Genomic DNA, 115,343 nt, shown 5'->3' with positions numbered 1-115,343 from the left:
TGCGGGGCGAGGTTGAAGGTGCCCCAGTGGATCGGCAGCATGACGCCGCTCGGGCTGCCGCCCTGGAGGTCGAGGTGGGCGCGCATGCCCTCTTCGGGGGTCATGTGGATGTCCGGCCAGTGCGGGCTGTACGCGCCGATCTGGATCATCGTCGCGTCGAACGGGCCGTGCGCGGCACCGATGTCCTTGAAGCCCTCGAAGTACCCGGTGTCCCCGCTGTGGTAGATCCGGTGCTCGGGCCCCGCGACGGCCCAGGAGGCCCAGAGGGTGTGCTGCTGGTTGCGCAGGCCGCGGCCGCAGAAGTGCCGGGCCGGGGTCGCGGTGAGGCTGATGCCGGCGACCTCCGTGCTCTCGTTCCAGTCGAGCTCGTGGATGCGCTCGGGCGGGACGCCCCAGTGCTCCAGGTGCGCGCCGACGCCCAGGGGGACGGCGAAGACCGCGCCGGTCGCCTTGAGGGCGCGGATCGTCGGCATGTCGAGGTGGTCGTAGTGGTCGTGCGAGATGACGACGACATCGACCTCCCCGAGGGAGGCGAGCGGGACCGGCACGGGGTGCAGCCGCTTGGGGCCCGCGAAGTTGAACGGTGAGCAGCGCTCGCCCCAGACCGGGTCGAACAGCACCCGCCGGCCGTCGATCTCGGCGAGCACGGTGGAGTGGCCCATCCAGGTCAGCCGCAGTCCTGACGGGGGCGGGTCGGCGATGTCGGCGAGCGTCGTCGGGTACACCGGGACGGTTCCGGCGGGGGCGCGCAGTACGCGCTCCTCCTTGCGGAAGTACGTCTTCATGAGACCGGACGTGGATTTGGGCGAGGGCCTGGCGGCCCGGGTGCCCTCGGGGTTCTGGAAGACGCCGTCGGCGAAGTTGGGCGAACGGCGGATGCGCGCCATGCGCTCCCCCGCCGGGTCGGCTCCGAACGCCGCGGTCCTCAGCCCGCGCAGCTTCTCGCGCAACGGCTTCTGCGGGGAATCCGCACTGGTCACGGCACCTCCAAAGGGATCGGCTTCCTTCCATTATGGGCACCGCGTCCGACAGCGCGGGAACGGGGCCGTTACGGGACGCCGCACACTACGAGGCGCATACCGGGAGAGAGGAGCAGACCGCATACTGAGGCGCGTCGGGGGATTCGTGGCACGGAGAGGGGAACGCGGTGTCGCAGCAGGGGCAGCAGGGGCAGCAGCAGGACGGTCCGGCCGAGGAGGGCGCGTCCGGGGGGAGCGCTGCCGGGGAGAGTCCGTACGACGTGCTGGTGATCGGCGGCAGCGGGGTCGACACAGTGGTGCGCGTGGACTCGCTGCCGGTACCCCTCGCGGACTCGGTCGGGGTGGCCCCCATCAGCGAGTGGCCGGGGCACACCGGCGGCAACGTGGCGCTCGGCTGCCAGGCGCTGGGGCTCGGCGTGAAGTTCCTGGACGTCATCGGCGACGACTGGATCGGCGGCCAGGTCAGGGAGCGGCTGGCGAAGGGGGGCGTGGACTTCGAGCCGCTGATCTCGCCAGCGGGCACCCGTCGCGCCGTGAACCTGGTGGACGCGTCGGGCCGGCGGATGTCGTTCTACGACGCCCGCGACCCATCGGATCTGCGGATGCCCGCCGACTTCGTCCTGCCGCACGTGCGCCGCGCCCGGCACGTGCACGTCACGATCATGGGGTTTGCCCGCCACCTCCTGGACGACCTGGTGGCGCGGCAGGTGCCGCTCTCCACCGACCTGCACGACTGGGACGGGCTCGCCGAGCACCACCGCGCCTTCGCGCTCCGCGCCGACCTGGTGTTCCTGAGCGCGGCCGGGGCGGGGACGCGGATCGGCGACGTGATGCGGGAGATCCTTCGCGAGGGCCGGGCCGAGGCGGTCGTGGCGACCGCGGGTGCGGGCGGTTCGTACCTGCTGACCCGTGACGGCGGCAGCACCCCGCGGCCGGTGCCCGCGAGTGTCCCGCCCGGACCTGTGGTGGACTCCAACGGCGCCGGCGACGCCTATGTCTCCGGATTCCTGTACGGGCGCCTGGCCGGACGCAGCCTTGAGGAGTGCGCCAGGCTCGGCGCGCTGGCCGGTGCGTACGCCTGCACGGTCGCGGGCAACACGTCCCTGATCTGCGAGGACGAACTGCTCGCGGGGGCAGGCGACCCGTCGGCCTGAGCACGGCAGGCCGGAACCGCCGTCAGAGCGGCAGCAGGTCGGGCCGCTTGGCCGCCACGTGGTCGCCGGAGCTCTCGCCGCGCAGCCTTCGGCCGATCCACGGCACCAGGTGCTCGCGGGCCCAGTCGATGTTGTCCCGGCGCGCCTCGACCCTGCGGCGCGGCGCCATAGGCGGCCACGGCTGGTCGGGGTCGGCCGGGATGTCCAGGCCGAGTACCTGACCGGCCCGCAGCGCCACCCGGGTGTGCCCCTCGGCCGACAGGTGCAACCGGTCGGAGTCCCAGGCGCGCCGGTCCTGCACGGACCGCAGCGACCACAGGTCCAGGACCGGGCAGCCGTAGCGGTCCGCGATGGAGCGTACGTGCGCCGAGTAGATGGCGGCCTTGCCACGCATGTGGCGCAGTACGGGGACGCCGCGGGTGTCGAACCCGGTGGTGACCATGACCGTGCCGACGGCCGAGGTCAGGTCGGCGACGGCCTTCTCGAACCGCTCGGCGACGTCGTCGGGGTCGCTGCCCGGCCGGATGATGTCGTTGCCGCCCGCGCAGAAGCTGACCAGGTCGGGGGCCAGCTGCCTGGCCCGCGGGACCTGCTCGGCCACGATCTGGTCGAGGAGCTTGCCGCGGACGGCGAGGTTCGCGTAACGGAAGGTGTGCTCGGGTACCCGGTCGTCGAGGAGGACGGCCAGCCGGTCGGCCCAGCCGGTGAACGCGCCGCCGGGACCGGGGTCGCCGACCCCTTCGGTGAAGCTGTCCCCGATCGCCGCGTACGACCCGATGGTGCCTGCGTTGAATGATCTCGAATCGTCTGCCACGTCGACACATCCTCCACTTCGGCAAGTGACCTACGCCACCGTAGGGAGGGGTTGACGGTGGGTGAGATATGCCACCGGTCAAGATTCATTCAACTCGGAATACATGATCCGCACCGCGCGGACGGACCTCGCCCCGCACCCGGGGACGGTACGCGGACGGACCTCGCCCCCGCACCGGGGGACGGTACGGGGGCGAGGGGGGCGTGCGTGCGCCGGACGGGCCGGTGGTGGGGGGACGCACTTACGCGGGGCGGCCCGGGGCCGCCCGTGGGCGTGCGGTCAGAGCGACACGCCGTGGCCGCGCAGGTAGGCCAGCGGGTCGACGTCCGAGCCGTAGCCGGGACCGGTGCGGATCTCGAAGTGCAGGTGCGGTCCGGTGGAATTGCCGGTCGAGCCGGAGTAGCCGATCTGCTGGCCGCCGGAGACGCTCTGACCGGAGCGGACGTTCAGCGCGGACAGGTGTCCGTACTGCGAGTAGCGGCCGTCGGAGTGCTGGATGACGATCTCGTTGCCGTACGCGCCGCCCCAGCCCGCGGAGACGACGGTGCCCGCACCGACGGCCTGGACCGGGGTGCCCGAGGAGGCGCGGAAGTCGACACCGGTGTGGTAACCGCTGGACCAGCTGCCGCCGAAGGCGCGGTACGGGGTGGAGACGCCGGCCTGGACGGGCGCGGTGAAGCCGGAACCGGAGCTCTGCTTGCGCTCGACGGGAGCGGAACTCTGCTTGCGCTCCTCGGTCCGCTTCTCGGTGCGCTGCTCCGTGCGCTGCTCGACGCGCTTCTCGGTGCGCTCGGCCTGCTGGCGCGGCGCGGGCGCCGTGGCCTTCGTCCCGTGCGCGGCGTCGCGGGAGTCACCCGACCCCGCGGGCGCCTTGCCACCGAGGGTGAGCTTCATGCCGGGAAGGATCAGCGACGGGTCCTCGCCGACGACCGACTCGTTGTCCGTGTACAGCTTCTGCCAGCCGCCGCGCACGCTCTCCGCCGCGGCGATCTTCGACAGGTTGTCGCCGGTGACCACGGAGTACGTGCGGTTGCCGGTCTTCTTGGCGTCGGCCTGCGGCGCGGCGGCCGGGAGGTGGGCCGTCCGCTGCTGGGGCAGCTGCTTGAGCAGTGCCTTCTGCGGCTGGGCGACGGGAGCGGCGCCCTTGTCGGCCGCGTGCGCGCCGGTGGCTCCGATCAGCGGGAGCGCCAGTGCGGCGCCGCCCGTACCCGCGGCGACGAAGCCACGGGTGAGCGTGGAGCTGGACTTGGGGCGGCGGTGCTTACCCTTTGCAGGCATGACGGATTCCTCTCCGGCGCCTGCGAGGTGAGCTGTCGGGTTCGGGCTGGAGATGCCCGGCCGCACTCCCTGAGGAGTACGGCTTCACCCCGAGCCGGACCGGCGGACGAGCGCTTCCGGTTCCGGCGTACTACCTGGGTCCCCCGCTCCTGCCACACGAAGAAGTCATGGGTGCGGATTCCGAGCGGTGGCAGGATTCGGCGGTCCACCCGGATTGACGGTGACCGTAAGCGAGTGCGGACCTTCCGAACAAGCCGTTCTCTTCTTCTCCTTTCCCTCGGCACTCCTTCTTCACGGCTCTCCCTGTGATCCATTTCCGTCACTGCCGTCATCAGCCGCCCCTGGCCTGCCATTTGACGGCCCGTGGGACCAGGGCCACCGCTCCGTATGATTCTGCTCACTCCGCCCCGTACCGGGGCAACTTGGGTGCCTAAGGCACCTATTTCGGCGGGTCATGTCGTATCGTCTGTCCGTGCCGCCGTCGGCACTCTCCGGGCCGGCGTACGACCGTGTGAGGAGCACTCGTGACGCAGCAGGTATCGCCGTCGGCCGAGCCCGACCTGGCAGGAGTACGGAACTGCCGGGACGTGGGCGGCCTGCCGACCGAGGACGGTCGCACGGTGCGGCACGGACGGCTCTTCCGCAGCGGCCACCTGGCGCACGCCACCGCCGAGGACGCGGCGTTCCTGCGTTCACTGGGGCTTCACACCGTCTTCGACTTCCGCAATGCCGCGGACCAGGCGATGGAGGGGCCCGACATCGAGCTCGCCGGGGTGCGGAACGTGAACATCCCGCTCAGCGACCCGGCGGACGGCGCCGAGTTCTGGCGGATGGTGCGTGACGGCAACATCGACCAGCTGCGCGAGATCCTCGACGACGGCAAGGCCGCCGCCCGCATGAGCGGTTCGTACCGGCGGATGATCCTGGACCGCACGGCGGACCACAGCCGGGTCCTGCACGCCCTCGCCGAGGACAGCGTGCCCGCCCTGATGCACTGTGCGGCCGGCAAGGACCGGGCGGGCCTGGCGGTCGTGGTGACCCTCCTGGCGGTCGGCGTCGAGCGGGAGGCGATAGTCGCGGACTACGTCAAGTCGAACGACCCGCACCGCCGCTACAAGGTGCGCCGCAGCAGCAGCTCCCCGGAGGCGACGAACGAGGAGGTGATGGTTCTGCTCGCACCGCTCTTCGACGCCCGCGCCGACTACCTGGAGGCGGCCTTCGCCGCCATCGCGGACACGTGGGGCGACACCGAGACCTACCTGACGCAGGGCCTGAAGCTCACGCCGCAGACCCGCGAGGCACTGCGCGAGCGGCTCACCGCATAGCCCGCCCCTCCGGAACACGACCCGCCCCGCCCTGCCCGGGACACGACCCGCCCCCGGCCCTCCGGAACACAACTCGCCCCCGCCCCGCCGGGACACGGCGGCAAGCGGCCTCGCCCCGCCCTGCCGGGGCACGGCGCCGAGCGGCCCCGGCCGCCGTCCGAACCGCCTCAGCCCTTGCCCCCGAGGGTGAACAGCAGATAGACGAAGGCCGCGAAGACGTGGCCCACCGCGACGTACAGGAAGACCCGCAGCACCAGCCCGCGCGGCGCCCGGTCCTCGACGAAACCGAGCACACCGGGCCGGCCCGCCCCGTCGTTCCAGTCGGCCTTGCGGCCGGCGTCGTGCCTCTCGTCGCGGGCCGCCTCCTGTGCGGCCCGCGCGATCGCGGCCATCGCGGCGGTCTGGGACTCGCTGAGCTCCGGCATCTCATGACTCCTGGGGCAGGCAGAGCCCGGCGGCGGCGCTCTGCATCAGTGTGTGTACGAACAGCAGTTCGGCACCGGCCGACGTCACCGCGGTGATCCGGTGCGGGGTGAGCGAGTCGAAGTGGGCGCTGTCCCCCTCGTCCAGGAGGTGGACGCTCTCTCCCAGGACGAGCCGCAGCCGCCCTTCGAGGACGTACAGCCACTCCTCCCCCGGGTGTACGCGCACCAGATCGCTCTGCGCGGCGTGCGGCACGTGCACGCGCAGCGTCTGCATGGCCCGCCCGGGGCCCCCCGCCTGCCGGTAGGTCCAGCCGTCGGCCTCGACGGCGGTCATGTCTCCGGCGCGCAGTACGGCGTCCCGGTCACCGGGGCTCTCGCCCAGCAGGGCCGAGACGGTCGTACCGTAGACACGGGCGAGCGCCAGCAGCATCGGCAGCGAAGGCTGGCGTCTGCCGGTCTCCAGCCGGGACAGGTGCGCGGGCGAGAGCCCGGCCCGCCGGGCCGCGGCCTCCAGCGTGAGGCCGCTGCGGCGACGGAGTTCGCGCAGGTGGGGAGCGACCGCAGGCAGCTCGTCCGGAGAATTGCCCGAGCCGTCGGCCGCGTCTTCCAGGCGTGGCGTCATGCGTCCATTGACGCAGATGGTTTACCCCCGAGGCAAACTTCTTGCCTCAGAGGCAAAAACACATCAATCGGCCTCGCGCCCGCGCCCCGTCTGCTAGCGGTTCGCAACCGCCTGCTTCACCAGCGTCCTGCCGAAGTCCCACATCAGGCCGCCTCCGCTGTGCGCGTCGTCCATCACCGCGGTGAAGGCGTCGACGAACCGGTCGACCTCCTTCTCCCCCACCGTCAGCGGCGGGATCAGTTTGATCACTTCGAGGTGGTCGCCGGACACCTGGGTGAGGATGCGGTGCTTCTGGAGCAGCGGCACCACGACCATCTGGGCGAAGAGGCCCTTGCGGGCGGCCTGGAGCATGGTCCAGCGGCCGCGCAGCTTGAGGGACTGCGGACGGCCGAACTCGATGCCGATCATGAGCCCGCGCCCCCGCACGTCGTGCAGCAGCTCGTACCTGTCGATCAGCGCCGCCAGCCTGGTCCTCAGCAACTCACCGGTCCGCCGGGCGTTCGCGACGATCTGCTCGTCCTCCATCACCGACAGCACCGCGAGCCCGGCCGCCATCGCCTGTGCGTTGGAGCCGAAGCTGGCCGAGTGGACGAGCACCCGGTCCATCGACGAGTAGACCTTCTTGAAGATCCAGTCCTTGCCGAGGGTCGCCCCGACCGGTACGTATCCGCCCGACAGTGCCTTCGCGACGCACAGCAGGTCCGGCTCGACGCCCTCCTCGTGCTGGTACGCGTAGAAGTCCCCGGTCCGCCCCAGGCCGGTCTGCACCTCGTCGGCGATCAGCAGCGCCTTGTGCCGGTGCAGCAGCTCCTGGGCGGCCCGCAGGAATCCGGGCGGGCTCATCTGCACCCCCTTGCCCTGGATCGGCTCCACGACGAAGCCCGCGACGTCGCCGCGCCGCAACTCCCTTTCCAGAGCCTCCAGATCGCCCATCGCGATCGCCGTGTCGGGGAGCAGGGGAGCGAAGCCGTCCCGGAATCCGCTCTCGCCGTTGACCGAGAGCGCCCCGGTGGTCAGCCCGTGGAAGGCGTGCGCGCAGTACAGGATCCGTGGCCGGCCGGTCGCGTAGCGGGCGAACTTCAGGGCGGTCTCCACCGCCTCGGCCCCGCTGTTGCCGAAGAACACCCGGTCCAGGTGCGGACTGTGCGCGAGGAGCTTCTCCGCGAGCAGTCCGGGCAGCGGCTGGCAGTCGAAACGGGTCAGGTCCGCGAGCGAGGCGTCGAGCACGTCGTGCAGGGCCTTGCGTACGACGGGGTGGTGGCGGCCGAGCCCCATCACCCCGAACCCGGCCAGCATGTCCAGGTAGTCGTTGCCCTCGGCGTCCCAGAAGTACGCACCCTCGGCCCGCTCGTAGACCCGGTCGAAGCCGATGGTGTGCAGCATCCGCGGCAGTTGGTGATTGAGGTACCGGGTGTGCAGCTCGTACCGCTCCCCGCCGCGGGCGGCGAGCAGCCCCGCCAGGTCGAAGCCCTTGCGGTCCGAACTCCCGGTGGGGCCCGGGTCCTTGGGCGCGTCCTCCGCCATTGCGTCAACTCTCCTTCTGCACCGTGTGATGGGACCTGTACGGAGCCAGGGCGGCGCCGATGCGGCCCGCGATCTCGACGGGCGTGAGCCCGATGTCGGCCAGCACCTCCGCGCGCCTGGCATGCGCGAGGAACTGTTCCGGAATGCCGAACGTCCGCAGTGGCACGTCGACGTCGGCGTCCCGCAGCACCTGGCCGACCGCCGAACCCACCCCGGATGCGCGGGAGTTGTCCTCCACGACCGCGACCAGTGAATGCAGGGCGGCGAGCGGTGCGAGGGCCTGGTCGACGGGCTTCACCCAGCGCGGGTCGACGACGGTGCACCGTACGCCCCGCTCCTTGAGCAGCTCCGCCGTCTGCAGGCAGACTCCCGCCAGCGCCCCGACCGACACCAGCAGCACCTCGGGCTCCTCGTCCCGGTGCAGCACGTCCAGACCGCCGACCCTGCCGAGCGCCGGGTACTCGGGGCCCACCGTCTCCTTGGGGAAGCGCACCACGGTCGGGGCGTCGTCGACCGCCACCGCCTCCCGCAGCTGCGCCCGCAGCTGCGCGGCGTCGCGCGGTGCGGCGATCCGCAGGCCCGGCACCACCTGGAGGATCGACATGTCCCACATGCCGTTGTGCGAGGGTCCGTCGGTGCCGGTGACACCGGCCCGGTCGAGTACGAAGGTCACCCCGCACCTGTGCAGGGCGACATCCATCAGCACCTGGTCGAAGGCGCGGTTGAGGAAGGTCGCGTACACCGCGAACACCGGATGCAGGCCCCCGGTCGCCAGTCCCGCCGCCGACACCGCGCCGTGCTGCTCGGCGATGCCCACGTCCCACACCCGGCCGGGGTAGGCCTCGGCGAACTTGGTCAGCCCCACCGGATGCAGCATGGCCGCCGTCAGCGCCACCACGTCGGGGCGCTCCGCCCCGATCTTCACCATCTCGTCGCCGAAGACCGACGTCCACGAGGGTCCGCCGCCCGGCGTCAGCGGTTCGCAGGTCAACGGGTCCATCGCCGCCACCGCGTGGAAGCGGTCCGCCTCGTCCTGCTCGGCGAAGGCGTAGCCGCGGCCCTTCTCGGTGAGGCAGTGCACCAGTACGGGGCCGTGGAAGCGTTTCGCCCGGCGCAGCGCGGACTCCACGGCCGCCACGTCGTGTCCGTCGACGGGCGCGACGTACTTGAGCCCGAGGTCCTCGAACATGCCCTGCGGCGCGAAGGCGTCCTTGAACCCCTTCTTTGCGCCGTGCAGCGACTCGTACAGCGGCTGTCCGACCACCGGTGTGCGCTGGAGCAGTTCCTTTCCCCAGGACAGGAACCGCTCGTAGCCGTCGGTGGTCCGCAGTGTCGCCAGGTGGTCGGCGAGGCCGCCGATGGTCGGCGCGTACGACCGTTCGTTGTCGTTGACGACGATGATCAGCGGTCGGTCCTTGGCCGCGGCGATGTTGTTGAGCGCCTCCCAGGCCATGCCGCCGGTGAGCGCCCCGTCGCCGATGACCGCGACGACATGGTCGGGCAGTCCCCGTACCTGGTTGGCCTTGGCCAGCCCGTCCGCCCAGCCGAGCACGGTGGACGCGTGCGAGTTCTCGATGACGTCGTGCTCGGACTCCTCGCGCGACGGGTAGCCGGAGAGGCCGCCCTTGCCACGCAGCTTGGAGAAGTCCTGACGACCGGTCAACAGCTTGTGCACGTAGGACTGGTGGCCGGTGTCCCAGAGAATCCGGTCGACCGGTGAGTCGAAGACGCGGTGCAGTGCGACGGTCAGTTCCACCACACCCAGGTTCGGTCCGAGGTGGCCCCCGGTCCTGGCGACCGCCTGAATCAGGAACTGCCGGATCTCCCCGGCCAGTTCGACGAGCTCTTCTTCGTCCAGCGCCTTCAGGTCCCGTGGACCTCGGATACCTTCCAAGATCGCCACGTACGGCCCCCTCTCGGATTGCTGTTCGCCGGCCGCCGCCGACCGGGCCCGGACGCGCCGCGGGGTGCGGCGCGCCGCGAGCGGCCCGGCCGGCGGCACGGGGAGCCCCGGTGCTCCGGGGCTCCGGCGGCCCTCATCTCATCCGCGGTTGCCCGCCACGGTCTCCCGGGCCGCCCGGATCGACTCCTTGAGCGAGCCCATGGTGGCCAGGACGGCCGTCGGCTCGTACCCGCAGTGCGCCATGCAGTTCGCACACCTCGGGTCCTTGCCGCGTCCGTACTTCTCCCAGTCGGTCTCCTCGATGAGCTGCCGGTACGTGGGGACGTACCCGTCGCTCATCAGGTAGCAGGGGCGCTGCCAGCCGAACAGGGAGTAGTTCGGGATCGCCCACGCCGTGCACGGGAAGTCGGCCTTGCCCTCCAGGAAGTCCAGGAACAGCGGCGAGTGGTTCAGCCGCCACTTCCGCCGGTTGCCGCCGGCGAAGGACTTCTTGAAGAGCTCCCTGGTCTGCTCCACACCCAGGAAGTGCTCCTGGTCGGGAGCCTTCTCGTAGGCGTAGGCGGGCGAGATCATCATCTCGTCCACCTCCAGGTCGTCATTGAGGTAGTTCAGCACCTCGATGATGTTCTGGGGGGTGTCGGTGTTGAAGAAGGTCGAGTTGGTGGTGACCCGGAAGCCGCGCCGCTTGGCCTCCTTGATCGCCTCCACCGCCTCGTCGAAGACGCCTTCCTTCGCCACCGACTCGTCGTGCCGCTCGCGCAGCCCGTCGATGTGCACCGTGAAGGCGAAGTAGGGCGACGGCGTGAACTTCTCGATCTTCTTGCGCAGCAGCATGGCGTTCGTGCACAGGAAGACGTACTTCCTCTTCGCCACCAACTGACGCACGATCTCGTCGATCTGAGGGTGCATCAGTGGTTCGCCACCGGCGATGGAGACCATCGGGGCGCCCGATTCGAGCACCGCCCCCACGGCCTGCGCCACCGGCATGCGCTGCTTCAGCACCCCGGCCGGGTGCTGGATCTTCCCGCAGCCCTCGCACTTGAGGTTGCAGGCGAAAAGCGGTTCCAGCTCGACGATCAGCGGGAACTTGTCGCGTTTGCGGAGCTTCTGTTCGAAGAGATACGTCCCGACCCTGATGGTCTGACGAAGCGGCATTGCCATCTGGCTCACCTCCTGGGGAGCAACAAAGAACGGTGCCATTCATAGAACGCGGGCAGTACTTGGCGAAGCACGCGGAAAGCCGATATCCCGCCGCCGAGCGTGCCGAGCCGGACAAGTTCGTGCTCGGGTGCGTCCACCACCACCCGGACGGCGGCCACGGGCCGCGGCCCGGCCCGCAGCGCACCGGCGAGGGTGGCCGCGGACTCCATGTCCACGCCGATCGCGCCGGTGGCCCGCAGCGCGGCCCGCTCGGCCGCGCCGCGCACGACGTGGTCACTGCCGACGAGCGGCCCGGTGTGGACCACCCGCTCCGGCAGCGCCCTGGCCACCGCGTCGGCCAGCGGCTCCACGTCCGTACAGACGGTGGCGCCCCGGCTGTCGCGGGTCTCGGTGGCGACGATCAGGTCGCCGGGCCGCATCCCGGCGGCGAGCCCGGCGCAGAACCCGGACGCGATGACGGCCGCGTCCTTGGCGCCGCCCTCCTCGCCGAGCGTGCGCGCGACCGCGTAGTCGGCCGCCTCGGGACCCATTCCCGTACGGAGCACGAGGACGGGCCCCACCGCGCCGCGGCGGTCGCCGCCGCGCAGCGCGAGACGTTCGATGCCGAGCGCGCAGGCGATCAACAGCGGCCTGGTGGTACCGGGTTCAGCCGAACCCGGGGTTCGGGTCAATTCAGCCCCCTCAGCGGGCGTTGTGACGGCTCGGATCAGGACCTGGAGGTGGGGAACACGGGCTCCCCGTGGACGTACCGGCCGAGTGCGGTGAGCGGGAACACCTGCCGGTACAGGTGGTAGTTGATGGAGAAGTCCCAGGGGAACCCGGCGCCGGTGAAGTGCGGCTCGTCCCACGAACCGTCCGGCAGCTGGGTCCCGGCGAGCCAGGCGACGCCCCGCTCGGTGGCCTTGGATTCGCTCTCCCCCGCCGCGATCAGCGCGAGGAGCGCCCAGGCCGTCTGCGAGGCGGTGGACACCCCGTGCCCGGCCCAGCCGGCCTCCTTGTAGGAGCGCAGGTCCTCGCCCCAGCCGCCGTCGTCGTTCTGCACGGACTCCAGCCAGGTCACCGCCCGCCGGATCGCGGGGTGCGACCCGGGCAGTCCCGCGGCGGTGAGCGCGGGCACCACCGAGCCGGTGCCGTAGACGTAGTTGACGCCCCAGCGGCCGAACCAGGCGCCGTTGTCCTCCTGTTCGGCGAGCAGCCAGGTGATGCCGCGCCGGGTGCGCGGGTGGTGCGCCTTGCCCTCGACGGCCAGCATCTCCACCACGTGCGCGGTGACGTCGGCGGACGGTGGGTCGATGACCTCGCCGAAGTCGCAGAACGGCAGCCGGTTGGGGAACGCGCTGGTGTTGTCGGCGTCAAAGGCGCCCCAGGCGCCGTTCTTGGACTGCATCCCGAGGTTCCAGCGCACTCCGCGCGCGATGGCCCCCTCGGTCCGCCCCCGGTCCGGGTGGGCCACCCGGCGCAGCGCGAGGATGACCTCGGCGGTGTCGTCGATGTCGGGGTAGTTGTCGTTGCTGAACTCGAACGCCCAGCCGCCCGGCGGGAGTTCCGGCCTGCGCACCGCCCAGTCACCCGGCCGTACGATCTCCTCGGCGAGCATCCAGTCGGCGGCCTTGACCAGCGCCGGGTCGTCGGCGGGCACGCCCGCGTCGGCGAGCGCGATGGTGGCGAGGCAGGTGTCCCAGACCGGTGACTGACAGGCTTCGACCATCCGCGCCCCGTCCTCGCGCCACACCGCGAAGCGGTCCAGCGACTCCAGGCCGGCCCGCATCACCGGGTGTCCGAGGTCGTAGCCCAGCAGGTGCAGGGCGATCAGCGAGTACACGGCCGGTGGCTGGATGCCGCCCCAGCAGCCGTCGTTCTCCTGCCTCTCGACGATCCACCGGGCGGCTGCCTTCATCGCCGAGCGCCGCACGAGCGGCGGGGCGAACCGGTGGTAGAGGTGCAGTGCCTTGTCCAACCGCTGGAAGAGCCCGTCCCAACTGGTGGGAGGGGCGAGGCGCTTGGGCGGGTTGGGGCGGCGCGGGTCGGAGTGCAGCTCGTCGAGGGCGAAGGGTGCGGGCCGCACCGGCCGCTTCGCCGAGACCACCGTCAGCGGAACGATGGTCTGGCGTGCCCAGCACCCGAAGTCGTAGATGTTGAGCGGGAACCACTTGGGAAAGAAGATCAACTCGGGTGGCAGCTCGGGCAGGTCGTCCCACTTCCACCAGCCGAACAGCGCCAGCCAGATCCTGGTGAAGACCCGGCTCGCGGCGATTCCGCCGCGGGCGCGCACCCAGGTTGCGGCCCGGGTCATGTGTGCCTCGTCCGGGAGGTCCCCGGCCAGCCGCAGGGCCACGTAGGCCTCGACGGTGGCCGAGAGGTCGCCGGGACCGCCGTAGAAGGTGGCCCAGGTGCCGTCGGCGCGCTGCTCCCCGCGGATGAAGAGCGCCGCCGCCTGTACCGTCTTCTCGTCCTGGATGCCCAGGAACTGCCGGAGTAACAGGTCCTCGGCGTCCATGGTCACATTGGTTTCCAGGTCGCCCTTCCACCAGCCCTCGGCGTCCTGGCGGGCGAGCAGATTCGCCACCGCCAGGTCCGTGGCCCGCCGCGCGGCGGCCATGACGTCGGGCGCGTCGGTGGTGGCGGTGGTGGCGGTGTCGGTCTGGCTGGCCGCAGTCGTTCCGGGGTCCACGGTCCCGGAACCACCGTCGGTCGTCGCTGTCATGGTTTCCCCTCCGTGCAGTCGGACTATCTGCTGTGCTGGGGTTTCCGTCGCCAGGACCGCCGTGGGCGACGGTCCTGGCGGCGACTGCTGGGGCCCTGGGAGCTAGCCCCCAAAGAGGCCGGTCGTACGCCGGGTGGCCGTCACCGCTTCCGTACGACCACGAAGTCGGCGAGCGCGGTCAGCTGCGCCCGTACCTGTTCCGGCATGTCGACACCGTGCAGGGCCTCGATGGCGACCGCGTGCTGGCGGCGGGCCTCCTGGGTGGTCCACTCGCGTCCGCCGGCTTCCTCGATGAGGGCCGCCCTGGTGGCGAACTCCTCCTCGGAGAAGGTGTCGAAGTCGTGCGACTCGGCGTCCGCCGCGAGGAGTTCACCGAGCTTCTCGGAGGCCGGGCCGCCCGCGGCGAGCGCGGCGACGACCGGCAGCGACTTCTTGCGCTGGCGCAGGTCGCTCCAGGTCTGCTTGCCGGTGGAGTCCGGGTCGCCCCAGATGCCGAGCAGGTCGTCGACGGCCTGGAAGGCGAGGCCGAGGTGGTAGCCGTACGCCTCCAGGGTGTCGGCGGTCCTGTCGTCGGCGCCGCCGAGCACCGCGCCGATGGAGACGGCGCAGGCGAGGAGGGCGCCGGTCTTGTTGCCCTCCATCTCCAGGCACTCCTCGACGGTGACCCGGTCGCGGTGCTCGAAGGAGATGTCCTGTGCCTGGCCGTCGATCAGCTTCCTGGTGGCTGTGGTCAGCCGGCGGGTCGCACGGCCCGCCTCGACCGTGCCGATCTCCAGCAGGATCTCGTTGGCGAGCGCGAAGAGCGCGTCACCGACGAGGATGGCCTGGGCGGGGCCGTGCACCTTCCACACGGTGTCGCGGTGGCGGCGCTGCTCGTCGCCGTCCATCAGGTCGTCGTGCAGCAGCGAGAAGTTGTGCACGAGTTCCACGGCGACCGCGCCGGGCACCCCGACCTCGGGCGTCGCGCCCGCGGCCTCCGCGGACAGCAGGGCGAGCGCGGGGCGGACGGCCTTGCCGCCGTCGCCGTCGGCGGGACGGCCCTGGGCGTCGATCCACCCGAAGTGGTAGGCCGCGACGGTGTCCATGGGCGGCGCGAGCCGGTCCACGGCGGCACGCAGCACCGGGGCGGACATGTCCCTGCCGCGCTCCAACAGCGCAGCGATGTCCACGGTGTCGACAGCCGGGTTCGCCGGGGTCACAGGCTCTCCTCTTGTTCCAGTGCTGATGCTCATGCCGCCTCCAGTGGCGGAATCTCATAGGGCCTGCCGAGGGTGGAGAGCGCTGCCTGTGCGGCGCCGAGGCCGCTGAGCACGGCGCTCTCCATGGTCGCGGGCCACCCGGTGTCGGTCCACGCGCCGGCCAGGTAGAGGCCGGATGCCCGGGTGCGGGTGCCGGGGCGCAGCCGTCCGACGCCGGGGGCGGGGGCGAACGTCGCGGTCCGCTCCCGGGTGACGAAGAAGTCCCGTACCTCGGCGCCACGGGTGGCGGGCAGCAGCCGCTCCAGCTCGGGGAGGTAACGCTCCCTCAGCTCGGCGACCGGCAGGTCGATCTCGTCGGCGGCGTCCGACTGGGACAGCGCCAGGTACTGCCCGCCGCCGGTCAGCCCGGACGCCTCGGTCCGGTCGAAGACCCACTGCACGGGGGTGCCGAGGGCGGCGAAGAAGGGCTTGCGCAGGACCTTGCGGTCGTACACGACGTGCACGTTGAGGATCGGCGAGACGCCGATCTCCAGCAGCCGGTCGGGCTCGTCGAGCGCACCCTTGGGCAGCAGGCCGTGCGTCTCCTTCTGCGGTACGGCGAGGACGACGGCGTCGGCGGTGATCAGCTCGCCGCCCGCGTCGACGACCCAGCTGCCGCTGTTGGTACGGGACAAGGAGTCGGCCTTGGTGCGCAGTTCGGTGCGCACCCCCGCCGAGTCGAGTGCCTTGCGGGCCAGGGTGTCGTGCAGTTCGCCCAGCGGCACGTGGGCCCAGCCGATGTCGGCGGCGCCCGGCGCGGAGAGCAGTCCCGTCCTGAAGACCTTGGCTGCGAGCCCGAGTGAGGCCTGCGGGGCCCGCACATTGAGCGTGGCGACCCCGACCAGGTCCCAGAGCGCCTCGATCGTACGGGCCGACTGTCCGTGCTTCGCGAGCCAGGTCGCGAAGTCGGTGTCGTCCAGCGCGGGATCGGCGGGGTCGAGGCTGCCCAGTGCCAGCGCGGCCCGCCCCACGGACGCCCGTTCGGCGAGGGACAGGTGCGGATACGTGGCGAGACTGGCGGCCAGGTGCAGCGGCACGGGCAGCGCGGTGCGCCGCAGCCGTCCGAGCCGACGGCCGTGCGGAGCGGCGGCGTCCAGCACGGGGACGTCCAGCCGGCGCTGCAGCGGCGCCAGCGCGGCGCCGTCGATCCGCTCCAGGAACCACCGGTAGGCGGCGCAGCAGCGCAGATAGACGTGCTGGCCGTTGTCCACGGTGAGTTCACCGCGCCGGAAGGAGAACGCGAGTCCGCCGAGCCGGGGCCGTCCTTCGAGCAGGGTGACGCGCACGCCGGCGCCCGCGAGTTCGAGCGCGGCGGTGACCCCGGCGAGGCCGCCGCCGACCACGACCGCGGTGGGCCCGGGGGTGTCGGAGGTGCGGGCGGGCGGCATGGTGCCGTGCGTCATGCGCCCTCCCCCGAACCGTCCGTGCTGCGGGCCCGTCGGGCCGTCGCAGTCAGGGACGCGTCAGACCACCGCGGGGTTGCGCACCGTCGCGACGAATCGCACGCCCGCGGCCGGTTCCACGGCTCGCCCGGCCACGTCCCTCGCGGGCCGCACAACTCGCCACGGGTGTGCGACGAATCCGACGGTTTCACGTGAAACGCTCTTCCTGCCCCCTTCAAGGACGCCTCCTGGCGCTCTGCCGGGAGATGTGCCGCGCGTCGAGGCCGGAGAGTCCGCGCACGGCGACGTACGCCTTCTCGCGTCCCGGCAGCGAGACCCGGCCACGCAGGACCGCCTCGGGGTCACGCTCGATGCGGTCCAGGAGCCTGCGGTAGATGCCCGCCATGGCGGCGACGCAGGCACCGCTGCGCCGGTCGAGGTGCGGCAGCAGCCGGTAGCCCTCGGCGAACAGTGCGCGGGCGCGCCGCACCTCGAAGTGCACGAGGCCCGCGAAGTCCGAGCCGGGCGGCGGGGTGGAGCCGTGGAAGCCTTCCGCACAGCCGAACTTGGCGAGATCCTCGGCCGGCAGATACGTACGCCCGTTGCCCGCGTCCTCACGGACGTCCCGCAGGATGTTGGTGAGCTGCAGGGCGAGCCCGAGCGTATCGGCGTACTCGGGGGCGCGGGCCGCGTCCCGTGCGCCGGACGGTGTGCCGAACACGCCCAGCGAGAGCCGCCCGATGGCGCCCGCGACGCACCGGCAGTACACCTTCAGGTCGTCCCAGGTCTCGTAGGTCGCCTCGTGGACGTCCATCAGGACACCGTCGATCAGCTCGTCGAGCCCGCCGAGCGGGATCGGGAAGCGGCGGGCCGCGTCGGTGAGGGCGACGGCCACCGGGTCGGTGTCGTCCTCCTCGACGTCACCCGCGCTGATCCGGGCGAGCAGCGCCCGGGTCTCCCCGAGCCGCTTCTCCTTGACGTCGGGCGGCAGCATGCCGTCGCCGATGTCGTCCACGCGCCGGGAGAAGGCGTAGAGCGCGGACATCGCGTTGCGCTTGTCGGTGGGCAGCAGCCGGATGCCGTACGCGAAGTTGCGCGCCTGCTGTCCGGTCACCGCCTCGCAGTAGCTGTACGCGGCGAGTACCGGTGCGGACCTCTCTTCGAGTCCCTCCACGGTCCGGCTCACCCCTCTCTTCGCAGAGTCGCTCCCACTTCGCGCAGCAGACTGAGCTTGGTGGGCTTGGGCGGTCCAGGGAGTACGTCGAATCCGGCGGCGTGTACCGCCTTGAGGGCGGCGCGGCCACCGGCGACGAAACCGGCCAGCAGAAGCTTCAGTCTGCCGTGCACGCTACCCACGAGCGGGGTGCCTTCATTCAGGAGAAGTGAGGCGCGTTCTGCTTCGAAGGCGATCAGGGAGCGCACCGAGGAGTTGGCGCTCGGCGCGGCGAGGTCCTGCTCGGACACGCGGAAGCGCGCCATGTCCTCGGCCGGGAGGTAGATGCGGTCCCGGCCCAGGTCCTCCGCCACGTCCTGGAGGTGCTCCACGATCTGCAGGGCGGTGCAGACGGCGTCGGAGCGCCGGACGCGTTCGGGGCTGGTGGTGCCGGTGAGGGCCAGGACGAGGCGGCCGACGGGGTTGGCCGACTTCTCGCAGTAGCCGAGGAGCTCCTCGTAGGTGGCGTAGCGGCTCACCGTCTGGTCCTGCCGGTTGGCCTCGATCAGCCCGAGGAACGGCTCGGGGGTGAGGGCGCGGCGGCGCACGACCGGCTGGAGGGCGGCGAGCAGCGGGTGCCTGGGGGTGCCGTCGAAGACCCGGTGCAGGTCGGTCTCGAAGGCGTCCAGCATGGCGAGCCTGTCGTCGCCCTGTGCCGGATCGAGCCCGAGGTGTACGGCGTCCCCGCCGCCGGGCGCGAGGTCCCCGTCACCGATGTCGTCGACCAGGCGGGCGTACCCGTACACCGCCATCAGGTCGTCGCGCCAGGCGCGGGGCAGGAAGAAGGGCGCCACGGGGAAGTTCTCGTCCGCGGCCTTGTCGAGGGTGGTGCGCGCGGGGGCGCCGGGGCGCACGTCCCGGACCGAGGTCATCGCCGACCGCCCTCCACGAGGACGGCGAGAGCGTCTCGGAGCTGGAGAATTTCCCAAGCCATTGCCGTCACACCTCCCGTTCTACACTGCTGACTCAAAACATCCCATTTCGGACACGCCGCCCACCGTCGGACGGCGGCGAGTGCTCTGGGACAGGGCCCCAGGGGGGCATTAGCCCCACTTGCCACGAATCAGCACCGGTACAGCTTACGTTGTACAACGCGAAGCATCTCCGCGGGGTGTTGTGCGCATTACGACAACACTCCGATCCCGGCCAACCTTCCCCGACGGCGGGCCGGTTGGCCGGGCGGCCGGATCCTGACGCTCCGTGAGGCGGGTCAGGAGGGCCGTACAGAGCCAGGGCCCCCGCCGGTTCCGGCGGGGGCCCTGGCCTTGGGTGACCGACGGTTACTTGCCGGTCTCCTTCTCGTACGCCTTGACGACCTCGTCGGTGGGGCCGTCCATCAGCAGCTCTCCCTTTTCGAGCCACAGGACCCGGTCGCAGGTGTCCCTGATCGACTTGTTGCTGTGGCTCACCAGGAAGACCGTGCCGGCCTCCTTGCGGAGTTCGCGGATCCTTTCCTCCGAGCGGATCTGGAACTTCCGGTCACCCGTGGCCAGGGCCTCGTCGATCATCAGTACGTCGTGGTCCTTGGCCGCCGCGATGGAGAAGCGCAGACGCGCCGCCATGCCGGAGGAGTAGGTCCGCATGGGCAGCGTGATGAAGTCGCCCTTCTCGTTGATGCCGGAGAAGTCGACGATGCCCTGGTAGCGCTCGCGGATCTGCTCGCGCGACATGCCCATGGCGAGGCCGCCGAGGATGACGTTGCGCTCGCCGGTCAGGTCGTTCATGAGGGCGGCGTTGACGCCGAGCAGCGAGGGCTGGCCGTCGGTGTAGACCTTGCCGCTCTCGGCGGGCAGCAGGCCCGCGATGGCACGCAGCAGGGTCGACTTGCCGGAACCGTTGGACCCGATCAGGCCGATGGCCTCGCCACGGTAGGCCGTGAAGGACACGCCGCGTACGGCGTGCACCTTGCGGACCCCTCGGGTGTCCTGGCCCTTCTTGCCCCGCATGATGCGGTTGAGCGCGGCGGTGGCGCCGCCCTTGCCGCCGCCGCCGGTGTGCACGCGGTAGACGATGTGCACGTCGTCGGCGATGACGGTGGGAACGCGCCCCTGCGGGACGTCGCCCACGGCCTGGTTGCCCCCGGCGTTGTTCTCCACGGCCTGGTTGCCCTCGGCCTTGTTGTCCTCAGCCACGGCCGTAACGCTCCTCAGCCTTCCAGAAGTACACGAAGCCCAGTGCTCCGAAGAGCACCGCCCAGATCACCGCGGCCGCCCAGACGTGCGGCGGCAGGTGCTCCGCCCCGTACCCGTCGATCAGTGCGAAGCGCACCAGGTCCATGTAGACGGCCGCCGGGTTCCACTGGAGGACGTCGGCGATCCAGGCCGGCTGCTCCTTCAGCTGCTCGGTGATGCTGAACATGACGCCGGACGCGTACATCCAGGTCCGCATGATGAACGGCATCAGCTGGGCCAGGTCGGGCGTCTTGGCACCCATCCTCGCCATGATCAGCGCGAGGCCGGTGTTGAACAGGAACTGGAGCGCCAGCACCGGGATCACCAGCAGCCACGACAGTCGCGGGAAGTTGCCGAAGCAGACCACGATCACCAGCAGCACGATCATCGAGTACAGCAGTTGCTGGAGCTGCTGCAGGGAGAACGAGACCGGCAGCGACGCCCGCGGGAAGTGCAGGGCCCGCACCAGCCCCAGGTTCCCCGAGATGGCCCGCACCCCAGCCATCGCCGAGCTCTGGGTGAAGGTGAACACGAAGATGCCGGTGACCAGGAAGGGGATGTAGACGTCCTTGGTCATCCCCCGGCCCGCGTTCAGGATCAGCCCGAAGATCAGGAAGTAGACCAGCGCGTTGAGCAGCGGGGTCGCCACCTGCCACAGCTGTCCCAGCTTGGCCTGGCTGTACTGCGCCGCCAGCTTCGCCGAGGAGAAGGCCATGATGAAGTGGCGGCGCCCCCACAGCTGCCGTACGTACTCGCTGAACCCGGGCCTGGCGCCGCTCACCGAGAGGTGGTACTTGGCGGCGAGCTGCGCCGGGGTCAGGCCCTCGTCGGAAGAGGGAGGGGCGCTCACAGCGACCGCTCCGTCTTGGGAAGTGTCACTCACAAGTGGAAACTTTCGTCTTCAAAGATGCGCAAACCGGTCGGGCGCGGGAGCGCGGATGGCCGGCTACCAGGGGCAGATCCGGTGCTCGCCCACCCGAGCCTGTCAGATGACGGGTGGTCGGCCCAGTCGGGTCAGCCGCCATACCGTACGCCACTTCATGGGGCGTCGCGGACCCGCGGGGGTGGCCCAGCCCTCCTTGAAGCCGCCGAACCACGCCTTGAGCGCCTCACCCGACGGCCGCCTGGCCAGGGTGAGCAGCAGCCACACCCCGACGTAGACCGGGACCAGCGGGGCGGGCAGGTTGCGGCGGGCCAGCCAGACCCGGTTGCGGGCCACCATGCGGTGGTAGGTCGCGTGCCGGGCGGGCGAGGTGGTGGGGTGGTTGAGCACCATGTCCGCGCGGTAGTCGATGGCCCAGCCGGCGTCGAGTGCCCGCCAGGCCAGGTCCGTCTCCTCGTGCGCGTAGAAGAACTCGTCGGGCAGTCCGCCGACCTCCGCGAAGACCTTCGTACGGACGGCGTTGGCGCCGCCGAGGAAGGTGGTCACGCGGGAGGAGCGCATCGGGTCCGAGGCGCGCAGCCGCGGCACGTGCCGGCGCGCGGTGACGCCGGTCTCCGGGTCGGCGATCCGGAAGCTGATGATGCCGAGCTCGCGGTCGGCCTCGAAGGCGCGGCGGCACAGTTCGGCGGTGTCGGTGTTCGGCAGCAGGCCGTCGTCGTCCAGGAAGAGCAGGACGTCGACGTCCGTGCCGGCGGGCCCGAAGGCCTCGATGCCGACGTTGCGGCCGCCGGGGATGCCGAGGTTCTCGGGCAGGTCCACGGTGCGTACGCCGTCCGGGACACCGGTGACGGGGGTGCCGTTGCCGACCACCACGATGTCGACCGGGTCGCCGTCCTGCTTGCGGACCGAGTCGATGAGGGCGCACAGGTCGTCGGGGCGGGTGCCCATGGTGATGATGACCGCGCCGACCTTCAGGGGTGCGCCGCCCCGCTCCGCGCTCACTTGAGCCTGCTGGAGGCGAGGATGGACACCAGGTGCAGCAGCGTCTGGAGCAGAGCGATGCCCGCGAAGACTGCGACCCCGAGCCGGGTGAGGAACAGGTCGTCCCGGACCGCGTCGAAGATCGCCAGGACCAGGATCAGCAGCGACGCCTCGATGCCGAGGATCAGCCGGTGGAACTGGAGCATGGACGCCAGCCGGCGGGCCAGTGCCATCTTGGACGAGCGCGGCACACTGGCCGACTCCGCCACCGGCGCCTTGCCCGTCTGGTGGCGGGCGACGCCGACGAGGTCGGTCTCCGCCTTGATCAGGATCGCGCCGAGCGCGGCCAGCGTGCCGAGGAAGGCCCACAGCCAGTCGATGCGCCCGTGCCCCCAGATGTCGGCCGCGCGCAGGCCGACGCCGACGAGAACCGCGGCGTCCGTCAGGTAGGCGCCGACCCGGTCGAGGTAGACCCCGCTGAGCGAGAACTGCTTCTTCCAGCGGGCGACCTCGCCGTCGACGCAGTCGAGCAGCAGGTAGAGCTGGACGGCGACCACGCCGAGCACCGCACCCCAGATCCCGGGCACCAGCAGGGCGGGCGCGGCGAGGACGCCGCACACGGTCATGACGTACGTGAGCTGGTTGGGGGTGATCTTGGTGTTGACCAGGTACCGGTCGACGCGCAGGGAGATCTCGCGCATGTACAGGCGTCCGCCCCAGTGCTCACCGCTGCGCCGGTCCTTGACGCCCGCGGGATGAACGACGGGACGGAGTTCAGCTACTGATGGTCGTCTTGACATAGTCGGCGTAAGCGTCCCTGATCTGGTCTGCGGACAGGTCGAGGTGTTCCAGGACGGTGAAGCGTCCGGGGCGGGTCTGCGGGGCGTACTCGACGGCCTGGACGAACTCGTCGACGGTGAAGCCGATGTCGCCGGGCAGTACGGGCAGTTCGTGCCTGCGCAGTACGTCGGCGAAGAGCGCGGCCTCCTCGCGGGCGCCGCGCAGGTGCATGGCGAACGCGGCACCGATGGCCACCTGTTCTCCGTGCGGCGCCGCGCGCCGGGGGAAGAGCAGGTCGAAGGCGTGGCTGATCTCGTGGCAGGCGCCGGAGGCCGGGCGGCTGTCGCCGGCCACGGTCATGGAGATGCCGGTGAGGACCAGGCCTTCGGCGAGCACCTTGAGGAAGGCGTCGTCACGGATGGTGCCGGGGTGGCGCAGGACCGCTTCGCCGGCCTGGCGGGCCATCGCGGCGGCGAGGCCGTCGATGGGGTCCCCGTGCACCTCGTGGGCGAGTTCCCAGTCGGCGACGCAGGAGATGTTGGAGATGGCGTCGCCGATCCCGGACCGCACGAACCGGTCGGGGGCCTGGCGGATCACGTCGAGGTCGATGACGACGGCGATCGGGGTGGGGACTCCGTAGGAGCCGCGCCCGTTGTCGTTGTCGAGGGTGGCGACCGGGGAGCAGAGCCCGTCGTGGGCCAGGTTGGTCGCGACCGCGACCATGGGCAGCCCGACGCGGGCCGCCGCGTACTTGGCGACGTCGATGATCTTCCCGCCACCGAGTCCGACCACCGCGTCGTACCGCTGCTTGCCCTTGATGTCGTCGGCCAGCTGGACGGCCGAGTCGATCGTCCCGTCGGCGACCTCGAACCAGTCGGCGTCGGGCAGCACCGGTGCGAGACGCTCGCGCAGGGCCTGGCCTGAGCCGCCGCTGATGGCGATCGCCAGGCAGCCGGAGCCGGAGATCCGCTGGTCCGCGAGGAGGCCTGCGAGGTCGTCGAGTGCTCCGGAGGAGATGTCGACGGTCAGCGGCGAGGGGATCAGCCGGGTCAGTACAGGCACGCGATCTCCCGGCCCTTGGCGAGGTCGTCGTGGTTGTCGATCTCGACCCACCTGACGTCGCCGATCGGGGCCACGTCGATCCGGAAGCCACGGTTGACGAGCTCCTGGTAGCCGTCCTCGTAGTAGAGGTCGGGGTCCCGCTCGAAGGTGGTCTTCAGGGCGTCGGCCAGCTCGTCGGCGGCCTCGCCCTCGATGAGGGTGACGCCGATGTACTCACCGGTGGCGGTGGCCGGGTCCATCAGCTTGGTGATCCGGCTGACACCCGTGGCGGGGTCGACGATCACCTTCATCTCCTCGTCGGCGAGCTGCTTCACCGTGTCGAGCGCGAGGATGATCTTCTTGCCCTCGCCGCGGGCGGCGAGCAGCGTCTTCTCGACGGAGACCGGGTGCACGGTGTCGCCGTTGGCGAGGATCACCGTGTGCCGGATCGAGTCGCGGCCGCACCACAGGGAGTAGGCGTTGTTCCACTCCTCGGCCTTGTCGTTGTCGATCAGGGTGATGTTGAGGCCGTACTTGGCCTCAAGTGCCGCCTTGCGGTCGTAGACGGCTTCCTTGCGGTAGCCGACGATGATCGCGACGTCGGTGAGACCGATCTCGGCGAAGTTGCCCAGGGTGAGGTCGAGGATGGTGGTGTCACCGTCCACCGGCACGAGAGCCTTGGGCAGCGTGTCGGTGTAGGGACGCAGACGCCGTCCGGCGCCCGCCGCCAGTACCAGGCCGATCATGCGGGTTCTCCTTCGTCGTGTACGGCGGGTGCTCCCGAGGAGACCCAGAAACGAATGCTCTCGGCGCCCGCCACCAGGGCCACGGCCACGGCGATGACCGTGAGCGCGAGGGGAAGGTCGACGGTCGTCGACAGGGCGGCGAGAACGGCCACCACCAGCGTGCGGCCCTCATGGCCGCCGACCGCCCGCACCAGCCAGCGCGGTGGGGCTCCGGTGCCGCCCTTGATGCGGTACACCGTGTCGTAGTGATGGTAGGCGACCGCCGCGACCAGCCCGAACGCGGCGGGAAGCGCGCCCGGCAGGTCGGCCTGGACCGCGAGGATCAGTACGGTGCAGTACTCGGCGATCCGGAAGAAGGGCGGGGCCAGCCAGTCGAGTGGGCCCTTGAGCGGCACGGCGACGGTGAATCCGGCCAGCACCGCGTACAAGGCCGCCGAGCCCACGAAGCTCCAGGTGCCGCCGGACACGAGGGCCGCCGCGAGCAGCTGCGCCATGGCGAGGAAGGCGATGACCGGGGCCCGGTAGGTGCCGGAGAGGCGGACGGCGCCCTTCTTGAACCACTCGGCGAGCGGGCCCGAGTCCGCGAGGTCCGCGAGTGCCTGCGCCGCCCGGTCGGTGCGCGTCGCGCGCCGGGTCAGCGAGCGCAGCACGCGCCCCGCCGTCGTGTAGCAGGCGGCGAAGGCGCAGCCGACGAGAAGGGCGTAGAAGACGATGCGGGGGGTGGTGAGGGCCGTGAGGACGGCGATCATGGCCCATCGTTCACCGATGGGCAGCACTATCATCCGGCGCACCCAGACCGTCCAGCCGACGCTGTCGAGCTTTCCGGAGAGGGCGGCGGTGGGGCTGGTGTTGCCGGTGGCGTCGTGGTTGGCCTCGTTGAATGAGAAGTCCACGACGTGCCGGCAGGTCTGGAGGACCATCGCGCCCAGCGCCAGGGCCCAGACGTCGTCGCCGCCGCGGATCGCGCCGAGAGCGAGGCCCGCGTAGTAGGCGTACTCCTTGGCGCGGTCGAAGGTGGCGTCGAGCCAGGCGCCCATCGTCGAGTACTGGAGCGAGTAGCGGGCGAGCTGTCCGTCCGTGCAGTCCAGCACGAAGGAGAGGAGCAGCAGGATCCCGGCCGCGACGTAGCCGCCCCTGGTGCCGGTCGCCGCGCAGCCGGCCGCGATCAGCGCGGTGATCAGCGAGGCGGTGGTGACCTGGTTCGGCGTGAACCCGCGGCGGGCGCACCAGCGGGCGAGGTAGCGGGAGTACGGGCTGATGCAGTACGTGGTGAAGAACCCGTCGCGGGACTTCACCGCCGTACGCAGCCGGATCGCCTCGTCGTCGACGGCGGCGACCGCCTGCTCCGCCTCGGTACGGGAGACCTGGTCGGCCGGCACCGCGGCGACGAGCGCGCCGAGCTCGGGCCGCTGCACGGCGACGCCCTCCGCGTCGAGTGCGCGGGCGACCGCTTCGGGGGTGCCCGCCGCAGGCGCCGTGCGCAGTACCCGGCCGAGCGCGGTACGGGCCTCGGGCTGCGCCGTGACCGCGCCGGGGACGGCAGCCGCGGGGAAGCGGGGGTCGGTCAGACCGAGGCGGAGCGAGTGCAGGTGGCCGACGAAGCGCGGGTCGACGAGGGCGACGCGGTCACCGGACGGCACCTCGTCGAGGAGTCTCGCGGTCTCGGCGGGGTCTGCGGCGGACCGCACGTCGAAGCCCAGCGACCGCAGATCGCCCTCGAGCGACGATCCGGGAACCGGCGGGCCGGTGAGGATGGCGGTCGACAGACGAACTCACTCCTTGGGCAAGGGCCTCGTACGCGGCTTCGGAAACCGCGCGGTGCGTCCGCACAGGGGCGGGCGGGGCGGCATCGGCAGAGGCTATCGGATGGATGGGGGCGGGATTTCACTGCCCGTTCACGCATCCGCAGGGGTCGGGCCTGGCAGTCGTACGACCGCCGCGATCATCATGGTCGATTCCCCGGCCGCCCCACAAACCGCGGCCGGCGCACCTCACGAGCCGGGGCCCGCGCACCTCCCCGAGCCGGGGCCACCCGCCCCACGAGCCGGGGCTCGCGCACCTCACGAGCCGGGGCCCGCGCACCCCCCGAGCCGGGGCCCGCGAACCTCACGAGCCGGGGCCACCCGCCCCACGAGCCGGGGCCCGCGCACTCCCCATGCCGGGGCCACCCGCCCCCACGAGCCAGGGCCCGCCCCACTCCACGAGCCGTGGCCGGCGCACCCCCACGAACCCGGGCCCTCCCGTCCGGCGGGTGAGGTCGCTCAGCAGCCGCGCACGGTCGGCGCCGTCAGCCTGAGGTGATCGCCCGGCTCTCTGACCAGGGCTCATTTCCGCAGGTCAGGGCACATGACAACGGTGTTCAGTCCCGGCTTGCCCCTGCCCCCGGCCAGTAGTTCACTTAGGCGTCGGACGACTCGTTCCGCCATGTCTCAGGAGGCGCTTTCATGGGGGCTGGGCACGATCACGGGCATGCGCACGGCGGGCCGCCGCCCACCGGGACCGCGGCAGCCGCCTACAAGGGGCGGCTGCGCATAGCCCTCGGCATCACCTTGAGCGTGATGGTCGTGGAGATCGTCGGCGGTCTGCTCTCCGACTCCCTCGCCCTCATCGCGGACGCGGCGCACATGGCGACGGACGCGCTCGGTCTGGCGATGTCGCTCCTGGCGATCCACTTCGCCAACCGCCCCGCCACCCGGAACGCCACCTTCGGGTACGCCCGCGCCGAGATCCTCGCCGCGCTGGCCAACTGCCTGCTGCTGCTCGGCGTCGGCGGTTACGTACTCATCGAGGCCGTCCAGCGGTTCATCACGCCGACCGAGACCAAGGGCGGGATGGCGATCGCCTTCGCCCTCGTCGGCCTGGTGGCCAACATGGTCTCGCTGTCCTTGCTGGTCAAGGGCCAGAAGGACAGCCTCAACGTGCGCGGCGCCTATCTGGAGGTGCTCGCGGACGCGCTCGGTTCGGTGACCGTGCTCATCTCCGCGAGCATCATCCTGGCGACCGGCTGGAGCTACGCGGACCCGATCGCCTCACTGGTGATCGGTCTGATGATCGTCCCGAGGACGGTGAAGCTGCTCCGGGAGACCCTCTCCGTGCTTCTGGAGACGGCCCCCAAGGGGGTGGACATGGCCGAGGTGCGCGAACACATCCTGCGCACTCCCGGTGTGCAGGACGTGCACGACCTGCACGCGTGGACGATCACGTCGGGGATGCCGGTGCTGTCCGCCCACGTGGTGGTGGACCAGAAGGTACTGGACTCGTTCGGGCACGAGAAGGTGCTGCACGAGTTGCAGGGATGTCTCGGGGACCACTTCGACGTCGAGCACTGCACGTTCCAGCTGGAACCCAGCGGCCACGCGGCGCACGAGGCGAAGCTCTGCCACTAGCCCGGTCACCGGCGGACAGCGGGGCACCGGTACCGCCGACTGTTAGAGTGATCGAAGAGACGTTCGGTCTCGGACAGATCCAGGTCGAGAAGGGTGATGAGTTGATGACTGTCACGGCGCGCGCCGCCTCCTGTGGCACACGGTCCATCCTCATCCTCCGGGCCCTCGGCTGACTCTTTCTTTCCGCGGGCCCCTTTCCCAAAGGGATCCACGTTGTCCGACAACGTCATTTTCGACGCCTTCATGACTCTTCACCGCGGCCTGCCCAGGCAGAGCCCGGGTTCCGACGCCACCACCCGGCTGCTGCTCTCCCTCGCCTCCCGCGCGGGGCGCCTTCCTGACCGCCCGCGGGTCCTCGACCTGGGCTGCGGTCCTGGGCGTGCCTCACTGCTGCTGGCCGGTGAGGCCGGCGCGCGGGTCACCGCGGTCGACCTGTACGAGCCCTTCCTCGACGAGCTGCGGGCGGCGGCCGGGGCCCGTGGGCTCACCGACTCGATCCGTGCCGTCAACGCCGACATGGGCACGCTCGCGGGCCCCGGGTTCGAGGACGGCTCGTACGACCTGGTGTGGGCCGAGGGGTCGGCGTACAGCATCGGCTTCGCGACCGCCCTGGAGCGGTGGCGGCGGCTGCTCGCCCCGGGCGGCGTGCTCGTCGTCTCGGAGATCGAGTGGACGGCCCCGCAGCCGTCGGCGGGCGCCCGCGCCTTCTGGGACCCGCAGTACGCGCTGGGCACCCGTTCCTCGAACACGGCGGCGGCCGTCGCCGCCGGGTACGACGTCCTGGCCACGTACCTCCAGCCGGAGAGCGACTGGGACGAGTACTACGGGCCGCTCGGCGCGCGCAACGAGAGTGCCGATCCGTCCGTGCCCGGTATGGCCGAGGCTCTCGCCATGTCCCGCGAGGAGATCGAGGTGCGCCGCGAGCACGCCGGCGACTACGGGTACACCGGGTACGTCCTGCGGCCCGCCGACACGCGCTGGCGCACCCGCCCGGAGACGCCCGCCGACGTCGCCGCGGTGCACGCGGTCAACGCCGCCGCCTTCCCTACAGAGGCCGAGGCCGAGCTCGTGGAGGAACTGCGGAAGGATCCGGCGGCCTGGCTGGCCGGTCTCTCGTACGTCGCCGAGGCACCGGACGGATCGGTCGCCGCGTACGCGCTGATCACCCGGTGCCACGTCGGCGGCGCCCCGGCGGTGGCGCTCGCGCCCGTCGCGGTGGCCCCGCGCTTCCAGCGGCAGGGGGCGGGGGCGGCGGTGACACGCGCCGTGCTCGATGCCGCGCGGGTCGCGGGCGAGCGGCTGGTGCTGGTGCTCGGACACCCGGAGTACTACCCGAGGTTCGGTTTCACGCCGGCTTCCGGGCTGGGGGTCCGGGCCGGTTTCGAGGTGCCGGACGAGGCCATGATGGCGCTCGTACTGGACGGAGCGGGCGAGCTGCCGCGCGGCGAGATCCGGTACCCGGCGGCGTTCGGGGTCTGACCGGGTGGTGAAGTGGGAAGTCCTGCCCCTGTCGCTCGTGCGGCGGGGCAGGACTTTTTGCTGCCTCCGGTACGGCCGAAGTACGGACAAGCGGCTTTTGTACGGCAGACTTGGCAGCCGGGAACCGAAGCGAAGGATGGTTATGCCGACCACACCAGCCACCGCGGCGAACAGCGCTCGTAACGGATCAGCGGGCGGGAGTCCGGAGATCCTCCTCGAACTGGTCGACGAGAGCGGCAACACCATCGGCACCGCGGAGAAGCTCTCCGCGCACCAGCCCCCCGGGCAGTTGCACCGCGCGTTCTCCGTCTTCCTCTTCGACGAGGCGGGGCGGCTGCTGCTCCAGCAGCGCGCGCTCGGCAAGTACCACTCCCCCGGTGTCTGGTCCAACACCTGCTGCGGTCACCCCTACCCGGACGAGGGGCCCTTCGCGGCGGCCGCCCGGCGGACGTACGAGGAGCTGGGGGTCTCGCCGACGCTGCTCGCCGAGGCGGGCACGGTGCGCTACAACCACCCGGACCCCGCGTCCGGTCTGGTCGAGCAGGAGTTCAACCATCTCTTCGTCGGGCTGGTGCAGTCACCTCTGCGACCGGACCCGGAGGAGGTCGGGGACACCTCGTTCGTGACGCCGCAGGAACTGGCGGAGCAGCATGCGAAGGACCCGTTCTCGGCGTGGTTCATGACGGTGCTGGACGCGGCGCGGCCGGCGGTACGGGAGCTGACGGGCGACGCGGTGGGCTGGTAGACGCAGCCGGGGCGGCCGGACGGTCACCCGGCCCGCTCAGGGGGTGAGCGGCAGGGCCGCCCAGATGACCTTGCCGCCGCCGGCGGTGTGCTCGACGTCGCAGACACCGCCGGCCTCGGCCGCGATCTCCCGCACGAGCAGCAGCCCGCGCCCGCCGGTCTGCGCGTAGTCCGTCTCCAGGGGCCTCGGGCGGTAGGGGTGGCTGTCCTCGACGGAGACCCTGATCCACTCGGCGCCGACGGCCACTTCCACGGCCAGTTCCGGGGAGAGCAGCGCGGCGTGCTTGACCGAGTTGGTGACCAGCTCCGAGACGATCAGCAGGAGGCCCTGCACCAGGTCGTCGGAGGCCGGTACGCCCTGCCGCCTGATCAGGTCCCGCACGGCGTGCCGGGCCTGTGGCACGGAGAGGTCCACGGCCGGGGCGGTGAACCGCCAGACGCCTTCGTACGCCCGCGGAGTTTCCGCGCCGCCTCCCGCGCCGCCGCCCGGCGGTGCGTCGACCGCCCCCGCCGGGCTGTCGGCAGGTGGGGTGCTCCCACGGCTCTCCATCATCGGGCTCCCGCCCTCACGCTCGGTCGTCACCACGGTTCGAGTCTTCGGGGCCGAGCGGTCCGTACCAGCGCGCCGATCACAAGTCGGCTGCAAACGACGACTTTTGACCGCAACCGCAATCTTCCGGTGCGCTTGTGGATCGTTTTTCTATCGGTTGGTTGACCGGTCCTGATCTTCCGGTTTACCGAAGTCGGGCTGTCCCGCGGGCCGTTCGGGGGCGCCCGCGCCCGCGGCGCCCGCCGTCTCCGGTCCGCGGGGAGTTTCCGCGTCAGGAGCCGCCGGGGTGTCCTTCGCCGCGGGCGCCTCGGGTTGTAGCGCCTCGGACACCATGGTGACCACCCGTCGGCCGCCGAGACCGATCGCGATCAGCCCGAGTCCGTCGAAGAGGAGGGCCAGCGAGAAGAAGACACCCAGCACGTACAGGCTGGAGTGCGGCCAGTCGAAGAGCACCAGGATGCCGAGCAGCAGGCCGAACGCGCCCTGGACGAGGGTCCACCCGAACTGCGGGCCCCGCACCACGACGCTGCCGACCACCCGGAAGACGCCACCGGTGAGGAAGAGCAGCGCGGCGAACATGGTGAGGGCCTCGGCGGTGACGACCGGGTGGCGGATCACGACGACGCCGGCCGCGATGTTCAGGGCGGCGACGACGACTCCGAGCCAGAAGAAGCTGGAGCCGCGCGACTGGACGGCCTGGATCAGCCCGATCAGTCCGCCGACCAGCAGCAGCCAGCCGAAGAGCAGCATCGACGTGAGGGTGGCGAAGGCGGTGTAGAGGAGTCCCACCGCTCCGCCGATGACCAGCAGGATGCCGAGGAAGGCCAGCCAGCCGAAGTTCCGGTTCAGTTTCTTGCTCGCGTGGGTCTGGTCCACGCGGGTCTGATCCACCATCTGGACACTCCTCGGTCGGCCCCGTGCCTGCCTCGCCCCCCTGGATGCCCCGATCATAGGTTCGTGCGGGCCATATAGCATCCGCCCCATGCAGTTGTCTCCCCGGGTGATGTGCGACGTCACCGACTCCGTGGCCACGGTCGTGCTCAGCCATCGGGCCAAACGCAACGCGATGACGGCCGGGATGTGGCGTGCACTGCCCGAGCTGCTGGAGCGGCTGGCCGCCGACCGGCAGGTGCGGGCGCTGGTCCTTGTGGGTGACGGCGCGACCTTCTGCGCCGGGGCCGACATCTCCTCGCTGCGCGCCCCCGACGACGGGGACGAGGAGGCCGAGGGTTCGCCGCAACAGCTTTCCGTGCGGGCCGAGGAGGCCCTCGCCGCCTTTCCGCGGCCCACGCTGGCCGCCGTGCGCGGATACTGCGTGGGCGGCGGGAGTCAGCTGGCGGCCGCCTGCGACCTGCGGTTCGCGGAGGAAGGGGCGCTCTTCGGGGTGACCCCGGCGAAACTCGGCATCGTCTACCCGTCGTCGTCGACGCGCCGGCTGGCCGCACTGGTGGGCCCCGCCGCCGCCAAGTACCTCCTGTTCTCGGGCGAGTTGATCGACACGGAACGGGCGCTGCGTACCGGACTCGTCGACGAGGTGCTGCCGCAGGGCCAACTCGACAAGAGGGTCGCAGAGTTCACCCGGGTACTGGTCTCTCGCTCGCAGCTCACGCAGGCGGCGGCGAAGGAGTTCGCGGACGGGCGCACCGACCGGGACGCCTACTGGGCGGAGCAGGCGCGCGGCAGCGGCGACACCGCGGAGGGTGTCACCGCCTTCCTGGAACGCCGGACGCCGCACTTCGGGTGGAACGCCCCGCACAGGTGAGGTTCCCCGGTCCCTGCGTCGGGTGAGCGTCAGAAACGGCTGCGCGTGCGGCAGTACTCGACCACCTCCGCCGGGGCCTTGTCCGGGGAGCCCGCGTCGTACGGCGGCTGCGGGTCGTACTCGGTCATCAACTGGATGGTCTGCGCGACCTGATCGCCCGCGATCCTCCCGGCCAGTGCGAGCCCCATGTCGATGCCGGAGGAGACGCCGGCCGCGGTGACGTACTTGCCGTCGAAGACGACCCGCTCCCCCGTCGCCGCGACACCGAGCCCGGCCAGGGTCTCCAGGGCGAGCCAGTGCGAGGTCGCGCGGCGCCCCTTGAGGAGGCCCGCGGCGGCGAGGGCGAGGGAGCCGGAACAGACGGAGGTGGTCCAGGTGGTGGTGGCGTCGACGGCCCTGAGCCAGTCGAGCAGAGGCCTGTTGTCCATCTGGTCCGCCTGACCGGGGCCGCCGGGGACGACCACGATGTCGGGCCGGGGCACCTCGGCGAACGTCCGGGTGGCTTCGATCGCCAGCTGGCCGCGGTCGTTGAGCACCGGACCGGTCCGCTCGGCGACGAAGGAGGTCTCGGCGCCGGGGATGTGGCCGAGGGTCTCGTACGGTCCGACGGCGTCGAGGGCGGTGAAGTTCGGGTACAGGACGATGGCGATCTGCACGGTCAACTCACTTTCAGCGGTGGGTCATGGGTCGTCAGGGCGTGGCGGCGGGTCTTCGGGTTCCTCAGCGCGCGGTGGCGGGCCGGAAGCGGCGGCGGTACTCGGCGGGGGCCGTGCCGAGCGCCTTGACGAACGCGCGGCGCATGGCCTCGGGTGTTCCGTAGCCACTGGTACGGGAGATGCGTTCGACGCCGTCGGAGCTGTCCTCCAGGAGCCGGCGGGCGTGTTCGAGGCGTACCCGTTCGACGTAGCGGCCCGGGGTGGTGCCGGTCTCCGCGTGGAAGGCGCGGGCGAAGTGCCGGGGCGAGAGGCGGGCGCGGGCGGCGAGGGACTCGACACAGAGGTCCGCCGCCGGGTGCTCGGAGATGTACTGCTGCACGTCCCGCAGCGGTTCGCGCCGGGCGCTCTGGGCGGCGAGCTGGGCGCTGAACTGGGACTGGTTGCCCGGCCTGCGCAGAAACACGACGAGATGGCGGGCGATGCTCAGGGCGACGTCGCGGCCGTGGTCCTCCTCCACGAGCGCGAGCGCGAGGTCGATGCCGCTGGTGACGCCCGCGGAGGTGGAGACCTGGCCGTCCCGCACGTAGATGGCCTCCGGGTCGACCTCCACCGCCGGATGGTCGCGGGCGAGCCGGTCGGTCACCAGCCAGTGGGTGGCGGCCCTGCGCCCGTCCAGCAGGCCGGCCTCGGCCAGGAGCAGCGCACCGGAACAGACGGAGACCAGACGAGCGGCGCGCGGCGCGTACCTGCGCAGCCAGTCGACCAGGCGGGGGTCGGGGCTGCGGGTGGCCCGACCGCCGGGGACGAGGAGCGTGACATCGGGGGTGCCGACGGGATCGGGGGCAGGGGCGGACCCCGGCCCACCTGCGGGGACGGGCCCACCTGCGGGGACGGGCCCCGCCATGAGGCGCGGGACGAAGTCCGCGAGGGCGCCGTCCGGGACGAGGGCGAGGCCGCTGCTGGTGCGGACCGGGCCGCCGTCCAGGGAGGCGGTGCGGATCTCGTACGCGCTCCCCGAGGCAAGGCCCGCGCCCGCGAAGACCTCCACGGGGCCGGTCACGTCGAGGCTCTGCACGTCGTCGAAGAGGACCACGAGTACGAGCGGGGGTCGCAGCGTCATGGCTCCATCCTTCGCGGCGGGCGCGATGGCCGCAATGACGGGCTCCCCACCTTTCCTGCCATCGCGGCCCACCCCCTTGCGACGTACTAAGCAGTCGGTAACGTGCCCGTATGACTTCGAACCCTGCGCTGCCCGAGCGGGCCGGCCGCCGCTGCCACAACCCCCTCAACTCGTTGCACTCCACGGTCTACTTCTCGCCCGAGTACTCCCAGGAGCTCAGCTCGATCGGCATCGTGGACGACGAGGCCCCGTTCATGGTGGGGCGGCTGGCGGCGCTGGGCGCGGTCGGCCCCGGGGTGGTCGCCGGCGCCTTCTACAACTACAACTACGACCTGATCGCGAAGGTCGTCCCTGCACTGTGGGACACCGTGTCGCCCGAGGCGGTCCTCGGTGCCCGGATGCGGGCCGCCGACGCGGCGCTGCGGCGGCTGCTCGGCGCGGACGTCGTCGCGTCGCCGGAGATGGCGGAGGCCGCGGAGCTGGCACGGCGGGCCACCGAGGCGTGCACGCGCCACGCCCGGCCGCTGTACGCCGCCCACGCCGATCTGCCCTTCCCCGAGGAGGCGCACCTGGCGTTGTGGCACGCGGCGACGCTGCTGCGCGAGCACCGGGGAGACGGCCACCTGGCCGCGCTGCTCGCCGTCGGGCTCGACCCGGTGGAGGCGTTGGTCAGCCACACCGCCACCGGCCGTGGCATGAACCCGGCCTGGGTGCTGCGCACCCGCGGCTGGTCGCAGACGGACTGGGACGCTGCCGCGGACCGGTTGCGCGGGCGCGGACTCCTCGACGGGGACGGCGAGTTGACCGAGGAGGGCGTGGCGCTTCGGGCCGGGGTCGAGGACATGACGGACCGGCTGGACCTCGCCCCGTACGAGCACCTGGGAACGGCGGGTGTCGAGCGGCTGACGGAGCTGGGCCGCGGCTTCCTGATGACGGCGGCCATGGCGGGGGCGTTCCCCGAGACGCTGATCGGGAAGGGCTGAGCGGGGGCAGCAGCGGCCCCGCCTTTGCCGTCTCCTTACCTTCCGCCTCGGCGGGGGTTTGCTGCGGCCAACGGCGGCAACTCGCACGGGGAACGTCCGTACGACGAAGGAGGACCCCGTGTTCCGAGCCATTGCCGATGCCCTCCGTACCGTGGGTGGCGCGATCGCCACCGTGGTGACGCTGCCGTTCCGGCTGGTCGCCAAGCTGTTCGGCGGGGCCTCGCGAAGCGGTGGCCGCGCGCGCCGTGCGTGAGTGGCACGGGACCGCGCCGAGCGGTCCCGTGCGTGGCCGTGTACTTCTGCACGGCAGAATGCAGGTGCACCGCGGTGACACCACCGTGAGGTGCACCATGCACTGCCCGCAGGAGAAGGCGAGTCGGTAACACCGTGACGACGTCCATCGAAAGCATCGAAAACAGGATCGCCGAGGAGCTCGGCGTCAAGGAACGGCAGGTCAGGGCCGCCGTCGAGTTGCTCGACGGCGGCTCGACCGTGCCGTTCATCGCGCGCTACCGCAAGGAAGCGACCGAGATGCTCGACGATGCGCAACTGCGCACGTTGGAGGAACGGCTGCGGTACCTGCGGGAGCTGGAGGACCGCCGCCGCGCGATCCTCGATTCCGTACGGGAGCAGGGCAAGCTGGACGATGCCCTGGAGGCGCAGATCCGCGCGGCCGAGACGAAGGCGCGGCTGGAGGACATCTACCTCCCCTTCAAACCGAAGCGGCGCACGAAGGCGCAGATCGCACGGGAGGCCGGGCTGGCCCCGCTCGCCGAAGGACTGCTGAAGGACCCGTCCGTCGATCCCCTCGCCGCCGCTGCCGCCTTCGTCGACGCCGACAAGGGCGTGGCGGACGCGGCCGGCGCGCTGGAGGGCGCGCGGGCGATCCTGACCGAGCGCTTCTCGGAGGACGCCGACCTGATCGGCGAGGTCCGCGAGCGGATGTGGACGCGCGGCCGACTGGCGGCGAAGGTGCGTGAGGGCAAGGAGGAGGCGGGCGCCAAGTTCGCCGACTACTTCGACTTCGTGGAGCCCTTCACCGCGCTCCCCTCGCACCGGGTGCTGGCGATGCTGCGCGGCGAGAAGGAGGACGTCCTCGACCTGGTCCTGGAACCGGACGAGCCGTCCGACGAGCCGGGCCCCAGTGCGTACGAGCGGATGGTCGCCCGGCGTTTCAATGTCGCGGACCGCGGTCGCCCCGGCGACAAGTGGCTCGTGGAGACGGTGCGTTGGGCGTGGCGAACCCGGATCCTGGTGCATCTGGGGATCGATCTGCGACTGCGGTTGCGCACCGCCGCCGAGGACGAGGCGGTGCGGGTCTTCGCGGCCAACCTGCGCGACCTGCTGCTGGCCGCACCGGCCGGTACGCGGGCGACGCTGGGCCTGGACCCCGGTTTCCGTACGGGCGTGAAGGTCGCGGTCGTGGACGCCACGGGCAAGGTCGTGGCGACCGACGTCATCCATCCGCACGTACCCGCGAACCGCTGGGACGAGGCGCTGGGCAAGCTGGCACGCCTCGCGAAGGAGCACGCCGTCGACCTGGTCGCGATCGGGAACGGCACGGCGTCCCGGGAGACCGACAAGCTGGCGGGCGAGCTGATCGCCAAGCATCCCGAACTGAAGCTGACGAAGGTCATGGTCTCGGAGGCGGGCGCCTCCGTCTACTCGGCCTCGGCCTTCGCCTCGCAGGAACTGCCGGACATGGACGTGTCGCTGCGCGGGGCGGTCTCCATCGCGCGCAGGCTGCAGGATCCGCTGGCGGAGCTGGTGAAGATCGACCCGAGGTCGATCGGGGTCGGCCAGTACCAGCACGACCTCTCCGAGGTGAAGCTGTCGCGGTCGCTGGACGCGGTGGTCGAGGACTGTGTGAACGGTGTCGGCGTGGACGTCAACACGGCGTCCGTACCGCTGCTTTCGCGGGTCTCGGGCATCGGCTCGGGCCTGGCGGAGAACATCGTCGCGCACCGGGACACGAACGGCCCCTTCCGGTCGCGCAAGGCCCTCAAGGACGTGGCCAGGCTCGGCCCGAAGGCGTACGAACAGTGCGCGGGCTTCCTGCGCATCCGGGACGGCGAGGACCCGCTGGACGCGTCCAGCGTGCACCCGGAGGCGTACCCGGTGGTGCGGGCGATGGCCAGGTCGACGGGTGCGGACTCCCTGGTGGGGAACGTGGACGTGCTGCGGGGGCTGCGGGCGGCGGACTTCGTGAACGAGAAGTTCGGGCTGCCGACCGTCTCCGACATCCTGCGGGAACTGGAGAAGCCGGGGCGGGACCCGCGGCCCGCGTTCAAGACCGCCACGTTCAAGGACGGCGTCGAGAAGATCGGTGACCTCGCGGCCGGGATGGTGCTGGAGGGGGTCGTCACGAACGTGGCGGCGTTCGGTGCGTTCGTGGACGTCGGGGTGCACCAGGACGGTCTGGTGCACGTCTCTGCCCTGTCGAAGACATTCGTGAAGGACCCTCGCTCCGTGGTGAAGCCGGGGGACGTGGTGCGGGTGAAGGTGCGGGACGTCGACATCGCGCGCAAGCGGATCTCGCTGACGCTGAGGCTGGACGACGAGCCGGGCACGGCGCGGGCCGCGGGCGGCGAGGACGCGGGGGCGCCGTCGTCGCGCTCGGGTTCCGGGCGTCCGCCCCAGCAGCGGCAGGGCGGGGGCGGCGGACGCGGCTCGGACCGGGGCAGCAAGGGCAGCCGCGGTGGTCAGGGCGGTGACGGGGGCCGTGGCGGTCAGTCGCAGGGGGCCGGGGCGAAGCAGCAGCAGCGCGGCGGTGGCGGGCGGTCGGCCCCGGCGCCTGCCAACAGTGCGATGGCGGACGCGTTGCGCAGGGCGGGCCTGACGGACGGGAAGAAGCGGGGCTGAGGGCGGCGGGGCGCGGGGGCGTCCCACCAGGGGCAGAGCGCGCGGGGGCCCTTCAAGGCAGAGCGCGCGGGGGGGGCGTGGCCTGCCGCGGCCTGGCACTCCGAGCGGAGGGGGGCGTGGCCTGCCGCGGCCCCTCACTGCGCCGCCTGCCCAGGCGCGCAACCGGGTGCGCCTGCCCCAGTCGCGCGACCCGGTCCGTCCGGCGGCTGCGTCTTCGTGACCCCGGTCGGTCGGGCGCTGGCTCTTCGTAACCCCGGCCCGTCGGCCGGCCAGGTCTCCGTAGCCCCGGCCCTTCGGGCGGGCTCTAGTCTCCGTGGTCCCCGTCCGGCGGGCAGGGTCGCCTCTCGTGCCGGCCCCGTCCGTCGGGCGGGGGCTGCCTCTCACGCCCGACCGCCGTCCGGGTTTACGTCTCTGAGACCCGGCCCTCCGTCACCTGCAACCGGCGGGTGGTGCGTACCGCCTCCAGCATCCGGCGGTCGTGCGTGACCAGCAGCAGGGTTCCCTCGTACGAGTCGAGGGCCGACTCCAGCTGCTCGATGGCGGGCAGGTCCAGGTGGTTGGTCGGTTCGTCCAGCACCAGGAGGTTGACACCACGGCCCTGGAGGAGGGCGAGTGCGGCGCGGGTGCGCTCGCCGGGAGAGAGCGTGGTGGCGGGGCGCAGCACATGCTCCGCGCGCAGGCCGAACTTGGCCAGCAGCGTGCGGACTTCCGCCGGCTCCGTGTCGGGCACGGCCGCCGAGAACGCGTCGAGCAGGGTCTGCGCGCCGTGGAAGAGTCCGCGCGCCTGGTCGACCTCGCCGACGACGACTCCAGGCCCGAGGGTCGAGTCGCCCTCGTCCAGCGGGAGTCGGCCCAGCATGGCCGCCAACAGGGTCGACTTCCCCGAACCGTTGGCTCCGGTGATGGCGACCCGGTCGGCCCAGTCGATCTGGAGCGACACCGGTCCGAGCGTGAAGCCGCCCCGGTGCACGGTGGCCTGACGCAGCGTGGAGACCACAGCGCCGGAGCGAGGCGCGGACGCGATCTCCATCCGCAGCTCCCACTCCTTGCGGGGCTCCTCGACCACGTCGAGGCGTTCGATCATGCGCTGCGTCTGGCGCGCCTTCGCGGCCTGCTTCTCGCTCGCCTCGCTGCGCATGTTGCGGCCGAGCTTGTCGCCGTCGGTGGACTTGCGGCGGGCGTTGCGCACGCCCTTGTCCATCCAGCCGCGCTGCATCTGCGCCCGGCCCTCCAGAGCGGCCTTCTTGTCGGCGAACTCGTCGAACTCCTCGCGGGCGTGCCGCCGCGCGGTCTCCCGCTCCTCCAGGTAGGCCGCGTAGCCGCCGCCGAACAGCTTGATCTGCTGCTGGGCGAGGTCCAGTTCCAGGACCTTGGTCACCGTACGGGTGAGGAATTCGCGGTCGTGACTGATGACCACCGTCCCCGCGCGCAGCCCCTTGACGAAGGTCTCCAGGCGGTCGAGGCCGTCCAGGTCGAGGTCGTTGGTGGGCTCGTCGAGCAGGAAGACGTCGTACCGGGACAGGAGGAGCGAGGCGAGACCGGCGCGGGCGGCCTGACCGCCGGACAGGCCGGTCATCGGCTGGTCGAGGCCGACGGTCAGACCGAGGGAGGCGGCGACCTCCTCGGCCCGCTCGTCGAGGTCGGCGCCGCCGAGGTCGAGCCAGCGGTCCAGGCTCACGGAGTAGTCGTCGTCCGCGCCCGGAGCACCGTCGACGAGCGCCTGGGTGGCGGTGTCCAGGGCGAGCTGGGCGTCGGCAACCCCGGTGCGCCGGGCCAGGAAGTCCCGTACGGTCTCGCCTGCACGGCGCTCCGGCTCCTGCGGGAGGTGGCCGACGGTGGCGGTGGGCGGGGACAGCCGCAGCTCGCCGCCCTCGGGGGTGTCCAGGCCGGCGAGCAGTCGTAGCAGGGTGGACTTGCCCGCCCCGTTGACGCCGACCAGACCGATCACGTCGCCGGGGGCGACGACCAGGTCCAGGCCGGAGAAGAGGGTGCGGTCGCCGTGGCCGGCGGCGAGATCTTTGGCGACGAGAGTGGCAGTCATGAGGTTGCCGATCCTAATCGAGCCGACGCCGGCCCCCGCGGTCGGAGTGCACGGGGCTCGGGGGGCGCAGGGTGAGAGGCCGGGGCAGGACCGGCACTGGGGGAGGGTGGCGAGCCGGCGGCAGCGGCGGGTGAGGAGCCGGTGTCGGCGGCGAGGTCAGCGGGCCATCGGGGCCGCCAGTACGCCTCCCGTCGTGCGAGCCACGATGTAGGACTGCCCCCGCGTCGCCTTCGCGTCCAGGGGAATCCGGTGCCTGCCCGCCTCCAGCCGGCCCTCGAAGACGACCTCGGCGTGCGTACGGTGCAGTCGGTCCCGGCGGTACGCGACCAGCTGCACCCGGCACGCCGAGGTGACCTCGACGCCCGCCTCACCGTCGGCCGCCACCAGCCGCGTCAATCGGCGTTGCTCCAACGGGCCCTGCTCCAGGGCGTGTTCTATCTGCGCGACCAGCAGCGGGACGATCGGCGCCAGGCCCTCCACATACGCCGGCCGGACTCCCGCACGGTCGAACGCCGCGCGCACCGCCGCCTTCTCGTGCTCGGCGACCGAGCGGCCGAAGGCGACCGCGCCGTAGGTCCTGATCTCCGCCGGCGGGACCCTGTCCGCGTCCTCGGTGATCTCCGCGCCGATGTTGATCGTACGGAGGGCCGCGGCCAGCCTGGCGAGGACGGCCACGCGGTTGCCGATGAGCAGGACACGGCGACGGGCGGGCCTGCCGTCCTCCTCGTGGCCCGCGCCCGCGTCGTCGTCGGGCAGCAGTCTGGCGAGTTCGGCGCGGTAGCGCTCCGCGTCGAAGCGGAACGGCCCTGTGCCGTGGTAGCCGTCGCGCTCCAGGTCGACGGTCTCCGCGGTCTGCCACGCGAAGTCGCGCCAGACGACGTCGGGGCCCTCGCGTTCGATGACGGCGGTGACCGCGCCGCATTCGAGGCCCTCGCACTCCGGGCAGCCGTAGATGACGTACCGGTTGCCGGGGAGCGGTGGGGGCGCCTCCAGGAGGAGTCGGCGGACATGGGTGGTGAAGATCGCGGGAGGGACGTCGGAGGCCAGCGGGGAGACGGCGTCGAGCTCGGCGAGCTGGTGCAGGAGGGGGCGGCCGTCGACGACGAAGTCCAGGAAGTCGCGGTGGACCTGGTAGGAACCGTTGACGAGTACTCCCCCGGCCCGTATCGCCGGAGCCAGCCCGAAGGTCGCGTGCGCGGCAGACATGGGGTGAGTATTCCCGGTGAAGTCCCGTTCTGCGCACGACATCTTGATTTCGGGCGGACGGGGCCGGAAGCGCGGAGGTACCGGCCTCGGCACGGACGGACCCGGCCCCCAGTACTGAAGTACCGGTGGCCGGGTCCGTCCGTGCCGAGAGGAACGCGCTCGGGGAAACCCCCGCCCGTCAGGGACTCTTCGTCGCACCCTCCATCCGCTCCGGTGCGTCCGGTCCCGTGCCCGGTCCGATGCGGATCTCGAAGTCGCCGTCGTACTTCGTGTGGCCCTCGATGACCGCCGCCTCGACCGCCTCGACGCCCATCTCGCCCCGGACGATCAGCGGGTCGCTGCGCAGGTCGCGCAGCAGGGCCCAGCACATGCCGACCATGACCACCGCGAACGGTGCCGCGACGAGGATGGTCAGGTTCTGCAGGCCCTTGAGGGCGTCGTCCTCGCCGTCACCGATGAGGAGCATGACCGCTGCCACCGCACCGGTGACGACACCCCAGAAGATGACGACCATCTTCGTGGGCTCGAAGGAGCCCCGCTGGGAGAGGGTGCCCATCACGATGGAGGCGGCGTCCGCGCCCGAGACGAAGAAGATGCCGACCAGGATCATCACCAGGATGCTGGTGACCGTGGCGATCGGGAACTCCTTGAGGAGGCCGAACAGCTGTCCCTCGGGGGTCGACTCGTCCGCGAGCCGGCCCGCGTCCTTCATCTTCATCGCCGTACCGCCGAAGACCGCGAACCAGAGCAGGCTGACCGTGCTCGGGACCAGGATCACGCCGCCGACGAACTGGCGGATGGTACGGCCGCGGCTGATCCGCGCGATGAACATGCCGACGAAGGGCGTCCAGGAGATCCACCACGCCCAGTAGAAGACCGTCCAGCTGCTCAGCCAGGTGGCGACGTCCTCGCCGCCGGTCGCCTCGGTGCGGCCGATGAGCTGCGGGAGGTCACCGAGGTAGGCGCCGATGGAGGTGGGCAGCAGGTCGAGGACGATGACGGTCGGACCGGCGATGAAGACGAAGACCACCAGGAGCAGCGCCAGCACCATGTTGGTGTTGGAGAGCCACTGGATGCCCTTCTCGACGCCCGACACGGCGGAGACCACGAAACAGACCGTGAGGACGGCGATGATGGAGATGAGGAGGCCGGTGCCGGCCTTCTCCATCCAGCCGAGCTCCTTCATTCCGCTGCCGATCTGGAGCGCGCCCAGGCCCAGCGAGGCCGCCGAGCCGAACAGCGTCGCGAAGATCGCGAGGATGTCGATGAAGCGGCCGACTCCCCCGTTGGCGTGCTTCTCACCGATGAGCGGGGTGAAGACCGCGCTGATCGTCTGCCGGCGGCGACGGCGGAAGGTGCTGTACGCGATGGCCAGGCCGACCACCGCGTAGATCGCCCACGGGTGCAGCGTCCAGTGGAACAGGGTGGTGGCCATGGCGGTCTGCATGCGGTCCGCCGAGTCGGCGGGGTGCGTGCCGGGCGGCGGCGAACCGAAGTGACCGAGCGGCTCACTGACGCCGTAGAACATCAGGCCGATGCCCATGCCGGCGCTGAACATCATCGCGACCCAGGAAACCGTCTTGAACTCGGGCGCCTCACCCTCCTCGCCGAGCGTGATCTTCCCGTACCGGCTCACCGCCAGCCACAGCGCGAAGACGACGAACCCGGTGGCAGCCAGTATGAAGGCCCAGCCACCGTTGTGGATGAGGCCGTTGAGCAGCTTGCCCGAGACGTCTTCGAGGGACTTGGTGGCGAGGGCACCCCACAGTACGAACGCGAGCGTGAGTGCGGCCGTGACGCCGAACACGATCCGGTCGGTCCGTGGTCTGGGGGTGGTGTGCGGGCTGCCGGGCAGGTCCACCATGACTGGCGAAGCTGCCCGGTCGCCCGACTGATCGTCGTGGGACACGTGGTCACCTTTCGGGTAGGGAGGATTCCCTGCCGCTACCCGGTATCACAGGTGACGCACGTCACGGTCTGCTAACAGCGCGTGTCGGGTTGACCCGTTACAAGAGGATACGCGGCCTTCGCGTCGAGCAGCAGCGGGACCAGGTCCCGCTGGGACTGCCGCAACGGCACGAAGGCGCCCCCTCGGCCGGTGGTGAACCTGACGCCGTGCAGGGTGAGTTCGTCGCCGACGTCATCGATCTGGGACTTCGTCAGCCAGTAGCCGCAGGGCGGGTCGGCGAGCACCTCGGCGGGCTCGGCGGGGTCGTTGTCGGCGCCACCCAGATAGACGGGTCCCCGGTCGGCGAATCCCGCGAGCCTGGCCCTGGTGGTGGCCGCCTCGACGGGGCCGCGCCGTTCGTCCGCGTACGCGAGCGCACCGGTGAGGGAGGCGAGGTGGGAGGCGACCCTGCGCCGTTGGTTGAGTGCCTTGTCCTGCTTCTCGCTCTCGCTCAGCGCGTCGATGCGGCTCTCGATGAGCAGCCCTGCCGAGTGCTTGACCCCTGCCGCGTTGCGCAGGATGCGCTCCTGCCCGTCCCCCGCCACCTGCCGCGTGGGCTCGCCGGTGACCGGGTCGGTCCAGATGCCGTACGTCCCGATGCTGAAGCCGGACGCGTGGGCGGCGGGCCGTACGAACTCCTCGGAGAGCTTCTTCGACTCGTCGTGGACGCGGGGGTCGGTGTTGAGGTTGCGGGGCCAGAGGTCGAAGAGGTCCTTGTCGTAGTAGGGAGGCGTGGCCCCGTACTCGTGCAGGTCGTAGATCAGGTCCGGCTTGCGGTCCCGGATCACGGCGGCCATGGCACGGCCCTCGGCGGTGGCCAGGGCGATGTGGTCGCGGTTGATGTCGACGCCGTCGGAGTTGCCCCGGGTGTCGGCGGCCCGGCCGTCCGGGTTGGCGGTCGGCAGCACCAGCACGGTGGTCGCACTCAGGAAGTCGCGGGTGCCGCGGTCCTTCGCGTACGCCAGGTCGCGGGCCCTGCTGAGGCAGGCTTCGCGGCCGGCCGGTTCGTCGCCGTGCTGACTGCAGATCAGCAGGACGGTGGAGGCGGTGTACCGCCGTTCGCCGATGCGCAGCAACTGGAGCGGGCGGCCCTGCTTGGTGGTGCCGATCGTGGACAGCGTCGCCCTGGAGCTGCCCCGGTCGACGGTTGCCAGGAACTTCTGTTCCTCGGGCTGGGTGGTCCACCGGGCGCCGTGGGTGGTCTCGAACCCGGTACGGGGCGGGGTGCGGCCGGAGTCTCCCGCCTGGGCGGGGGCGGCCACCAGCGGCACCGCGAGCGCTGCCCCGCCGAGCAGCACACCCAGGACACGGGCCCTCATCGCAGGGCTCCGGGCAGCCGGGAGAGGTTCTGCGGCACGGCGACCGCGTCGGGGGCGCCCGGCGACAGCGGCGCGGAGGCCGTGTTGCCGGAGACCGCCCGCGCGAAGGCGCGCTCGCCGCCGACCACCGGCAGCCGCGCGGAGGTGCCGGCCAGGTCGAGGCCGAGGGTGGGGCGGGTGTCGGGGGCCTCGATCAGGCCCTCGTCCGTACCGCCGATGATGAGGGCGAGCCGGTGTCCGGCCGGGACGACATGGTCGGAGGCGGCGAGTTCGACAGTGATCTCGTATTCCTTTCCGGGGGTCACGGGGCGGGCCTTTCCGTCGCCGCGGTGGTGGGCGAGGCTCGCCCAGCCGCGGCTGAAGACGGTCAGGTCGACGTCGACCGGGTTGGCGGCGGTCTCCTTGAAGCAGGAGCTGTCACCCGCGGTGCTCGGCCCCCAACAGGTGCGGCTGGCCAGGGTTTTGATGCCTTCACCGCTCGCCGCGTAGTTGCGGATGGTGTCCGGTCCGAGGTCGACGAGGACGGCGCTGAGGTTCGCGCTGGTGGTGGAGGGGGTGACCTTGAGGGTCACCTTGCCGGTGCCGGACAGGCGCAGCTCGCGGGAGAGCGGGCGGGTGGTGAACCCGGTCTTCTCCGGGGTGCCGGTGTCGATCTTCGCGGCCCAGTCGGTCTCGTTCAGCTTCGGGTCGTCGGTGAAGGTCTCCGTGGCGCCCGGCCGCGCCGGCCGCAGGCCGAGCGTGCCGACGCCGGGGGCGCTGCCCGGCCGGGGGCTGAGCCGGGTGGAGTCGGCGCCGCGCGCCGGCCAGACCTTGTCGGTGGACCACTGGTCGGGGGCGCGCTCGATGTCCGCCGTCGGCTCGCGGTCGATGCCGTTGTCGTAGCCCATGAGCTCGTGGTCGAACCAGCGGTGCAGGGTCCGCACCCATTCGGCGCGGCGGAAGTCGAACGGGTCGACGTGCCCGGTCTGCGAGAGCCACACCTTGCGCTGGACGCCCTGCTTCGCGAGGGCGTCCCACCACTTCCCGAAGTGGTTGGTGCGCACGTTCAGGTCCTGCATCCCGTGCACGGCGAAGACGCTGGCGCGGACCTTGCGGGCGTCGGGGACGAAGTCGCGGTCCGCCCACATCCGGGTCCGGTCGCCGTTCGGCGCGTCCCCTTCGGCCAGTTCCTTCTTCACCTGCGCGCAGCGGGCCGTGTTCACCGGGTTCTCGACGTAGCCGGCGAGGTCGTCGGGGCCTCCTTGGTAGAGGTCGGCGCCCTGCTGGAAGTAGTAGTCGTACCAGGAGGAGATCGCACTGATCGGCACGATCGTCCTGAGCCCCTCGACGCCGGTGGCCGCGGTGCCGTTGGCCACGCTGCCGTCCCAGCTCTTGCCGATCATTCCGGTACTGCCGTTGGACCAGTCCGCGCGGGCACGCTGGTTCCCGGTGCGGGTGGTGTAGCCCTGGCCGCGACCGTTCAGCCAGTCGATGACCGCCTTCGCGGAGGCGACCTCGGAGCGTCCGCCGACGTCGACGCAGCCGTCGGAACGGTTGGTGCCGGTGAGGTCGACGGCGACGTACCCGTAGCCGCGCGGCACGAAGTAGTTGTCGTAGAAGAGCGGGAACTGCACCGGCTTGCCCGCCGCATCGTACGTCTTCAGCTGGCTCTCGTTGCCGCGCCCGCAGCAGGAGTAGTACGGGCTGGCGTCCATGATCACCGGAATGCGGCGTCCTGAGCGGTCGAGCTCGCGGGGGCGGACGATGTCCACCGCGACGCGGTCCGTCCGGCCGTCCTTGTCACCGTCGATGCGGGTGTCCACCCAGACGGACTCGCGGACGGCCTTGTCGTACGCGTACACGGGCTTGCTCTCGCGGGCACGGTCGGCCGTCGTCGAGGTCGGGGCGCCGACGGCCGGGCCCGCGTCGGCCGCCGCGCCCGACGGAGCCAGCAGGACGGCCGTCAGAGCGACCGCGGCCAGAGGGACGAGCGTTCTCCGTTTCGGGCGCCTGGCCCGCTCAGATATCGGCATGGGCGGACGGTAACGCGGTCAACTCCCGTGCAACAGGGGGCCGGAGCGCGCCCGGGGTGGCACCTGCCGCCAAATGGGATACGGGGTCACATGTCGGCCGTATGGCGATCGTGTGACAGGAGCGACCATGGACATGACTGGTGGCCGAGGGGCTGAATAGAGTGCCAACAGATCGTTCCACCTGACCATTTGGAGCACTCGTGCACCGCAGAATCATCGCCCCCGGCGTGCTCGCCGCGGCCACCCTCCTGCTGGCGATCCCGGCGTCGGCCGCCTCGTTCACACCGGGTGCCCCGGGCATCGGCGACCCCTACTACCCGGCCAGCGGCAACGGCGGCTACGACGTCTCGCACTACGACCTGCGGCTGAAGTACCAGCCGGGCACCGACCTGTTGGAGGGCACGGCGACCCTGGTGGCGACCGCCACGCAGGACCTGTCGCGCTTCAATCTCGACCTCGGCCTCGCGGTCAGCGAGGTGCGGGTGAACGGGAAGAAGGCGAAGTTCGCCAAGGAGGGCGAGCAGGAGCTCGTCGTCACGCCGGTGACGCCGTTGCAGAAGGGCAAGGCGGTCTCGGTCGTCGTCAAGTACGCGGGCAAGCCCTCCGAGGTGAAGATCGGCGGGTACACCGCCTGGGCCCGCACCCCGGACGGCGGCGTCGCCGCGCAGGAGCCCGACTCGGCCGCCTGGTGGTTCCCGAGCAACGACCACCCGCTCGACAAGGCCACCTACGACGTGTCGGTCTCGGTGCCGGACGGTCACCAGGCCATCTCCAACGGCGTTCTGCAGTCGCAGAGTTCGAAGCTGGGCTGGACCCGCTTCGCCTGGCGCTCCAACAAGCCGCAGGCCTCCTACCTGGCCACGCTCGCCGTCGGAAAGTTCGACATCACCACCGACAGGACCGAGTCGGGGCTGCCGGTCCTCAACGCGTACAGCAAGGACCTCGGTGACAACGACGGGGCTGCGCGGGCGAGCGTCGAGCGCTCGGCGGAGGTCGTCGAGTGGCTGGAGGGCGTCTACGGCCCCTACCCCTTCAACGCGATCGGCGGTTACGTCCCGAACGTGACCAGCGGTTTCGCGCTGGAGACGCAGACCCGCCCGTTCTACAGCCCCAAGCAGTTCGCGAACGGTGCGAACGTCTCGGTCGTGGTGCACGAGCTGGCCCACCAGTGGTACGGCGACAGTGTCTCCGTGCACCACTGGAAGGACATCTGGGTCAACGAGGGCTTCGCGCGCTACAGCCAGTGGCTGTGGTCGGAGAAGGAGGGCGAGGGCACGGCACAGGAGCTGGCCGACTACACCTATGCCTCCTACGCCGCCGACAACCCGTTCTGGCAGGTCAAGCCCGGTGACCCGGGCGCCGACAAGCAGTTCGACATCGCTGTCTACGACCGGGGCGCACTGGCCATCCAGGCACTGCGCAACGAGGTCGGCGACGACGCGTTCTTCCAGATCCTGCGGGGCTGGCCGAAGCAGTACGCCTACGGCAACGCCAAGGTGTCCGACTTCGTGAAGTACGCGGAGAAGGTGTCCAAGAAGCCCCTCGCGGAGCTTTTCGACACCTGGCTCTACGAGCCGGCCAAGCCGGCCGCTCCTGCCGCCGCGGGCTCGAAGATCGCCCGCTCGTACACCGCGGGTGCGGAGGCGGCACCGGTCCGGCCGAAGTCCTGGAAGAAGATCGCGGAGACGAACACGATCCACGACCACTGATCAGTGACCGTGACTAGTGACCAATGACCCGTGACCATCGGTCACGGGTCACGGGTCATTGGCCTTTGACGGGAGGGGAGTTGGGGCACTGGTGGGCCTGGTGACAGATGCGCGGTGTGTGCCGTCTACCGGGAAGTAACCACGGCTGGTTGGATGTGCGGCACCGGTGCTCCGCACTTCTCGCCCCACCCTTCCCACGGGAGAACTCTGTGCCGATTCCCTCACGCCGACGTGCCCTTCGCCGTGCCGTCGCCTGCGCGGTCGCCGCCGCGGCCACGCTGGCCGTCACTGCTCCGGTCGCCGTGGCCGATCCCGCCGCCTCCGCCGACGTGCCGAAGCTCCAGGTCCTTTCGTACAACGCCTTCCTCTTCAGCAAGAGCCTGTACCCCAACTGGGGTCAGGACTTCCGTGCGAAGGCGATCGCGGCGGCGCCCTTCTTCCAGGGGCACGACGTGGTCGTCCTCCAGGAGGCCTTCGACAACGCGGCCTCGGAGGCGCTGGGGCAGAACGCGGCTGCCCGGTACCCGTACCGGACACCTGTCGTGGGCCGCAGCAAGAGCGGGTGGGACGCGACAGGTGGTTCGTACTCGGCGACCTCGGCGGAGGACGGTGGGGTGACCGTCTACAGCAAGTGGCCGATCGTGCGGCAGGAGCAGTTCGTCTACAAGGAGGCGTGCGGCGGCGACTGGTTCTCCAACAAGGGCTTCGCGTACGTCGTCCTCGATGTGCGTGGTGTGAAGGTGCACGTGGTCGGCACGCACCTCCAGTCCACGGGCCCGGGCTGCAAGGCGGGCGAGGCGGCGGTGAGGCGCAGTGCCCAGTTGAAGCAACTGGACGCGTTCCTCGACGCCAAGAAGATCCCCGCCACCGAGCAGGTGCTGGTGGCCGGCGACCTGAACGTCGACTCGCACAGCGCCGAGTACACGTCCATGCTCGCCGACGCGGGACTGGACGGCGCCCAGGCCCGCACCGGCCACCCGTACTCCTTCGACACCGCCGACAACTCCATCGCCGCCGAGCGCTACCCGACGGACCCGCGCGAGGACCTCGACTACGTCCTGCACCGCACGGGTCACGCCCGGCCGGCCGGCTGGACCAACGACGTGGTCAAGGAGCAGAGCGCGCCGTGGACCGTCTCCAGCTGGGGCACCTCCTACACGTACACGAACCTGAGCGACCACTACCCGGTGGTGGCCTCCGCGAAGTGATAGACGGGCGCCCGGGGCCGCGTCCGTGGCACCCGTGGCACCCGTGCCGCACGTTGGAAGACAGGGGCCGTCCTCACTTCTGGCCGCGCTCGAAGTAAGCGATCAGGTCCTCCCCCAGCGGGGGGACCTGCCGCGGGACGCCGCCGTCGCGGAGTGAGGAGGTGGCCCCGACTCCCGCGGCGACGGCCATCCTGGCGGCGACCGGAGAGGTGTCCGTCGCGCCGCCGTCCCGTACGAAACGCAGGAACTCGTCGATGAGCAGCGGGTCCGCGCCGCCGTGCCCCGCCTTGTCCTGCGCAGCCGGCACCCGGTGGCTCTCGTCGGCGTCCGCGCGGTACCCGGAGCGGCGGCCGTTCCAGACCTTGACCTCCGCCCCGGGGCCGTCACCGAAGTTCTCCAGGCGGCCCGCGTCCCCGATCACGGTGTAGTTGCGCCAGTAGTCGGGGGCGAAGTGGCACTGCTGGTAGGCGGCCAGGACGCCGTTGTCGAGGCGCATGTTCAGCAGGGACACGTCCTCGACGTCGATCACCGGGTTGAGGGCGCGCTGGGTGTGCGGCGGCCAGTGCCCGTCCTCGGTGTACCAGTCGTCGGCCTTGGGCTCGCCCGGGGCGCGGCGGTGCGGGTTGTCGCCGTAGACCATGAGGTCGCCCATGGCCTGGACGTCGCGGGCGTACCCTCCGGCCAGCCAGTGCAGCACATCGATGTCGTGGGCGGCCTTCTGGAGCAACAGGCCGGTGGTGTACCTGCGTTCGGCGTGCCAGTCCTTGAAGTACCAGTCGCCGCCGTAGCCGACGAAGTGCCTCACCCAGACGGTCTTCACCGCGCCGACGGCGCCGCGCACGACGAGGTCGCGCATCAGGCGGACGACCGGCATGTGCCGCATGTTGTGCCCCACGTAGAGCCGTGTCCCCGTCTCGTGGGCGGTGCGGAGGATCTCGTCGCAGCGCTCGACGGTGATGTCCAGGGGCTTCTCGACGAAGACGGGCTTGCCGGCCCGCAGTGCCTCGCAGGCCAGGTCGGCATGGGTGTGGTCGGGGGTGAGCACCAGGACCGCGTCGACGTCCGGGGCCTGGGTCACCTTGCGGTGGTCGGCGAGGAGGGCGGCGTCGGGGAAGGCGTGGCCGGCCTCCGTACGGGCGACCCGGTCCGGGTCCGCGACTGCGGTGACGCGGGCGCCGGCTCCGGGGCGGTGGGCGGTGCGGGCGAGGTTGCCGCGCAGCCCGTAACCCAGGACGCCGATACGGAGGTCGGTCATGGTTCTCCTCAAGGGGTGCGGGAGGAACGCACCTTACGGGCGGACGAGGAGGCCCGCGAGGGCGCAGGACCGGGGCACGCCCGTCGCGGCGGAGGCGCACGGTGCCCTCGCCACCTCTCCGCACAGAAAACATCCGCATAGAAAACAACAGAAACATTCCGGAGCCCCTTGCGGTCGGACAGCAAGCGCTTACATGCTGACGCGCAGCCCGTACGCACCAGCACGCCTCACCCCCCGCAGGGAGAGTTCCGCATGCGCACTTCCGTCCCCGTCGGCCGCCGTTCGGCACTGGCCACCGGTGCTGGTTACGCCGGTGTCGGTCTCGCTGGTGTCGGTCTGGCCGGGCCCGGTCTCGCCGGTGCGGGACTCCCCGGGACCAAACTCCCCGGGACCGGACTCCCCGGCACCGGTCCCGCCGGGCCGGGGCACTCGCGGACCTCGGCCCACGCTCCGCCGCCCGTGCCGTCCCGCGCCCCGGCTCCCCCGCCGATCGCCGTACTCCGGCTGCCGCAGCCGCCCGTCGCCTGTCGCCCATCGCCCGTCGCCTGTCGCCCGTCGCCCGTCGCCCGTCGCCCCGAGCACCTTGGAGAACTGACATGACCGTGACCCACGATCCCGCGTCCGGCAGGCCGGGCGGCACACTGTCCAGGCGGGCCGTGCTCGCGGCGGGGTCCGCCGCGGTGCTCCTCCCGACGGTCTCCCCGGCGGCAGCAGCTCCCGTGCACGCGGCCGGCGCCACCGGCCCTGAGACCCCGGCGCAAGCCCTGGACGCCTTCGATCCGCTGCTCGTCCGGGCACAGGAGCTCCTGACCGGCGGCGCCTTCGACCCTGCGGACCCGGATTTCCGTGCCGCGCTCACGACGCTCGACACGTCGGCGGCGGCCCTGTGGCAGCAGCTCGACCGCTCGGCCGGGCGCACCGCGCTCTGGCCGGACCTCTCCCCCGTCGCCGATCCCGGCAACTTCGGTCAGAGCTACACCCGGCTGCGCACCCTCGCCACCGCCTGGGCCACGTCCGGCGCCTCGCTCGGCGGTTCGGACGAGGTGGCGTCCGCGCTGGTGGCGGCCCTGCGTTTCCTGCACGACAACGCCTACAACGCGACGAAGAGCGAGAGCGGCAATTGGTGGTTCTGGGAGATCGGCGCTCCCCGAGCGCTCCTGGACAGCTGTGTGCTCCTGGGCGCGCGGGTCTCCGCAACCGACCTGTCGGGCTATCTGGCGACGGTGGACCGCTTCTGTCCCGACGCGGACCGCCGTACCAATGTCCCCGGCCTCGCCGAGACCGGCGCCAACCGGTCCGACAAGGCGGTGATCGTGGCACTGCGCGGGCTGCTCGGCCGGGACGCGGCCAAGGTCGCGCTCGCCAGGGACGGCCTCTCCGACGTGCGCGACGGCGGACGCAACAGCCTTTTCCGGTACACCTCTTCGGGCGACGGCTTCTACCCGGACGGCTCCTTCGTCCAGCACGAGTCGGTGGCCTACACCGGAACGTACGGAGCGGTCCTGCTCGGTGGCGCGGCCTACCTGATCGCCCTGCTGGCGGGGTCCACCTGGGCGGTCAGCGATCCCCAGGTGTCGGTGATCTACGAGGCGGCGGAGCGTTCCTTCGCCCCGGTGCTCTTCGACGGGCTGATGATGGACACCGTGCGGGGCCGGGCGATCTCGCGCGAGCGGGCCGGGGACCACGTCGACGGGGCGGCGACCGTGTCGAGCATCGTCCTCCTGGCCACCGGCGCCCCGGCCGCGTACGCCGCCCGCTGGCGCGCGCTGGCCAAGGGCTGGATCGAGCGCAACCGCACCACCCCGTACACCGCTCTGGTCTCCCTCCCCCAACTGGCGCGGGCCAAGGCGCTGCTGGCGGACGGCTCGGTGCCCGCGGCCGGGCGTACCACCGGGCACTTCGTCTTCGCCGACATGGACCGGGTGGTGCACCGGCGCCCCAGCTGGGCGTTCGCCGTCTCGCTGTCCTCGCGGCGGATCGCGGCGTACGAGGCGGGCAACGGCGAGAACCTGCACGGCTGGTACACCGGCGACGGCATGACGTACCTGTACAGCGAGGACGACCTCGGGCAGTTCGGGGACGGCTTCTGGCCGACCGTCGACCCCTACCGGCTGCCGGGCACCACGGTCGACACCCGGCGGCGGGCGGACCTCGGCCCCGGGGCCGGTACGGCGACCTACCGGCCGGCGAACACCGTGGCGGGCGGCGCCGTCCTCGACGCCCGCTACGGCGCGTCCGCCATGGAACTCACCGCCCAGGACAGCACCCTGCGGGCCAGGAAGTCCTGGTTCTTCCTCGACAACGCGGTCGTGGCGCTCGGCGCCGGGATCACCGCGAGCGACGGCCGCACCGTCGAGACGATCGTCGAGAACCGCAGCCTGCACGCGGACGGCACCTCCCGGCTGCTGGTCGACGGGGTCCCCCGGTCCACCGCACCGGGCCGGGCCGACGGCCCGCGCACGGCGGGATGGGCGCACATCGAAGGTGTGGGTGGCTACGTCTTCCCGCAGCGGACCGCCCTGCACACCCTGCGTGAACAGCGGACCGGCGCCTGGCGCGACCTCAACACCGGTGCCGACACCGGAGGTTCCACCACCCGGCTCAGCCGCCGCTACCTCACGCTGTGGATCGATCACGGTGCCTCGCCGTCCGCGGCCTCCTACGCATACGCCCTCCTCCCGGGGGCCTCCCCGGTGGCCACCGCCGCCTGGCAGCTGTCCCGGCCGGTGCACATCGCCGCCAACGACGCGGGGGTCCAGGCCGTGGAGGCGCGGCGCCTCGGTCTGACCGCCGCCACCTTCTGGCAGGCGGGTAGCGCCGCCGGGATCACCGCCTCCGGCCCCGCGTCCGTGCTCGTCCGGCGCGGGAACGGCTCCGTCTCGGTGGCGGTCGCCGACCCCGGACGCGCCGGGACCACGCTCACGGTGCAACTCCCCTTCACCGTGCGGTCCGTGGTCTCCGCCGACGACACGGTCCGGGTCACCCCTGGGCGCCGCCCTGTCCTCACGGTCACGGTGGGCGGTTCCCGCGGTCACACCCACCGGGCGGAACTGCGCTGAGACGGCCGTCGGCGCCGTCGAAACGACCGCCGACCCAGCCGTCCGTACGACCACCACCACACCGCCTGCCGGTGCCGGCGCCAGCACCGGCACCGGCAGCGACATCGCCCCCGCCGGCCGGCACCGAAGGCACATCCCGAGGAGAACCGCTCCCCCATGTCCGTCCCGCCGCACCTCGCCCTCCCCCCGACCGACCGCGTCCTCTCCCCGCGCACCGGCTGGACCCGCGCCCACTGGGAGGCTGTCGCGGACCGGATGCTGGAAGCTCTCGTCCCGTACGCCACGCCGGGGTTCGCGCAGTACCGGCTGCCGGGACGGGCCAGCTGGTCGGGGGTCGTGTCGGACGGTCTCGAAGGCTTCGCGCGCTCGTTCCTCCTCGCCTCCTTCCGCATCGCGGGGGCGGGCGGCGAGGTCGATCCCCGCCTGGTCGAAAGGTACGCGCGAGGTCTGACAGCGGGCACGGACCCGTCCTCGCCCGAGGCCTGGCCCCGCCTCACCGACTGCTCCCAGCAGATGGTCGAGGCCGCGTCGATTGCCGTCGCACTGCACGAGACGCGTCCCTGGATCTGGGACCGGCTGGACGTCCGGGTCCAGGAGCGCGTCGTGGACTGGTTCTCCGGGTTCGTCGGGGCTCGCACCTGGGACAACAACTGGCGGCTGTTCCAGGTGGTGTCCGAACAGTTCCTGGCGTCGGTGGGCGCCCCGTACAGCCGCTCGGACATCGAGAGCGGACTGGACCGCATCGAGGACTGGTACGTGGGCGACGGCTGGTACACCGACGGGGACGGCCGCAACTTCGACTACTACGTCGGCTGGGCCCTCCACCTCTACCCACTGCTCTGGTCCCGGATCGCGGCAGCCACCGACAGCACCGGCGGCGCGGACGGGGGCCGTACGGAGGTCTACCGGGAGCGGCTCGGCCAGTACCTCTCCTCCTACCCGCACTTCTTCGGCGGTGACGGCGCCCCCGTCCACCAGGGCCGCTCCCTCACCTACCGGTTCGCGGCCGTCGCCCCCGTCTGGATGGGTGCGCTCGCCGACTGCAGCCCGCTCTCCCCCGGGCTCACCCGGCGGCTGGCCTCCGGGGCGGTGCGCCACTTCGCCGAGCGCGGGGTGCCCGACGCACGCGGGCTCCTCACCCTCGGCTGGTACGAGACCTTCCTGCCCGGCACGCAGCCGTACTCAGGCCCCGCCTCGCCGTACTGGGCGAGCAAGGGTTTCCTCGGCCTGCTGCTGCCGGCCGGCCACCCGGTGTGGACCGAGCCCGAACTCCCGCTGCCCGTCGAGGAGTCCGACAGCTGTACGGCCCTGCCGGCGCCCGGCTGGCTGCTGCACGGCACCCGCCACGACGGCATCGTCCGGCTCGTCAACCACGGCAGCGACCACAACGCGCCGAACGGGCCGGACGAGGACGATCCGCACTACGCGAAGTTCGGCTACTCCACGGCCACGGCCCCCGAGTCCGCGCCGCACGCCTGGTCCCGCACCGTCGACAACCACCTCGCGCTGCTCGCCCCCGACGGGACGCCCACGCGCCGCCGGCGGATCGTCCCCCTGCGCTGCGGGGGCCGGACCGCCTCGTCGGCGTACGAGGACGGCCCCTGCCGGGTGGAGACGACGAGCGTGCTGCACGGCCCCTGGGAGGTCCGGGTGCACCGGGTCACCGCACCCGACGGGTACGGCGTCCGCGAGGGCGGCCATCCGGTGGCCGACTCGCGGCGGGTGGCGCAGGAGACCGCTCCCGACTGGGGCCTGGCCCGTACCTCCACCGGTCTGAGCAGCGCGATCGTCGCCCTGTTCGGCTGGCATGGGGAGGACGAGGACGGCCCGGACGGGGTCCCGTCCGCGACGGTCGTGCACGACGTGGACGGGGTCCCGTCCGCGACGGTCGTGCACGACGTGGAGTCCAACGCGTACGGGCCGCACTCCGCCACCCCCGCCCTGTGCCGGGCCCGTCATCCCGGCGGTACGCGCGTGTACGTCTCGCTGATCGCGCTCTCCGGCGACACCGTGCACCCGCAGGCCCTGCGCGAGGCCGTCTCCCTGGAAATCGGCGACGCCGGGGGCGGGACAGGCGCTTCGACGGTGCGGCTGACCTTCCTCGACGGCACGGTGACGGAGGTCTGAGCACGCTCTGGTCGGACCGTTCCCGCCCGCCGCGCCGACCGTGTGCACGGCGGGTCCCGAGCGGATGTCACATTCGCGAGGGGCCGCCACGTCCCTTCCGTGAGAGCACGCCACTGTCACGAAGGAGCTGGCCATGACCGCAAACGTCACTGTCATCGGCGGGGGTGTCGCCGGACTGGCCGCCGCGATCACCGCGGCGGAGGCCGGGGTGGGGGTCGACCTGTACGAGGCGCACGGCTCGCTGGGCGGCCGGGGCCGCGCCACATCCGCCCCGTACATCGCCCACGAGGGCCCGCACGTCTTCTACGCGGACCTCGCGCACTGGACCTGGCTCGCCGACCGCGACCTGGTCGGTGCGCTCGGCCGGCCGTCGGTGCGCGACCTGCGGTTCGGTTTCGTACGGGACGGCCGGCTGCGGTCCGCGCCGCCCGCCGCCCTGGTCCGGATGATGCTGCCGGGGCGGCCGAGGACGGCGCCGGTGGACAGGACGTTCCAGGACTGGGCGACGGAGCAGTACGGGGAGGAGGCCGCGCGGGCGGCGGCGCGGGCCGTCGCGGTCGTCACCTACGACGCGGACACCGGGCGGTTGTCGGCGGCGTTCGTGTGGGAGCTGTTCCGGCGGGTGTTCGCGCCGAAGGCGCCGACGGTGCGGTGGGTGGTGGGCGGCTGGCAGGCTGTGGTCGGCCGGATGGAGGCGCGGGCGCGGGAGCTGGGCGTACGCGTCCACCTGGAGAGCCGGGTGCCGGAGCTGCCGCAGGATCGCCCGGTAGTCGTGGCCACCGAACTCGCCGCTGCCCGGCGGCTGTTGGGGGACGACTCGCTGTCCTGGGAGAGCGGTCACGTGGTGCTGCTGGACGTGGCGGTGCGCTCGGACCGGCGGGACCGCTTCATCGCGTTCGACCTGGACGGTGGTGGCTTCCACGAGTCGTACTCGATGCAGGATCCGACGGTCGCACCGGCCGGGGAGTCGCTGTTCCAGTTGGACATGCCGGTGCGGGCGGGTGAGAGCCTTCCGCAGGCGCGGGCGCGGCTGGAATCGCTCGCCGACCTGACGGTGCCGGGTTGGCGGGAGCGCACCACATGGAGCCGGACGGCGACCGCGAAGGGCCGCACGGGCGCCCTGGACCTGCCGGGCACGACGTGGCGCGACCGGCCGGCGGTGGACAGGGGCGACGGGGTGTTCCTGGCCGGAGACATGGTGGCGGCGCCGGGGATGCGCGGCGAGATTTCTCTCTTCAGCGGAATCGCGGCCGGTGAGGGGGTCGCGGCGAAGGCAGGAGCCGCACACGGCCGGGCCCCCTCGCGACGGCCGTGGCGCAACACACGAGCCCGGCACACCCTCGACGGACGGCACACATGAGAGGGACGGCGCACGTGAGACGGGCGGTGCACTTGCGAGGGACGGCGCGCGTGAGAGCCACCCGTCAGCCGGGGCCCTCCTCGTAGAGGCTCGCCAGTTCCGCCGCGTACTTTTCCCGGATCACCCTCCGCCGCAGTTTCAGCGAGGGGGTCAGCTCTCCGGTCAGCGGGCTCCACTCCTCGGAAAGGAGCCGGTAGCGCTTCACCTGTTCGGTGCGATTGAGGCGGGTGTTGGCCGCCCGGACCGCCCGCGCGATCTCCTCCCGTACGGCGGGGTGCTCCGCCGTGACCGGTCCCTCGATGCCTCGGGCCGCCGCCCACGCGGGGGCTGTCTCCTCGTCCAGGACCAGCAGTGCCACCAGGTACGACCTGCCGTCGCCGTGCGCCAGGGCCTGGCCGATCAGGGGGTGTTCCTTGAGGGTGTTCTCGACGAGGGCCGGGGAGACGTTCTTGCCGGTCGAGGTGATGATCAGTTCCTTCTTGCGGTCGGTGAGCCAGAGGTAGCCGTCCTCGTCGATCCGGCCCACGTCACCCGTCGCGAACCAGCCGTCCTCGTCCAGGGCCGGTTCGATCCTCCCGTCGGCGCGCAGGTAACCGGTGAACACCGTCTCCCCGCGCACCAGGATCTCGCCGTCCGCCGCGATCCTGAGCTCCAGGCCCTCCAGCGGGCGGCCGACCGAGCCGAGCCGGAAGCCCGCCGTCGGGCTGTTGGCGGTGCAGACGCCGACCGTCTCCGTGAGCCCCCACGCGTCCATGATCGCGATGCCGAGGCCGGCCCAGAACCGGGTCACCTCGGGCGGCATCGGGGCGGACGCGCTCGCCGTCCAGACCAGCCGGTCGAAGCCCGCGAGGGCGAGCAGCGGGTCGAGCGCCTGCTTCGCCGCCCGGTACGCGCCCTCCAGCTCGGGCGACGGCGGTTCACCGCGCTCGCGGGTGGCGAGGTGGGCCCTGGCCGTCTCCCCCAACTGCTCGACGGCGGTCCGCTGTTCCTCCGGCAGCCCGGACAGCGCCGCCCGCACGGAGGCCGCCATCTTCTCCCACACCCTCGGCACGCCGAAGAACTGCGCCGGGCGCAACTCCCGTACGGTGGCCGCGACCTGTGTGACGTCCGCGCACAGATGGACGTGCGACGCCCGGAAGACCGGCAGGTAGATGCCGAGCATCCGCTCCGCTATGTGCGCGAAGGGGAGGTAGCAGATGTGCTCGACGTGGTCGGGCAGGTCGACCACCCGGTCCAGGGCGAGCGCGTTGCCCACCACCATGCGGTGGGTGATCGGGACGGCCTTGGGGTCGCCCGTGGTGCCCGAGGTGTAGACGACGGTCAGGGTGTCCTCCGCCCGGCACTCCCGCCAGGTCTTCTCGAAGGCGTCGGGCCGGTACAGCCGTGCACCGGACGCGTGCAGTGAGCCGTAGCTCCGGTGCTCCCCCGCATCGGCCGCGTCCGCCACGACGAGTTTCCGCAGGCCGTTGGAGGGGTCGGACAACAGCGGTTCCCAGCGCGGGAGTTCGGCGGCTCCCGCCACGACGGCGAACCGGGCCCCGCTGTGCCGGACGATGTGCGCCACCTGCTCGGCGGCGGCCGTCCCGTACACGGAGACCGGTATCGCGCCCAGGTGTGCGAGGGCGAGGTCGCTCAGCCAGTGCTCCGGGCGGTTGCCCATCATCATCAGCACCTGCTCGCCGCGCCGCACCCCGAGCGCCGCGTACCCGGCGGCCAGGACGGCCGTCCTGCGGCGGGCCTCCCGCCAGCTGAGCGTCGACCAGCCGCTGCCGTCCCCGGTGGGCCAGGAGAGTGCGGGGAGGTCGCCGTGGTCCTCGGCGTTGCGCAGCAGCAGGGCGGGGAGGGTGAGTTCCGCCGATTGTGCGGGAAGTCGCAGGATCGTGGTCATGACCGCCTCTTGTCATCAGCGACTGATCAGTCGACGGGTGCTTGTGACCGGGCCGTGCCTCAACGTGGCAAGGAGGCTTTCACAACAGTGGTGAGACAGCAATACTGTTGCACTGAATCCCGGCCAGGACCGCCGGCAGGGGCCGACGGCGCGGGCCGGATGAGGCAAGCAGAGGAACGGGGCACCATTCATGACGACGACCACCGGTACCGGGGAGCCGACGCTCACGGTCGACGAGCTGGCCGCGCGGGCCGGTGTCACCGTCCGCACCATCCGCTTCTACAGCACCAAGGGTCTCCTGCCGCCCCCGGTGATCGGCCCCCGCCGGGTCGGCCACTACGGCCCCGAGCACCTCTCCCGCCTCGCCCTCATCGAGGAGCTGCAGCACCACGGGATGACCCTGTCCGCCATCGAGCGGTACCTGGAGCAGCTGCCCGCCGATCTGAGCGCGCACGACCTGGCCATCCACCGGGCGGTGGTGGCGTCCTGGGCCCCGGACTCGGCCGAGGACGCCACGCGGGCCGAGCTGGAGCGCCGGGCCGGCCGGGCGCTGTCGGACACCGACATCGACCGGCTGGCCGCGATGAACGTACTGGAGCGCGCCGACCATCCTGACGCCTTCCGGGTCGATCCCGGTCTGCTGGCGCTGGGCGTGCAGCTCCTGGGCGTACCGATCGCGCACGAGACGATCCTCGCCGCGCGCACGATCCTGCTGGAACACACCCGCTCGGCCGCCCGGGAGCTGACCCACCTCTTCCGGGACGAGGTGTGGAGCCCCTACCGGGAGCGCGAGTCGGACCCCGAGCACGTGGAGGCGATGCGGTCGCTGTCCGCCCACATGCAGCCGATGGTGCTCCAGGCCCTGGTCACCGCCTTCCAGCGGTCGCTGAAGGAGGAGCTGCGGGCCGCCTTCGTGGACGAGTCCTGAGAGGTACGTCCACGAGGCGCGGCCCGCGGCCCGCCGGTATCGGGTCCCGACGGCGTCAGTCGCCGAACTCCTTGTCGCCCGAGGGTCCCGACGGCGTCAGTCGCCGAACTTCTCGCCCTTCGCCGCCTTCTCCACCAGCAGCGCCGACGGCTCGAACCGCTCGCCGTACGTCGCCGCCAGCTCGCGGGCCCGCGCGACGAAGCCCGGCAGGCCGCCCTCGTAACCGTTGATGTACTGGATGACGCCGCCGGTCCAGGCCGGGAAGCCGATGCCCATGATGGAGCCGATGTTGGCGTCGGCGACCGAGGTCAGCACGCCTTCCTCGAAGCAGCGGACCGTGTCGAGGGCCTCGGAGAAGAGCATCCGCTCCTGCATGTCGGTGAAGGGGATCTCCGTGCCCGGCTTCGTGAAGTGTTCCCGGAGCCCCGGCCACAGCCGCGTGCGCCTGCCGTCCTCGCCGTACTCGTAGAAGCCGCCTCCGCCGCTGCGTCCCGGACGGCCGAACTCGTCGACCATCCGGTCGACGACCGCGTCCGAGGGGTGTCCCGGCCAGACGCCGCCCGCCTCCTCGACGGCCTTCTTGGTCTCGTTGCGGATCTTGCGCGGCAGGGTGAGGGTGAGCTCGTCCATCAGGGAGAGGACCTTCGCCGGGTAGCCGGCCTGGGCCGCGGCCTGCTCGATCGACGCGGGCTCGATCCCCTCGCCGACCATGGCGACACCCTCGTTGATGAACTGGCCGATGACGCGGGAGGTGAAGAAACCGCGGCTGTCGTTGACGACGATCGGCGTCTTCTTGATCTGGCGGACCAGGTCGAAGGCGCGGGCCAACGCCTCGTCGCCGGACCGCTCGCCCTTGATGATCTCGACCAGCGGCATCTTGTCGACCGGCGAGAAGAAGTGCAGGCCGATGAAGTCCACGGGACGTGACACACCTTCGGCGAGGCCCGTGATGGGGAGCGTGGAGGTGTTGGAGCACAGGAGCGCGTCGGGTTCGACGATGTTCTGGATCTCCTGGAACACCTTGTGCTTGAGGGCGGTGTCCTCGAAGACCGCCTCGATCACCGCGTCGCAGCCCGCGAGGTCCGCGGGGTCGGCGGTGGGAGTGATGCGGGCGAGGAGCTCGTCCCGCTTGGCCTCGGTGGTACGGCCGCGGGAGAGCGCCTTCGCGAGGAGCTTCTCGCTGTACGCCTTGCCCTTGGCTGCGGCCTCCGGGGAGACGTCCTTGAGGACGACCTCGATCCCGGCGCGGGCGCAGGAGTACGCGATGCCGGCGCCCATCATTCCGGCGCCGAGCACGGCGACCTTGCGGACCTTGCGGGGTTCGACGCCCTGCGGGCGGTTCGCACCGGAGTTGACCGCCTGGAGGTCGAAGAAGAACGCCTGGATCATGTTCTTGGCGACCTGCCCCGTCACCAGCTCGGTGAAGTAGCGGGCCTCGATGGTCAGCGCGGTGTCGAAGTCGACCTGTGCGCCCTCGACCGCCGCCGCGAGGATGTTGCGCGGCGCGGGGTAATTGGCCCCGCCGGTCTGCTTCTTGAGGTTGGCGGGGAACGCCGGCAGGTTCGCGGCGAAGCGCGGGTTGGAAGGCGTGCCGCCAGGGATCTTGTACCCCTTGACGTCCCAGGGCTGCTGCGACTCGGGGTGGGCGTCGATGAAGGCGCGGGCCTGGGCGAGCATCTCCTCGCGGGTGGTGGCGACCTCGTGGACCAACCCGTTGTCGAGCGCACGCCGCGGGCTGTACTGGGTGCCCTGGAGCAGGACCTTGAGGAGGGCGTCGGCGATGCCCATCAGCCGTACGGTACGGGTGACGCCGCCGCCCGCGGGGAGCAGGCCGAGGGTGACCTCGGGCAGGCCGATCTTGGAGCCGGGCGCGTCCAGTGCGATGCGGTGGTGGGAGGCGAGGGCGATCTCGTAACCGCCGCCCAGGGCCGCCCCGTTGATGGCCGCGACGACGGGCTTGCCGAGCGTCTCGATCCGGCGCAGCGAGTTCTTGATGGCGGTGCCGGTGTCGAAGGCCTGCTGGGCGTTCTCCGGGCCGACCTTGATCATGTCCTTGAGGTCGCCGCCCGCGAAGAAGGTCTTCTTGGCGGAGGTGTAGATGATGCCCCGGATGGAGTCCCGCTCGGCCTCGGCGCGGTCGGCGACCGCCGCGATGGAGGCCTTGAAGGCGGCGTTCATGGTGTTCGCGGACTGGTTCGGGTCGTCGAGCACGAGGGTGACGACGCCGGTCTCGTCCTGCTCCCAGCGGATGGTGGTGGGCTCGCTCATGTTCTGGCTTCTCCGTATGAGGGTGGCGGCGGGCGGGACGAGGGTCAGACGCGCTCGACGACGGTGGCGACGCCCATGCCGCCTCCGACGCACAGGGTGGCGAGGCCGTAACGCTTGTCCTGACGCTCCAGCTCGTCGACGAGGGTGCCGAGGATCATCGCGCCGGTGGCGCCGAGCGGGTGGCCCATGGCGATGGCGCCGCCGTTGACGTTGACCTTGTCGAGGGAGAGGCCCATGTCCTGGGCGAAGCGCAGCACAACGCCCGCGAACGCCTCGTTGATCTCGACCAGGTCGATGTCGTCGATGGTCAGGCCCGCCTTGGCGAGGGCCTTGCGGGTGGCGGGGGCGGGGCCGGTGAGCATGATGGTGGGCTCGGACCCGGAGACGGCGGCCGAGACGATACGGGCGCGGGGCGTGAGTCCGTACCGCTCGCCGACCTCCTTGGTGCCGATGGCGACGAGGGCGGCGCCGTCGACGATGCCCGAGGAGTTGCCCGCGTGGTGGACGTGGTCGATCGACTCCACCCAGTGGTACTTCTGCAGCGCGACCGCGTCGAAGCCGCCCATGTCGCCGATGGCCGCGAAGGACGGCTTGAGGGAGGCGAGCGAGTCGGCGGTGGTGCCGGGGCGCATGTGCTCGTCGTGGTCGAGGACCAGCAGGCCGTTGCGGTCGCGGACGGGAACGACGGAGCGCGCGAAGCGGTTGTCCTTCCAGGCTGCGGCGGCCCGCTCCTGGGAGAGTGCGGCGTACTCGTCGACGTCACGGCGCGAGTAGCCCTCGATGGTGGCGATCAGGTCGGCGCTGATGCCCTGCGGGACGAAGCCGTTCTCGAAGTTGGTCATGGGGTCGTTGAACCAGGCGCCGCCGTCGGAGCCCATCGGGACCCGGGACATGGACTCGACCCCGCCGGCCAGGACCAGGTCCTCCCAGCCCGAACGGATCTTCATGGCCGCCAGGTTGACCGCTTCGAGGCCCGAGGCACAGAAGCGGTTCTCCTGGACCCCGGCCACCGTGTCGGGCAGTCCAGCGGCGATGGCGGCGGTGCGGGCGATGTCGGATCCCTGGTCGCCGACCGGGCCGACGACGCCCAGGACGATGTCGTCGATCGCGGCCGGGTCGAGGCCGGGGAAGCGGTGGGTGATCTCGTGGATGAGGCCGACGACCAGGTCGATCGGCTTGGTGCCGTGCAGGGCGCCGCCGGCCTTGCCGCGGCCGCGGGGGGTACGGATCGCGTCGTACACAAACGCTTCGGTGGTCAAGACGAGTGCCTTTCGGAATACGGAGGGAGAGGAGTACGGGAGGCAGAGGAGGAGGCAGAGGGCGAGGGACCGGCGGACCCGAGGGGGTCAGCCGAGGAGCGAACGGCCGATGATCTCCTTCATGATCTCGGTGGTACCGCCGTAGATCGTCTGGATACGGCCGTCCGTGAACGCCTTGGCAACCCGGTACTCGGTCATGTAGCCGTAGCCGCCGTGCAGCTGGAGGCACCGGTCGGCGACGCGCTTCTGCAGTTCGGTGGCCCACCACTTGGCCATGGAGGCGTGCACGGCATCGAGTTCGCCGTGTGAGTGGTCGACGATGCAGCGGTCGAGGAAAGTCCGGGTGACGGCGCACTCGGTGGCCATCTCGGCGATCTCGAAGCGGATGTGCTGGAGCTTGGACAGCGGCCTGCCGAACGCCTCGCGCTCCTTGACGTACCGGGTGGTGATCTCCAGCAGGTGCTCGGCGGCGGTGATCCCGGCCACCGCGATGCCCATGCGCTCCTGGGCGAGGTTGGTCATCAGGTGGATGAACGCGCCGTTGAGCTCCCCGAGGAGGTTCTCCTTGGGCACCTTGACGTCGTGGAAGAAGAGCTCGGCGGTGTCCTGGGCCTTCTGGCCGATCTTGTCGAGGTTCCGGCCGCGCTCGAATCCCTCGGTACCACGTTCGACGACCAGGAGCGAGAGGCCCTTCGCGCCGCCCTCCGGCGAGGTCTTGGCCACGACGATCACCAGATCGGCCAGGATGCCGTTGGAGATGAACGTCTTGGAGCCGTTGAGCAGCCAGTGGTCGCCCTTGTCCTCGGCGGAGGTGCGGATGCCCTGGAGGTCGGAGCCGGCGCCCGGTTCCGTCATCGCGATGGCGGTGATCGTCTCGCCGGAGCAGAACCCTGGCAGCCAGCGCCGCTTCTGCTCGTCGGTGGAGAGATCGGTGAGGTAGGGGCCGACGATGTCGTTGTGCAGGCCGATCGCGAGCCCGGCGGCTCCGGCGCGGGTGAACTCCTCGGCGAGTACGGCGCTGTAGACGAAGTCCGGGTTGCCTCCGCCGCCGTACTCCTCGGGGACGGCGAGGCCGAGAAGGCCCTGCTTCCCTGCGGTGAGCCAGGCCGCGCGGCTGACGATGCCGTCCTTCTCCCACTGTTCGTAGTGCGGGAGCACCTCCTTGCCGAGGAAGGTGCGGACGGTCTCACGAAAGGCCTCGTGCTCGGCGTCGAACAGCTGACGTTTCATCAGTTTTGGTTCTCCTGTGGTCGGTTCTGCCCGGTGTCGATGCCCGGCACGTCCCATTCGGCGGCCACTTCCGCCGTGTCGGCGCCCGGCAGCGCGGGAGGCCGGTGGATGCCGCCGGGAGTGCCGGAGAAGCGTGGTGCGGGGGCGGGCTGGGTGACACCGCCGTGCTCGACGTAGGTGGAGCGGGCGGCAAGGTGGGGGTGGTGCGCGGCCTCACGCATGGAGAGCACCGGGGCGACACAGGCGTCGGAGGACTCGAAGACCGCTGTCCACTCCTGCCTGCTGCGCTCCTTGAAGCGGGCGGCGATGGTCTCGCGCAGCTCGTCCCAGCGGGCGAGGTCGCCGCGGTCGGGCGCGTCGTCCGCGATGCCGAGCAGCGCGGTGAACTCGTCGTAGAACCGTGGCTCCAGCGCCCCCACCGCCATGTACTGCCCGTCGGAGGTCTCGTACGTCCCGTAGAACGGGCAGCCCCCGTCGAGCAGGTTCGACCCGCGTCTGTCCTGCCAGCCGCCGGCCGCCAGCATGCCGTGCAGCATGGTGGCGAGGTGACTGGCGCCGTCCACGATCGCCGCGTCGACGACCTGGCCGGCGCCCCCGGGGGTACGGGCGTGCTGGAGGGCCGCGAGCACTCCGATGACCAGGTAGAGCGAACCGCCCGCGTAGTCCCCTACGAGGTTGGCGGGCACGGTCGGCGGCTCGTCGGGTTTGCCGATCATGCCGAGGGTGCCGGTGAGGGCCAGGTATCCGATGTCGTGCCCGGCACGCTGCGCGAGCGGGCCCTGCTGTCCCCAGCCGGTCATCCGCCCGTACACCAGAGCGGGGTTGCGGGCCAGGCACACGTCGGGGCCGACACCGAGACGCTCGGCCACGCCTGGCCGGTACCCCTCGATGAGGATGTCGGCGCGCTCGACGAGGTCGAGCACCTGGCCCGGGCCGGCCGGGTCCTTGAGGTCGACGAGCACGGAGCGCTTGCCGCGGTTGGTGAGGTCCTTCGCCGGTTCGACGCCGAGCCCCGCGCCGCCCGGCCGGTCCACCCGTACGACATCGGCGCCCAGGTCGGCGAGGCACATCGCGGCGAACGGGCCGGGGCCGATGCCTGCCAGCTCCACCACGCGCACCCCGTCGAGCGGCCCCTTTGCCCCGATGGCTCCCGTGCCCGCGCCCGCGGCGCCACCTGTGGAGTCCGTGCCCGCTGTCCCTGCCATCAAGCCCCCAGCACTGTGACACAACTGATGTAACAGCAGTGATGCTAAGAACGTGTTCCACTCTGCACAAGCCCCTTGGCCGAGCAAGCGCTTAGTCTTTCGGGCACGTGCACCGACACTTGGAGGGGCGGAAATGCCGCGTCCGTACGACATCGTGCTTTTCGGAGCGACCGGCTTCGTGGGTGAACTGACGGCCGAGTACCTGGCCGCACACGCCCCCGCGGACTGCCGCTGGGCGCTGGCCGGGCGCTCGACCGCCCGTCTGGAGCGGCTGCGCGAGCGGCTCACCAGGATCGACCCGGGCTGCGGCGAGCTGCCCCTGCTGCGGGCGGACTCCGACGACCCGGCGTCGCTGCGCGAACTCGCCCGCAGCACACGGGTGCTGGCATCGACCGTCGGGCCCTACCTCCAGTACGGGGAGGGCCTGGTGGCGGCGTGCGCGGAGGCGGGCACCGACTACACCGACCTGTGCGGGGAGCCGGAATTCCTGGACCGCATGTACGTGGCGTACGACGCGGCGGCCAGGCGGAGCGGGGCCCGGCTGGTGCACGCGTGCGGCTTTGACTCCGTACCGCACGACCTCGGCGCGTACTTCACGGTGCGTCAGCTGCCGGAGGGGGTGCCCCTGCGGGTCGACGGCTTCGTCAGGACGGGCGCACGCTTCTCCGGCGGTACGTTCGCGTCGGCGCTGGGCGCGATGGGGCGCGGGCGGCAGATGCTGCGGGCGGCGCAGGAGCGACGGGCCGCGGAACCCCGGCCGAGGGACGGCCGACGGGTACGGGCCCCCTTGGGCGCGCCGCACCGCAGCGGCGAGCTGTCCGCGTGGGCCCTGCCCCTGCCGACGCTCGACGCCCAGGTGGTGGAGCGGTCGGCGGCCGCGCTGGAACGGTACGGGCCCGACTTCCGCTACCGGCACTTCGCCGCGGTGAAATGGCTGCCGGTCGCGGTGGGCGGGGCGCTCGCGGTGGGATCCGTGGTGGCGGCGGCGCAGGTGCCCGCGGTACGCAAGCGGCTGGGCGCGCTGTTCGCACCGGGGACGGGGCCCGACGAGGCGCGCCGGGCGAGGAGCTGGTTCACCGTGCGGTTCGTCGGGGAGGGCGGCGGCCGACGGGTGTTCACCGAGGTCTCGGGCGGTGACCCCGGGTACGGCGAGACGGCGAAGATCCTCGCGGAATCACTGCTCTGCCTGGCCTTCGACGAACTGCCGGACACCGCGGGACAGGTGACGACGGCGGTGGCGATGGGCGACGCGCTGCTGGAGCGGTTGCAGAAGGCGGGGATCAGCTTCCGGGTGGCGGCGGTCCGCTGAGGCGTGGCGCGGCGCGTCGTGAGCGTCCGCGGAGGCGCGGCGCGTGCGGGTCAGGGGGTCGGCGGTCTTCCGGGAGGGGGGGCCGGCCTCGCCGGGCGACGGGCGGTGCGGGTCAGCCGGATATCCAGCCGGAGATGGTGTAGATCATGCCGCCCGTCCAGCCCAGCATCGCCAGGACGCCGGTGAGCATGGTCATGGCCATCCGGCGGCCCGACCGGTGGACCGTGACGGACTCGAAGTAGTCGGGGACGGAGGGGACGGGGCGGGCGCTGGTGTACATGCTCATGTGATCACCCTGTCCCGTGAACGCGATTTCAAAATCCGTATGCATGGTCGGTTACACGCCTGTTGCTTGAGAGGCCGCTTCGGCCGTCGCTCGGGTCAGGGCACGGCGGCACAGGGAATCCGCGCGGCGGGTGGTCTCCGGCTGGCGGAACGCGACGGCCAGCCGCAGCGTGTGCGCACAGGCGTTGTCGAGCGAGATCCGGTGGCCCACCGACACGAAGAGCGGCTTCACCCCGTCCTGGGTGCGCACGGCGCGGCCGACGACGGAGCCGTCCTCGGTGTCGAGGAGCGGCGAGGAGTCGCCGCGCCGGGGGCCGGGCGGGTCGTGGCGGAAGGTGAAGGGGTTCTTCGCCACCCCGAAGGTGGGCAGCCCGGTGAGCACCCCGAGGTGACTGGCCAGACCGAAGCGGCGGGGGTGGGCCAGTCCGTACCCGTCGCAGACGATCAGGCCCGGGTCGGCGGTGAGCGTGTCCAGGGCGGCCAGGACGGTCGGTATCTCCCGGAACGCCAACAGGCCGGGTACGTACGGGAAGGTGACCCGGCCGGTGGCCGTGGTCTCCTCCACCACGGTGAGGCTCGCGGCGTCGAGCACGACGGCTGCCGCGACGACGAGGTCGCGGGCGTCGTCGTACGCGACGTCGACACCGGTGACGTGGCCGGTGCCGGGCAGCGGTCCGGTCTCGTCGAGGACGACCGCGGTACGCAGTCCGTCCTGGACGGCGCGGGCGGCGGCCTCGTCGGCGGGGGTGGTGTGCGGCGTGTTCTTCATCGTGCTCGTCACTGTAGGACGCGGGTCTGACAGTGCGGCACACGGCGATTCGGCGGCGGGGAGCGGTCGGTACGCTGGCGGCCATGTTCGTACTCGAATTGACCTATACGGCGCCCGTCGAGCAGGTGGACGCGCTGATGACCGATCACGTGACGTGGCTGGACGCGCAGTACGCGGCGGGAGTCTTCCTCGCCTCGGGACGCAAGCGGCCGCGGGACGGCGGAGTGATTCTCGCGGTGGCGGACTCGCGGGCCTCGATCGAGGCGATCGTGGCGGAGGATCCGTTCGTGGTGGGCGGTGTGTGCGCGTACCGGATCACGGAGTTCGTGGCGACGAAGACGGTGCCCGAACTGGCCCCTTACCGGGAACGGGCAGCGTAGGCGACGCCCCGCCGCCCAGAGCGGGCGCCCCTCCAGGGGCGCGGGGAACTGCGCGCCCAGCCACCACGCACCCGCACGTCTCACACCCACGCCCAGGAGGCACCCCCCAGGGGCGCGGGGAACTGCGCGATCAGCTACGACGCGCCCGCGCGAAGGAAACGTCGCGAGAGGGGGCACGCGAAGGGGCACGCTCCGCGCGAGGGGCCGCCCCCTTGCCCACCCGTCCCGCCCCCGGGGGGCGGCCCCGCTGCCCAAGGAGGCTGAGGTGAGGTGGGGAGGGAAGGGACTGCCCCGCTGCCCAAGCGGGCTGAGGGCGGGGCCCCGCCCCGGGGGCTGGGGCGCGGAACGAAAGGGGCTGCCCCACCGCCCAAAGGTGCGCTACAAGGCAGGGAAAAGTCGGGCCACCCTGCCCCCCTCCCCCGCCGCCCAGCACCCCAGGTCCCCCGTGCACGAGACCGTGTCGTACGAGCCGGTGTCGATCTTTCGCCAGCTCCGGCCCCCGTTCAGGGTCAGGTCCGTGCCCGTCGGGCCGACGGCGAGTGCCGCGGAGCGGGTGTGCGGCAGCCAGGCAACCCCGGAGCGGTACTCCTTCGGCGGCGTCGTGGACCGCTGCCACGACCGGCCGCCGTCGGACGTGACCGCCGCCGCGTCCGGTGACGTCTCCCCCGCCCGGTAGTCACCGCCGACCGCGATCCCGTGCGTACGGTCGCGGAAGGCCAGGCCGAAGACGCCGCGGGCCGGATCGCCCGCGGGGACGGAGGCGTCGGCAGCCTTCCAGGTCAGCCCCCGGTCCGCCGAGTGCAGCACCCGGCCCCGGGCACCCCCGCCGGTCGCCAGCCAGACGTCCCGCGGCCCGTTGCTCACCAGGCACTGGCCGCTCGCCGCGAACCCCGCCTCGCCCGGCAGCGCGGCCGGCATCCCCTTGTCCGGCAGCACCTTCCAGGACCTGCCGCCGTCCGCCGTGGAGAGGATGCGGTACTTGCCGTCGACCGGGTCGCTCATCGCCAGCCCGTTGCGGGAGTCGAAGAAGGTCAGGCAGTCGTAGAAGGCCCTGGGGTCAGGATTGCGGAAGGTCTCCTGCCAGGTACGCCCGCCGTCCTCGGTGCGGTACGTCCTGGACGCCTCGCCCTCACCGATGGCGAGCACCACGGCGCGCCGGCCGTCGAACGCCTCGACATCCCGGAATTCCAGTGCCTGCGCTCCGGGCGGCGACACGTTCGCCCAGGTGCGGCCCCCGTCGGCGGTGCGCAGCACGGTGCCCTTGGAGCCGGCCACCCACGCGGTGTGCCGGTTCACCGCCGCGAGACCCCGGAAACGTACGTCCGGCACACCGGTGTCCCCCAGCCGCCACCCGGCCCGAAGGTCCGTACGCGTCTGTGCGTCCGAAGCCGCAGACCCCGTTCTCGCCGAGTCCGCCGAGTCCGCCGCCTGCGCCGGCCCGGCGGCGCCGCACGCGAAGGCCACCGCCGTCGCGCTGAGTCCCGCCGCCATCACGCGTCTCGTCTTCCCCATACGCATCATGGCGCTGGAAGCTAGCGGAGCGGACCGCCGCCGTCCAGGGTGCGCCCGCACGCACCCGTTGCCGCGGCGGTCACGGTCGGCGGGCACGGCCGGCGGGCGCGGCGGGTGAGCACCGCCGTCGTACACCGGCCACCTGCACGAACAGCCGGTGGTACGTGCGGTCGAGTTCACACCCTCCGCACCCATGAGACACGCGTGATGCCGTGTGGCCACGGTGTCAGCGGGAACCAGCCGTACTGCGACCACGCAGGTGTCTGCGGCTCGACGTGAACACAGCCGGAGACGGGTGATGCAGCTCACGCCTGATCCGTGTGCACGGAATTGCGCGTTCCTACGTCTTCCCGGGCGGCAGGACGCATCCACCGAGCATGAGAGGTGCTGGCCTTGTCCACCGTCATCGAGCAGGCCGTGCAGGCCCGTCTGATCTCCACCGCGCCGCAGCTGGAGAACGTTCCCGCGACGTTGAGCTACGACCGCACGGACCCCTTCGCCGTCCACATGACCTTCCCGCCCCCGGCGACCCTGGAGGGCATCGAGGTGGTGTGGTCCTTCGCCCGGGAGCTGCTGGGCGAAGGGCTTGAAGCGGAGGCTGGCGTCGGTGACGTACAGCTGCGGCCGTACGGGTACGGGCGGACCGTGCTGGAGTTTCATGCCGCCGAGGGAGTCGCGATGGTGCACATCAAGACCTCCGACCTGCGGCGTTTCCTGCGGCAGACGCAGGAGCTGGTGCCCCGGGGAACCGAGCACCGCTTTCTCGATGTCGACCAGGATCTGGCCCAGCTGCTGAGCAGCTGAGGAGCTGAGGAGCTGAGCCCCGGCGCGGGAGCCCGGATGGATATTGCTTGCGTCCGTCCTCGCGGCGGGCGTAACGTTCTTCTCGCCCCTGTTGTCGTCGAACGGAGAAGGACGTTGCTCGTCTGAGGTCTGGAACACCGTGCCGCGAGGCAGCCACCTTGGTGTGGACTGCCATTTTCCGCGTGCCGCGTGCGACCTCGGCGTTCGAGCCGTCTTCTCCCCCAGGGGTTCCCAGGATGTGACAGTCGCGCTCTGCGCTCCTGACTGTCTGCGCTCCTGACCTTCACTCCCCCTGGCGCCAGGTCCGCGCGTTCTCGGTGTCTCCACCAGTTGCCACAGAACCACTCACCGCAACCTGGAGGCCCTTGTGTCTACCCACCCGGCCGCGCACAGCCGGAGCACCTCGCTCACCTGCACCGCCCTTTCCTTCTCCTGGCCGGACGGCACCCCCGTCCTCGATGACTTCCAGATCGCGGTGGGCCCCGGCCGCACCGGCCTCATCGGGGTCAACGGATCCGGCAAGTCGACCCTGCTGAAGCTGTTCGCCGGGGTGCTCACACCGACCGACGGCAAGGTGAAGGTCATGGGGAGCGTCGGTTACCTGCCGCAGAACCTCGTGCTCGACACCGGTCTGCGGGTCGACGAGGCCCTGGAGATCGCGGACAGGCGCGCCGCGCTGCACGCCATCGAGGCAGGTGACGCGAGCGAGGAGAACTTCACCGTGGTCGGCGACGACTGGGACGTGGAGGAGCGCGCGCTGGCCACCCTCGGTGAGCTCGGCCTCGGCCACGTCGGCCTGGACCGCACCATCGGCGAGGTGTCCGGCGGCGAGTCCGTACTGCTGCGGCTCGCGGCGCTGCTGCTGAGCCGCCCCGACGTACTTCTGCTCGACGAGCCGACCAACAATCTCGACCTGTACGCACGGCGGCGGCTGTACGACGCCGTCTCGTCGTACTCCGGTGTGCTCGTCGTGGTCAGCCACGACCGCGAACTCCTGGAGCGGGTCGACCAGATCGCCGATCTGCGCGACGGCGAGGTCCGCTGGTACGGCGGCACCTTCTCCGAGTACCAGGAGGCACTCGCCGTCGAGCAGGAGGCGGCCGAGCGCATGGTGCGCGTGGCCGAGGCCGACGTACAGAAGCAGAAGCGCGAACTTGCCGACGCGCAGGTCAAGTTGGCGAAGCGCAAGAAGTACGGACAGAAGATGCAGGAGCAGAAGCGCGAGCCGAAGATCGTGATGGGGCTGCGCAAGCGCGCCGCGCAGGAGTCGGCGGGCAAGCACCGGATCATGCACGCGGAGAGGCTGAAGGACGCGCGTGAACGCCTCGGGGAGGCCGAGGAGTTGGTCCGCGAGGACGCCGTGATCCGTGTCGAACTTCCGTACACCACGGTCCATCCCGGGCGTGACGTGCTGTCCGTACGGGACCTGGTGATGCCGTACGGGGCGCGGCTGGACGGGCAGTTCGAGCTGCGCGGGCCCGAGCGGGTCGCGCTGACCGGGCGCAACGGGGCCGGCAAGACGACCCTGCTGCGGACGATCGCCAAGCAGCTGGCACCGCTGTCGGGCGAGGTAGAGGCGAAGGTGGTGTCGCGGTTCCTGCCGCAGCGCCTCGATGTGCTGGACGACTCGCTCAGCGTCGCGCAGAACGTGGCGCTGCTCGCTCCCGCGGCGACGAACAACCTGATCAGGGCACGGCTGGCGCGCTTTCTGTTCAAGGGTGCCAAGGCGGACCAGGCGGTCGGGACACTGTCCGGCGGCGAGCGGTTCCGCGCCACCCTGGCCGCGCTGCTGCTCGCGGACCCCGCGCCGCAGCTGCTGATGCTCGACGAGCCGACGAACAACCTCGACATGGCGAGCGTCCGGCAGTTGACGGAGGCGTTGCACGCCTACGAGGGGGCCCTGATCGTGGCGAGCCATGACGAACCCTTCCTGGAGTCGATCGGGATCACCCGACGACTGCACCTGGGGGTCGAGCCGGCCGGCCTCGACGCACCGGAGGAGCATCAGGGGCCGGAGGGGCCCTGAGGTCCCGGCCCTTCTCCGCAGGAGGCGGATGCGCATGTCGTCGTACTGGAGGGGAACGCGACCCTCGTGACATCGGCGTGTTCGAAAGCCGAAAGGTTGCGTGACTTGTCTCTCGATGCGCCCTCTCGACCTGCACCTATAACGGTAGGTAGCGGGACGGAACGGACAAGGACTTGGCGACGCGCTCACGCCGCGCTTAACCTACGGTCTCGTAACCTACGAAGCCGTAGGTAACCGCTCTTCGTCCCCATCCCCCCTGGAGTACCCGTGACGATCACCTCTCCCCATCTCGGCAGCTCGGAGGCGTGGACCGACGCCAAGCTGCTGTTCGCACTGGAAGAGGTGGTGGAAAAGGAACTCAACCGCCACCTGAAGGTCACCAAGGACTGGATGCCCCACGAGTACGTGCCGTGGTCGGACGGCCGGAACTTCCCCGGCTACTTCGAGGACGGCCAGGCCTGGGAGCCCGAGCAGTCCAAGGTGACCGAGATCGGCAAGATCGCCCTCGTGGTGAACCTGCTGACCGAGGACAACCTCCCGAGCTACCACCACGAGATCGCCTCCCTCTTCGGACGGGAGGGCGCCTGGGGCACCTGGGTGCACCGTTGGACCGCCGAGGAGGGCCGGCACGGCATCGTGATGCGCGACTACCTGCTCGCCTCGCGGGCGGTGGACCCGGACAAGCTGGAACAGTTCCGGATGGCGCACATGAGTGAGGGCTTCGAGTCCGACAACCGGCACTCGATGCTGCACTCCGTGGCCTACGTCGCCTTCCAGGAGCTGGCCACCCGCATCTCGCACCGGAACACCGGACACCAGTCCGGGGACCCGGTGTGCGACCGGATGCTGGCGCGGATCGCCACCGACGAGAACCTGCACATGGTCTTCTACCGGAACCTGCTGGGCGCCGCCTTCCAGCTGGCACCCGACCTGACCATGCAGGCCGTGCGCGACGTGGTCGTGAACTTCCGGATGCCGGGACACGGAATGCCGGGCTTCGAGCGCGCCGCCGCGCAGATGGCCATCGGCGGGGTCTACAACATCCGCATCCACCACGACGACGTGATCCAGCCGGTGCTGCGCTTCCTGAAGGTCCTGGACATCGACGGGCTCGGCGCCGAGGGCCTGAAGGCCCAGGAGGAGCTCGGGCTCTACATGGGCGGGCTGGACTCGGAGGCGACGAAGTTCGACGAGAAGCTGGCGGCACGGCTGGCGCGGAAGGCCGCGCGGGCGGCAGCCGAGTAGGCGCAGCCCGGGGCGGGGCGGGGAGGGCGTGACGCGTTCTCCCCGCCCCTTCCTGCACGCGCGGTGCGTGAGCCCGGCGCGCGAGGCGGGCGGAGGCTGCGGCAATGCGCAGGCCGCGAAAAGCCGGCCGCTCCCGCGCTCCTCCGTGGAGGACTTGTGGTGGTTGTGACTGCCCGGAGCGAGGACCAGGCAGATGAAGAGGGGATCTCCGCGCAAGGACGGCGCGCGCGCCACGTAATCTGTCGGGCGTGAAACCTCTCACCCGTCTAGTCCTCATCGGCGCCCCGGTCGCCATCGTGGCCACCGCAGTGTTCGGCGGCAACCCCAAGGGGGACGACCCGATCTATGTCGATCCCTACGAGAACGCGGAAGCGTCCGGTGAGGGCGACGACGCGTCCCCCGCGGCGAAGAAGCCCAAGACCGACCAGGAGTTGATAGCCAAGCTGCCGCCGGGCCTCGCGGCTCCCGCGAGCAAGGAGATGGCCGCGCAGATCATCTCCACCGCGGAGAACTCGACGACGAACTGGCGCGGCCAGTACGCCTCGATCCGCGACGTCGGCGACGGCAACGGCTACACGGCAGGCGTCGTCGGCTTCACCTCCGGCACGCACGACATGCTGCAGCTGATCCAGGACTACACCAAGACCCACCCGGACAACCCGCTCGCCGTGTTCCTCCCCGCGCTGGAGGAGGTCGACGGCACCGCGTCGCACGAGGGCCTCGACCCCGGTTTCACCAAGGCGTGGAAGCAGGCGGCGAAGGAGCCCGACTTCATCAAGGCGCAGGACGACGCCCGCGACAAGTACTACTTCAGGCCCGCCGTCGACCTCGCGAAGATGGACGGGCTCAGCACGCTCGGCCAGTTCGTCTACTACGACGCGATGGTGCTGCACGGCCCCGGCATCGACCCGCGCGGTTTCTACGGCATCCGCGACAAGGCCCGCAAGAAGATCAAGCCGCCGTCCGAGACCGCCGCCAAGGACAAGAACAAGGCGCAGAAGGACTACCTGAACGCGTTCTTGCACGAGACGCGCGAAGTGCTGCGGACGAAGAAGACGCTCAACGACACGTCGCGCATCGACACCGCCCAGAAGGTCTTCCTCCAGAAGAACAACATGGACCTGAAGCCGCCGCTGGAGTGGAAGATGTACGGCGACACGTTCCGCATCGCGCACTGACGCCACTCACCGGGCGTTGCGCCGACCGCCCTGCTCGCGCCGCAGCGCGTGCCGTTCCTTCTCCGAGAGTCCGCCCCAGACCCCGAACCGTTCGTCGTGGGTCAGCGCGTACTCCAGGCAGACGGCCCGCATGTCGCAGGCGGCGCACAGCTGTTTGGCCTCGCGGGTGGAACTGCCGGGCTCGGGGAAGAAGAACTCGGGCCCGGTCTGGGCGCACAGCGCGCTCTCCTGCCAGGAGAGCTCGTTGTCGGTGGGGAGGGCGGTGTGGGTCGGCATGCGGCACACGCTTCCCGGTCGCGATCAACGTTCGATCAACGAAGGATCAACGGCCGTGAGGAGTACCGAGGATGACCGGTTTCGCAGTGCTCGGCGGCGGTGTCGCCGGGCTGGCCACCGCCCTGTTGCTGGCCCGGCGCGGGCACCGCGTGACCGTCTTCGAGCGGGACCCCCGTGCGCCCTGCGGTGACCTCGACGCGGACTTCTTCGACTGGGCGCGGGCCGGCACCGTGGCGCAGGCGGTTCAGCCGCACATACTGCTGGGCGCGGCCCGCGCCGTACTGAAGGAGGAACTGCCCGACGTACACGCCGAGTTGCTCCGGCGAGGGGCACGTGAACAGCACGAACTCGCCGGTTACCCGCAGCCGCCGGAGGTCTGCGCGGGCGACGAGCACCTGGTCATGCTGCAGACGCGCCGCATCCTCCTGGAGACGGTCCTGCACGACGCGCTGCGCGCCGAGCCGACCGCGGCCTTGCGCCACGGGGAGCCGGTGACGGGGCTGACGTTCTCGCCGGGCGGCGCGCAGGGCGTGCCCCGGGTGACGGGGGTGCGCACCGGGGACGGAGACTTTCCCGCGGACGTCGTCGTCGACGCGGGCGGGCGGCGGGTGAGCACCGCGGACTGGCTGGCCGGGGCCGGGTGCAGACCGCCGGCCGTGGAGCGCCGCCGTACCGGGATCGCGTACTTCTGCCGCTGGTACCGGCTGCCGCCCGGGGCCACGGACGGGCCGCGCGGGCCGCTCGCCCTGACCGGAGGGTCGTTCGGCGGTTGCGCCGTGTTCCCTGCCGACAACGGGAGGTTCGCCGTCACGCTCTTCCTGCACACGGACGACCCGACCCGCACGGCGCTGCGCGACCCCGAGGTCTTCGAGGCGGCCGCCCGTACCTTCTCCGCAGGGGCGGCGTGGCTGTCGGCGGGCGCCGAGCCGCTGTCCGGCGTGCTGCCGATGGCCGGGCTCGACAACAGGTGGAGCGCGCTGGTCGACGACCGGGGGCCGGTCGTCACGGGGCTCCTCGCGGTCGGTGACAGCTTCACGCACACCAACCCCACGATGGGCCAGGGGATCTCGCTCTCGCTGTGGGCCGCCAGGTGGCTGGCCCGCCAGGTGGACGCGGGCGCCGACCTGGCGCGCGCCGAGTTCGCCGCCGCGTACCACGCGTGGGCGCTGCGCACGCTCCGGCCGTGGTTCGACGTACAGGTGCACACCGACGAGGCGATCGGGCAGCGGTACGCCGAACGGTCGACGCGGCCGCCGACCGCGATCGCCAGGCAGAGCGCCGCGATGCTGGCGTGCGCGCTGTCGGACCCGGTGGTGGGCCGGGCGCGCGCCCGGGTCCGCCACCTCCAGGAGCTGCCGCGCTCGGCGTACGAGGACCCGCGGGTACGGCGGCACCTGGCGGACTGGCTGGCCGCCCACCCGGACTGGGAGCCGGGAACCGCAGGACCGAGCCGCGAGGAGTGGGAGAAGGTCACCGCTCCGTAGCGGCGGGCGGAAGTTCGCCGCTACGGGGCAGCGGGCGGGTGCAGGTCACCGCTCCGTGGCGGCCGGGCCCAGGATGTCGGCGAGGTCGTAGCTCACCGGCTCCTCCAACTGGTCGTAGCGGCAGGACTGTGGTGTCCGGTCCGGGCGCCACCTGCGGAACTGGGTGGTGTGCCGGAACCGGGTGCCCTGCATGTGGTCGTAGGCCACCTCGCAGACCAGCGAAGGGTCCAGCGCCACCCACGACTGGTCCTTGGAGCTGTTCCAGCGGTTCTGGGCGCCGGGGAGCCGGTCGCTCTCGTGGGCCGCCTGGTCCTCCCAGGCCGCCCACGGGTGCGTGCCGGGGTCGGCCAGTCGCAGCGGCCGCAGTTCCTCGACGAGTTCCTTGCGGCGCTGCATGGTGAAGGCGGACGAGGCGCCGACGTGCTGGAGGCGGCCCTGCGCGTCGTACAGGCCGAGCAGCAGCGAGCCGACGGCCGTGTCAGCCGTCTTGTGCGGCCGGTAGCCCGCGACGACGCAGTCCGCCGTCCGCTCGTGCTTGATCTTGTACATGAGTCGGGCGTCCGGCCGGTAGGGCAGGGTCAGCGGCTTGGCCATCACTCCGTCAAGGCCCGCGCCCTCGAACCGCTCGAACCACAGCTGCGCCACCTCCCGGTCGGTCGTCGCCGGCGCCAGGTACACGGGCGGCCCGGCGTCCCGGAACACGTCGGTGAGCGCCTTGCGCCGCTCTTCCAGGGGTACGTCGAGGAGCGAGAGGTCCTCCAGTGCGAGCAGGTCGAAGGCGACGAAGGCCGCCGGGGTCTGCTCGGCCAGGAGCTTGATCCGGGAAGCGGCGGGGTGGATGCGCTCGGAGAGCCGCTCGAAGTCGAGGCGGCCGTCCTGGACGACGACGATCTCGCCGTCGACCACGCAGCGGGGCGGCAGGTTGGCGAGCAGAGCGGTGACGAGTTCGGGGAAGTAGCGGGTCAGGGGCTTGCCGTTGCGGCTGCCGATGACCAGCTCGGGGCCGTCGCGGTACACGATCGCCCGGAAGCCGTCCCACTTGGCCTCGTACTGCATCCCGGGCGGAATCTTCTTCACCGCCTTGGCCAGCATGGGCTTCACCGGGGGCCGTACGGGAAGATCCATGCTTTCCGGTACGTCCGGGGTGTTCGGGGTAGATGAGGAGGCGTGAGAGGTACGGGCCGGCTTCGGCGCTTTCGATGCCATAGGTCCGACCCTGCCCGAAACTCCGATATGCGGCATATGTGGGCTCGGCCTACCGTGGCGCACATGGGCAAAAAGGGCGAGGCGATCGAGCTGGACGCGGGAGGCCGGACGGTGCGGCTGTCGAGCCCGGACAAGGTCTACTTCCCGGCGCGCGGCTTCACGAAGCTGGACGTGGCCCGCTACTACCTGGCCGTCGGCCCCGGAATCCTGCGCGCGCTGAACGAGCGGCCGACCACTCTGGAGCGGTTCCCCGAAGGGGTGGAGGGCGAGTCCTTCTACCAGAAGAGGGCGCCGAAGAACATCCCCGACTGGCTGCCCACCGCCCGTGTCGCCTTCCCCAGCGGACGCACCGCGGACGAGGTCTGCCCGACCGAGCAGGCGGCGGTCCTGTGGGCCGCGAACCTCGGCACGCTGACCTTCCACCCCTGGGCGGTGCGCCGCGACCGGCCCGACCACCCGGACGAACTGCGCATCGACCTGGATCCGCAGCCGGGCACCGACTTCTCCGACGCGGTGCGCGCCGCCCACGAACTGCGCGCGGTGCTGGAGGAACACGGGCTGCGCGGCTGGCCCAAGACCTCCGGGGGGCGCGGACTGCACGTCTTCGTACCGATCGAGCCCAGGCTTGACTTCACCGCCGTGCGCCGCGCGGCGATCGCGGTGGGGCGGAAGCTGGAGCGGCGGATGCCGGACCGGGTGACGACCGCGTGGTGGAAGGAGGAGCGGGGGTCCCGGATCTTCGTTGACTTCAACCAGACCGCCCGCGACCGGACCATGGCCTCCGCCTACTCGATCCGCCCGAAGCCGCACGCGCCGGTGTCAGCGCCGCTGCGCTGGGCGGAACTGGACGACGCCCGCCCCGAGGACTTCGACCTGGCGACCATGCCAGGCCGGTTCGCCGAAGTGGGCGACGTGCACGAGGACCTGACCGACCACGCCTTCGTACTGGACGCGCTCCTCGAACTGGCGGACCGGGACGAGCGGGACCGGGGCCTCGGCGATCTCCCGTACCCGCCCGACTATCCGAAGATGCCGGGCGAACCCAAGCGCGTCGCACCGAGCCGTGCCAAGCACCACGATCACGAGGGACAGGAATGAGCAGCGAGACACCCGGCCCGGGGCAGGACACAGGACAGGGTTCAGGACCCGACCCGGGGCAGGCCGGTGCGGACGGTACCGGGCAGGGGACGGGGCGGCCCGGCGGGCACGAGCGGCACGGGGCGCACGGCAGGGTGCGGTCCGGTGGTGAGCGCTGGGAGGCGTTCAAGAAGTCACCGTTCCTGCCGGCGACCGTGCTGGTGTTCATCCTGGCGGCGGCGGCCGGGCTCTTCGCCGGTTCCTACACGTACACGATGGCCAATCCGACCCCGCACCACATTCCGACGGCGGTCGTCGGCGACCCCGCCACCCCGCAGCTGAAGCTGTTCGTCGCAGGCCTGGACAAGGCGCTGCCCGGTTCGCTGAAGGTGACCCGTTACGACTCCCAGGCGCAGGCCCGCGGGGCGATCGAGGAGCAGCAGGTCTTCGCCGTGCTGAGCGGGGACGGCCGGAAGGTCCGGATGGACCTGACGGGGGCCTCCGGAGCCTCGGTGGCCCAGCTGTTCGCCGAGGCCGGGGCGAAGGTCGGCAAGGCGGCCGGGGTGAGCGTCGAGATCAAGGACGTCAAGCCGCTGCAGAAGGGCGACCCGCGCGGGCTCGCGCTCTTCTACATCTCGCTCGCCGCGGTGATCATCGGTTTCGTCGGGGCGATCCAGTTGAGCGTGCACGCCAGGGGGCTGAACCCGGTCGAGCGGATCTGCTTCCACATCGCGTACTCGCTGCTGGGCGCCTTCGCGATCGCCGCGGTGGTGGACTGGCTGCTGGGGGCGCTGGACCTGCCCTTCGTGCAGTCCTGGCTGATCCTCGCGCTGACGATGTTCACCTCGGGCATGGTCTTCACGATGTTCAACACCCTGCTGGGCCGCTGGGCGATGATCCCGACCTGGGGTCTGATGGTGCTGCTGGGCAACCCGTCCTCGGGTGGCGCTGTGTCGTGGCCGCTGCTGCCGTCGCTGCTCGGCCACATCGGCCAGTGGCTGCCGCCGGGCGCCTCGGTGAACGCGCAGCACACGGCGGTGTACTTCCAGGGTCACCAGCACCTGAGGCCGTATCTGGTACTGGCGGGATGGGCCCTGCTGTCCTGCGCGGTGTTCTGGTTCTGGCGGCACCGCCACCCCGGCGGGCGCGACAAGGCCCCCGCCCACGCGGGACGGGGGACCTCGCCGGCGGACGCGCCGGCCGGGATGTGAGCTACCGGGGCCCGGCCGGCGGCCGGGTCACAGCTCCTTGATGCGGATGTCGCGGTACGAGATGACGTCGGTCGTCCCGTGCACCTGGAGCCCGATGTAGCCGGAGGCGAACCTGCGGCCGTCCGTGCCGGGGTCGTCGTCACGCGGCGGGTTGAACTGCTGCCCGCCGGTGTTGTCGAACTCGTTGATCAGCACGCCGTTGCGCAGGATCGAGTAGTGCTGGCCCTCCACCTTGATCTCGTAGTCGTTCCAGGTGCCCTTGGGCGTGACGCCCGCGCCGCCGAGGCCGACCCGGTCGAAGCCGTAGAGCGAACCGGTCTTGTACATGTCGCCGTCGGGGCGGTCGAGGATCTGCACCTCGTGCCCGTACTTGATGGCGACCCATTCGGGCCGGGACTCCTCCGGGTGGTCGTGGACGTTCGGGAAGCGCACGAAGACACCGCCGTTGGCGAAGTTGGTGTCACCGGGTGCGTCGTCGCGGAACTGGAGCTTCAGTGAGAAGTCCTCGTACTTCCGCGAGGGCAGCCACAGCATGCCCATGCCGGGCACGGTGGTGCTGCTGGTGATGCTCCCGTCGGCGTTCAGCCCGAAGGAGCCGCCGCCCACCTGCTGCCACTTGGCCAAGGAGGCGGCCGTGCCGTCGAAGATCGGCCGGTAGCCCTCGGTCTGGCCCGGCTTGCCGATGCCGGACTGCTTCGCGGCCGCGTAGATCTTCTTGTGCTCGCGCTGGTCGATCACGCCGTCGGCCAGGAGCTTGTCGATCACCTGGTCGACGTGCTTGAGGAACAGGGCGTGCGAGGTCCACTCCTTCTCGTCCTCGATCAGCTCGCCGATGGTGCAGCGGCCACGGGTGAGGCGATTGGGAATGCCGGTGTCGACCGTGCCGACGAAGACGGTCAGCCGTTCGTCGAGCTCCGGGCAGTTGGGTGCGGGGACGCCGCCGCCGGGTGCGACGTCGAAGGACGCCCTCTTCGGCTCGGAGGTGTTGCCCGCCTTGTCGGTGGCGCGGTGCAGGAAGGTGTGGTGCCCGACCCGGTCGACGACGACGGGGGCGGTGTAGGCGAGGTAGGGGCCGGCGTCGAGCGAGTACTCGATCTTGTCGAGGCCCGATCCCCCAGCGTCGGTCGCGGTGACCTTCACCGTCGCAGCTCCGAGGTAGGCGCCGTCCGAGTTCTTGGCGCCGGCCACGGTCGCGGCCGTCTCGGGCGGGGTCTTGTCCTCGGCGGGCGGCACGACGACGGTGAAGTCGACGGCCTTCTCGGCGGCGGCGTTCCCCGCCTTGTCGCTCGCCCGGTAGCGGACCTTGTGCGTGCCGGCCTCGTGGACCATCACCGGGGCGGTGTACGCGGTCCAGGCGCCGTCGGCCCCGATCGCGTACTCGATCTTGTTGACGCCCGAGCCGGTGTCCGACGCGGTCACGGTGACCGTGGCCATGTCCAGGTAGCGGCCCTGGTCGTCCTTCTCACCGCTCACGGTCGCCGAGGTCTCGGGCGGGGTCTGGTCGTCGGTGGGCGGCGCGACGACGTTGAAGTCGACGGCCTTCTCCGCGGCGGTGTTGCCCGCCTTGTCGGTGGCCCGGTAGCGGACCTTGTGGGTGCCGACCTCGTGGATCATCACGGGGGCGGTGTACGGGGTCCAGGCGCCGTCCGCCCCGAGCGCGTACTCGGTCTTCTCGACGCCCGAGCCGCCCTCGTCCGTCGCGGTCACGCTCACCGTGGCGTGGCCGAGGTAGTCGCCGTCCGCGTTGGTCTCGCCGTCGACCTTCGCGGAGGTCTCGGGCGCGGTGGTGTCCTCCCCGCCGCCGCCTTCGGTGACGGTCAGGATGCCCTGCATCGCGCTGTGGCCGGGAATGGTGCAGTGGAACCGGTAGCGGCCTGGGGTCAGGGTGACTTCGGCGGTGTGCTTGCCGCCCTGGGCGTCACTCGGGTTGGCGAGGATGTTGAGCTGCACGTCGTTGTTGTACTCGGGGTCCGACACGTCGAAGGTGAGCGTGTGCGGCATGCCCGAGGTGTTGCCGGTCGCGGCGCTGTTCTCGAAGACGATCGTGGTGGGTCCCGCGACCGCCGTGGTGGGGAAGGTCAGGTAGTGGTCGATGGGGTCGCCCGCGGTCCAGGTGAGCGTCTGCGCGAGGGCGGACTTCTCCTGGACGCCGCTGCCGGTGCGCCCGTAGGCGGCCGTGGACGCCAGCCCGAGCACCATCACCAGGGCGGCGAGAACCGCCGTCCACACCCGGGGTGCCGGGCCTCTGCGCGAGGTCGCGTTCACTCACCTCACCTCCTTCTTGACCACGTCTTCGGCGGCCGGGGTCGGCTCGCCGCCCTTGTACGTCACGCGCCACAGCGCGGACTTGTCGTCGAGGGTGAAGAAGCCGCGCCCGTAGTCGAGGACGTAGAGCGAGCCGTCCGGGGCGAACTTCCAGTCCATCAGGTTGCGGATGCCTTCCGCGCCCACCGGGATGATCTTCTTCAAGGACTCGGCGTGCGTGGGCAGACCGCCCTTGCCGACCGTTTTGGGGTCGGTGAGCACGGCGTGCCGCGGCTGGTCACCGTCGTAGAAGTCGCCGATGAACCACTTGCCGTCCCAGTACGAGGGCCACTTGTCCTTGGAGGTGCTCGCCGCGTCGTAGCGGTAGACCGGGCCGTTCATGGTGGCCTGGCCGCCGCCCTTGAGCCAGGGCAGGAGCAGCTTCTGCTCGGAGACCTTGTAGCTCGGGATGCCGTTGGCGTCGCGGGGGTAGTCCGGGGCGCCGCCCTGCGGGGAGTACCAGATGGTGTTGGGCGTGACGGGCGGCAGGTTCACCAGGCCGTTGTTGTTCGGGGACTCGTTCTTGGGCGCGGCGCAGTCGTACCAGCCGAGCGGCTTCGTCGGGTCGGGCAGGTTGCGGTCGCGGTAGGGCTGGTTGTTGCCCATGCAGAACGGCCAGCCGTGGTTGCCCGGCTTGGTGATCGCCGCGAAGGTGTCGTACTTGGCGGGCCCCCAGGTGGTGCTGGGCTCTCCGGCGTCCGGGCCGACCCAACCGGCGTACAGCACGTCGGTCTTGGGGTCGACGGCGATGCGTGCCGGGTTGCGTACGCCCATCACATAGATCTCGCCGCGGGTCTTGCCGCCGCCCTCGTCGCTCTCCTGGCCGGTGAAGAGGTTCCCGGCGGGGAGGGAGTAGGTGCCGTCGTCCTCGGGGTGGATCCGGAGGATCTTGCCGTTGAGGTTGTTGGTGTTTCCCGCGGTCCTGCGCGCGTCGGCGAAGGAGACGCCCTTGAAGTTGGGCTGCGGGTTGTTGCCGGAGTAACCGTCGCTGAACTGGGAGGAGTTGTTGTCCCCCGTCGCGATGTAGAGGTTCTGCTTGGAGTCCCAGGCCATGCCGCCGCCCGCGTGGCAGCAACTGTGGATCTGCACCGGCCAGTTCAGCAGCACCTTCTCGCTGGCGAGGTCCAGCTTGTTGGTGGCCGGGTCGAGGGTGAAGCGCGAGACGCGGCGCTCGGCCATGTGCGTGTCACGGTTGATCTTGGAGTGGGGTGTGTAGTGCAGGTACACCCATCCGTTGGTGAGGAAGTCCGGGTCGAGTTCGACGCCGAGCAACCCCTCCTCGTTCTTGACCAGTTCGTCGCCGCCGCCCTTGTTGCCGAAGACGGTGAGGGCGCCGGCGAAGGTGACCTTCTTGGTCTTCGGGTCGTAGACGTGGACCTGCCCCTGACCCTTGCCGATGTCAGGGTTGTTCCAGTCGGTGACCACGGGGGCGTCACCCGCGGCGCCGCCCCGGCCGATGTAGACGACCCGGCCGTCCTTGGCCACCACCAGGCCGTGCGGCTCACCGATCTGGTCGGTCCGGCCCGGCTGGTTGGGCTGGGTGACGCGCTCGGACGCGTAGTTGGCGTTGATCGCGGCGCGGCAGTCGGCGCGCTCCAGACGGGAGGTCCAGAGCAGTGCGCCGCGCAGGTGGTCGCGGAAGTCGGTCTCGGCGAACGCCTCGGCCGTACCGCCCATGCCGGTGTAGAAGGACCGGCCGCCGTCGTAGTCGCGGCACCAGGAGACGGGGTGGTCGGCGCCGTTGGCACCGGTGCCCGGCTGGTACGTCGCCTCCCGGACCCTGGCCACGGTGTGCACGTCGCCGGACGGGTTGGTGGTCCAGTTGAGCCACTTGTCGGGGCGCTTCCACTCCAGCGGGAGCGACTTGGTGGCCGGGTGCTGCCGGTCGCCGACCTCCACGGTCGCGCGCTGCACCGTGGTGGGGCTCGTGGCGGCGGCGCGCGCGCCGACCAGGCCGCCGAACCAGTCGGAGTACGGCTCGGTGCGCGCGGCGTCGTGGATGCCGAGGAAGCCGCCCCCGGCCTCCAGGTACGCCTCCAGGCCGGCCTCCTGCTCCGGGTCGAGGACGTCACCGCCGCCGGTCAGGAAGACGACCGCGTTGAAGTTGCCGAGGCGAGGCTTGGTGAAGACGCTCGCGTCGTCGGTGGCCACGACGGAGAACCGCTGGGCGGTCGGCCCCGAGTTGCCGATCTTCTCGACCGCCTCGATGCCCGCGTTGACATTGGGCGCCTCTTCGCCGGACGCGGAGGCGTGGAAGACGAGGACCTTCACGGTGGCGCCGCTGCCGGGCGGGGACGGCAAGGACAACGTTGTCCTGACCTTGGCCTTGAGGGCTTCCCGTGCCTCTTGCTGCGCCGGCGCCGGATCGTCGCCGGGGTAGGGCCTGGCGGACGCGGACGTTCCGCCGAGCAGGGACGCGGCGAGGGCTCCCGCCGCCATAACTGCCGCCCAGACGCGGCGAGGTGGTCTCGATCGGTGACGCGGTGCGCTCTGCACGTGCTGCATAAGTGTTCACCCATCCCTCTGTGGCTCATTGGTCACAGGAACAGCCGCTGAAGCTAGACCTCTTTTCCCGGTTCGCCAAGAGGAATGACCGGATCGGGCCCAACTTTGTCCTGAGTGTGGATAAACAGGCCGGGCGCCGCTACGGTGACGCCGTCAATCTCCGTAACGCAGTGGGGAGTTCGCCATGGACAGACGCAGCTTCAACAGACGCCTCCTGGCGGGTGGGACGGTGGTGGCGGCGACCGGCACCACCGCCTTGACATCGTTGTCGATTTCCCGGGCCGACGCCGACGCACCGTCCCGTTCCGCCCAGGCGGCCCGGTCCGGCCAGGCCGGGGCCGCGGCGGGGACCGCCCCGGCAGGCGGACAGGTCCGCCATCTGAAGATGTTCGCGGAGAAGCTGCCCGGTGGCCAGATGGGGTACGGCTTCGAGAAGGGGAAGGCGTCGGTGCCCGGCCCGCTGATCGACATCAACGAGGGCGACACCGTCCACATCGAGTTCACCAACACCATGGACGTGGCGGCCAGCCTCCATGTGCACGGACTCGACTACGACATCGCCAGCGACGGCACGGCGATGAACAAGAGCCAGGTGGAGCCGGGCGGCACCCGCACCTACACCTGGCGCACCCACCTGCCGGGCAGGCGCGCGGACGGCACCTGGCGGGCGGGGAGTGCGGGCTACTGGCACTACCACGACCACGTGGTGGGTACGGAGCACGGCACCGGCGGCATCCGCAACGGTCTCTACGGCGGGGTGATCGTGCGGCGCAAGGGCGACCCGCTGCCCGACAAGACCTACACCATCGTCTTCAACGACATGACGATCAACAACATGCCCGGCCATCAGAGCCCCAACTTCGAGGCGACGGTGGGCGAGCGGGTCGAGATCGTGATGATCACGCACGGCGAGTACTACCACACGTTCCACATCCACGGTCATCGCTGGGCGGACAACCGCACCGGCCTCCTGGAGGGCCCCACGGACCCGAGCCGCGTCATCGACAACAAGATCACCGGCCCCGCGGACTCCTTCGGCCTCCAGATCGTGGCCGGTGAGGGGGTCGGGGCGGGAGCGTGGATGTACCACTGCCATGTGCAGAGCCATTCGGACATGGGGATGGCGGGCCTGCTGCTGATCGCCAAGCCGGACGGAACCATTCCGGGGTACGAGCCGCATCACTGAGGCGGGGGTGGGGAGCCGGGCGGGGCACGGCAGTCGAGCGGGGGGAGCCCTTGTCCCAAGCCTCCGCGCCCTGCCCGTGCTGCTCTGCCCCGTCATCCCCCGCCGTGGGCGGCCCCGCCCGACCGGTCCCTACTCCACCACCACCCCGCACCGCTCCCGCGCCTCGGAGCTCGTTCCCGCGTAGATCTCCAGCTCGCCGGGCTCGACGACGAATTGACCGTCCGTGGCATTGGTCCAGAAACCGATGTCCGCCGCGCCGAGCGTGAAGCGCACGACCGTGCGCTCGCCCGCGGCCAGCGTCACGCGCTCGAAGCCGCGCAGACGCCGCACCGGCTGCACCATGGTCGCGACGGGGTCGTGCAGGTACAGCTGCACGACCTCGTCGCCCTCCCGCTCCCCCGTGTTGCGTACCTCCACCTCCACCGTGAAGGTCTCGCCGCGGCGCAGGTCGGCCGCGGCGACGCGGGAGACGCTCGCCGTCGGCGTGCCGGCCTCGAAGGTCGTGTAGCTCAGCCCGTAACCGAAGGGGAACTGCGGGGTCCGCTCGATGTCCAGGTAGCCGGTGATGAACGTGTTGTCGGGGGTCCGGGGGTCGAAGGGCCGTCCGGTGTTCTCGTGGTTGTAGTGCACCGGGATCTGGCCGACCCCGCGCGGGAAGGATGCCGGCAGCTTGCCGCCGGGGTTGACCTTCCCGTAGAGGACGTCGGCGATCGCGTGGCCACCCTCGGTGCCGGGGTGCCAGGCCTCCAGGACCGCGGGCGCCGACTCGATCCAGTCGCCGACGGTCAGCGGGCGCCCGTTGAGCAGGACGACCACGAAGGGCTTGCCGGTGGCCGCGACCGCCGCGACGAGGTCCTGCTGACCGTCGGGAAGGTCCAGATCGCTGCGGGCCGCCGCCTCACCGCTCAGTGCGGCGCCCTCGCCGACCACCACCACGACCAGGTCCGCGCGCTCCGTGGCGCCCACCCCGTACGTCACCTTGGCGCCGGGGCCCGCCGCCTCCTTGATCCCCGCGAGCACACTCACCGGCGGGAACTTCTCCCACCCGGGCCCGGCCCAGGTGCCGTGCAGATCACGGGAGTCGGCGAACGGCCCGACCACCGCCACCGAGGTGCCGGGCGCGACCGGCAACAGCCCGCCCTCGTTCTTCAACAGCACCATCGACCGTGCGGCGACCACGCGGGCCGCCTTGCGCGCCGCCGGCGTGGGCACCTCGATCGCCGACTCCTCCCGCGCGTACGGCTGCTCGAAGAGGCCGAGGGCGTACTTGACGCGCAGCACCCGGGCCACCGCGTCGTCGAGTCGGTCCTCCTCGATGCGGCCCGAGGCGAGCAACTCCGCACCATGGTCGGCGAGATGGGTGCTGACCATCTCCATGTCGACCCCCGCGTCCAGGGCGACGCGCCCGGCGTCGGCGCCGTCGGCCGCGAAACCGTGCGGCAGGAGTTCACCGACGCCGTTCCAGTCACTGACGACGAGTCCTTCGAACCCCCACTCCTCCTTGAGGATGCCGGTGAGGGTGTGCGAGTTGGCGTGGGCGGGGATCCCGCTGAGGGTGTTGAAGGAGGCCATGACGGTGGCGCAGCCCGCGTCGAGGGCCGCCTTGAACGGGGGCAGATACATGTTCCGCAGCCGGGACTCCGAGACGTCGACGGTGTTGTAGTCCCGGCCGCCCTCCGCCCCTCCGTACGCCACGAAGTGCTTCGCACAGGCCGCGATCCGGTCCTGCGCGGCGAGGTCGTCGCCCTGGTAGCCGCGGGTCTTGGCCGCCGCGAACGCCGCCGTCAGGTACGGGTCCTCGCCGCAGCTCTCCGCGATGCGGCCCCAGCGGGGCTCGTGGGTGACGTCCATCATCGGCGAGAACGTCCAGTGGACGCCGTTGGAACGGGCCTCCTTCGCCGACACCTCCGCGTCGACCCGCGCGACCTCGGGGTCGAAGCTGGCGGCCTGCGCGAGCGGGATGGGGAAGGTGGTCCAGAAGCCGTGGATGACGTCGAGGCCGAAGACCAGCGGGATGCCCAGGCGGGACTCCTCGACGGCGATCCGCTGCAGCGCGTTGCTGTGCCTGGCGCCGATGATGTTGAGCACGGAGCCCAACTGCCCCTTGCGCGCCGCCTCCTCGGCCTCCGCGGTCTGGCTGCCGCCTGGCCCTGTCGCCCCGGTCCAGGAGAGCTGCTGGAGCTGTCCGAGCTTCTCGGGCACGGTCATCCGCGCGATCAGCTTCCGGATGTCGTCCTCGCGCCCGGCCTGCCCCCCGAGGCCGCCCCGGCCGTCGTCGTGCGCGGGCGCGTCCGTACCTGGTTCCGCAGCCGTCGTTCCGCCGGTCATCGCCGCAAGGAAGGTACGCCGTCCCACGCCACCGTCACCCATGTCTTCACCTTCTGAATGAGTAGAGCGCTCCTGAATCGCGCCGGCTACAGGTAATCACTTGCGCGGGCGTTGCGGGAGGGTTCGGCGCACTCTCCCGGAAACCGCTCTCAAAAGTGCCGCCCCACCGGCGGGCACGAGGGTTCCGCAGGTCCACGAGCGCGCTCACAGGTGTGCGAGCAGGGCGTCCAGCGGGCGTGGCACCCGGGACAGGTCGAGGGCGTCGACCATCGCCCGCGCGTAGTGCTCCTTGCGGCCGCCGGTGGTCCCCATGAAGCGCCTCAGCTGCTGGTGCCCGGTCCTGGTCCGCTGGGCCGGCTGGTTGCGGAAGGTCCGCAGGGACCTCAAGTCACCCTCGGCTTCGACCACTTGCTCGACCCCTGCGGGGCCGAGCGCACGGATCAGTTCGTCCTCCAGGTCGGCGTCGCACACGTGGAAGCCGAGCAGCTCCAGCTCCTGGCGCGTACGGGGACTGCCGAGGCCGGCCCGTTCCAGGGCGCGCCGGAAGAAGCCGGTCTCTGCCGCGTCGCACAGTCCGGCGAGCCCGAGGTCCAGCCCCTGGGGGCCGAGCAGCGCGAGGAACCTGCCGATACTGGTCGCACCGCCGAGCGGGACGACACACACGCCTTCCGCCGCCAGGTCGCGTCCACGGCGGACGGCGAGGGCCTCCAGGGCCGCCAGGTCACTGACGCCCTCGACGAGGACCACCGTGCGCAGCCCGCTGCCGGCGGCCAGCGCGCGGGCGGTCCCGGCAGCCGCTGAGGCATCGGCCCCACCGGCGGCCCAGGCGACCGCCGCCGTACGGAAGCGGCCCGTCTCGTGCCCCTGCTGCGTCTCGTCCACCGGGCCAGTCTCGCAGCCACGTCAACGGGATTTCCCGCCCCGCCGACCCCTCTTCTCCCACCGAACGGCGGCCCACCGGGCACCTCTTGTCACACAACCTACGGAACCGTAGGCTTACTGACAGGTATTATTACTGAGGAGTAAGGAAGAGCAGCAGTGGACGACGGAACCCACCGCCCCGAGTCCGACCGCGTCACCTCCGAGATCGCCTCCCTGGACTTCGCGTCCGTGTCACCCGAGGAGTTCGCGCGGATCGTCAAGAGGCTCACCCCGCGCGAGATCAAGGAGATCGCCCAGGGCGAGCTGCGGACCCGCGTCCTCGCCGAGGTCTTCGGCCGGATGGACCGCCAGTTCCGACCGGAGGCGGCGGGGCCGCTGGACGCGCTGATCCGCTGGAAGGTCACGGGCGGGGACGGCGACGTGGTGTACGAGACCCGCATCAAGGACGGCACCTGCACGGTGACCGAGGGCCGCTCGGAGAACGAGTCGCGGGTCACGCTGATCATGGGCGACGCCGAGTTCCTCAAGCTGGTCTCCGGCAACGGCAACCCCGTGACGATGTTCCTCACCCGCAAGCTGAAGCTCGTCGGGGACGCGGGCCTGGCCGCCGGGCTGCCCCGCTACTTCGACATCCCGAAGGCGTAGGCAATACGGCTCGTAGACCTGAGCACTCTCGCACCCCTGCGCTCGCGCGGTTCACCGGACCGGGGCGTCCCCACGTGCGGTCACGACGCACCGGTGTGATCGTGCGAAGGTGACCACTGCCAGCGAGAACGTCAGCGAATCAGTATCCGCGGCGCCCCCCGCCGAGCCCGTGCCGCCCGTGCTCGACGGCCGCAGACGCAACATCGTCTTCGGCACGATCATGCTGGGCGTACTGCTCGCGGCACTCGACCAGACGATCGTGGGCACCGCTCTGCCGACGATCGTCTCCGACCTGGGCGGGGCCGCCCACATGTCGTGGGTGGTCACGGCGTACCTGCTGGCGGAGACCGTCGCCACCGTACTGGTCGGCAAGTTCGGCGACCTCTTCGGCCGCAAGCTCGTCTTCCAGGTCTCCGCGATCGTCTTCATCACGGGCTCGTTCCTGTGCGGACTCGCGACCGACATGACCATGCTGATCGCCTGGCGGGGGCTGCAGGGCATCGGCGCCGGCGGTCTGATGGTGACGGCCATGGCATTGATCGCCGATGTGATCCCGCTGCGCGAGCGCGGCAAGTACCAGGGTGCGATCGGCGCGGTCTTCGGCGTCTCCACGGTGATCGGCCCGCTGCTCGGCGGTCTCTTCACGGACCACCTGTCGTGGCGCTGGGCCTTCTATGTGAACGTCCCCATCGCGATCCTGGTGGTCTTCGCGGCGGCCCGTACGATCCCGTCGGTCAAGTCGGCACACAAACCGCGCATCGACTACCTCGGCATCGCGCTGGTCGCCGTCGGGGCGAGCGCCCTGGTCCTGGGGACGAGCTGGGGCGGCAACGAGTACGCCTGGGGCTCCGCGACGATCATCGGGTTGTTCGTGGGCGGTGTGCTCGCCCTCGCGCTGTTCTGCCTCGTGGAGACGCGGGCGGCCGAGCCGATGCTCCCCATGCACCTGTTCGCCAACCCGGTCTTCACGGTCTGCTCGATCCTCAGCTTCATCGTCGGCTTCGCGATGCTCGGAGCGATGACGTTCCTGCCGACGTACTTGCAGTACGTGGACGGGGACTCGGCGACGATCTCCGGCGTACGGACGCTGCCGATGGTCATCGGCCTGCTGATCGCGTCCATCTTCAGCGGCAACGTGGTCAGCAAGACGGGCACGTACCGCATCTTCCCGATCATCGGGTCCGCGGTGATGGGTTTCGGCCTCTACCTGCTGTCGTTGATGGGGCCGGACAGCGGGGTCTGGCTGGAGTCCCTGTACATGTTCGTCCTGGGTGTCGGCATCGGGCTGTGCATGCAGGTCCTGACGATCGCCGTACAGAACACGGTCGACTACGCGGAGCTGGGCACGGCCACCTCCGGCGTCACCTTCTTCCGTACGCTCGGCAGCTCGTTCGGCGCGGCGGTCTTCGGCACGATCTACGCGAACTCGCTGAAGCCGAACCTGGAGGCGGGTGTGGCGGCCGCGGTACGGCTGGCGCCCGCCGGGACGGATCCGGCCGCGCTCGCGAAGGCCGCACAGAACCCGCAGGCGCTGCACAGGGTGCCGGCGGCGCAGGCCGCGCCGATCGTGAACGCGTACGCGGAGTCGCTGAGCACGGTGTTCCTGTGGACGGTGCCGGTGGCCGTGATCGGGTTCGTGGTGTCGCTGTTCCTCAAGCAGGTGGAGCTGCGCGACTCCGCGCGGGTGGGCTCCACGGACATCGGAGACGGTTTCGCGCAGCCCTCGCAGAGCGGGGCCGGCGGCTCCTCGCAGGCCCTGGAACTGGCCGTCGCACGGATCATCCAGACCCAGGGCCCGCAGACGGCCCGCCAGATCGTGACGGACTCCGACACCCGGCTGGACATCGCGGGAGCCTGGGCGGTCATGCAGGTCAACCTGTTCACCCGCATGGTCGGACACGCGTCGCTCGGCCTGATTGCGGGCCGTCGCAACGTCCCTCCGGAGGTGCTGCTGCCGGTCTTCGACCGGATGGTCGCCGAGGGGTATCTGACGCGCGACGGCAACTACCTTTCGCACACGGCCGCGGGTGAACGCGAGGCGCAGGTCATCGTCGACGCGTGGTCGCAGTGGCTCCGGGCCCAGCTGGAGAAGGACGCGGGCCGGCCGCGGAGTGCGGAGCTGCGCGCGGCGGCGGACCGGATCGCGAAGAGACTGCTGGCGGAGGACCTGGCGGAGAGTCTGCCGGTACCGGCGGGGGTGGAAGCGGTGGCGGGCGCGAGCGTGGGAGCGGGTACGGGGAGGTAGGGGGTGGGCCCCGGGCAGCGGAGGCGGAGACCCCGCCTCCGGGGCGCGCGGGTCCGGGACGACACGTACGAGGGTTCCTGGAGAGCCGTGCGCGGCACGACCCGCCCCACGAGATTCCTGGGAGCCGTGCCCGGCACGACCCGCCCGCGAGATTCCCGGGAGCCGTGCCCGGCACGACCCGACGGCGGGATTCCTAGAGTTCCGTGCCCGGCCAGTCCAGCATGCGTGCCCCGATGACCGCCGTCTGGAGCGTGTAGCGGCGCAGCGGGTCCGCCGGGTCCGAGCCGGTCAGCCGGTGGATGCGCTCCAGCCGGTACGTCAGGGCCCGCACGCTCAGATTCAGCCGGCGCGCCGCCTCGGCCGACACGCAGCCCGCGTCGAAGTACACCCGCAGGGTCTCCACCAGCGGCGCCGCCCCACCGCGCGCCTGCGTCAGCGGGCCGAGCGCACTGCGCACCAGGTCCACCAGCGCCTGCCTGTCCCGGCCGAGCACCGGCAGGACCAGCAGGTCGGCGGCGTACAGCACGGGACCTTCGAGGTCCATCCGCTCGGCGAAGGACAGCGCGCCGAGCGCCTCCTCGTAGCTGTGGACCACGCCGCCCGCCCCGGGGTGCGGGCGGCCGACCGCCACCAGTACCTCGTCGGTTGCCGCGTGCACCTGCTTGGCGAAGTGCTGGAGGATGTCGGAGTGCTCGCCCGGGGCGACGCACACGAGCCGTCCGTCCTTGCTGGCGACCAGGATCCGCCGGTCGACGAAACGGGCGGTGAGCGAGTTCTCCACCGTGCGGCTGACGGCGTCCCCGTCCTCGAAGGCGTCGGGGGCTTCGGCCACGGCGACCGCGTGCGCGCGCGAGAAGCGCAGCCCGAAGCGTTCGGCGCGGGCGGCGAGGCGGCCCAGGTCGCTGCGGCCGTGCAGCAGGTCGTCGATGAACTCCCTTCGTGCCGCCTCCTCCTGGCGTACCGCCATCCGCTGAGCGCGTTCGTATCCCTCGGCGACCGCGTCCACCGCCTGGCCGACCGCTGCGAGCACTTCCTCGGGGGCCCGCGAGGCGCCGGCCGGCCAGTTCTCCCGGGTGGCCGTCAGATAGGTGCGCACGACGGCCCGCAGTCCTAGGCCCGACTCCGCGGCGCGCTCGCCGAACGCGCGTCGGGCGTCGAGTTCGTCGCGGGTGAGGCGGCGTCCGGTCTCGGAGACCTCGTGCAGGATCCGGGCGTAGCCCTCGACGTACTCCTCGCCCCCGTCGGGTATGTCCGTCCCCGCCATGTCGGTCCCTCTCCGTCTGCTCCCGGCCGGCCGGGCCGGTACTGCTGGTCGCGTACAAGAATCGCAGACACCGGAACAGCCGCCCGGGGGCCGTGCGCCGATCCCGTGACCCCGGCCGCGAGCCGCCGGGTACGGTCGATGACCATGAGCCACGCACGACGCCTCACCGATCCGGCCGACGACTCCCCCGCCCGCACCTCCCCCACCCCGAACTGTCTCGCCGGCGTCGGTGTGATCGTCCAGGACGCGCAGGACCGTGTGCTGCTCGGCCTGGGTCACAACGGCCGCTGGGAGCTGCCCGGCGGCAAGGTGGACACCGGCGAGAGCTTCGAGGCGGCGGCCGGCCGGGAACTCGCCGAGGAGAGCGGCCTGTTGGTGCCACCGGAGCGGTTCCGGGTGGTCGGTGTGGTCCTGGACAGCGGGTACGGGCTGAACCGGATCTCGGCGGCGGTCCTGGCCCGCCCCGTCGACGGCACGCCCCGGGTGACGGAGCCGGACAAGATCGTGCGGTGGGAGTGGTTCGCGCCGGAGGGGATCCCCGGTGCGCTGTTCGTACCGTCGGCGGCGGTACTGCGCACCTGGCGGCCGGGGCTGGCGCTGCCGGAGACGGGGGCGTACCGGTACCCGGCGGCGGGCGCGCAGGCGACGCCCGAAGCCGGGGCAGGTCAGCCGGCCGAGGGCTCGTCGTAGCGGCTGTGCAGCGCGCGCAGTTGGTCCGCGACCTCGTCCGGCACCCGGCCCGCGTAGTGCGGCAGGAGCTGTCTGGCCAGCCGGGTGTGGCTTTCCTCGGCCCATACCGAGGGCAGCCACTGCGGGGCGTCCGAGGCCAGGGTGGCGAGCGCGTCGTCGAGGCACTCCCGCAGCACTGCGAGGGCCTCGGCCTGTTCCTCCCCCGGGTCCGGGAGCACGGTGTCCAGGCGCCGGAGCACGATGCGTGCCCGTAGCACCAGGGAGGCGGCGGTGTCCCTGTCCGTCTCCAGCGCCCTCACCACCCGGTGCACCACCGCCGCCGGCACCCGGTGCGCATCGCTGAGGAGCTGACCGGCGACGATCGCACTCAGCTTGGTCCACATGTCGGACGGCGCCCCCCTGGCTTGCCGCAGCATCCGTGCGCAGCGCTCGTACCGCACGGCGAGCTCCGGATCCAACGGTTCCAGATGACTGGAGAGCCAGAGGTCCATGAGGTCGTGCGCCCAGGAGGTCGCCCGGCCGTCCGCTTCCCCGTAGAAGGTGGTCATGGCGATGCCGAACCGCTCGAAGATCGGGTCGAGCGCGTGCCGCACCACCAGGTCCTGACCGGCGTCGGCGACGTCCATCCGGTGCCGGCTCTCCTCCGAGTACGTCCGTGACCAGGTGACCTCCGTCGTCCGGTACTCGTGGTCGGGGCCGTAGCGGAACGACCAGTACGGGTCGACCGCCCACTCCCCGCCCGGCGGCACCACCGCCGAGACCGGCAGGACGGTCAGCTCGCGCCGCTCGCCCGCCCAGCCGCGGTGCACCTGGAGGGCGGCGGCGAAGTCGGCCCACTCCTGCTCGGTCAGCGCGGAGCGGTACAGCTGGACCCGGTGCGGCCAGACCCCTGCCGGGTCGCTCGCGCCGGGGAAGAGTTCGCTCGTGGTGACTCCTCCGGTGACCAGCAGGGTCAGTACCAGCAGGTTCGCCTCGTACTTCCCGTGCCGGGCGGCTGTCGCACGTGAGATGGGGCGGTAGTCGGCGTACCGGTGCTCGACGCGCTGGCGGGCGTCGTCCATGACGCTGATCAGCAGCTCACCCAGCCGCTCCCGCCGCTGCGGCGCGAGGTGGCCGATGCGGGCCTCCACGAACCGCAGCATCTGACGCGAGGCGAGCAGTGCGTACGACAGCAGGGCGTACATCATCTCGTCGTCGGCGTGCGCCCGGCCGAGCGACAACGCGGGCCGCTGGTCCAGGAGTTGATCGAGCAGTACCACCGCGAGCCGGGCGACGAGGTACTCACCGAAGGTCGCGTGCAGGAACTCGTACGTCGTCAACTCCCGTCCGCCCTGCACCGCCTGCGCCTTCTGGACGAAGAAGAACCGGCCGAGGGCGACCTCCGCCTGGTTGAGCGGGGTGCGGCGGAAGTCCGCCGAGACGGCGCCCTGGGGCCTGCCTAGCAAGGCGGTGAGGTCCTCGTCCAGCTCCGCGGCGGTGATCCACTGGCGGCGGCGGTTGAGGATGCCGAAGGCGATGAGGGAGAGGCGCTGAAGTTCCCGCTCCGCGTGGTCGGCCAGTTGCCGACGGGTGAGCCCGTCCCCCGACTTGCCGATCTCGCGCACCGCGAAGGACGCGAGCAACTCCTCGTAGAGGTCGGCCGCCGCGAGGGGGTTGCCACTGTCGGCCTCCCGCTGGAGCGCGTTGGCGTTCGCGTCGTGCAGGGCGAGCATCAGCAGGAGGAGCGGCTGCGACGCGAGTTCCGCGTGTCGGCAGGCCACTTCCGCGGTGAGGGGACGCAGGCCGTGGGCGGTGAAGTGCGGGGTGTTCAGCTCGTTCCAGACATCGAGCCAGCGCCGGATGTGGGGCTCGCCGAAGGGTTCGAGGCGCACCGCGACGGTCCCTTCCGGGCAGCGGGCCCGGTCCGCGACGGCGGTGCGACTGGTCACCATGGCGTACACCGGGCGCCCCAGTTCGGCCTCGCGCTGCTGGAACCTCGCGACCCGCACCAGGTAGTCGCTCTGGCTGACCCCGGTGGCCTGGAGCAGTTCGTCGAAGCCGTCGAAGAGCAGGACGGGGACCGCCCCCTGGGCGGACCGCACCAGTTCCGTCCAGGTGACCTGTTCGCCGGTGGCGGCCCGTACCGCGTGCTCGATCTGGTCCTGCACCTCGTCCTCGGCACGGACCTCGCGCAGCACGACCCTGACGGGAAGGAAGCCGGTCGCACCCAGCCGGGCCGCCAGGATCTTGGTGAGCACCGACTTGCCCGCGCCCGGCTGCCCGAGCACCAGGAGCGGCGCGGTGGTGGAGGTCAGCGAGGTCAGGGTGCCGGCGAGGAACTCGGTGAGGTCGCTGCGCACGGGCAGGCTCTCCCACCAGCTCTCGTGGGCGGGCCCGTTGCCGTCGCCCGGGACGGCCGAGACGCGGAAGTCCGGGTCCACGTACCCGCGGGCGAGGGTGGGGAGCATGAGTCCGCTGGGCGCCTCGCCCTCCGAGAGGATGGCCTTCCCCAGGGCGGCGCGGTAGCCGATGTCGAGACCGACGGCGGCGTGGTGCAGCGCGGGCGGGTTGACCAGGCCTCGGAGGCAGCTCTCCACGCCGCTCAGGGAGTGGCGGATCTGGTGGCGCGTGGCCTGTTGCTCGACCTGCGCCGACCAGAAGCCGAACTCCGGCACCTCCAGTGCGAGTTGCGCGTACAGCTCGCCGTGGCGCTCCACGGCGGCCACGCTCAGCTCGGTCAGCACGTCCTCGGCCCGGTGGCGCTGCCGCCCGCTCAGCCCGTCCCAGACCGCGAGGCCGCGGACGAAGGACAGCAGGGAGGCCGTGGTGTTCATGTACCAGATGCCCAGGTCCACCACGAACGTCTCGTACGGCAGGGTCGGACCCGGCTGCGGGACCTCTGCGAAGAGCAGCCGTTGCACGACGTCCACGGCGTCGCGGTCGCCACCCGCGAGGGCGACCTGTTCCCCGGCCGTGATGCCCAGATCCCGTACCTCGAAGGGCAGTTCGCACTCCGCCAGCACCTCGAAGTACGCCGTGACCACCAGCACCGCGTGCGCCGCAGCGATCTTCTGCGTGCGCTCCGTGCGCCCGGCGCCGCTCAGCCGGTCCCGCAGTCCGCCGGTCAGGTCCCGGCCCAGCCGCAGCAGCCTCCCCTGCGCCCCGAAGATCCCCAGCACCGCGTCACTCGCGCCGCCCGTCGCCGCCGACAACGCCCCGCCCAGCGCCTGGTCCGCCGCTGTCAGGGCCTCGCTGTCGCCGCCCAGGATCGCCACCGCGTCCCGGTAACTCAGAAGTCGTCGCCCGCGCATCCCCATGCCCCAGATGTACCACGCGGGTACGGCGCCCGGACGGGGGACCTACAACCTCCCCGCCGCCACGATCCGCCGCAGGAACTGCTGGGTGCGCGCCTGCGCGGGCGCCCCGAACACCTCGGCCGGCGTGCCCCGTTCCAGCACCACCCCGGCGTCCAGGAAGCACACCTGGTCGGCGACCTCCCGGGCGAAGCCCATCTCGTGGGTGGCGATGACCATCGTCATGCCCTCCTCCTTCAAGTCCCGTACGACGCTCAGCACTTCGCCCACCAGCTCCGGGTCGAGCGCCGCCGTGATCTCGTCGAGCAGGAGGAGTCGCGGCCGCACCGCCAACGCCCGCACGATCGCGGCCCGTTGCTGCTGGCCGCCGCTCAGCCGGTCCGGGTACTCCGCCGCCTTTCCGCCGAGGCCGAGCCGTTCCAGCAGTTCCCGTGCCCGGGTCTCCGCCGCCTCGCGCGGTTCGCCGTGCACCCGGCGGGGGGCCAGGGTGATGTTGTCCAGTACCGACATGTGCGGGAAGAGGTTGTACGACTGGAAGACCACCCCGATCCGGCGGCGGACCGCGTCGGCGTCCGCGCGGGGGTCGGTGATGTCCTCGCCGTCGAGGAAGATCGCACCGTCGTCGATCTCCTCCAGGAGGTTCACGCAGCGCAGCAGCGTGGACTTGCCCGAGCCAGAGGCGCCGATCAGCGCGGTCACGGTGTGCGGTGCGACATCGAGGTCCACGTCCCGCAGCACCACGCTCTCCCGGCCGCGGCCGCCGTACGTCTTGCGCACCGACTCCAGCCGCAGTACCGGAGCGGGATCCGTGCTCATACCGTTCCTCCCTGGGCCCGCCGGCGGTCCATCCTGGCGGTGACCCAGTCCGTGAAGCGTGTCATCGGGATGGTCAGGGCCACGAAGACCAGGCCGGCCACGATGTAGGGCGTGTAGTTGAAGTCGCGGCTCGCGATGATCTGGGCGGCGTACACCGCGTCGACGGCGCCCGCGATCGACACGAGTCCGGTGTCCTTCTGGAGCGACACCAGGTCGTTGAGCAGCGGCGGGACCACCCTGCGTACCGCCTGTGGCAGCACCACGTGCCGCAGGGTCTTGCCGCTGGACAGACCGAGGGAGCGCGCCGCCGCCCGCTGCGAGGGGTGCACGGACTCGATGCCCGCGCGGAAGACCTCCGCGACGTACGCGGAGTAGGTCAGGGTCAGCGCGGCGCCGCCCAGCAGCACCGGGTCGGTGGTGACACCGGTCAGGCGCAGCGCGGGGACGCCGAAGACCACGACGAGCAGGTTGATGATCAGGGGCAGGCCGCGGAAGAAGTCCGTGTAGGCGGTGGCCAGCGCCCGGAGCGGGAAGAACGCCGGGCCGCGCAGCGTGCGGGCCACGGCCAGCAGCATGCCCAGCACCAGCACGCACACCCCGCACACCGCCAGCAGCCGGAGATTGAGCCAGAGGCCCTTCATCACCTCGGGGAACGCCTTGCGGGCGAACGCCGGATCGAGGAAGGTCTCCCGGGTGCGTTCCCAGCCGGGCGAGTTCACGATGACGACGTACAGGACCGCGGCCGTGACCAGGGTGCTGATCGCGGCGAGCGCCGTCGCCCGGCGGGTACGCCCCCGTTTGAAGCGTTCGCGGGCGAGCCGGCGTGCGGAGGGGGTGTAACCGTCCGCCTGCGGCCCTTCCGCCACTGCCGCTGCTTCTCCCCCTGCCGCGAACTCCGCCTTCCTGACGGTCACTTCAGCACCGGGGCGTCCACCGCGTCCGCCAGCCACTGCTTCTCCAGCCTGGCCAGCGTGCCGTCCTTGCGCAGCGCGTCGACCGCGCCGGTCACGCACCCGGTCAGTGCGCTGCCCTTGTCGAGTACGAGACCGAACTGTTCGGCCTTGCCGGGGGTGCCTGCGAACTGGCCCACGACGGCCGCCTCGGGCACTTCCGCGCCGGTGATGTAGAACGCGGTGGGGAGGTCGACGACGATGGCGTCGACCTGGCCGTTCTTGAGGGCCGCCTTGGCGAAGTCGTTCTTCTGGTAGACGGCCGGCTGCTGGGACGGCTTGATCAGGTCGTTGATGACGTCCAGGCTGGTCGTGCCGACCTGGGCGCCCAGCTTGACGTCCTTGAGGTCGGCGACCGACTTCGCCCCGGCCGCCTTGGAGCTCTTGAGCGCGACGACCGTCTGACGGACGTCGTAGTAGCCGGAGGAGAAGTCGACGGCCTTCTTGCGCTGCTCGCTGATGGAGATCTGGTTGAGGTCGAAGTCGAACTTCTTCGCGCCCGGCGCGAAGGCGTTGTTGAACGCGACCGTCTGCCAGACCAGGTCGTCCTTGCGGTAGCCGAGCCGTTCGGCCACCGCGTAGGCGACGGCCGACTCGTAGCCCTGGCCGTTCGACGGCTTGTCGTCCTTGAACCAGGGTGCGTACGCGGGCTTGTCCGTGCCGACCGTCAGCTTGCCCGCCGTCTGGGTGGCCAGTGCGCCGGGGGCGCAGTCGCCGCCGCCCGCGGCGGACGAGGGCGCTGTCTTCGGCTCGGGCTGCGGGGCGCAGCCCGCCGCGCACACGACGGAGGTGACGACGGCGAGTGCGGTGACCGAGAGGTTACGGGCGAGGATGGCAGGGCGCATGGCGCGAGAGTGGCAGTGAGCAGGGACTCTTGTCCATGTCGAATGGGAGTTCGTCCGCATCCTGGAATGTGTTGCGAGACGGTTAATTCTTCGCCGTACACCTCCCTTTGCGCCTGTTTCTGCGCAACACCCGCCTCTTTACGGTGTGTTGGTCACGCCCGTACGCTCCCCGCCATGCGACTCATCAGACGCACGCAGAGACCCGTTCTCCTGGTCGCGGCCGGTGCGCTCCTCGCCGCCGTGCTCTGCGTTCCGGCACAGGCCCCCTCGGCCCTCGCGGCCGCCCGTGACCCGGCCGGCGGAGGCGTCGTGCCCGTCCAGAACACGGGCCCCGCCGAGAAGCGCTTCAACCTCGTCGTACTCGGTGACGGGTACACCGCGGCCGAGATCCCCAAGTTCCAGGCAGACGTCGAGAAGCACATGAACGTGCTGTGGAGCATCGAGCCGTTCGCCTCCTACCGCTCCTACATCAACGTGTGGGCGGTGCAGACGCCGTCCGCGGAGTCCGGTGTGGACTGCGACCCCGGGCTCGGCGACGCCCGCCGCGACACCCCGCTCGACATGGCGTTCTGGGGCGGCTGCGACCCCGGCAGCGTGCAGCGGCTGCTGACCGTCGACACGGCGAAGGCGACCGCCGCCGCCGACCTCGTCCCCGGCACCAGGAGCGCCAACCGGCAGATCGTCGCCCTCGCCAACAGCCGTACCTACGGCGGCGCGGGAGGCGCCTGGGCCACCGCGTCCGGCGGCAACGCGCTGTCCTCCCTGATCACCCCGCACGAGACAGGCCACTCGCTCGGCGGGCTCGACGACGAGTACGACTACTACGGGCGCGGTGTGCCCGGCGGTACGTACCCGGGCGGCGAGCCCGACTCGGCGCACCACACCCTCCTGAGCGAGCGGGAGATGCGCGCGAAGCAGCAGAAGTGGTGGCGCTGGCTCGGCGAGGAGAGCCTGTCCGGCGGTCGCATCGGCCGCTTCGAGGGCGGGATGTACGCGACCAAGGGCGTGTGGCGGCCGAGCAGGCACTCCATGATGAAGACCCTCGGGTACGACTTCGACCAGGTCGAGCGCGAGGTGATGACCGGGGCGATCTCCGCCAAGGTCTCCCTCGTGCAGGACCACGCCCCGAACGCCGCCCCGCTCGGCGCCGACCGCACGGCGTGGGTCGACACCCTGCACCCGGTGGGCGGAGCCCTCGACGTCACGTGGAAGCTGGACGGCAGGACCGTCCCTGGCACGTTCGGCTCGCGCAGCCTGGAACTGCGACGGCTGCACCTGAGCAGGGGTGCGCACTCCCTCACCGCCACCGTCAGCGATCCGACGCCGTTCGTACGGGATCCCCGGCTGCGGGCGTCGGCGGCCCTCACGCGCAGCGTGACCTGGACCGTCGACGCGTCCGTGCCTTCGCTCCCGCAGCCGTCCCGTGGGGCGGAGTTCACCGGACACACCGGAACGCAACGGCCGGTCGGCGCGCGGTCCGTCGTGTACGCGGACACCTCGCACTCCGCCACCGGACCCTCCCCCAGGGTGCGGTGGACCCTGGACGGGTGGCCAGTCGCCACCGGACTCGGCAACGACCGCGACCTCGACCTGTCGAAGCTCCGGCTGCCGGCCGGCCGCACGCACACCCTCAGGGCGCGCATCGCGGGCAGCGACGCCGCACTGACCTGGACCGTGGACGCGGCGCCCGCCACCGGCTCGTACGCGCTCTCCGACCCGGTGCGCACCGTGCGGCGGCCGGGAAGGCCGGTGGAGTACGTCTACGACGGCCCGTTCACCATGCGGCTCGACGCGAAGGACGACCAGAAGGGCACGGTCGTCTCGCAGTTCCGGGTCGACGGGGACGGCTGGTACACCTACTACGGCTGGCCGACGGACGCCGCCGCTCCGTGGCGGTTCACGCCGTCGGGGACCAACGTCGACGACCTGGTGTACGGGAAGCTGGGCACGCCGCGCGTGGTGCCGTGGGACGACGCGACGCCCGAGTACCGGACCCACACGATCGAGCACCGGACGATCGACGCGGCGGGCAACGTCGGGCCCGCGGGCAAGTTCCTGGTGACGCTGACGCCCCCTCAGCCCTGAGCGGCGGGGCTCGTTTTGTGCCGGACTGACGATCTTCCATAGGATCCGGCGATGATCACAAGGAAACAACTGGCGGCCGGTGCGTGCGGCGCACTGCTCGCCGCTCTGGCCGCCGGGTTGCTCCCGTCGCAGGCGATGGCCGACGACGGGCCCGGCGGCACGGCCGAGGGCGCCGCGAAGGAATCCCCCAAGGTCGAGCTGGTCCTCGACGTCAGCGGTTCGATGCGGGCCAGGGACATCGACGGGCAGTCCCGGATGGCCGCTGCGAAGCAGGCCTTCAACGAGGTGCTCGACGCCACCCCCGAGGAGGTCAGGCTAGGCATACGGACGCTCGGGGCCGACTACGCGGGCACCGACAAGAAGCGTGGCTGCGAGGACACCCGACAGCTGTACCCGGTCGGCGAGCTCGACCGGGTGGAGGCCAAGACGGCCGTGGCCACGCTGGCGCCCACCGGGTTCACCCCGGTCGGCCCGGCGCTGCTCGGTGCGGCCAAGGACCTCGAAGGCGGGGACGCCACCCGGCGGATCGTGCTCATCACGGACGGCGAGGACACCTGCGGTCCCCTCGATCCGTGCGTCGTGGCGCGCGAGATCGCCGCGAAGGGCACCCACCTGGTGATCGACACGCTCGGCCTGGTGCCGAACGCGAAGATCCGCCAGCAGCTCACCTGCATCGCCGAGGCGACCGGCGGCACCTACACCGCCGTGCAGCACAAGGAGCAGCTCTCCAAGCGGGTCAGACAACTGGTGGACCGGGCGGCCGACCCCGTCGTCAACCCGGTCGCCACCGAGGGCGGCGCGTCGTGCGCCGCCGCTCCGAAGCTGGGCGCCGGGCTCTACACCGACCGCGAGAAGTTCTCCGAGCACCGCTGGTACCAGGTGCGGGTCGCGCCGGGCCAGGAACTGCGCGCCTCGGTGAGCATCAGCTCCGACCGTGCCGTCAACCACGACTACGGCGTGCTGGTCCGGGCCTCCACACTTGGCGGACGCGAGATCGTGCGGGGCTCGGAGGCAGGCGACGGGCGCACGGACGTCATCTCGTCCGGGCTGCGCTACCCGAGGTCCGAGGTCGACACGGAGAAGGGTGAGCAGCCGCCGGCCGAGACGGTCTGTCTCCAGGTCAGCAACTCCTTCTCCGCGGCGCCCTCGGTGCGGACGGAGCCGGGCATGCCGGTCGAGCTGGCCATCGACCTGGTGGACTCCCCCGCTCAGGCGTCGGACGTGGCGTCCTTCGGACTCGGGCACGGCTGGTGGCTGCTCGGGGTGATGGTCCTCGTCGGTCTCGTCGCCGGTCTGCTGTTCGGCTGGCTCTCCCGCTGGCGCCTCGCGGTCTGGAGGACCAACTGATGCGTACGAGAAGCGCGTTGAGCGCGCTCCTGCTGGCGGCCCTCGCGGCCTTCGGCTCCCCGGCAGGGGCGGTCGCGGCCGAGACGCCCGGCGCGTCGGCCTCGCCCGGCGCCGGCGGGGAAACCGCCGCGCCCACCGAGGCCGGGACCTCGTTCCGCACCGCCACGGCGGTCAGGCCGGGACAGCTCGCCACGGCGGGCGCGTCCACGGGCGACTACCTGTACTGGGTCTTCCCGGCCGACGCGGGCCAGGACGCGACCGTGACGGCCAAGGTCGAACTGCCCGACCCGTCCCAGCGGCACGGCGCTCAGACCTGGCAGCTGGACGTGTACGACGGGCTGCGCAGGCGGCAGGCGTGCACCTACGGTTCGTCGACGGCGACCGCGTCGAAGGACGCCGCTTCGGTGGCGCTCAGCTGCCGGCTGCGTACGGTTCGGGCCTGGGCGGAGCAGTCGTCGAACGACCCGCTGCCCGGCTCGTACTACGTACGGCTGACGGTGACCGGTCTGGCGGACGACGACCTGGGGCTGCCGGTGCGGGCCGAGGTGAGGCCGGATACGACCGACGCGGGCGGGTCCAAGGCGGTCGGCGGTGCGCTGACGGCGCCGCTGGTGCCGGGGGCCACGACGGTGAAGGACGACAAGGAGCCGCCGCAGGCCTCGGCGGCGGCTGCCCCCGAAGGCGGCTGGGCTTCCGGCAACTGGTCCGGCAGATGGCTGTGGACCGCGGGCGGGGCCGTGCTGGCGGCGCTGGCGGGGATCGCCGGGTACGCGCTGACACGGGGAACCGGCCGGCCCGCACGGGCACCGCAGACCTACTGACGGCCCCCTGTGAGCACGGGCGGGGCGAGGGATCCACCGATCCCACGCCCCGCCCTCTGCGTGCCGAGTGGTCCGCGGGCCTGTGTCAGGTGACCTTCAGCGCCGCCTTGGCCGTCGCGGTCGAGCTCGTACCGGCGTAGATGTCAAAGTCACCGGCCTCCACGACGAACGCGCCGTCCGCGGCGTTCGTCCAGTAACCGAGGTCGTCGGCGCCGAGCTGGAACCGTACGGTCGTCGACCTCCCGGCCGCCAGGGTCACCCGTCGGAAGCCGCGCAGCTTGCGGACCGGCTGCACGACGCCGGCGAACTTGTCGTGGACGTACAGCTGTACGACCTCGTCGCCCTCCCGGTCGCCGGTGTTGGTGACGGAGACCGCGACCTCCACGGTGTCGCCGCCGTACAGCGCCCGCGCGGAGACGCTGCCGCGGCCGAGCACGGGTGCGCCGGTCTCGAAGGTGGTGTAGCTGAGGCCGTGGCCGAAGGCGAACTCAGGGCCGTCCGGCAGGTCCAGGTACTTGGACGTGTACTTGTTGTCCGGGTCGTACGGGCGGCCCGTCGACTCGTGGTTGTAGTAGATCGGGATCTGGCCGGCCGAGCGCGGGAAGGTCACCGGGAGTTTGCCGCCCGGGTTGACCTTGCCGAACAGGACGTCGGCGACCGCGTTGCCGGCCTCGGTGCCACCGTGCCAGGCCTCCAGGACCGCGGGCGCGGAGCCCAGCCAGTCGCCGACGGTGAGCGGGCGGCCGTTGACCAGCACGACGACGAAGGGCTTGCCGGTGGCCGCGATCGCCGTGATCAGCCGCTCCTGGCCGCCGGGGAGGCTGATGTCGGCGCGGGCCGCGGCCTCGCCGCTGAGCGCGGACGCCTCGCCGACGACCACCACGGTGACGTCCGCCGCCTTCGCCGCGTCGACCGCCTTGTGGATCGCGCCGGTGTCCTTGCCGTCGGCGTCGACACCCGGCGCGTACGTCACCTCGGCGCCCGGCACGGCGGCCCTGATGCCCTTGAGGACGCTGACCGCCGGGGCCTTCTTCGCGGCGAACGGGAACGCCCACGCGCCGAGCAGGTCGTCGGAGTCGCCGAACGGGCCGACGACCGCGACCGACCTCACCGAGGTGGCGAGCGGCAGGGCCTTCCTGTCGTTCTTCAGCAGCACCATCGAGCGGGCCGCGGTGTCGCGGGCGGCCTTGCGCGCCGCGGGCGTCGGTCCCTGACTGACGGCGGCCTCGTCCACGTACGGGTTCTCGAAGAGGCCCAGTTCGTACTTGAGGCGCAGGATCCGGCGCACCGCGTCGTCGAGGCGCCGCTCGGAGATCTTGCCGCCGCGCAGCAGCTTCTTGCCGTTGGTGACCAGGTGCGTGCTGGTCATCTCCATGTCGACACCCGCGTTGAGGCCGAGGCGGGCGGCCTCGGACCCGTCGGCGGCGAAGCCGTGCGGGATGAGCTCCTGGACGCCGGTCCAGTCGGAGACGACGACGCCGTCGAAGTTCCACTCCTCCTTGAGGATCTCGGTCAGCGTGTGCGTGTTGGCGTGCGCGGGCACGCCGTTGATGGTGTTGAAGGAGGCCATGACGGTGGCGCAGCCCGCCTCGACGGCGGCCTTGAAGGGCGGCAGGTAGTGGTTGCGCAGCTGCGACTCGGAGACGACGACGGTGTTGTAGTCGCGCCCGCCCTCGGCGCCGCCGTAGGCGACGAAGTGCTTCGCGCAGGCCGCCAGCTTGTCCTTGGCCCTCAGGTCGCGGCCCTTGGCGGTGCCCTGGTACGCGACGACCTTGGCCTCGGCGAGCTTCGCCGTCAGGTACGGGTCCTCGCCGCTGCCTTCGGCGATGCGGCCCCAGCGGGGCTCGTGCGTGACGTCCATCATGGGGGCGAAGGTCCAGTGGATGCCGTGCGAGCGGGCCTCCGCGGCGGAGACCCGCGCGTCGGTGGCGGCCACCTCGGGGTCGAAGGAGGCGGCCTGCGCGAGCGGGACGGGGAAGGTCGTCCACATGCCGTGAATGATGTCGAACCCGTAGACCAGCGGGATGCCGAGGCGGGTCTCCTCGACGGCGATCTTCTGGAGGGCGTTGTTGCTCTTGCCCCCGTAGATCGACAGGACGGAGCCGAGCCGCCCTTCGCGAGCCGCCCTGGTGGCCTCCTCGGTGCCGCCGCCACCGGGGCCGGTCTCGTAGGACCAGGGCAGCTGCTGGAGCTGGCCCAGCTTCTCCTCGACGGTCATCCTGCGCAGCAGCGCGGTGATCTCGCGCTCGTGGCGGCCCCCGCCGGCGCCCGGCCCCGGGGCCGTGGCGGCCCCCGCGCGGGCTCCTTCGGCAGCGGCGGCGGGGGTAGCCGCCTGCGCCGCCCCCGTGGTCGTGGCCACCGCGCCCGCCGCGACCGTCCCGCCGGCCGCGGCGAGCAGGCTGCGTCGTCTCACACCACTCATGTGTTCACCTTTTGGAAGAAGAACTGCTGCGAATTGCCTGCGCCCGTCAAGTGTTGAGTGGAAGCTAGGTCGTCGTTACAGGAGGGTCAAGGGTTACGGCTGTGAACGGGCGCGCGTCCCCGGACGGCACGGACGCGGCGGAACCGGCAACTCCGTTACTCCCGCGAGCACTTGAGGCCCGGTTCCGCCGCCTCTAGGCTCTCTCCACGCGGTAACCGCAACGGCAGAGGGAGACACCGGATGGCCGGGGCACTGACCGACGAGGAGATACGTGCGGCGGTGCAGCGGGAGATCAGGAAGCCAGGGGTCCTCGCCACGTCCGCCACCGTCGAACCGGCGCACCGCAGCAGGTGCACGGTCGGCCTGTTGGCCGAGCGCCGCGAGGAGGTCCCGCGCGAGAGGCGCGAGCGGCCGAAGGACCTGGCCGGGCTCCAGGAGTACGAAGGCCCCCTGCGGTCCGTACGGATCGACCCGCCCACGGACGTCAGGGACACCGGGACCACCAGGCTGCTGAGGCGCGGCTCCGTCAAGGAGGCCGACTGCCCGCCGTGCCGGGGCAACGGTCGCAGCCGGTGTGAGGACTGCGGGGGATCCGGACGGATGGAGTGTCCGCCGAGGGTGCCGTGCAAGGTGTGCGAGGGCGGCCCGGGGGCCTGCACCGCGTGCGGAGGTACCGGGAGGCGCGGGCGGTGGGTCCCCTACGACGAACAGGCGCAGCCCCCGAAGCCGGTACGTGAACAGCGCCCCCGGGTGAGGTGCAGGATGTGCCGGGAGCCCAGGGCCGCGTGCGCCGCGTGCCAGGGGCGGGGGGACCGTGCGTGCAAGGTCTGCAAGGAGTCGGGGAAGAGGACCTGCCAGGACTGCGACGCCGAAGGAACCGTCGAGTGCCCGCGGTGCAAGGGCACCGGCCGCAAGGTCACCTGGACCGAGGGACACATCGTCCGCACCTTCGGCCACGAGTCCCTGGAGCTCCCGCTGCGCGCGCCGCGCCGCAGGGTCCGCAAGGAGATGGAGGTCCTCGGCCGGTGGTCCACGGGCGTCCTGGACGACCCCGAGGCCACACTGCCGGACCTGCTGGACGAACAGCACCGTGGCGCACTGGAGCAGTTCCGCGCCTCCAGAAAGCCCGCCGCGGGGCGCAGCGAGCTCCTGCGCGAGGTGGAGCTGGCGCAGCTGCCCTTCTACCGGGTCACGCTGAGCACGCTGCCGCACCGGGAGTTCTACGTCTTCGCGGTCGCCGACGGCGCGAGGGCGGTCTCCGTCCTGACCGTGCAACAGGTACGGCTGCTCTCGGCGGCGGCGGTTGTGGCGGGGCTGCTGGTGGCACTGGTGCTGACGCTGGTGCTGCGGTAGGCGTGCCGCCGGAGGTGGAGGCCGTCGGGGGCGTCCGTGGCCGTACGGCGGGTGGGGTGCGCGGCAGCCGTCGCGCGGGCGGCTGCCGCTTCGGGTGCTCCCCTCCCCCGGTCAGGCCTTGCGGGCCACGCCCACCCAGCCCGGGATCGGGTCCTCGCCCGTCACCGGGACGGGCTCACCCAGCTCCGGGTGCCACTCGGCGGCCAGCGAGACGCCGGGCTCCATCAGCGTGTACCCCTCGAAGAAGCGGGTGACCTCCTCGCGCGTGCGCGGCTGGAGGGTGAGCCCGCGCGCCTTGTACATGGCCGCGGCGGTGTCCGCGCCCTCCGGGTCGAAGTCGCGCGCGACGTGCGAGAGCACCAGGTAACTTCCGCTCGCCAGCCGCTCCATGAGGCTGTGCACGATCTCGTACGCACCGTCCTCGTCGCCGACGAAGTGCAGCAGTGCGACGAGGGACAGGGCGATCGGCCGGTCGAAGTCGAGGACCTTGCCCGCGTGCTCCAGGATCGACTCGGGCTTGCGGGCGTCGGCCTGGATGTACTCGGTGGCGCCCTCGGGGGTGCTGCGCAGCAGTGCCTCGGCGTGGGCGAGGACGATGGGGTCGTTGTCGCAGTAGACGACGCGCGCGTCGGGGGCCGCGGCCTGCGCTATCTGGTGGAGGTTGGGCTCGGTGGGGATGCCGGTGCCGATGTCGAGGAACTGGCGGATGCCGTCCTCGGCGAGCCGGCGGGTGGCGCGGTGCATGAAGGCGCGGTTGACGCGCGCCATCTCGCCGCCCCTGGCGTCCAGCTTGAGGAGTTCCCTGGCCATCGCCTCGTCGACCGGGTAGTTGTCCTTGCCGCCGAGGAACCAGTCGTACATCCGGGCCGGGTGCGGCTTGCTGGTGTCGATCTCGACGGGTGCGGAGCTGCCGGTGGTGCGGTCCTGCCCGGTCATGGGTTCCTCCAGGGGTCAAGTGGCTAGGGAACGACGGTGGATGAGGGGTACTCAGGTGAGGAGGAAGTCCGCCTTGCCGGCCTTGGCCCCCTGGATGAAGGCGGCGATCTCGCCCGGCGTGTAGATGAGGGCGGGACCGTCGGGGTCCGCGGACTGGCGGACCGCGACCCGGCCGTCGGCGAGCTTCATGGTCTCGACGCAGTTGCCGCCGTTGCCACCGCTCCACGGCTTGGTCCAGCCGTCGGTGGGCAGGTCGCCCGCGGGCATTCCGTTGTAGATGCGACGTCCGGGGCGGCGCTCGGCGCGCCGCTGGGCCCGCCGGTCCGAACGGGAGGTGCGAGGCGTACGGGACATGGCAGGTTCAGAGCTCCTTGCGGAAATCCGCGAGGATCTCCTTGGTGCGTGGTGCGGTGGCGGCCTGTGCCGCCATGCGGTCCATGACTTCGAGGTGGGTGGCCACCTCGGCGCGCGAGTCGAGATAGACGGCGCCGGTCAGGTACTCGCTGTAGACCATGTCGGGGAGTTCCGGCACGGCGAAGCGGAAGAGGACGGAGGGGCCGTACGTGCCCGGGTGCGGGCCGCTCGCGAACTCCGCCAGTTGCAGTGTGACGTTCGGCAGCTCGGCGGCCTCCAGCAGCCGGTCCAGCTGGCCCCGCATGACCTCCGGGCCGCCGGCCGGGCGGCGTAGCGCTGTCTCGTCCATGATTGCCCAGAGCGTGGGGGCCTCGGGTCCCGTGAGCAGTGACTGCCGCTGCATGCGCAGTGCGACGTGCCGCTCCACGTCCTCGGGGCGGGTCTGGCCGATCGCCCCGGTGCGCATCACGGCGCGTGCGTACTCCTCGGTCTGCAGCAGCCCCGGCACGAAGTGCGGGTCGTAGGACCGCACCAGGGAGGCGGCGCCCTCCAGGCTCACGTACATGCTGAACCAGTCGGGCAGGATGGAGTGGAACCGCTGCCACCAGCCGGGTCTGTTGGCCTCCTGGGTGAGCTCGACGAAGGCGTCACACTCGGTGTCGGTGCTGCCGTACGCCTTCAGGAGCAGCTGTACGTAGGGGATCTTGAGAGTGACCTCCGCGGTCTCCATCCGGCGGACCGTGGCCGGGGCCACGTGCAGCACCTTCGCTGCCTGGTCACGAGTCATCCCGGCCCGCTCGCGCAGATCCTGGAGCCGCTTGCCGAGCACGACCTGACCGACGGTCGGGGCGGACCGCGGTTCACTCATGGGAAACCCTCCCGTAACTCACCGTCACCGATGGGCGGTTGTGCTCTACGTGCTGTTGCGATGCAGTGTGCCACGCGTTCCTGATCTACGAAATGGCACTCTGAAATATTCAGAGTGCCCCTTGCCAAGTGGCGTGGACAGGGGGAGAGTTGATCCGTGAACTGGTTCACGCGGCTGCCGCGCACCACCCCGGGGGAGGCGGTGCGCGGCAGCCGCTCCCCCATGGTGAGGATGCGGTCGTGGTACCTGGCTCCACGCTCTTTCCCCAGGTCATGGGCCCGCTTCAGGGGGCTTGTGTCCGAAGGTTCGGTTTTGCCCTACCCGCATGTCCGGAGTCGGTCGCCCATGCGCGCCACCTGACCGCCGCCCGGCTGACGGTCTGGGGCCTGGGCGAGGACGTCGGGGACACCGCCGCGCTGGTCGTTTCGGAGCTGGTCACCAATGCGGTGATCCACACGGGCAGCGACCGGGTGCGCTGCGAGCTGGCCGACGAGGACGGCAGACTCAGGATCTCGGTACGGGACGAGGGGATGGGCCCGCAGGGGCCCCGGCTGCGCCGGTCCGCCGAGGCGGCGGGCGAACACGGACGCGGTCTGCTGCTCGTCGACGCGATCTGCGACACCTGGGGCTCGCAGGAGAACGGCCCGGACGCGGGACGCACCGTATGGGCGGAACTTCCGCACACGACGCGGGCGGAGCTCGCGGAGGCGGAGTACGCGCAGCCGGAGTACGCGCAGCGCGCGACGCCGTCGGAACCCCCGCACCTCACGCAGCCGGAGCTCCCGTACATCTCGCCGCCCGAACTCCCGCAGACCGGACAGCAGCACCCGGGCGCCGACCCTGGCAGCGTGCGGGAATGAGCCACCGTCTCGCCGCCCGGCTGACCCGGGTGCGCCGCACAGGGGGTGGCGGACCGGCCAGATTGCCGCTGCCGCCCCATTTCGCGCACACCCCGCTCGGCTGTGACGCGGTGGGGCTGCCGGCCAGTCACGGTCAGCGGCTGCTCTCCCACCTGCCGGGGGCCGGCTGTGTGTTCGCCGACGCGGACCACTGGTGGTGGATCGTCCCCTCGGGTTCCGACCGCGGACTGCCGTGGCCCGAGCCCGCCCGGTATGCCGTGGGCGCCTACGTGGCGGCCCAGCGCCCGCGTCTCGTCCACACCCCCGACGGCGCCACCCCCTACACCCCGCCCCTCCCCCTCTACCTGATGGCGTGCCGGCTCGCCGGGACCGCCCCTGTCTGGGCCGAGGGACTGCCCGCGCCTGCCTGAAACTGCCCGTCTCGTCTGTGCGGAGGGATTACCGCCATGGAACTCAACTCTCCCCCCGGCCCCGGCGGCCCCCGCACCGTCCCGCCGGGGCCCTGCCGGCGGTACGCACCGGGACACCACGTGCACTGGGCCCAGGCCCGCAGGTGCCACGAGGAACCCGGCGAGCTGCACGAGGTGCTGCTGTCGGCGGACGACGTGCAGGACGACGGCTGGGTGACGGTGTACGAGGTCGGGGACCGCTTCGGCCGCTCCTTCAGCGCCTGGCACCACCGCCCCGGCCAGCTGCGGGCCAAGCTCCGCGGCCACCGGGGCGCGGCCCTGTGGCAGCCGAGCTGGAAACTGCTGTGGTTCCCGTCGTCCGAGAGCCCGGCGAGCACCCTGATGTATCTGGCCCCCGACGGGCCGAGTCACTGCTGACGAGTCACTGCTGACGAGTCACTGCTGACGAGTCACTGCTGGACGAGTCACCGCTGGACGATTCACTCAGGGAGAAACGGCCGGGACCTCCACGATGGAGCGGCCCGCCCAGATCGGCGCGTCCTCGGTCAGCGAGGCCAGTCGTGCGCGGACCGTTTCCGGGAACGGGGTGGCACGGCCCACGGCCTGGTCGACGTGGAGCGCGAGGAGTTCGGTGGTCGCCACCGGCTCGGCCTCGGTCGGCAGGGTGGCGGGCGACGGGTCCTCGATGCCCTTGGCGCTCTCGGTGCCCTCGATCCCCTCGCTGGGACGCGCGTCCGCGACCACGAACAGCTCGTGCGCGAAGCGGACCTTCTTGGCGTCGGCGCCCAGGACCCTGGTACGGACGGCCAGCCGGGCGCCCTCCGGTACGTCGCTCAGGTACCGGATGTGCGCCTCGACCGTGTAGAGGGAACAGCCGGTGGCCTCGCGGTAACCCGCGTGGAGCCCGGTCTCGATCATCATGGCATCGGTGGCGTACCCGAAGACCAGGACGTAGAAGGCCTCGCTCATGTGGCCGTTGTAGTCGATCCACTCGGGCCTGACCGTGTGGTGCACGAGCGGCAGGCAGTCGACGAACCCGTCCAGTTCGGTGGTGTCGGTGACGTCGGCGCCCGCGCCCGGGGTCACGACGGCGGGGATCTCGGCCGGTGCGCCGGTCACTTGGCCCCTCCCTCGGTGCGCTGCTGCCTCAGCCGGCCCGTCGCCCGCAGGACGTCGATGACGCCCTGGTCGCGTTCGGCGACGAGGTCCGCGATGGTGCGGCCTGCGGCCGCCTCGTCGCAGCCCGCCACCACGTCGTCGTACAACTTCTTGTCGAGTTCGGGTGCTTCGAGGCGGGTCCACGGGGATTTCAGGGACGGGCCGAAGTGGTCGAGCATGTGCGCCATGCCGCCCTCGCCGCCCGCGAGCGCGAAGGTGAGCATGGGGCCCATGAACGCCCAGCGCAGCCCGGGGCCCTCGGTGATCGAGTCGTCGATCTCGCGGACGGTGGCCTCGCCGTTGGCCACCATGTGCAGGGCCTCGCGCCACAGGGCTTCCTGGAGGCGGTTGGCGATGAAGCCGGGGACCTCGCGGTCCATGGTGATGACGGACTTTCCGGCGACCTCGTAGAAGCGCGAGGCCCAGGAGACGGCGTCCGCGGTGGTGCGCTCGCCGCCGACGACCTCGACGAGCGGGATGAGGTACGGCGGGTTGAACGGGTGGCCGACGACGAGGCGGCCAGGGTCGGCGGCCCCCGTCTGCATGTCGGTCATCGGATAGCCGGAGGTGGAGGAGGCGATGACGACGCCGGCGGGGGCGGCCGCGTCCAGCTGTCGCAGCAGGTCACGCTTGAGTTCGAGCTTCTCGGGCGCGCTCTCCTGGACGAACTGGGCGTCGGCGACGGCCTCCTGGAGGGTCGCGGTGACGGTCAGCCGGTCCCGCGAGGCGCCCTCGGCGAGCCCGAGCTGTATGAGGGCGGGCCAGGCGGCGTCGACGAGACGGCGCAGCTTCTGCCCGGCGTCGGGGGCCGGGTCCCAGGCGGTGACGTCGTAACCGCGGGCCAGGTAGTGGGCGACCCAGCCGCCGCCGATGACACCGGCGCCGACACAGGCGACACGGCGCACGTCCTCGGGGGCGCAGGGCGGGAGGGCGGATGTGGGGGAGGTCATGATGGGGGGAACTCCTCGTACGGGTGGCGGGTTTGACGAGACGTCAGGCAGGCGCGGAATCAGGCGCGCGGCTTGAGGCCGAGCTTGGCACGGGCCTCGTCCGGGGTGGCCACGCGGGAACCGAGCGACTCGGTGAGGGTGACGGCGCGCTCGACGAGCTGGGCGTTGGTGACCTTGTTGCCCTTGCCGAGATAGAGGTTGTCCTCCAGCCCGACGCGGACGTGCCCACCGAGCAGGATGGACTGGGCCGCCCACGGCATCTGCATCCGGCCGAGTGCGAAGCTGGCGAACTGGGCGTTCTCGGGAAGCATGTTGACCATCGCCTGGAGCACGCCCGGGTCGGCGGGGGCGCCCCACGGAATGCCCATGCACAGCTGGAACACGGTCGGGTCGTCGAGCAGGCCTTCGGCGAGCAGCTGCTTGGCGAACCACAGCTGGCCGGTGTCGAAGATCTCCAACTCCGGCCGTACGCCCAGCTCCTGGATGCGCCGGGCACCCGCGCGCAGCATGTCAGGGGTGGAGACGTAGAGGTTGCTGCCGTCGCCGAAGTTGAGCGAGCCGCAGTCGAGGGTGCAGATGTCGGGGAGCAGTTCCTCGACGTGCGGGAGACGGTCGAGGCCGCCGACGAGGTCGGTGCCGGGCAGCGGGAAGTTCTTGAGCGGCTGGTCCGGGTCGATGACCAGGTCGCCGCCCATGCCGGCGGTGAGGTTGATGACGACGTCGGTGCCGGTCTCCTTGATCCGCTCGACGACCTCGCGGTAGAGGCGCGGGTCGCGGGACGGGTCGCCGGTCTCGGGGTCGCGGACGTGGATGTGCACGACGGCGGCGCCCGCCCCCGCCGCTTCCACGGCCGATGTGGCTATTTGCTCGGGGGTGACCGGAACGTGCGGGCTCTTGCGGACGGTGTCGCCGGCGCCGGTGAGGGCGCAGGTGATGATGACGTCCTGGTTGACTGCCATGGGGAACTCCTTGCTGGTGGTGGAGGGGTACGGGTGGGGCGGAAGTCGGGTTCGTACCGGCGGCCCCGAGGCCGGTCTCTCGCTCAAGGCCTCGGAGCCGGCGGTCCCAAGGCGGCCGGTCTCACGCCGACGGCCGCCTGACCGTCGTCGCAGCGGCCGACCGGCCGAACGGCGGCCTCAGGGCAGGTTCGTGAGCGTGGCGTCCACGTAGGCGAG

At 71.4% G+C, this 115,343-nt stretch carries 92 protein-coding genes, 1 pseudogene and 1 riboswitch (2 of these 94 cut by a window edge); of the genes and pseudogenes, 35 read left to right on the top strand and 58 right to left on the bottom strand.

Annotated elements, in window-relative coordinates:
• Window positions 1-980 carry the 5' portion of an MBL fold metallo-hydrolase gene (locus ACIQM4_RS03985; RefSeq protein WP_401585565.1) on the bottom strand. It extends 229 nt beyond the left edge of the window, so only the first 980 of its 1,209 coding nucleotides appear in the window; it begins with the start codon at window positions 978-980; its stop codon lies beyond the left edge, outside the window.
• A gap of 263 nt (window positions 981-1,243) precedes the next feature.
• Here ACIQM4_RS03985 and ACIQM4_RS03980 point away from each other — a divergent pair, with 263 nt between their 5' ends.
• Entirely contained in the window at window positions 1,244-2,134 is an 891-nt protein-coding gene (locus tag ACIQM4_RS03980) for a carbohydrate kinase family protein (RefSeq protein WP_401586122.1), read from the top strand.
• 22 nt (window positions 2,135-2,156) lie between these two features.
• Here ACIQM4_RS03980 and ACIQM4_RS03975 read toward each other — a convergent pair whose 3' ends face one another.
• The gene (locus tag ACIQM4_RS03975; RefSeq protein WP_401585562.1) at window positions 2,157-2,948 is read right to left on the bottom strand and encodes an SGNH/GDSL hydrolase family protein; all 792 of its coding nucleotides are present in this window, start codon (window positions 2,946-2,948) and stop codon (window positions 2,157-2,159) included.
• A 279-nt stretch (window positions 2,949-3,227) separates the two neighbouring features.
• Window positions 3,228-4,226: a peptidoglycan DD-metalloendopeptidase family protein gene (locus tag ACIQM4_RS03970; RefSeq protein ID WP_401585559.1), complete on the bottom strand. Its 999-nt coding sequence runs from the start codon at window positions 4,224-4,226 to the stop codon at window positions 3,228-3,230.
• 4 nt (window positions 4,227-4,230) lie between these two features.
• Window positions 4,231-4,439: riboswitch (cyclic di-AMP (ydaO/yuaA leader) on the bottom strand.
• A 311-nt stretch (window positions 4,440-4,750) separates the two neighbouring features.
• On the opposite strand from ACIQM4_RS03970, the gene ACIQM4_RS03965 reads away from it, so the two are divergent.
• Window positions 4,751-5,551, top strand: a complete 801-nt coding sequence (locus ACIQM4_RS03965; protein ID WP_401585556.1) for a tyrosine-protein phosphatase — start codon at window positions 4,751-4,753, stop codon at window positions 5,549-5,551.
• A gap of 167 nt (window positions 5,552-5,718) precedes the next feature.
• Here the strand turns inward: ACIQM4_RS03965 and ACIQM4_RS03960 are convergent, their stop codons facing one another.
• The 18 genes from ACIQM4_RS03960 to ACIQM4_RS03875 form a co-directional block, all read right to left on the bottom strand.
• Window positions 5,719-5,976 carry a DUF6126 family protein gene (locus tag ACIQM4_RS03960; RefSeq protein ID WP_401585553.1) on the bottom strand — a complete coding sequence of 86 codons (258 nt, stop codon included), beginning with the start codon at window positions 5,974-5,976 and terminating at the stop codon, window positions 5,719-5,721.
• A gap of 1 nt (window position 5,977) precedes the next feature.
• Complete coding sequence (locus ACIQM4_RS03955) at window positions 5,978-6,598, bottom strand: helix-turn-helix domain-containing protein (RefSeq protein WP_401585551.1); 621 nt, start codon at window positions 6,596-6,598, stop codon at window positions 5,978-5,980.
• A gap of 93 nt (window positions 6,599-6,691) precedes the next feature.
• Window positions 6,692-8,122, bottom strand: coding sequence for an aspartate aminotransferase family protein (locus tag ACIQM4_RS03950; protein ID WP_401585549.1), 1,431 nt, complete (start codon window positions 8,120-8,122; stop codon window positions 6,692-6,694).
• A gap of 4 nt (window positions 8,123-8,126) precedes the next feature.
• A complete protein-coding gene (gene dxs, locus ACIQM4_RS03945) occupies window positions 8,127-10,025 on the bottom strand; it encodes a 1-deoxy-D-xylulose-5-phosphate synthase (protein WP_401585546.1) in 1,899 nt (632 codons plus the stop codon).
• A gap of 138 nt (window positions 10,026-10,163) precedes the next feature.
• On the bottom strand, window positions 10,164-11,186 hold the full coding sequence (gene hpnH, locus ACIQM4_RS03940) for an adenosyl-hopene transferase HpnH (protein ID WP_401585544.1): 1,023 nt from the start codon (window positions 11,184-11,186) through the stop codon (window positions 10,164-10,166).
• A gap of 5 nt (window positions 11,187-11,191) precedes the next feature.
• A complete protein-coding gene (locus tag ACIQM4_RS03935; protein ID WP_401585542.1) occupies window positions 11,192-11,857 on the bottom strand; it encodes a 1-hydroxy-2-methyl-2-butenyl 4-diphosphate reductase in 666 nt (221 codons plus the stop codon).
• A 35-nt stretch (window positions 11,858-11,892) separates the two neighbouring features.
• A complete protein-coding gene (gene shc / locus ACIQM4_RS03930; protein WP_401585539.1) occupies window positions 11,893-13,890 on the bottom strand; it encodes a squalene--hopene cyclase in 1,998 nt (665 codons plus the stop codon).
• Window positions 13,891-14,030: 140 nt separating this feature from the next.
• Window positions 14,031-15,122: a polyprenyl synthetase family protein gene (locus tag ACIQM4_RS03925; protein WP_401585536.1), complete on the bottom strand. Its 1,092-nt coding sequence runs from the start codon at window positions 15,120-15,122 to the stop codon at window positions 14,031-14,033.
• On the bottom strand, window positions 15,119-16,531 hold the full coding sequence (gene hpnE / locus ACIQM4_RS03920; RefSeq protein ID WP_401585533.1) for a hydroxysqualene dehydroxylase HpnE: 1,413 nt from the start codon (window positions 16,529-16,531) through the stop codon (window positions 15,119-15,121). Before hpnE ends, ACIQM4_RS03925 begins: the two co-directional genes overlap by 4 nt.
• A 214-nt stretch (window positions 16,532-16,745) precedes the next feature.
• Window positions 16,746-17,696, bottom strand: coding sequence for a presqualene diphosphate synthase HpnD (gene hpnD, locus ACIQM4_RS03915; protein ID WP_401585530.1), 951 nt, complete (start codon window positions 17,694-17,696; stop codon window positions 16,746-16,748).
• Window positions 17,693-18,595, bottom strand: a complete 903-nt coding sequence (gene hpnC / locus ACIQM4_RS03910; RefSeq protein ID WP_401585528.1) for a squalene synthase HpnC — start codon at window positions 18,593-18,595, stop codon at window positions 17,693-17,695. Before hpnC ends, hpnD begins: the two co-directional genes overlap by 4 nt.
• A 408-nt stretch (window positions 18,596-19,003) precedes the next feature.
• Complete coding sequence (locus tag ACIQM4_RS03905) at window positions 19,004-19,789, bottom strand: ABC transporter ATP-binding protein (RefSeq protein ID WP_401586119.1); 786 nt, start codon at window positions 19,787-19,789, stop codon at window positions 19,004-19,006.
• A 58-nt stretch (window positions 19,790-19,847) separates the two neighbouring features.
• Entirely contained in the window at window positions 19,848-20,777 is a 930-nt protein-coding gene (locus tag ACIQM4_RS03900) for an ABC transporter permease (RefSeq protein WP_401585525.1), read from the bottom strand.
• A 102-nt stretch (window positions 20,778-20,879) separates the two neighbouring features.
• Entirely contained in the window at window positions 20,880-21,725 is an 846-nt protein-coding gene (locus ACIQM4_RS03895; protein ID WP_401586117.1) for a glycosyltransferase family 2 protein, read from the bottom strand.
• A gap of 50 nt (window positions 21,726-21,775) precedes the next feature.
• Window positions 21,776-22,558: a CDP-alcohol phosphatidyltransferase family protein gene (locus ACIQM4_RS03890; protein ID WP_401585522.1), complete on the bottom strand. Its 783-nt coding sequence runs from the start codon at window positions 22,556-22,558 to the stop codon at window positions 21,776-21,778.
• Window positions 22,533-23,600, bottom strand: coding sequence for an iron-containing alcohol dehydrogenase family protein (locus ACIQM4_RS03885; RefSeq protein WP_401585519.1), 1,068 nt, complete (start codon window positions 23,598-23,600; stop codon window positions 22,533-22,535). Before ACIQM4_RS03885 ends, ACIQM4_RS03890 begins: the two co-directional genes overlap by 26 nt.
• Window positions 23,588-24,325, bottom strand: a complete 738-nt coding sequence (locus ACIQM4_RS03880; protein WP_401585516.1) for a sugar phosphate nucleotidyltransferase — start codon at window positions 24,323-24,325, stop codon at window positions 23,588-23,590. Before ACIQM4_RS03880 ends, ACIQM4_RS03885 begins: the two co-directional genes overlap by 13 nt.
• Entirely contained in the window at window positions 24,322-26,091 is a 1,770-nt protein-coding gene (locus ACIQM4_RS03875) for a DUF5941 domain-containing protein (RefSeq protein ID WP_401586115.1), read from the bottom strand. The genes ACIQM4_RS03880 and ACIQM4_RS03875 overlap by 4 nt, the downstream gene beginning before the upstream one ends.
• A gap of 678 nt (window positions 26,092-26,769) precedes the next feature.
• Here ACIQM4_RS03875 and ACIQM4_RS03870 point away from each other — a divergent pair.
• The 3 genes from ACIQM4_RS03870 (at window position 26,770) to idi (ending at window position 29,935) form a co-directional block, all read left to right on the top strand.
• Complete coding sequence (locus ACIQM4_RS03870) at window positions 26,770-27,711, top strand: cation diffusion facilitator family transporter (protein ID WP_401585513.1); 942 nt, start codon at window positions 26,770-26,772, stop codon at window positions 27,709-27,711.
• A gap of 243 nt (window positions 27,712-27,954) precedes the next feature.
• Window positions 27,955-29,190: a GNAT family N-acetyltransferase gene (locus ACIQM4_RS03865; RefSeq protein ID WP_401586112.1), complete on the top strand. Its 1,236-nt coding sequence runs from the start codon at window positions 27,955-27,957 to the stop codon at window positions 29,188-29,190.
• Window positions 29,191-29,332: 142 nt separating this feature from the next.
• Window positions 29,333-29,935, top strand: coding sequence for an isopentenyl-diphosphate Delta-isomerase (idi, locus tag ACIQM4_RS03860; protein ID WP_401585511.1), 603 nt, complete (start codon window positions 29,333-29,335; stop codon window positions 29,933-29,935).
• A 36-nt stretch (window positions 29,936-29,971) separates the two neighbouring features.
• Here idi and ACIQM4_RS03855 read toward each other — a convergent pair whose 3' ends face one another.
• Both ACIQM4_RS03855 and ACIQM4_RS03850 read right to left on the bottom strand, forming a co-directional pair.
• Window positions 29,972-30,520: an ATP-binding protein gene (locus ACIQM4_RS03855; protein ID WP_401585509.1), complete on the bottom strand. Its 549-nt coding sequence runs from the start codon at window positions 30,518-30,520 to the stop codon at window positions 29,972-29,974.
• Between the two features lie 114 nt (window positions 30,521-30,634).
• Window positions 30,635-31,378 (bottom strand): HdeD family acid-resistance protein, encoded by a 744-nt coding sequence (locus tag ACIQM4_RS03850; RefSeq protein WP_401585507.1) that lies wholly within the window; start codon window positions 31,376-31,378, stop codon window positions 30,635-30,637.
• A gap of 88 nt (window positions 31,379-31,466) precedes the next feature.
• Between ACIQM4_RS03850 and ACIQM4_RS03845 the strand changes: the two genes are divergently transcribed.
• On the top strand, window positions 31,467-32,246 hold the full coding sequence (locus tag ACIQM4_RS03845) for an enoyl-CoA hydratase/isomerase family protein (protein ID WP_401585504.1): 780 nt from the start codon (window positions 31,467-31,469) through the stop codon (window positions 32,244-32,246).
• Between the two features lie 29 nt (window positions 32,247-32,275).
• Here ACIQM4_RS03845 and ACIQM4_RS03840 read toward each other — a convergent pair whose 3' ends face one another.
• Window positions 32,276-32,902: a DJ-1/PfpI family protein gene (locus tag ACIQM4_RS03840; RefSeq protein WP_401585501.1), complete on the bottom strand. Its 627-nt coding sequence runs from the start codon at window positions 32,900-32,902 to the stop codon at window positions 32,276-32,278.
• A gap of 64 nt (window positions 32,903-32,966) precedes the next feature.
• Window positions 32,967-34,022, bottom strand: a complete 1,056-nt coding sequence (locus ACIQM4_RS03835) for a GlxA family transcriptional regulator (protein WP_401585498.1) — start codon at window positions 34,020-34,022, stop codon at window positions 32,967-32,969.
• 110 nt (window positions 34,023-34,132) lie between these two features.
• Between ACIQM4_RS03835 and ACIQM4_RS03830 the strand changes: the two genes are divergently transcribed.
• The 3 genes from ACIQM4_RS03830 (at window position 34,133) to ACIQM4_RS03820 (ending at window position 37,867) form a co-directional block, all read left to right on the top strand.
• Window positions 34,133-35,005: a hypothetical protein gene (locus ACIQM4_RS03830; RefSeq protein ID WP_401585496.1), complete on the top strand. Its 873-nt coding sequence runs from the start codon at window positions 34,133-34,135 to the stop codon at window positions 35,003-35,005.
• A gap of 118 nt (window positions 35,006-35,123) precedes the next feature.
• The gene (locus ACIQM4_RS03825; protein ID WP_401585493.1) at window positions 35,124-35,258 is read left to right on the top strand and encodes an LPFR motif small protein; all 135 of its coding nucleotides are present in this window, start codon (window positions 35,124-35,126) and stop codon (window positions 35,256-35,258) included.
• 134 nt (window positions 35,259-35,392) lie between these two features.
• Window positions 35,393-37,867 (top strand): Tex family protein, encoded by a 2,475-nt coding sequence (locus ACIQM4_RS03820; protein WP_401585491.1) that lies wholly within the window; start codon window positions 35,393-35,395, stop codon window positions 37,865-37,867.
• A 403-nt stretch (window positions 37,868-38,270) separates the two neighbouring features.
• On the opposite strand, the gene ACIQM4_RS03815 is transcribed toward ACIQM4_RS03820, so the two are convergent.
• From ACIQM4_RS03815 to ACIQM4_RS03795, 5 genes are all read right to left on the bottom strand, one after another.
• Complete coding sequence (locus ACIQM4_RS03815; protein WP_401585488.1) at window positions 38,271-39,908, bottom strand: ABC-F family ATP-binding cassette domain-containing protein; 1,638 nt, start codon at window positions 39,906-39,908, stop codon at window positions 38,271-38,273.
• Between the two features lie 156 nt (window positions 39,909-40,064).
• Entirely contained in the window at window positions 40,065-41,114 is a 1,050-nt protein-coding gene (locus ACIQM4_RS03810) for an oxidoreductase (protein WP_401585486.1), read from the bottom strand.
• A 178-nt stretch (window positions 41,115-41,292) separates the two neighbouring features.
• Window positions 41,293-43,023 (bottom strand): BCCT family transporter, encoded by a 1,731-nt coding sequence (locus tag ACIQM4_RS03805; protein ID WP_401585484.1) that lies wholly within the window; start codon window positions 43,021-43,023, stop codon window positions 41,293-41,295.
• 71 nt (window positions 43,024-43,094) lie between these two features.
• Entirely contained in the window at window positions 43,095-44,381 is a 1,287-nt protein-coding gene (locus ACIQM4_RS03800; protein WP_401585481.1) for a M14 family metallocarboxypeptidase, read from the bottom strand.
• Window positions 44,378-46,393: a Xaa-Pro dipeptidyl-peptidase gene (locus tag ACIQM4_RS03795; RefSeq protein ID WP_401585478.1), complete on the bottom strand. Its 2,016-nt coding sequence runs from the start codon at window positions 46,391-46,393 to the stop codon at window positions 44,378-44,380. The genes ACIQM4_RS03800 and ACIQM4_RS03795 overlap by 4 nt, the downstream gene beginning before the upstream one ends.
• A 200-nt stretch (window positions 46,394-46,593) precedes the next feature.
• Here ACIQM4_RS03795 and ACIQM4_RS03790 point away from each other — a divergent pair, with 200 nt between their 5' ends.
• Both ACIQM4_RS03790 and sph read left to right on the top strand, forming a co-directional pair.
• Window positions 46,594-48,102, top strand: coding sequence for a M1 family metallopeptidase (locus ACIQM4_RS03790; RefSeq protein ID WP_401585475.1), 1,509 nt, complete (start codon window positions 46,594-46,596; stop codon window positions 48,100-48,102).
• A 209-nt stretch (window positions 48,103-48,311) separates the two neighbouring features.
• Window positions 48,312-49,310, top strand: coding sequence for a sphingomyelin phosphodiesterase (sph, locus tag ACIQM4_RS03785; protein WP_401585472.1), 999 nt, complete (start codon window positions 48,312-48,314; stop codon window positions 49,308-49,310).
• Between the two features lie 73 nt (window positions 49,311-49,383).
• On the opposite strand, the gene ACIQM4_RS03780 is transcribed toward sph, so the two are convergent.
• The gene (locus ACIQM4_RS03780; protein ID WP_401585469.1) at window positions 49,384-50,565 is read right to left on the bottom strand and encodes a Gfo/Idh/MocA family protein; all 1,182 of its coding nucleotides are present in this window, start codon (window positions 50,563-50,565) and stop codon (window positions 49,384-49,386) included.
• Between the two features lie 596 nt (window positions 50,566-51,161).
• Here ACIQM4_RS03780 and ACIQM4_RS03775 point away from each other — a divergent pair.
• The 3 genes from ACIQM4_RS03775 (at window position 51,162) to ACIQM4_RS03765 (ending at window position 57,111) form a co-directional block, all read left to right on the top strand.
• Window positions 51,162-53,624, top strand: a complete 2,463-nt coding sequence (locus ACIQM4_RS03775) for a polysaccharide lyase 8 family protein (RefSeq protein WP_401585466.1) — start codon at window positions 51,162-51,164, stop codon at window positions 53,622-53,624.
• 156 nt (window positions 53,625-53,780) lie between these two features.
• Entirely contained in the window at window positions 53,781-55,751 is a 1,971-nt protein-coding gene (locus tag ACIQM4_RS03770; RefSeq protein WP_401585463.1) for a DUF2264 domain-containing protein, read from the top strand.
• Between the two features lie 133 nt (window positions 55,752-55,884).
• Window positions 55,885-57,111 carry an NAD(P)-binding protein gene (locus tag ACIQM4_RS03765; RefSeq protein ID WP_401585461.1) on the top strand — a complete coding sequence of 409 codons (1,227 nt, stop codon included), beginning with the start codon at window positions 55,885-55,887 and terminating at the stop codon, window positions 57,109-57,111.
• A 64-nt stretch (window positions 57,112-57,175) separates the two neighbouring features.
• Here the strand turns inward: ACIQM4_RS03765 and ACIQM4_RS03760 are convergent, their stop codons facing one another.
• On the bottom strand, window positions 57,176-58,999 hold the full coding sequence (locus ACIQM4_RS03760) for an AMP-dependent synthetase/ligase (RefSeq protein WP_401585458.1): 1,824 nt from the start codon (window positions 58,997-58,999) through the stop codon (window positions 57,176-57,178).
• Window positions 59,000-59,189: 190 nt separating this feature from the next.
• Here ACIQM4_RS03760 and ACIQM4_RS03755 point away from each other — a divergent pair, with 190 nt between their 5' ends.
• Entirely contained in the window at window positions 59,190-59,927 is a 738-nt protein-coding gene (locus ACIQM4_RS03755; RefSeq protein WP_401585455.1) for a MerR family transcriptional regulator, read from the top strand.
• Between the two features lie 96 nt (window positions 59,928-60,023).
• Here the strand turns inward: ACIQM4_RS03755 and ACIQM4_RS03750 are convergent, their stop codons facing one another.
• From ACIQM4_RS03750 to ACIQM4_RS03735, 4 genes are all read right to left on the bottom strand, one after another.
• Window positions 60,024-62,195: a 3-hydroxyacyl-CoA dehydrogenase NAD-binding domain-containing protein gene (locus ACIQM4_RS03750; protein ID WP_401585452.1), complete on the bottom strand. Its 2,172-nt coding sequence runs from the start codon at window positions 62,193-62,195 to the stop codon at window positions 60,024-60,026.
• A 44-nt stretch (window positions 62,196-62,239) separates the two neighbouring features.
• A complete protein-coding gene (locus ACIQM4_RS03745; protein ID WP_401585450.1) occupies window positions 62,240-63,454 on the bottom strand; it encodes an acetyl-CoA C-acetyltransferase in 1,215 nt (404 codons plus the stop codon).
• Between the two features lie 87 nt (window positions 63,455-63,541).
• The gene (locus ACIQM4_RS03740; RefSeq protein ID WP_401585448.1) at window positions 63,542-64,684 is read right to left on the bottom strand and encodes an acyl-CoA dehydrogenase family protein; all 1,143 of its coding nucleotides are present in this window, start codon (window positions 64,682-64,684) and stop codon (window positions 63,542-63,544) included.
• Window positions 64,684-65,793, bottom strand: a complete 1,110-nt coding sequence (locus ACIQM4_RS03735; protein WP_401586110.1) for a CaiB/BaiF CoA transferase family protein — start codon at window positions 65,791-65,793, stop codon at window positions 64,684-64,686. The genes ACIQM4_RS03740 and ACIQM4_RS03735 overlap by 1 nt, the downstream gene beginning before the upstream one ends.
• A 229-nt stretch (window positions 65,794-66,022) precedes the next feature.
• On the opposite strand from ACIQM4_RS03735, the gene ACIQM4_RS03730 reads away from it, so the two are divergent.
• A complete protein-coding gene (locus ACIQM4_RS03730) occupies window positions 66,023-67,198 on the top strand; it encodes a saccharopine dehydrogenase family protein (protein WP_401585446.1) in 1,176 nt (391 codons plus the stop codon).
• 112 nt (window positions 67,199-67,310) lie between these two features.
• Here ACIQM4_RS03730 and mmpA read toward each other — a convergent pair whose 3' ends face one another.
• Both mmpA and ACIQM4_RS03720 read right to left on the bottom strand, forming a co-directional pair.
• Complete coding sequence (gene mmpA, locus ACIQM4_RS03725) at window positions 67,311-67,484, bottom strand: morphogenic membrane protein MmpA (protein WP_401585444.1); 174 nt, start codon at window positions 67,482-67,484, stop codon at window positions 67,311-67,313.
• A gap of 51 nt (window positions 67,485-67,535) precedes the next feature.
• On the bottom strand, window positions 67,536-68,252 hold the full coding sequence (locus tag ACIQM4_RS03720) for an endonuclease V (RefSeq protein ID WP_401585441.1): 717 nt from the start codon (window positions 68,250-68,252) through the stop codon (window positions 67,536-67,538).
• 83 nt (window positions 68,253-68,335) lie between these two features.
• Between ACIQM4_RS03720 and ACIQM4_RS03715 the strand changes: the two genes are divergently transcribed.
• Window positions 68,336-68,632, top strand: a complete 297-nt coding sequence (locus ACIQM4_RS03715; RefSeq protein ID WP_401585438.1) for a YciI family protein — start codon at window positions 68,336-68,338, stop codon at window positions 68,630-68,632.
• A 378-nt stretch (window positions 68,633-69,010) separates the two neighbouring features.
• Here the strand turns inward: ACIQM4_RS03715 and ACIQM4_RS03710 are convergent, their stop codons facing one another.
• Window positions 69,011-70,153, bottom strand: coding sequence for a WD40/YVTN/BNR-like repeat-containing protein (locus ACIQM4_RS03710; protein ID WP_401585436.1), 1,143 nt, complete (start codon window positions 70,151-70,153; stop codon window positions 69,011-69,013).
• Window positions 70,154-70,537: 384 nt separating this feature from the next.
• Here ACIQM4_RS03710 and ACIQM4_RS03705 point away from each other — a divergent pair, with 384 nt between their 5' ends.
• The 4 genes from ACIQM4_RS03705 (at window position 70,538) to ACIQM4_RS03690 (ending at window position 75,397) form a co-directional block, all read left to right on the top strand.
• The gene (locus ACIQM4_RS03705) at window positions 70,538-70,948 is read left to right on the top strand and encodes an SsgA family sporulation/cell division regulator (protein ID WP_401585434.1); all 411 of its coding nucleotides are present in this window, start codon (window positions 70,538-70,540) and stop codon (window positions 70,946-70,948) included.
• Between the two features lie 367 nt (window positions 70,949-71,315).
• The gene (locus tag ACIQM4_RS03700) at window positions 71,316-72,974 is read left to right on the top strand and encodes an ABC-F family ATP-binding cassette domain-containing protein (RefSeq protein ID WP_401585431.1); all 1,659 of its coding nucleotides are present in this window, start codon (window positions 71,316-71,318) and stop codon (window positions 72,972-72,974) included.
• A 267-nt stretch (window positions 72,975-73,241) separates the two neighbouring features.
• Window positions 73,242-74,219, top strand: a complete 978-nt coding sequence (locus ACIQM4_RS03695) for an acyl-ACP desaturase (RefSeq protein ID WP_401585428.1) — start codon at window positions 73,242-73,244, stop codon at window positions 74,217-74,219.
• A gap of 248 nt (window positions 74,220-74,467) precedes the next feature.
• Window positions 74,468-75,397, top strand: coding sequence for a chitosanase (locus ACIQM4_RS03690; RefSeq protein WP_401585426.1), 930 nt, complete (start codon window positions 74,468-74,470; stop codon window positions 75,395-75,397).
• Window positions 75,398-75,403: 6 nt separating this feature from the next.
• Here ACIQM4_RS03690 and ACIQM4_RS03685 read toward each other — a convergent pair whose 3' ends face one another.
• Window positions 75,404-75,673, bottom strand: a complete 270-nt coding sequence (locus tag ACIQM4_RS03685; protein ID WP_401585423.1) for a WhiB family transcriptional regulator — start codon at window positions 75,671-75,673, stop codon at window positions 75,404-75,406.
• Window positions 75,674-75,744: 71 nt separating this feature from the next.
• On the opposite strand from ACIQM4_RS03685, the gene ACIQM4_RS03680 reads away from it, so the two are divergent.
• Entirely contained in the window at window positions 75,745-77,157 is a 1,413-nt protein-coding gene (locus tag ACIQM4_RS03680; RefSeq protein WP_401585420.1) for an NAD(P)/FAD-dependent oxidoreductase, read from the top strand.
• Window positions 77,158-77,202: 45 nt separating this feature from the next.
• Here the strand turns inward: ACIQM4_RS03680 and ACIQM4_RS03675 are convergent, their stop codons facing one another.
• Window positions 77,203-78,282, bottom strand: coding sequence for an ATP-dependent DNA ligase (locus ACIQM4_RS03675; RefSeq protein ID WP_401585417.1), 1,080 nt, complete (start codon window positions 78,280-78,282; stop codon window positions 77,203-77,205).
• A 144-nt stretch (window positions 78,283-78,426) separates the two neighbouring features.
• Between ACIQM4_RS03675 and ligD the strand changes: the two genes are divergently transcribed.
• Both ligD and ACIQM4_RS03665 read left to right on the top strand, forming a co-directional pair.
• Window positions 78,427-79,461 (top strand): non-homologous end-joining DNA ligase, encoded by a 1,035-nt coding sequence (ligD, locus tag ACIQM4_RS03670; RefSeq protein ID WP_401585414.1) that lies wholly within the window; start codon window positions 78,427-78,429, stop codon window positions 79,459-79,461.
• Entirely contained in the window at window positions 79,458-80,651 is a 1,194-nt protein-coding gene (locus tag ACIQM4_RS03665) for an ABC transporter permease (RefSeq protein WP_401585412.1), read from the top strand. Before ligD ends, ACIQM4_RS03665 begins: the two co-directional genes overlap by 4 nt.
• A gap of 27 nt (window positions 80,652-80,678) precedes the next feature.
• Here ACIQM4_RS03665 and ACIQM4_RS03660 read toward each other — a convergent pair whose 3' ends face one another.
• Together ACIQM4_RS03660 and ACIQM4_RS03655 are read right to left on the bottom strand one after the other, a co-directional pair.
• Window positions 80,679-82,850: an OmpL47-type beta-barrel domain-containing protein gene (locus tag ACIQM4_RS03660; RefSeq protein ID WP_401586107.1), complete on the bottom strand. Its 2,172-nt coding sequence runs from the start codon at window positions 82,848-82,850 to the stop codon at window positions 80,679-80,681.
• 66 nt (window positions 82,851-82,916) lie between these two features.
• Entirely contained in the window at window positions 82,917-85,394 is a 2,478-nt protein-coding gene (locus ACIQM4_RS03655; protein ID WP_401585410.1) for a ThuA domain-containing protein, read from the bottom strand.
• A 250-nt stretch (window positions 85,395-85,644) separates the two neighbouring features.
• Here ACIQM4_RS03655 and ACIQM4_RS03650 point away from each other — a divergent pair, with 250 nt between their 5' ends.
• Window positions 85,645-86,646 (top strand): multicopper oxidase domain-containing protein, encoded by a 1,002-nt coding sequence (locus tag ACIQM4_RS03650; protein WP_401585408.1) that lies wholly within the window; start codon window positions 85,645-85,647, stop codon window positions 86,644-86,646.
• A 129-nt stretch (window positions 86,647-86,775) separates the two neighbouring features.
• On the opposite strand, the gene ACIQM4_RS03645 is transcribed toward ACIQM4_RS03650, so the two are convergent.
• Window positions 86,776-89,016 carry a glycoside hydrolase family 3 N-terminal domain-containing protein gene (locus ACIQM4_RS03645; protein WP_401585406.1) on the bottom strand — a complete coding sequence of 747 codons (2,241 nt, stop codon included), beginning with the start codon at window positions 89,014-89,016 and terminating at the stop codon, window positions 86,776-86,778.
• Window positions 89,017-89,178: 162 nt separating this feature from the next.
• The gene (locus ACIQM4_RS03640; protein ID WP_401585404.1) at window positions 89,179-89,856 is read right to left on the bottom strand and encodes a TOPRIM nucleotidyl transferase/hydrolase domain-containing protein; all 678 of its coding nucleotides are present in this window, start codon (window positions 89,854-89,856) and stop codon (window positions 89,179-89,181) included.
• Window positions 89,857-90,012: 156 nt separating this feature from the next.
• Between ACIQM4_RS03640 and ACIQM4_RS03635 the strand changes: the two genes are divergently transcribed.
• Window positions 90,013-90,501, top strand: a complete 489-nt coding sequence (locus tag ACIQM4_RS03635) for an SCP2 sterol-binding domain-containing protein (protein ID WP_401585401.1) — start codon at window positions 90,013-90,015, stop codon at window positions 90,499-90,501.
• Between the two features lie 109 nt (window positions 90,502-90,610).
• Window positions 90,611-92,746 carry a DHA2 family efflux MFS transporter permease subunit gene (locus ACIQM4_RS03630; protein ID WP_401585399.1) on the top strand — a complete coding sequence of 712 codons (2,136 nt, stop codon included), beginning with the start codon at window positions 90,611-90,613 and terminating at the stop codon, window positions 92,744-92,746.
• Between the two features lie 193 nt (window positions 92,747-92,939).
• Here ACIQM4_RS03630 and ACIQM4_RS03625 read toward each other — a convergent pair whose 3' ends face one another.
• Window positions 92,940-94,010 carry a PucR family transcriptional regulator gene (locus ACIQM4_RS03625; protein WP_401585396.1) on the bottom strand — a complete coding sequence of 357 codons (1,071 nt, stop codon included), beginning with the start codon at window positions 94,008-94,010 and terminating at the stop codon, window positions 92,940-92,942.
• A 144-nt stretch (window positions 94,011-94,154) separates the two neighbouring features.
• Between ACIQM4_RS03625 and ACIQM4_RS03620 the strand changes: the two genes are divergently transcribed.
• Complete coding sequence (locus ACIQM4_RS03620) at window positions 94,155-94,700, top strand: NUDIX hydrolase (protein WP_401585394.1); 546 nt, start codon at window positions 94,155-94,157, stop codon at window positions 94,698-94,700.
• Here the strand turns inward: ACIQM4_RS03620 and ACIQM4_RS03615 are convergent.
• The 4 genes from ACIQM4_RS03615 to ACIQM4_RS03600 are packed head-to-tail and all read right to left on the bottom strand — an operon-like array spanning window position 94,676 to window position 100,604.
• Window positions 94,676-97,996, bottom strand: a complete 3,321-nt coding sequence (locus tag ACIQM4_RS03615; RefSeq protein ID WP_401585392.1) for an NACHT domain-containing protein — start codon at window positions 97,994-97,996, stop codon at window positions 94,676-94,678. The two genes, ACIQM4_RS03620 and ACIQM4_RS03615, sit on opposite strands and share 25 nt — an antisense overlap.
• 42 nt (window positions 97,997-98,038) lie before the next feature.
• On the bottom strand, window positions 98,039-98,809 hold the full coding sequence (locus ACIQM4_RS03610) for an amino acid ABC transporter ATP-binding protein (RefSeq protein ID WP_401585390.1): 771 nt from the start codon (window positions 98,807-98,809) through the stop codon (window positions 98,039-98,041).
• Window positions 98,806-99,723: an amino acid ABC transporter permease gene (locus ACIQM4_RS03605; RefSeq protein WP_401585388.1), complete on the bottom strand. Its 918-nt coding sequence runs from the start codon at window positions 99,721-99,723 to the stop codon at window positions 98,806-98,808. Before ACIQM4_RS03605 ends, ACIQM4_RS03610 begins: the two co-directional genes overlap by 4 nt.
• Complete coding sequence (locus ACIQM4_RS03600) at window positions 99,720-100,604, bottom strand: ABC transporter substrate-binding protein (RefSeq protein ID WP_401585386.1); 885 nt, start codon at window positions 100,602-100,604, stop codon at window positions 99,720-99,722. Before ACIQM4_RS03600 ends, ACIQM4_RS03605 begins: the two co-directional genes overlap by 4 nt.
• A 174-nt stretch (window positions 100,605-100,778) precedes the next feature.
• Here ACIQM4_RS03600 and ACIQM4_RS03595 point away from each other — a divergent pair, with 174 nt between their 5' ends.
• Genes ACIQM4_RS03595 through ACIQM4_RS03585 form a run of 3 tightly spaced genes read left to right on the top strand, consistent with a single transcriptional unit; the run spans window position 100,779 to window position 104,857 of the window.
• The gene (locus ACIQM4_RS03595; protein ID WP_401585384.1) at window positions 100,779-102,689 is read left to right on the top strand and encodes a M64 family metallopeptidase; all 1,911 of its coding nucleotides are present in this window, start codon (window positions 100,779-100,781) and stop codon (window positions 102,687-102,689) included.
• Between the two features lie 51 nt (window positions 102,690-102,740).
• Window positions 102,741-104,036: a VWA domain-containing protein gene (locus ACIQM4_RS03590; RefSeq protein ID WP_401585381.1), complete on the top strand. Its 1,296-nt coding sequence runs from the start codon at window positions 102,741-102,743 to the stop codon at window positions 104,034-104,036.
• Window positions 104,036-104,857: a hypothetical protein gene (locus tag ACIQM4_RS03585; protein ID WP_401585379.1), complete on the top strand. Its 822-nt coding sequence runs from the start codon at window positions 104,036-104,038 to the stop codon at window positions 104,855-104,857. Before ACIQM4_RS03590 ends, ACIQM4_RS03585 begins: the two co-directional genes overlap by 1 nt.
• An 85-nt stretch (window positions 104,858-104,942) precedes the next feature.
• On the opposite strand, the gene bglX is transcribed toward ACIQM4_RS03585, so the two are convergent.
• Complete coding sequence (bglX, locus tag ACIQM4_RS03580) at window positions 104,943-107,279, bottom strand: beta-glucosidase BglX (RefSeq protein WP_401585376.1); 2,337 nt, start codon at window positions 107,277-107,279, stop codon at window positions 104,943-104,945.
• Between the two features lie 240 nt (window positions 107,280-107,519).
• On the opposite strand from bglX, the gene ACIQM4_RS03575 reads away from it, so the two are divergent.
• Complete coding sequence (locus ACIQM4_RS03575) at window positions 107,520-108,632, top strand: hypothetical protein (RefSeq protein ID WP_401585374.1); 1,113 nt, start codon at window positions 107,520-107,522, stop codon at window positions 108,630-108,632.
• 111 nt (window positions 108,633-108,743) lie between these two features.
• Here the strand turns inward: ACIQM4_RS03575 and ACIQM4_RS03570 are convergent, their stop codons facing one another.
• From ACIQM4_RS03570 to ACIQM4_RS03560, 3 genes are all read right to left on the bottom strand, one after another.
• The gene (locus ACIQM4_RS03570) at window positions 108,744-109,568 is read right to left on the bottom strand and encodes an SAM-dependent methyltransferase (protein WP_401585372.1); all 825 of its coding nucleotides are present in this window, start codon (window positions 109,566-109,568) and stop codon (window positions 108,744-108,746) included.
• Between the two features lie 51 nt (window positions 109,569-109,619).
• A complete protein-coding gene (locus ACIQM4_RS03565) occupies window positions 109,620-109,835 on the bottom strand; it encodes a DUF397 domain-containing protein (protein ID WP_401586105.1) in 216 nt (71 codons plus the stop codon).
• A gap of 94 nt (window positions 109,836-109,929) precedes the next feature.
• Window positions 109,930-110,790, bottom strand: coding sequence for a helix-turn-helix domain-containing protein (locus tag ACIQM4_RS03560; protein ID WP_401585370.1), 861 nt, complete (start codon window positions 110,788-110,790; stop codon window positions 109,930-109,932).
• 239 nt (window positions 110,791-111,029) lie between these two features.
• On the opposite strand from ACIQM4_RS03560, the pseudogene ACIQM4_RS03555 reads away from it, so the two are divergent.
• The 3 genes and pseudogenes from ACIQM4_RS03555 to ACIQM4_RS03545 all read left to right on the top strand — a co-directional run.
• A pseudogene (locus tag ACIQM4_RS03555) lies at window positions 111,030-111,473 on the top strand (ATP-binding protein); the annotation flags it as partial.
• A 173-nt stretch (window positions 111,474-111,646) separates the two neighbouring features.
• Complete coding sequence (locus ACIQM4_RS03550) at window positions 111,647-112,060, top strand: hypothetical protein (RefSeq protein ID WP_401585368.1); 414 nt, start codon at window positions 111,647-111,649, stop codon at window positions 112,058-112,060.
• Window positions 112,061-112,096: 36 nt separating this feature from the next.
• The gene (locus tag ACIQM4_RS03545; RefSeq protein WP_401585366.1) at window positions 112,097-112,477 is read left to right on the top strand and encodes a hypothetical protein; all 381 of its coding nucleotides are present in this window, start codon (window positions 112,097-112,099) and stop codon (window positions 112,475-112,477) included.
• A gap of 66 nt (window positions 112,478-112,543) precedes the next feature.
• Here ACIQM4_RS03545 and ACIQM4_RS03540 read toward each other — a convergent pair whose 3' ends face one another.
• The 4 genes from ACIQM4_RS03540 to ACIQM4_RS03525 all read right to left on the bottom strand — a co-directional run.
• The gene (locus ACIQM4_RS03540; RefSeq protein ID WP_401586102.1) at window positions 112,544-113,104 is read right to left on the bottom strand and encodes a thioesterase family protein; all 561 of its coding nucleotides are present in this window, start codon (window positions 113,102-113,104) and stop codon (window positions 112,544-112,546) included.
• A 71-nt stretch (window positions 113,105-113,175) separates the two neighbouring features.
• Window positions 113,176-114,168 (bottom strand): 3-hydroxyacyl-CoA dehydrogenase NAD-binding domain-containing protein, encoded by a 993-nt coding sequence (locus tag ACIQM4_RS03535; RefSeq protein WP_401585363.1) that lies wholly within the window; start codon window positions 114,166-114,168, stop codon window positions 113,176-113,178.
• 59 nt (window positions 114,169-114,227) lie between these two features.
• A complete protein-coding gene (locus ACIQM4_RS03530) occupies window positions 114,228-115,127 on the bottom strand; it encodes a 3-keto-5-aminohexanoate cleavage protein (protein ID WP_401585360.1) in 900 nt (299 codons plus the stop codon).
• 177 nt (window positions 115,128-115,304) lie between these two features.
• Window positions 115,305-115,343, bottom strand: partial view of a TetR family transcriptional regulator C-terminal domain-containing protein gene (locus ACIQM4_RS03525; RefSeq protein WP_401585357.1) — the end only. Its footprint extends 855 nt past the window's final position; the window shows 39 of its 894 coding nt (coding positions 856-894); its start codon lies off the right edge, out of view — the gene reads right to left on this strand; it ends in the stop codon at window positions 115,305-115,307.

The sequence above is a fragment of the Streptomyces sp. NPDC091272 genome (assembly GCF_044757485.1).
Lineage (GTDB): Bacteria > Actinomycetota > Actinomycetes > Streptomycetales > Streptomycetaceae > Streptomyces.
The sequence above is the reverse complement of the archived record's forward strand: the minus strand, read 5'-3'. Positions and strand labels throughout refer to the sequence as shown.

Bases quoted from the DNA above. Each gene is read 5' to 3' on its own strand.
- ACIQM4_RS03970 (WP_401585559.1), bottom strand. From the start codon at position 4,226: ATGCCTGCAAAGGGTAAGCACCGCCGCCCCAAGTCCAGCTCCACGCTC.
- ACIQM4_RS03960 (WP_401585553.1), bottom strand. From the start codon at position 5,976: ATGCCGGAGCTCAGCGAGTCCCAGACCGCCGCGATGGCCGCGATCGCG.
- ACIQM4_RS03955 (WP_401585551.1), bottom strand. From the start codon at position 6,598: ATGACGCCACGCCTGGAAGACGCGGCCGACGGCTCGGGCAATTCTCCG.
- ACIQM4_RS03950 (WP_401585549.1), bottom strand. From the start codon at position 8,122: ATGGCGGAGGACGCGCCCAAGGACCCGGGCCCCACCGGGAGTTCGGAC.
- hpnH (WP_401585544.1), bottom strand. From the start codon at position 11,186: ATGGCAATGCCGCTTCGTCAGACCATCAGGGTCGGGACGTATCTCTTC.
- shc (WP_401585539.1), bottom strand. From the start codon at position 13,890: ATGACAGCGACGACCGACGGTGGTTCCGGGACCGTGGACCCCGGAACG.
- ACIQM4_RS03925 (WP_401585536.1), bottom strand. From the start codon at position 15,122: ATGAGCATCAGCACTGGAACAAGAGGAGAGCCTGTGACCCCGGCGAAC.
- hpnE (WP_401585533.1), bottom strand. From the start codon at position 16,531: ATGACGCACGGCACCATGCCGCCCGCCCGCACCTCCGACACCCCCGGG.
- hpnC (WP_401585528.1), bottom strand. From the start codon at position 18,595: ATGACCTCGGTCCGGGACGTGCGCCCCGGCGCCCCCGCGCGCACCACC.
- ACIQM4_RS03895 (WP_401586117.1), bottom strand. From the start codon at position 21,725: ATGGGCACCCGCCCCGACGACCTGTGCGCCCTCATCGACTCGGTCCGC.
- ACIQM4_RS03890 (WP_401585522.1), bottom strand. From the start codon at position 22,558: ATGTCAAGACGACCATCAGTAGCTGAACTCCGTCCCGTCGTTCATCCC.
- ACIQM4_RS03880 (WP_401585516.1), bottom strand. From the start codon at position 24,325: ATGATCGGCCTGGTACTGGCGGCGGGCGCCGGACGGCGTCTGCGTCCC.
- ACIQM4_RS03870 (WP_401585513.1), top strand. From the start codon at position 26,770: ATGGGGGCTGGGCACGATCACGGGCATGCGCACGGCGGGCCGCCGCCC.
- ACIQM4_RS03865 (WP_401586112.1), top strand. From the start codon at position 27,955: ATGACTCTTCACCGCGGCCTGCCCAGGCAGAGCCCGGGTTCCGACGCC.
- idi (WP_401585511.1), top strand. From the start codon at position 29,333: ATGCCGACCACACCAGCCACCGCGGCGAACAGCGCTCGTAACGGATCA.
- ACIQM4_RS03850 (WP_401585507.1), bottom strand. From the start codon at position 31,378: ATGGTGGATCAGACCCGCGTGGACCAGACCCACGCGAGCAAGAAACTG.
- ACIQM4_RS03845 (WP_401585504.1), top strand. From the start codon at position 31,467: ATGCAGTTGTCTCCCCGGGTGATGTGCGACGTCACCGACTCCGTGGCC.
- ACIQM4_RS03835 (WP_401585498.1), bottom strand. From the start codon at position 34,022: ATGACGCTGCGACCCCCGCTCGTACTCGTGGTCCTCTTCGACGACGTG.
- ACIQM4_RS03830 (WP_401585496.1), top strand. From the start codon at position 34,133: ATGACTTCGAACCCTGCGCTGCCCGAGCGGGCCGGCCGCCGCTGCCAC.
- ACIQM4_RS03815 (WP_401585488.1), bottom strand. From the start codon at position 39,908: ATGACTGCCACTCTCGTCGCCAAAGATCTCGCCGCCGGCCACGGCGAC.
- ACIQM4_RS03810 (WP_401585486.1), bottom strand. From the start codon at position 41,114: ATGTCTGCCGCGCACGCGACCTTCGGGCTGGCTCCGGCGATACGGGCC.
- ACIQM4_RS03800 (WP_401585481.1), bottom strand. From the start codon at position 44,381: ATGAGGGCCCGTGTCCTGGGTGTGCTGCTCGGCGGGGCAGCGCTCGCG.
- ACIQM4_RS03795 (WP_401585478.1), bottom strand. From the start codon at position 46,393: ATGCCGATATCTGAGCGGGCCAGGCGCCCGAAACGGAGAACGCTCGTC.
- ACIQM4_RS03780 (WP_401585469.1), bottom strand. From the start codon at position 50,565: ATGACCGACCTCCGTATCGGCGTCCTGGGTTACGGGCTGCGCGGCAAC.
- ACIQM4_RS03775 (WP_401585466.1), top strand. From the start codon at position 51,162: ATGACCGTGACCCACGATCCCGCGTCCGGCAGGCCGGGCGGCACACTG.
- ACIQM4_RS03770 (WP_401585463.1), top strand. From the start codon at position 53,781: ATGTCCGTCCCGCCGCACCTCGCCCTCCCCCCGACCGACCGCGTCCTC.
- ACIQM4_RS03765 (WP_401585461.1), top strand. From the start codon at position 55,885: ATGACCGCAAACGTCACTGTCATCGGCGGGGGTGTCGCCGGACTGGCC.
- ACIQM4_RS03760 (WP_401585458.1), bottom strand. From the start codon at position 58,999: ATGACCACGATCCTGCGACTTCCCGCACAATCGGCGGAACTCACCCTC.
- ACIQM4_RS03755 (WP_401585455.1), top strand. From the start codon at position 59,190: ATGACGACGACCACCGGTACCGGGGAGCCGACGCTCACGGTCGACGAG.
- ACIQM4_RS03750 (WP_401585452.1), bottom strand. From the start codon at position 62,195: ATGAGCGAGCCCACCACCATCCGCTGGGAGCAGGACGAGACCGGCGTC.
- ACIQM4_RS03740 (WP_401585448.1), bottom strand. From the start codon at position 64,684: ATGAAACGTCAGCTGTTCGACGCCGAGCACGAGGCCTTTCGTGAGACC.
- ACIQM4_RS03730 (WP_401585446.1), top strand. From the start codon at position 66,023: ATGCCGCGTCCGTACGACATCGTGCTTTTCGGAGCGACCGGCTTCGTG.
- mmpA (WP_401585444.1), bottom strand. From the start codon at position 67,484: ATGAGCATGTACACCAGCGCCCGCCCCGTCCCCTCCGTCCCCGACTAC.
- ACIQM4_RS03720 (WP_401585441.1), bottom strand. From the start codon at position 68,252: ATGAAGAACACGCCGCACACCACCCCCGCCGACGAGGCCGCCGCCCGC.
- ACIQM4_RS03715 (WP_401585438.1), top strand. From the start codon at position 68,336: ATGTTCGTACTCGAATTGACCTATACGGCGCCCGTCGAGCAGGTGGAC.
- ACIQM4_RS03710 (WP_401585436.1), bottom strand. From the start codon at position 70,153: ATGATGCGTATGGGGAAGACGAGACGCGTGATGGCGGCGGGACTCAGC.
- ACIQM4_RS03685 (WP_401585423.1), bottom strand. From the start codon at position 75,673: ATGCCGACCCACACCGCCCTCCCCACCGACAACGAGCTCTCCTGGCAG.
- ACIQM4_RS03680 (WP_401585420.1), top strand. From the start codon at position 75,745: ATGACCGGTTTCGCAGTGCTCGGCGGCGGTGTCGCCGGGCTGGCCACC.
- ACIQM4_RS03675 (WP_401585417.1), bottom strand. From the start codon at position 78,282: ATGGATCTTCCCGTACGGCCCCCGGTGAAGCCCATGCTGGCCAAGGCG.
- ligD (WP_401585414.1), top strand. From the start codon at position 78,427: ATGGGCAAAAAGGGCGAGGCGATCGAGCTGGACGCGGGAGGCCGGACG.
- ACIQM4_RS03665 (WP_401585412.1), top strand. From the start codon at position 79,458: ATGAGCAGCGAGACACCCGGCCCGGGGCAGGACACAGGACAGGGTTCA.
- ACIQM4_RS03660 (WP_401586107.1), bottom strand. From the start codon at position 82,850: ATGGTGCTCGGGCTGGCGTCCACGGCCGCCTACGGGCGCACCGGCAGC.
- ACIQM4_RS03655 (WP_401585410.1), bottom strand. From the start codon at position 85,394: ATGGCGGCGGGAGCCCTCGCCGCGTCCCTGCTCGGCGGAACGTCCGCG.
- ACIQM4_RS03650 (WP_401585408.1), top strand. From the start codon at position 85,645: ATGGACAGACGCAGCTTCAACAGACGCCTCCTGGCGGGTGGGACGGTG.
- ACIQM4_RS03645 (WP_401585406.1), bottom strand. From the start codon at position 89,016: ATGGGTGACGGTGGCGTGGGACGGCGTACCTTCCTTGCGGCGATGACC.
- ACIQM4_RS03625 (WP_401585396.1), bottom strand. From the start codon at position 94,010: ATGGCGGGGACGGACATACCCGACGGGGGCGAGGAGTACGTCGAGGGC.
- ACIQM4_RS03620 (WP_401585394.1), top strand. From the start codon at position 94,155: ATGAGCCACGCACGACGCCTCACCGATCCGGCCGACGACTCCCCCGCC.
- ACIQM4_RS03615 (WP_401585392.1), bottom strand. From the start codon at position 97,996: ATGGGGATGCGCGGGCGACGACTTCTGAGTTACCGGGACGCGGTGGCG.
- ACIQM4_RS03610 (WP_401585390.1), bottom strand. From the start codon at position 98,809: ATGAGCACGGATCCCGCTCCGGTACTGCGGCTGGAGTCGGTGCGCAAG.
- ACIQM4_RS03600 (WP_401585386.1), bottom strand. From the start codon at position 100,604: ATGCGCCCTGCCATCCTCGCCCGTAACCTCTCGGTCACCGCACTCGCC.
- ACIQM4_RS03595 (WP_401585384.1), top strand. From the start codon at position 100,779: ATGCGACTCATCAGACGCACGCAGAGACCCGTTCTCCTGGTCGCGGCC.
- ACIQM4_RS03590 (WP_401585381.1), top strand. From the start codon at position 102,741: ATGATCACAAGGAAACAACTGGCGGCCGGTGCGTGCGGCGCACTGCTC.
- ACIQM4_RS03585 (WP_401585379.1), top strand. From the start codon at position 104,036: ATGCGTACGAGAAGCGCGTTGAGCGCGCTCCTGCTGGCGGCCCTCGCG.
- bglX (WP_401585376.1), bottom strand. From the start codon at position 107,279: ATGAGTGGTGTGAGACGACGCAGCCTGCTCGCCGCGGCCGGCGGGACG.
- ACIQM4_RS03575 (WP_401585374.1), top strand. From the start codon at position 107,520: ATGGCCGGGGCACTGACCGACGAGGAGATACGTGCGGCGGTGCAGCGG.
- ACIQM4_RS03570 (WP_401585372.1), bottom strand. From the start codon at position 109,568: ATGACCGGGCAGGACCGCACCACCGGCAGCTCCGCACCCGTCGAGATC.
- ACIQM4_RS03565 (WP_401586105.1), bottom strand. From the start codon at position 109,835: ATGCCCGCGGGCGACCTGCCCACCGACGGCTGGACCAAGCCGTGGAGC.
- ACIQM4_RS03560 (WP_401585370.1), bottom strand. From the start codon at position 110,790: ATGAGTGAACCGCGGTCCGCCCCGACCGTCGGTCAGGTCGTGCTCGGC.
- ACIQM4_RS03550 (WP_401585368.1), top strand. From the start codon at position 111,647: ATGAGCCACCGTCTCGCCGCCCGGCTGACCCGGGTGCGCCGCACAGGG.
- ACIQM4_RS03545 (WP_401585366.1), top strand. From the start codon at position 112,097: ATGGAACTCAACTCTCCCCCCGGCCCCGGCGGCCCCCGCACCGTCCCG.
- ACIQM4_RS03535 (WP_401585363.1), bottom strand. From the start codon at position 114,168: ATGACCTCCCCCACATCCGCCCTCCCGCCCTGCGCCCCCGAGGACGTG.
- ACIQM4_RS03530 (WP_401585360.1), bottom strand. From the start codon at position 115,127: ATGGCAGTCAACCAGGACGTCATCATCACCTGCGCCCTCACCGGCGCC.